The sequence below is a fragment of the Paenibacillus sp. UNC499MF genome, from assembly GCF_900107975.1.
Classification (GTDB): domain Bacteria; phylum Bacillota; class Bacilli; order Paenibacillales; family NBRC-103111; genus Paenibacillus_F.
In genome coordinates, this window is sequence record NZ_FNVF01000001.1 from 582268 (window position 1) to 697610 (window position 115343).

Annotated in this window: 112 protein-coding genes (1 of these 112 running past the window's edge); 109 read left to right on the plus strand and 3 right to left on the minus strand. The window is 52.5% G+C overall.

Translation table 11 applies throughout. The features are described from left to right. The first annotated feature begins 4 nt into the window (after positions 1–4). The 100 genes from hslU to C4S74_RS03130 all read left to right on the plus strand — a co-directional run bounded on the left by hslU (position 5) and on the right by C4S74_RS03130 (position 100971). Positions 5–1405 carry an ATP-dependent protease ATPase subunit HslU gene (gene hslU, locus C4S74_RS02635; protein ID WP_103993798.1) on the plus strand — a complete coding sequence of 467 codons (1401 nt, stop codon included), beginning with the start codon at positions 5–7 and terminating at the stop codon, positions 1403–1405. Positions 1406–1468: 63 nt separating this feature from the next. Continuing rightward, the gene (gene codY, locus C4S74_RS02640; RefSeq protein WP_103993799.1) at positions 1469–2254 is read left to right on the plus strand and encodes a GTP-sensing pleiotropic transcriptional regulator CodY; all 786 of its coding nucleotides are present in this window, start codon (positions 1469–1471) and stop codon (positions 2252–2254) included. A 220-nt stretch (positions 2255–2474) separates the two neighbouring features. Beyond that, positions 2475–2888, plus strand: a complete 414-nt coding sequence (gene flgB / locus C4S74_RS02645) for a flagellar basal body rod protein FlgB (RefSeq protein ID WP_103993800.1) — start codon at positions 2475–2477, stop codon at positions 2886–2888. Between the two features lie 3 nt (positions 2889–2891). Next, positions 2892–3341: a flagellar basal body rod protein FlgC gene (gene flgC / locus C4S74_RS02650; protein ID WP_103993801.1), complete on the plus strand. Its 450-nt coding sequence runs from the start codon at positions 2892–2894 to the stop codon at positions 3339–3341. Positions 3342–3366: 25 nt separating this feature from the next. Beyond that, the gene (fliE, locus tag C4S74_RS02655) at positions 3367–3678 is read left to right on the plus strand and encodes a flagellar hook-basal body complex protein FliE (RefSeq protein ID WP_009674468.1); all 312 of its coding nucleotides are present in this window, start codon (positions 3367–3369) and stop codon (positions 3676–3678) included. A gap of 49 nt (positions 3679–3727) precedes the next feature. Beyond that, the gene (gene fliF / locus C4S74_RS02660; protein ID WP_103993802.1) at positions 3728–5305 is read left to right on the plus strand and encodes a flagellar basal-body MS-ring/collar protein FliF; all 1578 of its coding nucleotides are present in this window, start codon (positions 3728–3730) and stop codon (positions 5303–5305) included. Between the two features lie 12 nt (positions 5306–5317). Next, positions 5318–6337, plus strand: coding sequence for a flagellar motor switch protein FliG (fliG, locus tag C4S74_RS02665; protein ID WP_103993803.1), 1020 nt, complete (start codon positions 5318–5320; stop codon positions 6335–6337). After that, a complete protein-coding gene (gene fliH / locus C4S74_RS02670; protein ID WP_103993804.1) occupies positions 6330–7163 on the plus strand; it encodes a flagellar assembly protein FliH in 834 nt (277 codons plus the stop codon). The genes fliG and fliH overlap by 8 nt, the downstream gene beginning before the upstream one ends. Then, positions 7160–8485: a flagellar protein export ATPase FliI gene (gene fliI, locus C4S74_RS02675; RefSeq protein WP_103993805.1), complete on the plus strand. Its 1326-nt coding sequence runs from the start codon at positions 7160–7162 to the stop codon at positions 8483–8485. Before fliH ends, fliI begins: the two co-directional genes overlap by 4 nt. Positions 8486–8492: 7 nt before the next feature. After that, positions 8493–8939 carry a flagellar export protein FliJ gene (fliJ, locus tag C4S74_RS02680; protein ID WP_103993806.1) on the plus strand — a complete coding sequence of 149 codons (447 nt, stop codon included), beginning with the start codon at positions 8493–8495 and terminating at the stop codon, positions 8937–8939. A gap of 24 nt (positions 8940–8963) precedes the next feature. Beyond that, a complete protein-coding gene (locus C4S74_RS02685; protein ID WP_103993807.1) occupies positions 8964–9866 on the plus strand; it encodes a magnesium transporter MgtE N-terminal domain-containing protein in 903 nt (300 codons plus the stop codon). Between the two features lie 31 nt (positions 9867–9897). Then, positions 9898–11295 (plus strand): flagellar hook-length control protein FliK, encoded by a 1398-nt coding sequence (locus C4S74_RS02690; RefSeq protein WP_103993808.1) that lies wholly within the window; start codon positions 9898–9900, stop codon positions 11293–11295. A gap of 40 nt (positions 11296–11335) precedes the next feature. Further along, positions 11336–11797 carry a flagellar hook capping FlgD N-terminal domain-containing protein gene (locus tag C4S74_RS02695; RefSeq protein ID WP_103993809.1) on the plus strand — a complete coding sequence of 154 codons (462 nt, stop codon included), beginning with the start codon at positions 11336–11338 and terminating at the stop codon, positions 11795–11797. After that, positions 11794–12168, plus strand: coding sequence for a TIGR02530 family flagellar biosynthesis protein (locus C4S74_RS02700; protein WP_103993810.1), 375 nt, complete (start codon positions 11794–11796; stop codon positions 12166–12168). The genes C4S74_RS02695 and C4S74_RS02700 overlap by 4 nt, the downstream gene beginning before the upstream one ends. Positions 12169–12288: 120 nt before the next feature. After that, positions 12289–13119, plus strand: a complete 831-nt coding sequence (gene flgG / locus C4S74_RS02705; protein ID WP_103993811.1) for a flagellar basal body rod protein FlgG — start codon at positions 12289–12291, stop codon at positions 13117–13119. Positions 13120–13181: 62 nt separating this feature from the next. Then, positions 13182–13403: a flagellar FlbD family protein gene (locus C4S74_RS02710; protein WP_103993812.1), complete on the plus strand. Its 222-nt coding sequence runs from the start codon at positions 13182–13184 to the stop codon at positions 13401–13403. After that, entirely contained in the window at positions 13403–13849 is a 447-nt protein-coding gene (locus tag C4S74_RS02715; RefSeq protein ID WP_103993813.1) for a flagellar basal body-associated FliL family protein, read from the plus strand. Before C4S74_RS02710 ends, C4S74_RS02715 begins: the two co-directional genes overlap by 1 nt. 41 nt (positions 13850–13890) lie before the next feature. Then, positions 13891–14889, plus strand: coding sequence for a flagellar motor switch protein FliM (fliM, locus tag C4S74_RS02720; RefSeq protein WP_103993814.1), 999 nt, complete (start codon positions 13891–13893; stop codon positions 14887–14889). Next, positions 14879–16165, plus strand: coding sequence for a flagellar motor switch phosphatase FliY (gene fliY / locus C4S74_RS02725; RefSeq protein WP_103993815.1), 1287 nt, complete (start codon positions 14879–14881; stop codon positions 16163–16165). The genes fliM and fliY overlap by 11 nt, the downstream gene beginning before the upstream one ends. Positions 16166–16191: 26 nt before the next feature. Then, positions 16192–16554 (plus strand): response regulator, encoded by a 363-nt coding sequence (locus C4S74_RS02730; protein WP_103993816.1) that lies wholly within the window; start codon positions 16192–16194, stop codon positions 16552–16554. Between the two features lie 34 nt (positions 16555–16588). Then, a complete protein-coding gene (fliO, locus tag C4S74_RS02735) occupies positions 16589–17233 on the plus strand; it encodes a flagellar biosynthetic protein FliO (RefSeq protein ID WP_103993817.1) in 645 nt (214 codons plus the stop codon). Continuing rightward, a complete protein-coding gene (fliP, locus tag C4S74_RS02740; protein WP_103993818.1) occupies positions 17220–17996 on the plus strand; it encodes a flagellar type III secretion system pore protein FliP in 777 nt (258 codons plus the stop codon). The genes fliO and fliP overlap by 14 nt, the downstream gene beginning before the upstream one ends. 25 nt (positions 17997–18021) lie before the next feature. Continuing rightward, the gene (gene fliQ / locus C4S74_RS02745; protein WP_009676755.1) at positions 18022–18291 is read left to right on the plus strand and encodes a flagellar biosynthesis protein FliQ; all 270 of its coding nucleotides are present in this window, start codon (positions 18022–18024) and stop codon (positions 18289–18291) included. Positions 18292–18297: 6 nt separating this feature from the next. Next, entirely contained in the window at positions 18298–19095 is a 798-nt protein-coding gene (gene fliR / locus C4S74_RS02750; RefSeq protein ID WP_103993819.1) for a flagellar biosynthetic protein FliR, read from the plus strand. 28 nt (positions 19096–19123) lie between these two features. Further along, positions 19124–20221, plus strand: a complete 1098-nt coding sequence (flhB, locus tag C4S74_RS02755; RefSeq protein WP_103993820.1) for a flagellar biosynthesis protein FlhB — start codon at positions 19124–19126, stop codon at positions 20219–20221. Between the two features lie 15 nt (positions 20222–20236). Then, positions 20237–22270: a flagellar biosynthesis protein FlhA gene (gene flhA, locus C4S74_RS02760; protein WP_103993821.1), complete on the plus strand. Its 2034-nt coding sequence runs from the start codon at positions 20237–20239 to the stop codon at positions 22268–22270. Then, the gene (gene flhF, locus C4S74_RS02765; RefSeq protein WP_103993822.1) at positions 22267–24075 is read left to right on the plus strand and encodes a flagellar biosynthesis protein FlhF; all 1809 of its coding nucleotides are present in this window, start codon (positions 22267–22269) and stop codon (positions 24073–24075) included. Before flhA ends, flhF begins: the two co-directional genes overlap by 4 nt. After that, complete coding sequence (locus tag C4S74_RS02770) at positions 24068–24964, plus strand: MinD/ParA family protein (RefSeq protein WP_103993823.1); 897 nt, start codon at positions 24068–24070, stop codon at positions 24962–24964. The genes flhF and C4S74_RS02770 overlap by 8 nt, the downstream gene beginning before the upstream one ends. Before the next feature lie 36 nt (positions 24965–25000). Continuing rightward, positions 25001–26167, plus strand: coding sequence for a chemotaxis response regulator protein-glutamate methylesterase (locus C4S74_RS02775; RefSeq protein WP_103993824.1), 1167 nt, complete (start codon positions 25001–25003; stop codon positions 26165–26167). A 36-nt stretch (positions 26168–26203) separates the two neighbouring features. Further along, on the plus strand, positions 26204–28279 hold the full coding sequence (locus tag C4S74_RS02780; protein WP_103993825.1) for a chemotaxis protein CheA: 2076 nt from the start codon (positions 26204–26206) through the stop codon (positions 28277–28279). A gap of 23 nt (positions 28280–28302) precedes the next feature. Further along, positions 28303–28764 (plus strand): chemotaxis protein CheW, encoded by a 462-nt coding sequence (locus tag C4S74_RS02785; protein ID WP_103993826.1) that lies wholly within the window; start codon positions 28303–28305, stop codon positions 28762–28764. 4 nt (positions 28765–28768) lie between these two features. Beyond that, positions 28769–29407 carry a chemotaxis protein CheC gene (locus tag C4S74_RS02790; protein WP_103993827.1) on the plus strand — a complete coding sequence of 213 codons (639 nt, stop codon included), beginning with the start codon at positions 28769–28771 and terminating at the stop codon, positions 29405–29407. After that, on the plus strand, positions 29385–29879 hold the full coding sequence (locus C4S74_RS02795; RefSeq protein ID WP_103993828.1) for a chemotaxis protein CheD: 495 nt from the start codon (positions 29385–29387) through the stop codon (positions 29877–29879). The genes C4S74_RS02790 and C4S74_RS02795 overlap by 23 nt, the downstream gene beginning before the upstream one ends. A gap of 2 nt (positions 29880–29881) precedes the next feature. Then, positions 29882–30298, plus strand: coding sequence for a hypothetical protein (locus tag C4S74_RS02800; RefSeq protein ID WP_103993829.1), 417 nt, complete (start codon positions 29882–29884; stop codon positions 30296–30298). A 15-nt stretch (positions 30299–30313) separates the two neighbouring features. Further along, entirely contained in the window at positions 30314–31096 is a 783-nt protein-coding gene (locus tag C4S74_RS02805; RefSeq protein WP_009676771.1) for a FliA/WhiG family RNA polymerase sigma factor, read from the plus strand. Positions 31097–31125: 29 nt separating this feature from the next. Continuing rightward, positions 31126–32538 carry a DUF342 domain-containing protein gene (locus C4S74_RS02810; RefSeq protein ID WP_103993830.1) on the plus strand — a complete coding sequence of 471 codons (1413 nt, stop codon included), beginning with the start codon at positions 31126–31128 and terminating at the stop codon, positions 32536–32538. A gap of 51 nt (positions 32539–32589) precedes the next feature. Next, complete coding sequence (locus C4S74_RS02815; protein ID WP_103993831.1) at positions 32590–32910, plus strand: hypothetical protein; 321 nt, start codon at positions 32590–32592, stop codon at positions 32908–32910. A 30-nt stretch (positions 32911–32940) separates the two neighbouring features. Next, the gene (locus C4S74_RS02820) at positions 32941–33591 is read left to right on the plus strand and encodes a hypothetical protein (protein ID WP_103993832.1); all 651 of its coding nucleotides are present in this window, start codon (positions 32941–32943) and stop codon (positions 33589–33591) included. Then, positions 33578–34090 carry a hypothetical protein gene (locus tag C4S74_RS02825; RefSeq protein ID WP_103993833.1) on the plus strand — a complete coding sequence of 171 codons (513 nt, stop codon included), beginning with the start codon at positions 33578–33580 and terminating at the stop codon, positions 34088–34090. Before C4S74_RS02820 ends, C4S74_RS02825 begins: the two co-directional genes overlap by 14 nt. 291 nt (positions 34091–34381) lie before the next feature. After that, complete coding sequence (rpsB, locus tag C4S74_RS02830) at positions 34382–35080, plus strand: 30S ribosomal protein S2 (protein WP_009676777.1); 699 nt, start codon at positions 34382–34384, stop codon at positions 35078–35080. Positions 35081–35181: 101 nt separating this feature from the next. Further along, the gene (tsf, locus tag C4S74_RS02835) at positions 35182–35838 is read left to right on the plus strand and encodes a translation elongation factor Ts (protein WP_103993834.1); all 657 of its coding nucleotides are present in this window, start codon (positions 35182–35184) and stop codon (positions 35836–35838) included. A 108-nt stretch (positions 35839–35946) separates the two neighbouring features. Then, positions 35947–36672: a UMP kinase gene (gene pyrH / locus C4S74_RS02840; RefSeq protein ID WP_009676779.1), complete on the plus strand. Its 726-nt coding sequence runs from the start codon at positions 35947–35949 to the stop codon at positions 36670–36672. A 4-nt stretch (positions 36673–36676) separates the two neighbouring features. After that, positions 36677–37231 (plus strand): ribosome recycling factor, encoded by a 555-nt coding sequence (frr, locus tag C4S74_RS02845; protein ID WP_103993835.1) that lies wholly within the window; start codon positions 36677–36679, stop codon positions 37229–37231. 63 nt (positions 37232–37294) lie between these two features. Further along, complete coding sequence (locus C4S74_RS02850) at positions 37295–38065, plus strand: isoprenyl transferase (RefSeq protein WP_103993836.1); 771 nt, start codon at positions 37295–37297, stop codon at positions 38063–38065. 24 nt (positions 38066–38089) lie between these two features. Beyond that, complete coding sequence (locus C4S74_RS02855; protein WP_103993837.1) at positions 38090–38887, plus strand: phosphatidate cytidylyltransferase; 798 nt, start codon at positions 38090–38092, stop codon at positions 38885–38887. A 57-nt stretch (positions 38888–38944) separates the two neighbouring features. Next, positions 38945–40090, plus strand: coding sequence for a 1-deoxy-D-xylulose-5-phosphate reductoisomerase (locus C4S74_RS02860; RefSeq protein ID WP_103993838.1), 1146 nt, complete (start codon positions 38945–38947; stop codon positions 40088–40090). A 199-nt stretch (positions 40091–40289) separates the two neighbouring features. Then, a complete protein-coding gene (gene rseP, locus C4S74_RS02865; RefSeq protein WP_103993839.1) occupies positions 40290–41540 on the plus strand; it encodes an RIP metalloprotease RseP in 1251 nt (416 codons plus the stop codon). Positions 41541–41648: 108 nt separating this feature from the next. Continuing rightward, on the plus strand, positions 41649–43097 hold the full coding sequence (proS, locus tag C4S74_RS02870; protein ID WP_103993840.1) for a proline--tRNA ligase: 1449 nt from the start codon (positions 41649–41651) through the stop codon (positions 43095–43097). A 117-nt stretch (positions 43098–43214) separates the two neighbouring features. Then, positions 43215–47519, plus strand: a complete 4305-nt coding sequence (locus C4S74_RS02875; RefSeq protein WP_103993841.1) for a PolC-type DNA polymerase III — start codon at positions 43215–43217, stop codon at positions 47517–47519. Positions 47520–47721: 202 nt separating this feature from the next. Beyond that, positions 47722–48180 (plus strand): ribosome maturation factor RimP, encoded by a 459-nt coding sequence (gene rimP, locus C4S74_RS02880; protein ID WP_042233055.1) that lies wholly within the window; start codon positions 47722–47724, stop codon positions 48178–48180. A gap of 48 nt (positions 48181–48228) precedes the next feature. Then, the gene (nusA, locus tag C4S74_RS02885) at positions 48229–49326 is read left to right on the plus strand and encodes a transcription termination factor NusA (protein WP_103993842.1); all 1098 of its coding nucleotides are present in this window, start codon (positions 48229–48231) and stop codon (positions 49324–49326) included. 26 nt (positions 49327–49352) lie between these two features. Then, positions 49353–49664, plus strand: a complete 312-nt coding sequence (gene rnpM / locus C4S74_RS02890) for an RNase P modulator RnpM (protein ID WP_103993843.1) — start codon at positions 49353–49355, stop codon at positions 49662–49664. Continuing rightward, positions 49654–49956, plus strand: coding sequence for a YlxQ family RNA-binding protein (locus tag C4S74_RS02895; protein WP_103993844.1), 303 nt, complete (start codon positions 49654–49656; stop codon positions 49954–49956). Before rnpM ends, C4S74_RS02895 begins: the two co-directional genes overlap by 11 nt. 13 nt (positions 49957–49969) lie before the next feature. Then, positions 49970–52723, plus strand: a complete 2754-nt coding sequence (gene infB, locus C4S74_RS02900; protein WP_103993845.1) for a translation initiation factor IF-2 — start codon at positions 49970–49972, stop codon at positions 52721–52723. A 6-nt stretch (positions 52724–52729) separates the two neighbouring features. Then, positions 52730–53086, plus strand: coding sequence for a 30S ribosome-binding factor RbfA (rbfA, locus tag C4S74_RS02905; RefSeq protein ID WP_009672009.1), 357 nt, complete (start codon positions 52730–52732; stop codon positions 53084–53086). Beyond that, positions 53083–54096, plus strand: coding sequence for a bifunctional oligoribonuclease/PAP phosphatase NrnA (locus C4S74_RS02910; RefSeq protein WP_103993846.1), 1014 nt, complete (start codon positions 53083–53085; stop codon positions 54094–54096). The genes rbfA and C4S74_RS02910 overlap by 4 nt, the downstream gene beginning before the upstream one ends. Further along, positions 54093–55028 carry a tRNA pseudouridine(55) synthase TruB gene (truB, locus tag C4S74_RS02915; protein WP_103993847.1) on the plus strand — a complete coding sequence of 312 codons (936 nt, stop codon included), beginning with the start codon at positions 54093–54095 and terminating at the stop codon, positions 55026–55028. The genes C4S74_RS02910 and truB overlap by 4 nt, the downstream gene beginning before the upstream one ends. A gap of 103 nt (positions 55029–55131) precedes the next feature. After that, positions 55132–56076, plus strand: a complete 945-nt coding sequence (locus C4S74_RS02920) for a bifunctional riboflavin kinase/FAD synthetase (RefSeq protein ID WP_103993848.1) — start codon at positions 55132–55134, stop codon at positions 56074–56076. Positions 56077–56229: 153 nt separating this feature from the next. Next, entirely contained in the window at positions 56230–56499 is a 270-nt protein-coding gene (gene rpsO / locus C4S74_RS02925; RefSeq protein WP_009674959.1) for a 30S ribosomal protein S15, read from the plus strand. Between the two features lie 252 nt (positions 56500–56751). Continuing rightward, a complete protein-coding gene (gene pnp, locus C4S74_RS02930) occupies positions 56752–58857 on the plus strand; it encodes a polyribonucleotide nucleotidyltransferase (protein ID WP_103993849.1) in 2106 nt (701 codons plus the stop codon). A 159-nt stretch (positions 58858–59016) separates the two neighbouring features. Further along, positions 59017–60078, plus strand: a complete 1062-nt coding sequence (locus C4S74_RS02935) for a polysaccharide deacetylase family protein (RefSeq protein WP_103993850.1) — start codon at positions 59017–59019, stop codon at positions 60076–60078. Positions 60079–60168: 90 nt separating this feature from the next. Beyond that, the gene (locus C4S74_RS02940; protein WP_103994255.1) at positions 60169–61425 is read left to right on the plus strand and encodes a pitrilysin family protein; all 1257 of its coding nucleotides are present in this window, start codon (positions 60169–60171) and stop codon (positions 61423–61425) included. Between the two features lie 31 nt (positions 61426–61456). Further along, a complete protein-coding gene (dut, locus tag C4S74_RS02945; protein ID WP_374755390.1) occupies positions 61457–61894 on the plus strand; it encodes a dUTP diphosphatase in 438 nt (145 codons plus the stop codon). Positions 61895–62227: 333 nt separating this feature from the next. Beyond that, positions 62228–63127, plus strand: a complete 900-nt coding sequence (gene dpsA / locus C4S74_RS02950) for a dipicolinate synthase subunit DpsA (RefSeq protein ID WP_103993852.1) — start codon at positions 62228–62230, stop codon at positions 63125–63127. After that, positions 63124–63720, plus strand: a complete 597-nt coding sequence (locus C4S74_RS02955; RefSeq protein WP_103993853.1) for a dipicolinate synthase subunit B — start codon at positions 63124–63126, stop codon at positions 63718–63720. Before dpsA ends, C4S74_RS02955 begins: the two co-directional genes overlap by 4 nt. A 35-nt stretch (positions 63721–63755) precedes the next feature. After that, positions 63756–64793: an aspartate-semialdehyde dehydrogenase gene (locus tag C4S74_RS02960; RefSeq protein WP_103993854.1), complete on the plus strand. Its 1038-nt coding sequence runs from the start codon at positions 63756–63758 to the stop codon at positions 64791–64793. A gap of 94 nt (positions 64794–64887) precedes the next feature. Beyond that, positions 64888–66105, plus strand: coding sequence for an aspartate kinase (gene dapG, locus C4S74_RS02965; protein ID WP_103993855.1), 1218 nt, complete (start codon positions 64888–64890; stop codon positions 66103–66105). 29 nt (positions 66106–66134) lie between these two features. Beyond that, a complete protein-coding gene (dapA, locus tag C4S74_RS02970; protein WP_103993856.1) occupies positions 66135–66995 on the plus strand; it encodes a 4-hydroxy-tetrahydrodipicolinate synthase in 861 nt (286 codons plus the stop codon). A gap of 189 nt (positions 66996–67184) precedes the next feature. Further along, entirely contained in the window at positions 67185–68861 is a 1677-nt protein-coding gene (locus tag C4S74_RS02975; RefSeq protein WP_103993857.1) for a ribonuclease J, read from the plus strand. Positions 68862–69563: 702 nt separating this feature from the next. Then, positions 69564–70238, plus strand: a complete 675-nt coding sequence (locus C4S74_RS02980) for a ClpP family protease (RefSeq protein WP_258042385.1) — start codon at positions 69564–69566, stop codon at positions 70236–70238. Then, positions 70235–70465, plus strand: a complete 231-nt coding sequence (locus C4S74_RS02985) for a YlzJ-like family protein (protein ID WP_103993859.1) — start codon at positions 70235–70237, stop codon at positions 70463–70465. Before C4S74_RS02980 ends, C4S74_RS02985 begins: the two co-directional genes overlap by 4 nt. A 64-nt stretch (positions 70466–70529) precedes the next feature. Then, positions 70530–73124: a DNA translocase FtsK gene (locus tag C4S74_RS02990; protein ID WP_103993860.1), complete on the plus strand. Its 2595-nt coding sequence runs from the start codon at positions 70530–70532 to the stop codon at positions 73122–73124. A 136-nt stretch (positions 73125–73260) separates the two neighbouring features. After that, a complete protein-coding gene (gene sleB / locus C4S74_RS02995; RefSeq protein WP_103994256.1) occupies positions 73261–74061 on the plus strand; it encodes a spore cortex-lytic enzyme in 801 nt (266 codons plus the stop codon). Between the two features lie 135 nt (positions 74062–74196). Beyond that, positions 74197–75483: an EF-P 5-aminopentanol modification-associated protein YfmF gene (gene yfmF / locus C4S74_RS03000; protein WP_103993861.1), complete on the plus strand. Its 1287-nt coding sequence runs from the start codon at positions 74197–74199 to the stop codon at positions 75481–75483. Beyond that, on the plus strand, positions 75480–76766 hold the full coding sequence (gene yfmH, locus C4S74_RS03005; RefSeq protein WP_103993862.1) for an EF-P 5-aminopentanol modification-associated protein YfmH: 1287 nt from the start codon (positions 75480–75482) through the stop codon (positions 76764–76766). The genes yfmF and yfmH overlap by 4 nt, the downstream gene beginning before the upstream one ends. Continuing rightward, on the plus strand, positions 76763–77518 hold the full coding sequence (gene ymfI, locus C4S74_RS03010) for an elongation factor P 5-aminopentanone reductase (RefSeq protein ID WP_103993863.1): 756 nt from the start codon (positions 76763–76765) through the stop codon (positions 77516–77518). The genes yfmH and ymfI overlap by 4 nt, the downstream gene beginning before the upstream one ends. Positions 77519–77633: 115 nt before the next feature. Continuing rightward, the gene (locus C4S74_RS03015; protein WP_103993864.1) at positions 77634–77885 is read left to right on the plus strand and encodes a DUF3243 domain-containing protein; all 252 of its coding nucleotides are present in this window, start codon (positions 77634–77636) and stop codon (positions 77883–77885) included. 79 nt (positions 77886–77964) lie between these two features. Next, on the plus strand, positions 77965–78831 hold the full coding sequence (locus C4S74_RS03020; protein ID WP_103993865.1) for a hypothetical protein: 867 nt from the start codon (positions 77965–77967) through the stop codon (positions 78829–78831). Positions 78832–78923: 92 nt separating this feature from the next. Beyond that, positions 78924–79688, plus strand: coding sequence for a DUF3388 domain-containing protein (locus tag C4S74_RS03025; RefSeq protein WP_103993866.1), 765 nt, complete (start codon positions 78924–78926; stop codon positions 79686–79688). Positions 79689–79741: 53 nt separating this feature from the next. Then, positions 79742–80629, plus strand: coding sequence for a RodZ domain-containing protein (locus C4S74_RS03030; RefSeq protein WP_103993867.1), 888 nt, complete (start codon positions 79742–79744; stop codon positions 80627–80629). A gap of 43 nt (positions 80630–80672) precedes the next feature. Continuing rightward, positions 80673–81164, plus strand: coding sequence for a YajQ family cyclic di-GMP-binding protein (locus tag C4S74_RS03035; protein WP_042233112.1), 492 nt, complete (start codon positions 80673–80675; stop codon positions 81162–81164). Positions 81165–81291: 127 nt separating this feature from the next. After that, on the plus strand, positions 81292–82620 hold the full coding sequence (rimO, locus tag C4S74_RS03040; protein WP_103993868.1) for a 30S ribosomal protein S12 methylthiotransferase RimO: 1329 nt from the start codon (positions 81292–81294) through the stop codon (positions 82618–82620). Next, positions 82620–83207 (plus strand): CDP-diacylglycerol--glycerol-3-phosphate 3-phosphatidyltransferase, encoded by a 588-nt coding sequence (pgsA, locus tag C4S74_RS03045; RefSeq protein ID WP_103993869.1) that lies wholly within the window; start codon positions 82620–82622, stop codon positions 83205–83207. Before rimO ends, pgsA begins: the two co-directional genes overlap by 1 nt. Positions 83208–83471: 264 nt before the next feature. After that, a complete protein-coding gene (locus C4S74_RS03050) occupies positions 83472–84725 on the plus strand; it encodes a competence/damage-inducible protein A (RefSeq protein WP_103993870.1) in 1254 nt (417 codons plus the stop codon). Between the two features lie 287 nt (positions 84726–85012). Continuing rightward, positions 85013–86074 (plus strand): recombinase RecA, encoded by a 1062-nt coding sequence (recA, locus tag C4S74_RS03055; RefSeq protein ID WP_103993871.1) that lies wholly within the window; start codon positions 85013–85015, stop codon positions 86072–86074. Positions 86075–86183: 109 nt separating this feature from the next. Further along, positions 86184–86843 carry a RecX family transcriptional regulator gene (locus C4S74_RS03060; RefSeq protein ID WP_103993872.1) on the plus strand — a complete coding sequence of 220 codons (660 nt, stop codon included), beginning with the start codon at positions 86184–86186 and terminating at the stop codon, positions 86841–86843. A gap of 312 nt (positions 86844–87155) precedes the next feature. After that, complete coding sequence (gene rny, locus C4S74_RS03065; protein WP_009674960.1) at positions 87156–88700, plus strand: ribonuclease Y; 1545 nt, start codon at positions 87156–87158, stop codon at positions 88698–88700. Positions 88701–88783: 83 nt separating this feature from the next. After that, positions 88784–89578 (plus strand): TIGR00282 family metallophosphoesterase, encoded by a 795-nt coding sequence (locus tag C4S74_RS03070; RefSeq protein ID WP_103993873.1) that lies wholly within the window; start codon positions 88784–88786, stop codon positions 89576–89578. Between the two features lie 151 nt (positions 89579–89729). After that, complete coding sequence (locus C4S74_RS03075; RefSeq protein WP_005550495.1) at positions 89730–89990, plus strand: stage V sporulation protein S; 261 nt, start codon at positions 89730–89732, stop codon at positions 89988–89990. Positions 89991–90104: 114 nt separating this feature from the next. Beyond that, entirely contained in the window at positions 90105–91043 is a 939-nt protein-coding gene (locus tag C4S74_RS03080; RefSeq protein ID WP_103993874.1) for a dipeptidase, read from the plus strand. A gap of 223 nt (positions 91044–91266) precedes the next feature. After that, the gene (locus C4S74_RS03085; RefSeq protein ID WP_103993875.1) at positions 91267–93018 is read left to right on the plus strand and encodes a 2-oxoacid:acceptor oxidoreductase subunit alpha; all 1752 of its coding nucleotides are present in this window, start codon (positions 91267–91269) and stop codon (positions 93016–93018) included. Further along, the gene (locus tag C4S74_RS03090; protein WP_103993876.1) at positions 93006–93872 is read left to right on the plus strand and encodes a 2-oxoacid:ferredoxin oxidoreductase subunit beta; all 867 of its coding nucleotides are present in this window, start codon (positions 93006–93008) and stop codon (positions 93870–93872) included. Before C4S74_RS03085 ends, C4S74_RS03090 begins: the two co-directional genes overlap by 13 nt. Positions 93873–93993: 121 nt before the next feature. Next, a complete protein-coding gene (gene pduL, locus C4S74_RS03095; protein ID WP_103993877.1) occupies positions 93994–94563 on the plus strand; it encodes a phosphate propanoyltransferase in 570 nt (189 codons plus the stop codon). A gap of 153 nt (positions 94564–94716) precedes the next feature. Further along, entirely contained in the window at positions 94717–96201 is a 1485-nt protein-coding gene (gene miaB / locus C4S74_RS03100; protein WP_103993878.1) for a tRNA (N6-isopentenyl adenosine(37)-C2)-methylthiotransferase MiaB, read from the plus strand. Positions 96202–96233: 32 nt separating this feature from the next. Then, positions 96234–96650, plus strand: a complete 417-nt coding sequence (locus tag C4S74_RS03105; RefSeq protein ID WP_103993879.1) for a RicAFT regulatory complex protein RicA family protein — start codon at positions 96234–96236, stop codon at positions 96648–96650. A gap of 138 nt (positions 96651–96788) precedes the next feature. After that, the gene (locus tag C4S74_RS03110) at positions 96789–97559 is read left to right on the plus strand and encodes a DUF2087 domain-containing protein (RefSeq protein ID WP_146065473.1); all 771 of its coding nucleotides are present in this window, start codon (positions 96789–96791) and stop codon (positions 97557–97559) included. Positions 97560–97648: 89 nt separating this feature from the next. Next, complete coding sequence (locus tag C4S74_RS03115) at positions 97649–98002, plus strand: four-helix bundle copper-binding protein (protein ID WP_103993881.1); 354 nt, start codon at positions 97649–97651, stop codon at positions 98000–98002. A gap of 386 nt (positions 98003–98388) precedes the next feature. Then, entirely contained in the window at positions 98389–99171 is a 783-nt protein-coding gene (locus C4S74_RS03120; protein ID WP_103993882.1) for a glycosyltransferase family 2 protein, read from the plus strand. Then, on the plus strand, positions 99168–99530 hold the full coding sequence (locus C4S74_RS03125) for an EamA family transporter (protein WP_103993883.1): 363 nt from the start codon (positions 99168–99170) through the stop codon (positions 99528–99530). The genes C4S74_RS03120 and C4S74_RS03125 overlap by 4 nt, the downstream gene beginning before the upstream one ends. A 10-nt stretch (positions 99531–99540) precedes the next feature. Next, positions 99541–100971, plus strand: coding sequence for a glycosyltransferase family 39 protein (locus C4S74_RS03130; protein WP_103993884.1), 1431 nt, complete (start codon positions 99541–99543; stop codon positions 100969–100971). A gap of 92 nt (positions 100972–101063) precedes the next feature. Here the strand turns inward: C4S74_RS03130 and C4S74_RS03135 are convergent, their stop codons facing one another. Further along, positions 101064–101498 (minus strand): universal stress protein, encoded by a 435-nt coding sequence (locus tag C4S74_RS03135; protein WP_103993885.1) that lies wholly within the window; start codon positions 101496–101498, stop codon positions 101064–101066. Between the two features lie 190 nt (positions 101499–101688). Between C4S74_RS03135 and C4S74_RS03140 the strand changes: the two genes are divergently transcribed. From C4S74_RS03140 to C4S74_RS03155, 4 genes are all read left to right on the plus strand, one after another. Next, positions 101689–103083 carry an LCP family protein gene (locus C4S74_RS03140; protein WP_103993886.1) on the plus strand — a complete coding sequence of 465 codons (1395 nt, stop codon included), beginning with the start codon at positions 101689–101691 and terminating at the stop codon, positions 103081–103083. Between the two features lie 157 nt (positions 103084–103240). Continuing rightward, positions 103241–103675, plus strand: coding sequence for a hypothetical protein (locus C4S74_RS03145; protein WP_103993887.1), 435 nt, complete (start codon positions 103241–103243; stop codon positions 103673–103675). A gap of 31 nt (positions 103676–103706) precedes the next feature. Beyond that, a complete protein-coding gene (locus C4S74_RS03150) occupies positions 103707–104213 on the plus strand; it encodes a type 1 glutamine amidotransferase domain-containing protein (RefSeq protein WP_103993888.1) in 507 nt (168 codons plus the stop codon). A 106-nt stretch (positions 104214–104319) separates the two neighbouring features. Continuing rightward, positions 104320–104934, plus strand: a complete 615-nt coding sequence (locus C4S74_RS03155; RefSeq protein WP_103993889.1) for a rhomboid family intramembrane serine protease — start codon at positions 104320–104322, stop codon at positions 104932–104934. A 164-nt stretch (positions 104935–105098) separates the two neighbouring features. On the opposite strand, the gene C4S74_RS03160 is transcribed toward C4S74_RS03155, so the two are convergent. After that, the gene (locus C4S74_RS03160) at positions 105099–105662 is read right to left on the minus strand and encodes an NAD(P)/FAD-dependent oxidoreductase (RefSeq protein ID WP_103993890.1); all 564 of its coding nucleotides are present in this window, start codon (positions 105660–105662) and stop codon (positions 105099–105101) included. Positions 105663–105876: 214 nt separating this feature from the next. Here C4S74_RS03160 and C4S74_RS03165 point away from each other — a divergent pair, with 214 nt between their 5' ends. From C4S74_RS03165 to C4S74_RS03180, 4 genes are all read left to right on the plus strand, one after another. After that, a complete protein-coding gene (locus C4S74_RS03165) occupies positions 105877–106968 on the plus strand; it encodes a Xaa-Pro peptidase family protein (protein ID WP_103993891.1) in 1092 nt (363 codons plus the stop codon). A 128-nt stretch (positions 106969–107096) separates the two neighbouring features. Further along, positions 107097–107879 carry a TspO/MBR family protein gene (locus C4S74_RS03170; RefSeq protein WP_258042354.1) on the plus strand — a complete coding sequence of 261 codons (783 nt, stop codon included), beginning with the start codon at positions 107097–107099 and terminating at the stop codon, positions 107877–107879. Between the two features lie 290 nt (positions 107880–108169). Beyond that, positions 108170–111238 (plus strand): glycoside hydrolase family 10 protein, encoded by a 3069-nt coding sequence (locus C4S74_RS03175; RefSeq protein WP_103993893.1) that lies wholly within the window; start codon positions 108170–108172, stop codon positions 111236–111238. A 133-nt stretch (positions 111239–111371) separates the two neighbouring features. After that, the gene (locus C4S74_RS03180) at positions 111372–112430 is read left to right on the plus strand and encodes a metallophosphoesterase (RefSeq protein ID WP_103993894.1); all 1059 of its coding nucleotides are present in this window, start codon (positions 111372–111374) and stop codon (positions 112428–112430) included. 127 nt (positions 112431–112557) lie between these two features. Here C4S74_RS03180 and C4S74_RS03185 read toward each other — a convergent pair whose 3' ends face one another. Then, positions 112558–114129 carry an FAD-dependent oxidoreductase gene (locus C4S74_RS03185; protein ID WP_103993895.1) on the minus strand — a complete coding sequence of 524 codons (1572 nt, stop codon included), beginning with the start codon at positions 114127–114129 and terminating at the stop codon, positions 112558–112560. Positions 114130–114737: 608 nt separating this feature from the next. Here C4S74_RS03185 and C4S74_RS03190 point away from each other — a divergent pair. Next, a protein-coding gene (locus C4S74_RS03190; RefSeq protein ID WP_103993896.1) for a MurR/RpiR family transcriptional regulator crosses the window boundary here: on the plus strand, positions 114738–115343 show its 5' portion. Its footprint extends 255 nt past the window's final position; the window shows 606 of its 861 coding nt (coding positions 1–606); it begins with the start codon at positions 114738–114740; its stop codon lies off the right edge, out of view.

Sequence of the window (115343 nt, forward strand, 5' to 3'; positions counted from 1 at the left end):
CCTTTTGAGCACAAGCTCCCTTACACCTAGACAAATCGTGCAAGAGCTGGACCGGTATATTGTCGGTCAGAAGCAGGCCAAGAAGTCCGTAGCCGTCGCCCTGCGTAACCGTTTTCGCCGCAGCAGATTGGACGAATCGATGCGTGACGAAATTGTGCCCAAAAATATCCTGATGATCGGGCCGACAGGAGTGGGCAAGACGGAAATAGCAAGAAGACTCGCTAAACTCGTCGGAGCCCCGTTTGTGAAGCTCGAAGCTACAAAATTTACCGAGGTCGGCTATGTGGGCAGGGATGTGGAGTCCATGGTCCGGGATCTCGTTGAAACATCGATACGCATGGTGAAGAGCGAACGCACCGAAAGTGTGAAAGACCGTGCGGAGGAGCTTGCCAACGAGCGTCTCGTATCCATTCTGGCACCGAGTGCGAGCCGTCCCAAATTCCAGCGCAACCCGCTGGAGATGATATTCGGCAATCAGCAGGGCGCCCAGGAACCGGAAGAGGAAGACAAAGATCCTCAGCTGGCAACGAAACGCGCGCAAATTAAAGAACAGCTTAAGCGCGGTGAACTTGAAAATTACATCGTTGAAGTCGATGTGGAAGATAATTCTCCCTCCATGCTGGATATGCTGGCCGGACAGGGACAGGATCAAGCGGGAATGAACATGCAGGAAATGTTCGGCAGCCTTCTGCCGAAACGCACGAAGAAGCGGAAGCTTCCCGTTAAGGAAGCCAGAAAAGTACTGATCCAGGACGAAGCGCAGAAGCTGATCGATATGGATGAAGTTATTCAGGAATCCATCCGGCGCGCGGAGCAAAGCGGAATCATTTTTCTGGACGAAATCGATAAAATCGCCGGCGGCGGCCGTGGAAGCGGCGGAACGGATGTTTCCCGCGAAGGCGTCCAGCGTGATATTTTGCCGATCGTGGAAGGGTCGACGGTTGTTACGAAATACGGGCCTGTTAAAACGGATTACATCCTGTTTATTGCGGCGGGGGCTTTTCATGTTTCCAAGCCTTCCGATCTTATACCGGAGCTGCAGGGGCGTTTCCCGATCCGCGTGGAACTCAGCAATTTAACGCATGAAGATTTCATTTCCATTCTCAAAGAACCTAAAAACGCGTTAACCAAGCAGTACACGGCTTTGCTGGAAACCGAAGGAATCCGGATAGATTTCAGCCAGTCCGCGATCGAGGAGATTGCGCGCATTGCCGTTGAAGTCAATCAGAATACGGAAAATATCGGTGCGCGGCGGCTGCATACCATTTTGGAGAAGCTGCTGGAAGATTTATCGTTCGAAGCTCCCGAGTTAAATCTGGAGGAAATGGTGATCACACCGGAATATGTCCGCGAGAAGCTGGGCGATATCGTTCAGAATCGGGATTTGAGCCAATATATTTTATAAACCGGAAGGCGTACCCGCCTTCGGTTTTCTATTCTTGGGTATAAGATTGTAGGAGGCAAGCCAATGACCTTGTTGAACAAAACGAGAAGGCTTAACCGTCTGCTCCAGAAGGAGGCGGTGAGTGCTGTCAGTTTTATGGATATGGCCGAAGTTTTGCGGGATACCATTCACTCTAATGTGTATGTGGTCAGCAGACGAGGTAAATTGTTAGGCTACGCAACGACGAATGAACTGCCGACTTCGGCTATCAATCAAATCGTGGCGGAGGAGAAAAGGTTCTCGCCCGAATTCAACCATTTTCTGCTAAAAGTAGATGAAACTACGTCGAATTCAGACGCGCTTGAAATGTTTCCAACTTTTGTGGAAGAAATGAAGAATTTAAGAGAATATACCTACTTCACCATTGTACCGATTTTAGGGGGCGGCGACAGACTTGGGACTTTAGTCCTATGCAGAACGCACTCTGCCTTTACAGATGATGATTATATATTGGCAGAGTATGGGTCGACAGTCGTAGCTATGGAGATTCTTCATATGCGGGCGGAAGAGGTTGAGCAGGAGGCAAGAAGCAAGGCAGTGGTTCAGGTGGCCATCGGTTCGTTGTCGTTCAGCGAGCTGGAGGCAGTGGAGCATATTTTCGAAGAATTAGAAGGAAAAGAAGGACTTCTCGTTGCAAGCAAGATTGCAGACCGTGTCGGAATCACTCGATCCGTGATCGTAAATGCGCTCCGTAAACTGGAGAGCGCGGGTGTTATCGAAACGCGTTCCCTCGGAATGAAAGGAACGTATATTCGCATATTGAATGAACAATTGATGCAGGCGATTGACCAAGTTAAGTCCAAAATGTAACAAAAATTTCATACTTGCACGTGAACCAAACAAAGGCCCATCTTCCTAAAGATAGGGCTTTTTTCTCATTGTCTATTTCCAGACTTTTCTTCATGATAATTTTAGCAACATTATTCTACATAATGTACACACTTTGAATAATCCTTGTGTCGAAGTTAGGAGGAATGTGAAGTTACATTATGGAATTTAGTTTCATAAAGATATAAAAGGTGGGGTAACCATGTTCTTGCTAAACCAAGCCGGATTTCAGTGGATGGAGAAATCGCTGGATGCGTCAGCCCTCCGGCAGCGGGTGATTTCCAACAATGTGGCCAACGCCGACACTCCTCATTTTAAAAGGTCAGACGTTCTGTTCGAGGAACTGCTTCAGGAGAAAATGACCGGTAACCAGCCGGTATTGGAAGGAAGACGCACTGATTCAAGACACCTTCAGATTCCGTCTAATACCAACTTACCCGGCCAAGCGATTGTTGAATCAGATCCGAACAGTTTGATGAACAACAATTTAAACAACGTCGACATGGATTACGAGATGTCATTGATGGCCAAAAATCAGCTTAAATACAACACGATGATACAAGAAATGAACAACGAGTTCCGTAAGCTCAAAATTGCGATGGATGGGAGAAGATAACGGATGAGAATTACGAATAGTTTTGACATCAGTGCATCGGCTTTAACGACGCAGCGTCTAAGAATGGATGTCATCTCTTCGAATATCGCGAATGCGGATACGACCCGTGCGTCATTCGTAAACGGGCAGTGGACACCCTACCAGCGCAAAATCGTTTCGGTTGAACCGAAAAACCAGCCAACGTTCGCCCAAATGCTAAACACGGCAATGACGGACGGGACGGGGCAGGGGGTTCGGGTTTCCGGTATTTCCGGAGATACCACGCCGTTCAAGCAGGTTTACAATCCTACGCATCCGGATGCCAACCAGCAAGGGTATGTGATGATGCCGAACGTCGACGTCGCCAAGGAAATGGTGGATATGATTTCCGCCACAAGGTCATATGAAGCAAACGTAACCGCTCTTAACGCAAGCAAAGGCATGATCTCAAAAGCGCTTGAAATCGGCAGATGATAAAAGATAAAAAAGGAGAATGAGTGTGGTAAACCCGACTTATCTAAATGCATTTTCTCCGGTGCAGACAATAAAGCAGCCGGTGGGGAGCGAGCCTGCAAGTGCCTCCCAATTTACAAAGCAGTTTTCCTCTTTTCTCAGCGAAGCCATGAACGGGTTGAATTCGGATCAGCATACGGTAGACGGACTCAACCAACAGTTTGCCAAAGGGGAATTATCGGACGTCCATCAATTGATGATTGCTTCCGAAAAAGCATCGCTCGGTTTAGAGTTCACCGTCCAGGTGCGCAATAAAGTCGTGGAAGCTTATCAGGAAGTCATGAGGATGCAGCTCTAACGGCGGCTGAACCATGATCGACATTGATTGAATCGGATGGGGTGACATTGTGAACGAAAGATTGCTCCAATATTGGGAGAAAGTCAAACAGTATTGGAATCAATATAGCAAAACGACCAAGCTTACTTTTGTAGCGGCATTGCTCGTTCTCCTATTGACTATTGGAATTATCAGCTACAATCTCGCGAAAACGGAATATTCACTGGCATATACGAATCTCCAGCCGGCGGATGCCGCCGCGATTAAAGGGTATCTGGACACGGCGAAAATTCCTTACAACCTGAGTACGGACGGCAAAAGCATTGAAGTTCCGAAAAACGAAGTCGCCAATGTCAAGCTGGGCATTGAGTCGCAAGGTTTGAACAAAGGAAGCTCGATCGGTTACGACGCATTCGCTTCGGATAGTGCTTTCGGAATGACGGACAACGAGTTCAAGGTGAAATATTTAAGCGCGGTGCAGGGTGAGCTTCAGCAGCTTATCAATTCCAACGAAGCGGTGGACAAATCGAAAGTTCTGATTTCGATGCCGGATGAGACGGTTTTCCTCGCCAACCAGAAACAGGAAGCCACGGCATCGGTCGTATTGAACGTCAAGCAGGGCTACTCGCTGGATCAAGGGCAAGTGGATACGATTTATAACCTGGTTTCTCACAGTGTTAAAAATTTGCCTTTGCAGAACATAACGATCTCCGACCAGTACGGTCAGTTCCTGGCTTACTCCAAGGAAACGAACGGCGGTCAAAGCACATCGGGCCTGGTTCAGAATCAATTCGACATCAGACGCAAGTTTGAAACAAGCGTTCAGGGAAATATTACAAATCTGCTTAACAAAATGCTCGGTCCCGATAAGGTTGTGGTCAGTGTTTTCTCGACGATGAACTTCGATCAGAAGAAAACGACGGAAAATCTGGTTACGCCTCCGAATGTGGAAGACAAGAAGGGACTTGAAATTTCTACCCAGGAATCCTCTAAAACTTCAACAAGCACAGGAGGAAACACAGGGGGAGTGGCCGGAACCGGTCAGACGGACGTTCCGGGTTATCCGGGAGGCGCGGCATCCGGAAATGCCAACTCCGAAGAAAGCAGCAAGACGGTCAATTACGAAATTAACCGCATTACGAACGATATCATCCAGACACCTTATGTCGTCAAAGATATCAGCATCAATATCGGATTTGATTCAGCCGGGAAAGACCAGGCCGCGGTAGCGGATCTGAAAGGTCTTATCGAAGGTCAAATGGCGAACATTGTTCGTGCGGCGCTTGCCGACAACAAGGTGGAATACACGCCGGCTCAAATTCAGGACAAAGTGAAAGTCGTTCCTCAAACATTCGTAACACCAACCGGAATTGCGGGTACGAATTTGCAGCAATATCTTCTGTACGGCGGAATCGGACTGGCTGCTCTGCTGCTCGGCGCGCTCGGCATGTATGCCATCAGAAGAAGGAAAAAAGCTGGAGAAGAAGAGGATGAGCTCGACCTTGCACCGGCAAAAGTGGAATATCCTACGATCGATATCGAGAATGTCTCCAACGAAAATCAAGTACGCAAGCAATTAGAGACGCTAGCCAAGAAAAAGCCGGACGAATTTGTCAATTTGCTTAGAACATGGCTGGTGGATGAATAGAGGTGTGGGTGTTTGGCAAGAGGAGCAATACAGCAGGGGTTAACGGGAAGGCAAAAAGCGGCGATTCTGCTTATCAGCCTCGGACCGGAAGTTTCTGCTCAAATTTTCAAGCATTTGCGCGAAGATGAAATTGAGCAGCTTACCCTCGAAATCGCAAATGTACGCAAGGTAGACGCATTAGAGAAAGAATCGATTTTATCGGAGTTCCACCAAATCTGCCGGGCACAGGAATATATCTCCCAAGGCGGTATCGCCTACGCGAAGGAAATTCTTGAGAAAGCGCTCGGTTCCAACAAAGCCGTCGACATTATTAACCGGCTAACGGCTAATCTGCAGGTAAGACCGTTCGATTTTGCCCGAAAAGCGGATCCTGCACAAATTTTGAACTTTATCCAAAACGAGAATTCGCAAACGATCGCACTCGTCCTTTCCTACTTACAGGCGGAACAAGCCTCGATCATTTTGTCTTCGCTGCCGCAGGAGAAGCAGGCGGACGTCGCGAAACGGATCGCTCTGATGGACAGCACGTCACCGGAAGTGATTTCTCAAGTGGAGAGAGTGCTGGAGCAGAAACTCTCGGCTACCGTTACACAGGATTACACATCGGCCGGCGGTATTTCTTCCATCGTTCAAATTTTGAACGGCGTAGACAGAGGTACGGAGCGTACCATCCTGGATTCGCTTGAAATTCAAGATCCCGAACTTGCCGAGGAGATCAAGAAGCGGATGTTCGTTTTCGAGGACATCGTCAATGTGGACAACCGTTCCATTCAGCGCATTATCCGCGATATCGAAAATGCCGACCTTCAGCTTGCGCTTAAAGTGGCGAGCGAAGAAGTCCGCGAAGCTATTTTCCGCAACATGTCCAAACGGATGGCGGAAACGTTCAAAGAAGAAATGGAATTTATGGGCCCGGTTCGGCTGCGCGATGTCGAAGAAGCGCAAACCCGGATCGTATCAACGATTCGCCGCCTAGAAGAATCCGGAGAAATCATCATCGCACGCGGTGGAGGAGACGATATTATTGTCTAACGTCCTAAAGCCTTTTCATTATGCTCCTGCGGATGAGACAAATGCTTACCGGGTACCGGTTAAACCGATTTACACGCCTCAGCCCGAGCTTGCGGACGATGAACCGCGGTTCACACCCGAAGAAGAAGCGCAGCTGAGTGAAGCGGAAAACTTGAAACGCCACATTCTCGAAGATGCGGAATCTTTTGCTCAAACCCACATGCAGCAGGCGATCCAGGAAGTGTCCGATCTGAAAGAACAGACGGAAGCCGAGATCGAAGCCTGGTGGCAGCAGCGGCGCGAAGAAGATGAGCAGCTTCAGGAGCAGGCCCGGACAACCGGTTACGAAACGGGTTATCAAGAAGGCTTGGAACAAGCCCGTCAGGATGTCAGCCAGCAGTACGATGACATGTTATCGGAAGCACGGCAGGTACTGCAGCAGGCTTATCAGGTGAAACAGCAGATGATTCAGGAAGCGGAGCCTTTTCTCATCGAACTAAGCTGCTCCATAGCGGAGAAAATCATTTCCAAGCAGTTGACCGTATCGCCGGAATGGATTGTCGAAACGATCCGCAGCGTACTGGCCCGTCGCAAAGAGAGCGGAACGATCACACTCTGCGTGGCACCCCGCCACTTCGCTTACATTCAGGATGCGCGCGAAGAACTGCTGTCGGCGATCGACTCGCAGGCTGAACTGGAAATCATACCGGATGCGAGTGTACGTGATGAAGGCTGTGTAGTCCGTTCCACGTTCGGAAGCATCGATGCCCGTATCGATACGCAGCTTCACGAGATTAAGCTGGCTTTGCAGCGGATCGCCCTTCACGGTGAAGGTGACGAATCATGAGTCAAGCAAGCCCGAATGCAGGCAAATATGTAGACTTTCTGAGACAAATGGATCCTGTCCGTGTAAACGGCAAAGTGACGCAAGTGATCGGTTTGACCGTTGAATCGGAAGGTCCGGATGTAAGTATCGGCGAGCTTTGCCACATTTATCCTCATAAATCCAATCAGCCGCTGATGGCGGAAGTGGTCGGATTCAGAGGGAACAAGGTCATTCTCATGCCGCTTGGCGAGCTGGAAGCGATAGGCCCCGGCTGCGATGTGGTCGGTACAGGCAAACCGCTGACTGTGCAGGTCGGTCACGAGCTGCTCGGTAAAGTGTTGAACGGTCTCGGCCAGCCTTTGGACGGTTCGTTCTTACCGTCAAGAATGGCACATGTTTCGACGAACAATGTCCCAAGCAATCCTTTGTCAAGACCTCGGGTTCAAGAGCCTCTCGGCGTCGGTGTCCGTGCGATTGACGGGCTGCTGACCGTAGGCAAGGGGCAGCGGGTCGGTATTTTCGCCGGTTCCGGTGTGGGCAAAAGCACCCTGCTCGGCATGGTTGCGAGAAACACGTCGGCGGACGTTAACGTGATCGCGCTTATCGGAGAACGGGGCCGCGAGGTTCTGGAATTCGTCGAGAAAGATCTCGGGCCGGAAGGCCTGGCGCGTTCTGTCGTGATCGTCGCTACGTCGGACCAGCCGGCGATGGTCCGGATCAAAGGAGCTTTCATCGCAACGAGCATCGCCGAATATTTCCGGGACCGCGGGATGAACGTCATGCTCATGATGGATTCCGTAACACGCTTCGCGATGGCACAGCGTGAAGTCGGTCTGGCGGTAGGAGAGCCTCCGGCGACGAGAGGATACACACCTTCGGTTTTCGCGCTTCTGCCCAAGCTGCTTGAACGGTCCGGAACCGGTTTGAAAGGTTCGATTACGGCTTTTTACACAGTGCTGGTGGACGGTGACGATATGAATGAGCCTATCGCGGATGCGGTTCGTGGTATTCTGGACGGTCATATCGTCTTGGACCGGAATATCGCCAACAAAGGCCAATATCCCGCGATTAACGTTCTTGCCAGCGTAAGCCGGGTTATGAAAGAAATCGTTACCCAAGAGCAGCTCGACGCTGCGTCTCATCTCAAACGAATGCTTTCTGTTTATAAGGATTCGGAAGATTTGATAAATTTGGGGGCGTACCAGAGAGGGTCGAATCAAGAAATTGATATTTCCCTTCAGTATATGGATGAGATCCTTGATTTTGTTAAACAAAAAACCAATGAAAAAGTGACGTTGGAAGAAGCCCAACAGCGCTTGATCGATCATTTTTCGTTAGGATGAGGCTAATATGAAATTCCAGTATGCGTTTCAGCAGATCGTAAATTTGAAAAATAATGAGCGTTCGCAGGCGGAGTGGAATCTTTCTACTGCCATCGGCAACCTGAATCACGAAGAAAGCTCTCTTCAAGAGCTGGTTCGTCTCAAGAACGAAGCCCAGGAGAAAATGCTGGAAGCTTCCATGCGGCCGGTTTCCATGCTGGAGATTCGTCAGCTGCAGTCTTATGTGGATCACATCGAGCATCTGATTGCGCGCAAGCGTCACGATGTCTCCAAAGCCCAGCGCCATGTGAATCAGAACAGAGACCTCCTGAACGACAAAATGGTCGACGAGAAAGTCTGGACGAAAGCGCGGGATAAAGCGTTGGAGCAGTTTACCGGTTTTGTTCTGAAAAAGGAGCAAGAGGCGCTGGACGAAATTGCATCCAACCGGCATATCCGGTTGTCCTATCAGTAAACCCGCACGAAAGGAGGAGGCGTCATGGAAGAAACAGGCACAGAGTCGTCCTCGGGCGGTAAATTGGAACGTTTTCTGGTCTGGTTTCTGATCCCGTTCGTGTTTACGGCCGTTCTTCTTGGTGTTCTTCTATCCGTTTTTGATTACGATGTGATGAAAACTGTCCAGCGGACGCTGAACAAAATCCCGGTGGTGGGGGAAATGATTCCCCTGCCGAAAGAGGATGCGGAAAGCACCCCCGCAGCTAAAGGGACGGAAGAAGATGCAGTAAAGACGAAAACGAAAGAAATCGAGCAGTTGAACAGCAAGGTGCAGGAACTTAAAACAGAGCTGGACAAAGCGGATCAGACGAGTGCCCAGAAGGATAAAACGATTCTGGATCTCAAACAGCAAAAGGCCGAGCTGGAAGATAAAGAGCTGGCCAAGCAGGACGAAGAGTACGACAAAAAAGTACGGGAGCTTGCCTCGGTTTATGCGAAAATGATGCCGAGCAAGGCGGCGCAAATCATTCAAAACCTGAGCCCGCAGGAAACGATCCTCGTTCTGAATGCGATGAAAACAGACGAGCGGGTGAAGGTGCTCGAAAAAATGGACCCGAAGAAAGCGGCCGACGCTTCGATCGCACTAAAGGACCTCACTTCTTCGCAGGATCAAAAGATCGCGGCTCTCCAGGATCGGCTCGTTCTCCAGCAAAAGCCGGATTCCGCACAAAAGAAGATGACTTCGGCTGAGCTGAGCCAGACGTTCGCGTCGATGGACGCTTCCAAAGCCGCGAAAGTATTAACCGATATGTACGGTAAGAACTCGGGTCAGGTGTTAACGATCCTGAGGGAGATGGATACGAGCAAGCGAGCCGCTTTAATGGGCGAAATCGCTGGCATCAGCAAGGAAACCGCCGCTTCCATTACCGGCAATCTGGTTCCATAGATTTTTAATGAAAGGAGGTGAATATAAAAACATGGAAATGCCAGTAGCAAGCACGACTCCGTCCGCACCGTCGGCAGGATCTACGGCGGTTAAAGCGGGAACGGCAAAGACTACAGCAGCGGCTGCGACATCAGCAGGAAGCGGCAAGGGCGATGCGGGAACTTTCCAAGAGGTGATGAGCGGCCAGCTTCAGAAAGAAGCGGTTGGGGACAATGCCAGCCCCGTCGATTCCATCCTGGCCGGCCTGCTTCAAGTGATTCCTTTCCTCCCGGTATCCGTTCAGGAAGCTTTGAGCGATATGGAAGGTCAAACGGGAACGGAAGGAATGGCGGACCTTTTGCTCAGCAGTATTCAGAGCAGTCCGGAGCTGTTCAGTCAGCTCAGCCAGTCCGATGCGATGCAGCAGTGGACGAACAATGCTTCAGCTCTGCTTCAACTGTTAAGCGGGACGCAGCAAACCGGGCTTCAGGCTGTTCAGCTTGATAACGGTGATGCTTCATTGAAACTGCAAAAGACCGTTTTGGATTTGACGGCGATGCTTAAGCAGCAGCCGGATCATCCTGTTCTGCAGCAGCTGTCAGCGGAATTCAAGCAGCTCGTAGAAGCGGCCCTGCCGTCGCTAGTAAACCAGCAGGCGGGTACAGCCGGCAAAACAGCGGCCAAGGCGGCTGAACAAGCGGACTTAGTAATCCCTGCGGGTGCGGCCGACAGTGATCCTGATGCAGCGGCACCGGTTATGACCGTTATGAAGACGGGCAGCGCCAAAGCTTCACTGGAATTGCTGGCTGCAAGAACCGGCGTCTGGAATACGGTGAGACAAGCGGCTCACGAAACCGTTGAAACCGCACAGACATCCACTTCCCCGGCATCCGAAAATGAGCCGGCAGCAAACGGTCTGACAGGTCTGCAAGAAGGCATGAAGACGGCTCTTCCTGAGCAGGCGGCTAAAGCGGCGGCTCCCACGATTTCGGCTCAAAATTTCGCTCAAGAACTGAGTCAGTTCATGGTTAAACGCATGAGTCTGAAGATGGGGAACGGCTTCTCGGAAGCTAAGCTTTCGCTCCGGCCTCAGCATTTGGGAACCATCGACGTGGTCCTGACAATGCAAAACGGACAACTGGTTGCCCAGTTTACAGCGGATACGGCGCTGGGAAAAGAGCTTCTCGAAAGCCAACTCGCACACTTGAGACAATCCCTGCATAGTCAAGGCGTTCAGGTAGACAAAATGGAAGTCGGCCAAAACACGATGTCTTCCACGATGTTCCAAGATTCCAGACAACAGCAGTCTTCGCAGCAGTTTCTACAGCAGCGCGGCGGCGGCGGAAACCAGAACAATTCCGAAGAGATGACAGAGTGGAACGAAGAGCTGAAAATTTTGGAGGAAACGAGAAAAGCGGCTTTGGGAAATTCCTTCGAAACCTCGGCTTAATCGAGATTGACATAACTCAGCTTAGATAGGAGGTGCAGCAATGGCAGAACTTTGGGGAGATTTGAGCAAAACGGGCTCAACAACGAGTACGGCAAGCGCGGCCTCGAAAGCCAAAGACAAGAAAGACGGCTCGATCCTCGGCAAGGATGATTTCCTTAAAATCCTGATCACCCAGCTTCAAAATCAGGATCCTATGCAGCCTATGCAGGATAAAGAGTTTGTGGCGCAAATGGCCCAGTTCACTTCGGTTGAGCAGTTGTCGAATATGGCGTCCGAAATGAAATTGCTCCGTTCTTCGCTCGGATTCACTTCGAGTCTGATCGGGAAAGACATCAGCTGGATGAGCAAAACGGACAGCGGCGAAACGGTGATGGCCGACGGAGTCGTCGAGTCTATTATCGTCCGGGACGGTGTGCAGTACGCGACGGTAGGCGGGAAAGAAGTCAAGCTGGAGGAAGTTCTTAAGATAGAAAACTCCAAGCCGGCGGTTCCTGCGCCATGACCGAACGTATTACGGTAGGAAGACTATATCCCACTCCGCCGGCACCTCTTCAGCGAAACGGTAGTCCGAGAACGGCTGCGGGACGCTCCGAATTCGATCAGCTTCTGCACAGCGAACTGGTCAAGTTCAGTCATCATGCGGAGACACGCTTAAAACAGCGTGGAATTCAAATCGACAACGAGCAGTTAACCAAGCTTGAGCATGCGATTGATAAAGCGGCTGCCAAGGGCGCCAAAGATACGCTCATGGTGCTTGGAGGAACGGCTCTCATCGTAAACGTCCCGAACCGGACGGTAATTACGGCATTGGACGGAGCCAAGCTGCAGGATCAGGTTTTTACGCAAATAGACAGTGCTGTCATCATTTCATAGAACTTTACACACCAAAGCGGGCCGGACCTAGGCAGGAGGCCCTGAAAGCTGCGGACCGATAGAAGCGGCTTTAAAGGAAGATGCCCACCCAGGCGGGCGACATAAGAGGAGGAACAACAAATGTTAAGATCCATGTACTCCGGTATTTCGGGTATGCGCGGTTTTCAGACAAAGCTGGATGTAATCGGCAATAACATTGCCAACGTGAACACGACAGGCTTCAAAAAAGGAAGGGTCATGTTCCAGGACATTCTGAGTCAGACGGTATCAGGCGTAACGGCTCCGGACGGAGGAGGCACGCAAGGCGGGGTCAATGCCAAGCAGGTCGGTCTTGGCGTTGCGACGGCAGCCATCGATACGATTCATACCGGCGGAAGCGCAATGACGACCAACGTTCCTACCGATTTGCGTATTGACGGGAACGGATTCTTCGCGGTTGGATCGGCTGCAATGGGTGATGTCCCGACCTACTATACTCGTGCAGGGAACTTTACGGTAGATGCGGATAATTTCATCGTGAATCCGGATGGATTGTATCTGTTATCCACTGCCGGAGAGCCTATCCAATTGGACGCAGCAGCTACTAAGTTTTCTATTTCCCAGGACGGAAAAATTGTACAGGTAATTAATGGAGTTCCTGAGGTTTCCGATTATAACATTGCAGTCGTTAAATTCGCCAATCCCGGCGGCTTAACGAAAGCCGGTGGAAATCTGTACGAATATTCTCCGAATGCCGCTATGGAACCTATTACTGATCTGGCCGACTGGACGCCGGCTAACGAAGCGACAGGCACAGGCTCTATCATCGCCGGACAGCTGGAAATGTCCAACGTCGATCTGACCGAGGAGTTTTCCGAAATGATCGTGTCTCAGCGCGGCTTCCAGGCGAACTCCCGGATTATCACTACGTCGGATGAAATTTTGCAAGAGATCGTTAACCTGAAACGCTAATAATAGGCAAAGGTAAAAGGTAAGGGGGCCTGGTCCCCCTCCTGGAACCTATGGAGGGAACCATGGTACGTTTGACCCGAATGAACGGCAAGCCGTTAGTGATCAACGCGCTTATGATTGAAATGATGGAAGAAACACCGGACACCGTGATTACGTTGATTAACGGAAAGAAAATTATGGTCCTTGAAAAAGAGGCAGCGGTCACAGAGATGGTGGAACAATTTTTGAAACGGATCGGTGCGGTGCAAGCAACGATCAAGTCGGCGAATACGGAGGGCTTGTAGTGCTTAAAAATCGATTTTTTCTGATGCTGGTTTCTATTCTTGTCGCCATCACATTAGTCTTGACGGCTGCATTCGTTTTATGGACGGTTATGGACAATAAATCGGAATCCGCCGGTGAAGAGAAGGTTCAAACGTCGGCAGAGATCAAAGAAAATACCGTCATTATGAAAGACATTACGACAAACCTGGCCAGTCAGGGCAGCTTCGTGAAAATCAGTCTGGCTTTTGAGCTGGAAAACAAAAAAGCAAAAACGGATTTCGAAAATCTGATTGATTCCCGTATCAAAGGAACAATCATCCGGACTCTTTCTGACATGAACTCCGATCAGATTTCAGGCAGCAAAGGGCAGGATAACTTGACCACCGCACTGATTAACAAGCTTAATCCGCTTCTTAATGAAGGAAAAATAAGGCGCATTAATATTACCGATATTGTACTTGAGTAGCCTTTTACATAGATCGGATACGCACAAAGGGGGTGACTCTTATGGTTGATGTTATGTCACAGAATGAAATCGACGCTCTTCTGGCAGCTCTCTCTTCCGGTGAAATGGATGCAGAGGAACTCAAGAAAGAAGATACGCAGCGAAAAGTCCGATTATATGATTTCAAACGGGCCGTACGCTTTTCCAAAGACCATATCCGGAGCTTGACCCGGATTCATGAAAACTTTGCCCGGTACTTGACGACTTATTTCTCGGCACAGCTAAGAACGTTTGTCCAGATCAATGTCGTTCAGGTCGAACAGCTTCCTTATGATGAGTTTATCCGCTCGATTCCCAAAATGACGATCTTGAACATTTTTGAAGCAGAGCCATTAGAGGGAAGAATGGTTCTGGAAGTACACCCGAACGTGGCGTACGCGATGCTGGACAGGCTGCTTGGCGGTGTCGGCGTGTCTCCTCAGAAAATTTCGGCTTTGACTGAAATCGAGACGATCGTGATGGAGCGGATTTTCAGCCGGGCGTTTGAGAGCCTCCAGGAAGCATGGAAGACGATTATCGATCTTTCTCCGCGGCTTGAAGCCCTGGAAACGAACCCGCAGTTTATGCAGATCGTTTCCCCCAATGAAACTATCGCGCTGATCTCGCTAAGTACCAAAATCGGCGACACGACCGGGATGATCAACCTGTGTATCCCGCATGTCGTTATCGAGCCGATCATGCCCCGCCTGTCGGTGCACCACTGGTTTGTGTCCCAGAAGAAAAGCCGGGCTCCCGAGGAAGTCGAAATTTTGCAGGACAGGCTGACTCAGGCCAAGCTGCCCATTATCGCAGAGCTGGGAGAATCGCAGATTACGATTCACGAGTTTCTGAATCTGCAGCCCGGGGATGTTATTACTTTGAACAAGCCGGTAAACGAGCCTCTGCACATCAAAGTCGGCGAGAAGCTTAAATTTACAGGCAGCGCTGGTACAACCAAGAGCAAAATGGCCGTTCAAATCGGCGAAATTGTAAATGAAGGAGCAGAAGAACATGACGAGTAAAGATTATTTGTCGCAGGAGGAAATAGACGCGCTGTTGAAGCAGGCGGTAGATGAGCGTTCCGACGATAATCCATCTTCTTCTCTTTCTTCGAATATCGATGATTACTTATCCTCGCTGGAGCAGGACGCTCTGGGAGAGATCGGCAACATCACGTTCGGAAGCGCAGCGACGGCATTATCCACTCTACTCGGCAAGAAAGTGGACATTACGACCCCTAAAGTATCGTGCATTCCGCGCGTACAGCTGGTTAACGAGTTTCCCAAACCGCACGTTGCCGTTCATGTCAACTATGTAGACGGCTTTGACGGTATCAATTTGCTCGTGATCAAGACTCGCGACGCTCAAGTCATTGCCGATCTGATGATGGGCGGAGACGGTCATGTGGAAGGCGACGAGTTGTCTGAAATTCACGTCAGCGCCGTTCAGGAAGCCATGAATCAGATGATGGGTTCGTCCGCGACTTCGATGTCCACGATATTCAACCGGTTCGTGAATATCTCCCCGCCGGGAATAGATATTTTGAATCTGTCGAATGGAGAAGGAAAACTGCCGAACGAAGACGTATTTATAAAGATATCCTTTAGACTGACAATCGGGGACCTTATCGATTCGACCATCATGCAGCTTCTTCCCGTCGATTTTTCCAAAGAAATGGTAAATATCCTGATGGGCGGGGGTTCCGAAGAGGTTCACGAAGAAACGGCGGCCGCAGTCAGCGAAGAAGTTCCGCCGCCAGCTGTCACCAGCCAGGCGCAAGCGGATCCGAACGCTCAAGCTTATCAGCAGCCGGTTCCGGAACCGCCATATACAAACCCGGCAGAAGCGCCGTATACGAATCCTTCGATGGGGGGCAACCCGATGCCGATGAATCAACCGCCTGCACAACAGTCATACGCACAGCAGCCGATGAATCACGCACCACAGGGAGGAAACTACGGAGGAATGAACAGGAATGTTAACGTACAGCCGGTCCAGTTCTCCAATCTTCAGCAGGGAGGATACAGCCAGTCGGACGACACGAACCTGAATCTGCTGCTCGATATCCCTCTGAAAGTAACGGTAGAGCTGGGAAGAACGCAGAAAGTGATCAAAGACATTTTGGAGCTTTCGCAAGGTTCGATCATCGAGCTGGACAAACTGGCCGGTGAACCGGTTGATATTCTGGTCAACAACAAATTGATCGCCAAGGGAGAAGTCGTCGTTATCGATGAGAACTTCGGCGTTCGCGTAACCGATATCGTCAGTCAGTGGGATCGCATTCAAAAAATACAATAACTATCTTTTGGGAGGATTATTTTATCATGGGGAACAGAATTTTGATCGTGGACGACGCAGCATTTATGAGAATGATGATTCGCGACATTTTAACGAAGAACGGGTATGAAGTTGTCGGTGAAGGAAACGATGGCCTGCAAGCCGTAGAAAAATTCAAAGAGCTGCGTCCCGACCTGGTGACGATGGATATCACCATGCCTGAAATGGACGGAATCAATGCGCTGAAAGAGATCAAAAAAATCGATCCTAACGCCAAAGTGATCATGTGCTCGGCGATGGGACAGCAGGCGATGGTAATCGATGCGATTCAAGCCGGCGCCAAGGATTTTATCGTGAAACCTTTCCAAGCGGACCGTGTTATCGAAGCCATTAAGAAAACAATGGGCTAAGCGTAAGCTTTTTAATAAGGAAGGAATGTGAAGCTTGAAGAAACAGGCAGGAAAGCTGCTTCTGGCAACGGCAGGACTGATCGTTCAGCTGCCGTTCTGGACTTCCGTTTGTTTTGGGACACCTGGGTCGGGCGGCAACATCGGGCCCGGTCCGGGAACAGGAGAGACGGGGAGTATGGATTCGATCGTGATGATCGGAAAAGTGATTTTCTTTCTCCTCCTTATCATCGGTCTTTTTTACGGCATTATGAAGATGTTGTCGAAAAAAAGCGGATTCCGCTTCGGACGTGCCATGCAGTCGCTGGGTGGAGTTCCACTCGGCCAAAACAAGTCGATCCAAGTCGTCGAAATCGGCGATTCGCTGTACATCGTCGGAGTCGGAGATAATATCCAGCTTCTTGAGAAAATAGCCGATGCCGGCGAGGCGGCGAGACTGAAAGAGCAAATTACGGCACAAACCCGGGCGGCAACGGAATTTATTACCGTCGGCAAATGGCTTGAAAAAATACGCAAAAAGCCAGGTGAAACTAACGCGGTGGAGGAAGAAGAGCTTACGCCGAACTTTCACCAGGTCTTTCAGGATAAACTGCAGAATGTCGCCCAGCGCAACAAAAGCGTTGAAGAATGGCTGCAGGAAGAAAACGAACAAGATCGGTTGAAGTCAAATGAGCAAAAATAAAGGAATTTTTATTATTCTGCTTGCTTTACTTGTGTTCGTCGGATGGGCAGGGGATACGGCTTATGCCGCTCCGGACCCGCAGAATCCGATTCCCGGTATAAGCGTCAACGTAGATTCGGGAAGCGGTGCTTCCGGAGCCTCCAGCACAATCAGCGTCATTTTGCTGCTGACGGTTCTGAGTCTCGCGCCTTCATTTCTGATTCTGATGACCAGCTTTACGAGAATCGTCATTGTGCTGGGGTTCGTACGCACGTCTCTCGGGACGCAGCAGATGCCGCCTAACCAGGTTTTGATCGGACTGGCCCTGTTTCTTACCCTGTTTATTATGGCACCGACGCTGGGACAGATTAACGATACGGCCGTCCAGCCCTACATGAAGGGGGAACTCAACCAGACGCAGGCTCTTCAAAAAGCGTCCGTTCCCATCAAGCAGTTCATGTGGAATCATACCCGGCCTAAAGATTTGAAGCTTTTCCTGGATTACACGAAGGCGGAGGCTCCCAAAGGAGTCGAAGACACACCGCTGACAGCCCTTGTTCCGGCTTATGCCATCAGCGAGCTGAAAACGGCGTTTCAAATGGGCTTTATGATCTTTATCCCTTTCCTGGTTATCGATATGGTTATCGCCAGTACGCTGATGGCCATGGGGATGATGATGCTGCCGCCCGTTATGATATCGCTGCCGTTCAAAATCCTGCTGTTTATTCTGGTGGACGGTTGGTATCTGGTTGTTAAATCGCTGCTCCTCAGTTACAGTACATGAACGCGGAAGCTGGAGGTCACCTAACATGAGTTCGCAATTTATCATTAAGCTGGCCGGCGAAGCGGTCTATACGGTGCTGAAAGCCAGCGCTCCGATGCTGGTGATCGCCCTTGCGGTCGGTCTTATCATCAGTATCTTTCAGGCTACGACTCAAATTCAGGAGCAGACGCTTGCATTCGTGCCGAAAATCGTGGCGGTCCTGCTTTCGGTCTTAATTTTCGGGCCCTGGATTTTGAACACGCTGGTCGACTTTACATTCAATCTGTTCAACAATCTTCATCAATATATCGGGTAGGCGGCCATGGAGCTTTGGTTTCAACTTTTGCCCAACGCTATGCTGATTTTTTGTCGAATGACCTCGTTCCTTGTCGTCGTACCGCTCTTCTCGTCCCGAAATGTGCCGAGTATGTTCAAAATCGGACTCGCTTTATTTCTGACTTTGATCGTAACGGCGGCTCAAGGGACGTCCCAGCTGGTTCCGATGGACGCGCAGTATGTCCTGCTGGTCATCCGGGAAATAATCGTCGGCCTGCTGCTCGGTTTTATCGCCTATCTGTTTTTTACGGCCGTACAGATCGCGGGTTCCTTTATCGATATGCAGATCGGACTCGGGATGGCCAACGTGATTGATCCTATGTCGGGAACCACCGTACCCTTGATGGGCAATTTGAAGTACATGCTTGCCATGCTGCTGCTGCTGAGCTTCAACGGTCATCACTTTATGCTGCAGGGCATCATGAACAGCTATGAATGGATACCGCTGTCCAACAATTTGTTTGCTCAGCTTTACGGGGGACAAATCACCGAATTTCTGGTGAAAACATTTTCGAGTGTTTTCGCTCTGTCGATGCAGCTTGCGGCCCCTGTTGTCGCAGCGATGTTTTTGACGGACCTCGGTTTGGGTTTACTGACGCGCGTCGCTCCCCAGTTCAACATTTTCGTAGTCGGGGTGCCGCTGAAGATCATCATCGGGTTTTTCCTGATCGCCCTGCTTATGCCCGAGCTGATCGGTTTGTTTCACCAATTGTTCGACCGGATGTTCGAAGCGATGCAAAAGCTGCTGAATCTAGTGGCCGGCAAAGCGCTGGAAGCTCCGTAGCACCTGTACGGGAAAGGAAAGGATACGTATGGAACCGCTCCGTTTAAAGCTGGACCTGCAGTTGTTCTCGCAAGAGAAGACGGAACCGGCGACACCGAAAAAGAGGCAGGACGCCCGTAAAAAAGGCCAAGTGGCGAAAAGTATGGAGCTGCCTGCTGCTTTTATCCTGTTCTTTTCATTTTTATCGTTTTACATGATCGGCGGATTTATGAAGGATCGGCTGATAGATCTATTCTCGGGTACGCTGAGGCATGATTTGCTGATGGATGTGACGATGGCGAATGTACGGATGTTATTTTACCGGCTGTTAATTCATTTTTTGACTATGCTGGCTCCCATTTTAATCTTGACGATGGTGATTGCCCTGGCGGGTAACTATCTTCAGATCGGAATTCTTTTTACGGGCGATCCGCTCAAAATCAAGTTGAGCAAGCTGAATCCCATTGAAGGGTTCAAAAAAATATTTTCAATGCGCTCCGCCGTGGATTTTTTGAAGTCCATGCTGAAAATGAGCGTGATCGGAATCATCGTTTATACGACGTTGTGGGACGAGAAAGAGAAGCTCCTCAGCCTCAGTCATGTGCCGCTGGAAAAATCGCTTCATTATATATGGTCCCTGACGCTTTCACTGGGGCTCAAAATCGCATTAGTTCTGGTCGTGCTTGCCTTGTTCGATTACCTGTACCAGAAGTATGAATTCGAGAAAAGCATACGGATGTCCAAGCAGGACATCAAAGACGAATACAAGAAAATGGAAGGCGATCCCCTGATCAAAGGGAAAATTCGCGAAAAACAACGCCGGATGGCCATGCAGCGGATGATGCAGGAAATTCCTACGGCGGATGTCATTATTACAAACCCGACGCATTTTGCGGTAGCCATCCGGTACGATTCGGCCAATATGCAGGCTCCTAAAGTGGTTGCGAAAGGGACGGATCACGTGGCTTTGAAAATACGCGAAATCGCGAAGGAACACGGCATTATGATTATGGAAAACAAGCCGCTTGCACGGGCGCTCTACGCTCAGGTCGATCTGGAAGAATCGATTCCGGGCGACCTGTTCCAGGCCGTAGCCGAAGTGCTGGCTTATGTATACAAAATTAAGGGCAAAGTGAAGAAAACGTAGAAAGGGGGGCCGTACATGAAACCAAAAGATTTAGTTGTACTGATCGGGGTAATCGGGATTATTTTGATGATGGTGGTGCCGATTCCAACCGCCCTCCTCGATTTTTTGCTCATTATTAACATTACGATCTCCCTGATGATTATTTTGGTCGGAATGAATACGCAGGAAGCGCTGCAGTTTTCCATTTTCCCGGCCCTGCTGCTGGTAACGACCTTGTTCCGTTTGGCACTTAACGTTTCGACGGCCAGAAATATTTTGGCTCATGCCGAAGCGGGAGCCGTAGTCGAGACGTTCGGTAACTTCGTGGCGGCGGGCAATATCGTAGTCGGATTTATCGTGTTTCTTATTCTGGTTATCGTGCAGTTTATCGTCATCACGAAAGGTTCGGAGCGCGTAGCCGAAGTGGCGGCCCGCTTTACCTTGGATGCGATGCCCGGCAAGCAGATGAGCATCGATGCCGATTTGAACGCCGGTATGATCAACGAGCAGCAGGCACGCGAGCGCCGCAGAAAAGTGGAGCGCGAAGCCGACTTCTACGGAGCCATGGACGGAGCGAGTAAATTCGTCAAAGGAGACGCGATTGCCGGAATTATCATCCTCCTGATTAACCTGATCGGGGGATTGATCATCGGGATTTCGATGAAAGGCATGTCGTTCGGAGAAGCCGGACATACGTACTCGATTCTCACCATCGGTGACGGACTGGTCAGTCAGATTCCGGCCCTGCTTATTTCAACCGCTTCCGGCATTATCGTAACGCGCGCCTCTTCGGAAGGAACGTTCAGTAACGATATCGTCGGTCAATTGACCGCCTATCCGAAGCTGCTGTATATCGTGGCGGGAACGATCGCTTTTCTGGGTATTTTCACACCGATTCATTGGTATACGACCATTCCTATCGCGGTTCTTCTCGTTTTTGCGGCAAGAAAGATGCAGCAGAACTTGAACCGGAAGCAGGTAGAAGAAGAACAGATGGTGGAAGAGCAGCAGATCGAAGAAGTACGGAGCCCGGAAAGTGTGATCAGCCTCTTGCAGGTGGATCCGATCGAATTCGAGTTCGGTTACGGTCTCATTCCGCTGGCCGACGCCCAGCAGGGCGGGGATTTGCTCGACCGGATTATTCTCATCCGCAGACAATGTGCGCTGGAGCTCGGTATCGTGGTTCCGGTTATCCGGATCCGCGACAATATTCAGCTGCGGCCTAACGAGTATATCATCAAAATTAAAGGCAATACGGTTGCGGGCGGCGAATTGCTGCTTAACCACTACTTGGCCATGAGCCCGGGATTCGAAGACGAGTCCGTTACGGGAATCGAGACGACCGAACCTGCGTTCGGACTGCCGGCCCTGTGGATCGATGAGATGACCAAAGAGCGGGCGGAGTTATCCGGATACACCGTGGTGGATCCGCCTTCCGTTGTCGCCACGCATCTCACGGAAATTATTAAAAAGCACGCCCACGAGCTTCTGGGACGTCAAGAAACCAAGACGCTTATCGACAACGTCAGGGAAGCTTATCCGGCTCTCGTGGACGATTTGATTCCGAATGTCCTGTCCATCGGCGACGTGCAGAAAGTGCTTGTGAAACTGCTCCGGGAAAAAATTTCCGTGCGCGATCTGGTTACCATCCTGGAAACGCTGGCGGATTACGGACCTTACTCCAAAGATCCGGATATTTTGACGGAATATGTGCGTCAGTCTCTCTCGAGACAAATCACACTGCAGTATTCGTCTCCGCAGGATTCGCTCCGCGTTATTACCGTAGGCCCGGGGCTGGAGAAAAAAATCGCGGATTCCGTGCAGCAGACGGATCAAGGATCGTATCTGGCTATCGACCCGTCTTCTTCGCAGGTCATTTATCACAAGCTGGGTGAGCAGGTGAGCAAAATGGTCCAGTCCGGTCACCAGCCGGTTATTCTGGCTTCACCGACGATCCGTATGTATTTGCGCCAGCTTCTGGAGCGTACCATGCAGGACATTCCGGTTTTGTCTTACAGCGAGCTTGAACCGAGTGTAGAAATTCAAAGCATGGGAGTTGTCAACTTGTGAGAGTGAAACGTTACATTGTCGATTCAATGCCGGACGCTCTTCATAAAATCCGCACCGATCTCGGTAAGGATGCCGTTATTTTAAGCACCAAAGAAGTAAAAACCGGCGGATTCCTGGGACTCTTCGGAAAAAAACGCATCGAAGTGATTGCGGCGCTGGAAGAGGGCCCGAACGGTTCAGGCAAAAGCGGCCCGGAGGGCGGGGCTCAAGCCCGCCCTTCCTCCAAAGCGGCGGCCGCCGCAGCCGTAACGGCCGTTGCCAAAGCACGTCAGGAAGAGGAAGCGGAGAAGGCGGCGGATCCGCCCCGTCCCAATAAAGAGCAGGAACTGAGGCAGAGAGAGTTTGCTGAACTGCTGCTCAGACAATCCGCCTTGCAAAATGAAACGGTTCCGGCTTACGGATCAGGAGAGAATACCGACCCCGCGGGATCGGGTCTTCTCAAGAAGCAGATCGAGGTGGAGGCAGAGACCGTCACGGGGATATCGGGGGCTTCCGCCCCCGGCCAAATGCCTGGCGGCGCGAACGGAGCGGCAACGGGCCAACGTCCGGCTCCGGCTCAGCCATCCTCGCCTCAGGCTCCCGTATCCTTCGTCGGCCAGGGCGAACGCCCGGCCGACGCCCGGTCCGCGGCGCCGGCGAATGCGGGGCAGCCCGCAGGAGAGGAAGCGCTGCCCGTAATACCGCAGCGCCCTCCGGCGGCTGCCGCAGCCGCTTACGCGCAGGCCCGGCCGGCTGCCGCAGACCAGCGGCAGAGCGCGCCGGCCCCGGCGGCGCCGCGGAGCCTGCCGCAGGCGGAGGCCGCGCCGTCCGCCGAAGCGCCGCAGACCGGCGGCTTCGCCGACGAGCAGGCCGAGGCGCTGCGCGCCGCACTGGCCGCCTCCCGCGCGGAGGCGGCTGCAGAAGCGGCCGCTGCGCAGAGCGCGGCCCGCGAGGACCTGATGCTGGCGGAGCTCCAGCATCTCAAGACCATGATGGCCGGCCTTGCCCGGCCATCCGCACAGCCCCAGCTGCCCCCCGTATGGGGGCGGCTGGAGGAGCATCTGCTGGCGCAGGAAGTGCAGCCGGACCTAGTCCGGCAGCTGATCGAAAGCGCCAGAAGAGATCTTGCCGCCTCGGCCGACGAGGCGGATGCGCGGCAGGCGGCGGAAGCGGTTCGCAAGCGGATGCTTGCATTGTTCCCGCCGCCGCAGGGCAAGCCGATCTCGGCGGACTCCAAGATCGTCCATATCGTCGGGCCGACCGGTGTCGGTAAGACGACGACGATCGCGAAGCTGGCGGCCGATCAGGTGCTGAAGCAGCGCCGCAAAGTCGGGCTGATCACTTCCGACACCTACCGGATAGCCGCGATCGAACAGCTTCGCACGTACGCGAATATTTTGGACGTTCCGGTGGAAGTGGTTTTTTCCCCGGCCGATCTGACGAGAGCGCTGCACAATTTGCGGGAGGCCGACGTAATCTTCATGGATACCGCCGGACGCAATTTCCGCAACGAGATGTACGTGTCCGAGCTTAATACACTGATCAGGCACCAGGGGCCGAGCGAAACGATTCTGGTGCTCAGCCTGACATCAAAATACAGCGATATGAAAGCCATTACCGCTAACTTTTCCAAGTTTAAAGTAGATAAAGTCCTTTTTACTAAAATGGACGAAACGTATTCGTACGGCGCCATGCTGAATTTGCTGGATGAATTTCCGATCCGGCTTTCCTACGTGACGGACGGGCAAAACGTCCCCGATGACATCATGGTCGCGGACGAAAACCGGATTGTCGATGCGGTGCTGGAGGGTTACTCGTATGAGTGACCAAGCCCAGGAACTGCGTAATCTGATTCGTTTGAGGCATGAGAAAGATGCGCCGTCCCCGGGCGGCGCGCTGACCGGCGGGCCCGAGCGCAAGACGCGCATTATTACCGTTACAAGCGGCAAGGGCGGGGTAGGGAAATCGAATTTCACGTTAAATTTCGGACTCTGCCTGCAGGCCAGGGGATACAAGACGCTCATATTCGATGCCGACATCGGGTTTGCCAACATTGACGTGCTGATGGGGATTTCCTCTAAAGCCAACCTGCTTCATTTAATAAAAGGGGAAAAAACGATCGGCGAGCTCGTTCAGACAGGACCTAAAGGGCTGCAGTTTATCGCAGGGGGCTCAGGGCTTTACGATCTGGTGAGGCTGTCGGACTCCGAAGCGGATTCTTTTACCGAGCAGATCCAGGAACTTGGCGGCATGGCCGACTTTATTCTGTTCGATACGGGAGCCGGACTATCCAAGGAAACCCAGCGGTTCATTGCCGCCGCCCAGGAAACGCTCGTGGTTACGACGCCGGAGCCCACGTCCATTACGGACGCGTATGCGCTTATTAAAATGGTCCGCAGCGAAGATCCCGGCGTAGCCTTCAAGCTCGTGGTGAATCGGGCCGCTCACGGCCGGGAGGCCAGAGAAACGGCCGAGAAGATCGCCATGGTGGCCCGCCGCTTTCTGTCCGTCGAGCTTCAGACACTGGGATTCGTTGAGGACGATCATCATGTATCGCGGGCCGTTAAGGAGCAGACACCTTTTACGATCGCTTATCCGAATTCTCCAGCCGCCAAAAGTATGAATGTCCTAGTCGACCAATTTCTGGGCCAGCAGCCCAAAGCGGATTCAACCGGCGGATTTAAAGGTTTCCTCAGCCGGCTGATCGGCCGCTAATTTACTCACATCTAGAGCCAATTCAGGAGGGACCCTATGGAGCCGTACCGTATTCTGGTAGTCGACGATTCGGTATTCATGAGGAAGATCATTACGGATCTGATCGAAGAAGACCCCAATTTCCGTGTTGTAGCCGTCGCGAAGAACGGTGCGGAAGCCGTAGACAAAACAAAAGAGCTGAAACCGCACGCGGTTACGATGGATATTGAAATGCCCGAAATGAACGGGCTGGAAGCGCTCGAACGCATTATGGCCGCCACTCCGACGCCCGTCATTATGCTGAGTTCTCTGACCATGTCGGGAGCGGCTGAAACGATCCGGGCGCTTGAACTCGGTGCGATCGACTTTATCCGGAAACCGTCGGGTTCGATTTCGCTGGATTTATTTAAGGTCAAGCAGCTTTTGCATGAAAAGCTAAGAATAGCGGTCAAAACCCGTATGCAGTACCAGCCGCCGATCGAACCGGCGAAACGGCCCGAGCGATTCGTTCAGCCGCCCGCTCCGTTCGTCAAGCCTTCGCCGGCAGCGGAGGTCCCTCGCAGGCCTGCCGCTTCGCCGCAAGAGGCGGGAAAGCCCGCAGGCGCTGCCGGCGCCGGCGGCTTGAGAGGCTTTCAGCATCTTGTGGCGATCGGCACGTCGACCGGAGGACCCAGAGCGCTGCAGAAAGTACTGAGCGGCCTGCCGGCGGATTTTCCGGCTCCGGTTCTTATCGTCCAGCATATGCCTCCGAATTTCACGAAGTCGCTGTCCCAGCGTCTGAACGACCAATGTGCCGTTCGGGTAGTGGAAGCGGAGGAAGCCCAGCTGCTCGAAGCCGGCACGGCTTATGTCGCTCCCGGCGGGCTGCATATGACCGTTGTCAGGGGCGACGACAAGAAGTACCGGATTTCTTTGAGCAAGAGCGAGCCGGTATCCGGACACCGTCCTTCCGTGGACAAGCTTTTTCAATCCCTGCTTCTTTTAAAGGAGCTGACCCGGCACGCCGTTATTATGACAGGGATGGGCAGTGACGGAGCGAGAACGATCGGTGAACTAAGAAAGGACGGAGCGGCGACCACGATTGCCGAGTCCGAAGAGACTTGCGTCGTATACGGTATGCCGCGAGTCGCGGTGGAGAACGGAGCCGCCATGTTTGTCCTTCCTCTGGGAGATATCGCTCCGAAGCTCGTCGAACGGGTGACGGATAAAAACGGCAGCCGCTAAAGAAAGTACTCGTTAAATTGACGGAGGTGCAGTTCTGTGGAGTTGAACCAATATTTATCGATGTTCATCGACGAATCGAAAGAACATCTGCAGGCTCTTAATGACAACATGCTCAGCCTGGAAAACAGTCCCGACAACATAGATATCGTTCATAATATTTTCCGCTCGGCACACACACTTAAAGGCATGTCCGCGACGATGGGCTTCGAAGACCTGGCGTCGCTGACTCACGAAATGGAAAACGTGCTGGACCTGGTACGGAATCTGAAGCTGAAAATGGACCCGTTCATTTTCGATAGCCTTTTCCAAAGTTTGGACGCTCTTGAATCGATGGTTGAAGATATCGTTCAGGGCGGTACGGGTAAAGCCGATGTTACGGCGATTGTCGCGGCATTGAAATCCATAGTGAGCGGGGACTATCTCAAAACCGCTCCTTCCGCAGGGGGAAGCGCCGGTGCGCAGGGCCAGGAAGAGAGCGTTACCGCTTTGGACCAGTTCCAGCTCTCGGTGCTCCAGCAATCGATTGACGCCAGCATGCAGGTGTTTTACATCGAGGTTACCGTCCGGGAAGATTGCGTTCTGAAAGCGGCCCGCGCCTACATGGTGTTCGAGATTCTGGAGCGTTCCGGCGAAGTTATCAAAGCGACGCCTTCCGTTCAGGAAATCGAGCAGGAGAAATTCGACCGTACTTTCTCCGTGTATTACATAGCCAACGTCGGGAAAGCCGATCTGGAGAAAGAAATTTCGAATGTCTCCGAAATCGAGCATGTCCAGATCATCGTACTCGACCGCGAAACGCTGGACGAGATGACGGGCAGCGGAGCCGCGCAAGCGGAGGTCAAGGCCGGTGAAGCCCAGGCGGCCGCGGCGGCCGCACCCGCTCCAGCAGCGAGACCGGCGGCGGCCAAGGAAGCAGGCGGAGCGGCCAAACCGGCAGCGGCCGGGGGCGGCGCACCCGTAGGAACCCGTACGATCCGGGTAGATATCGAGCGCCTGGATTCCCTCATGAACCTGTTCAGCGAACTGCTGATCGACAGGGTCCGTCTGGAGCAGCTGGCAGGCGAAATCAAGCGCAATGAGCTGACGGAGACGGTCGAGCATATGGCACGCGTCAGCGGCGACTTGCAGAATATCGTTCTCAAGCTGCGGATGGTACCGGTCGACACGGTCTTTAACCGGTTCCCGCGTATGATCCGGGATATCGCCAAGTCGCTGGACAAAAAAGTCGATCTCGTCATAACCGGCGCGGAAACCGAACTGGACCGCACCGTCATCGACGAAATCGGCGATCCGCTCGTGCATTTGCTGCGCAACGCGGTTGACCACGGGCTTGAAACGGTGACCCAGCGTGTGCAGAAAGGCAAAAGCGAGAGCGGTACCGTCCATCTCCGCGCTTATCACAGCGGCAACAACGTCTTCATCGAGATCGAAGATAACGGGAACGGCATCAACCGCGAAAAAGTGCTTGCGACGGCGGTCAAGAAAGGCATTGTCGCTCCGGAAATGGCGGACAAAATGAGCAATTCCGATATCGATCAGCTGCTCTTCGCATCCGGTTTCAGCACCGCGGACGTAATCTCGGATATTTCGGGCCGCGGCGTAGGCTTGGACGTGGTAAAGACGAAAATCCACTCGCTCGGCGGACATATTCATGTGGAATCCAATCCGGGCAGCGGTTCGATTTTCTCCATCAAGCTTCCGCTTACGCTCTCGATTATTTCGGCCATGCTGGTCAAAATCGGCAGCGAGAAATATGCGATCCCGCTTTCATCGATCGTGGAGACGGCTCTTATCCAGCAGACGCAGATCCGCTCGGTGCAGGGAAACCGCATGATCGATTTCAGAGGCAGCATGATTCCGCTCGTTTCGCTCAGCTCCGTTCTCGACATTCCCGACTTCAGCGAGGCCGATGAAACGGAAACAGAGGTCGTGGTCGTGCGCAAAGGTGAGAAAATGGCCGCGCTTATGGTGGAAGAATTTATCGGCCAACAGGAGATCGTCCTGAAAACATTGGGTAAATATTTTACAAAGCTGTTCGCGATTTCGGGAGCGACCATCCTCGGCGACGGTCAGGTCGCCTTGATTCTCGATACGAATGAACTCATTAAATAAATCAGGCAGAGGAGGCCGTTCAAATGGCTGAAGATAAAAAAATTATCGTATTTGCACTGGCACATGAGGAATACGGAGTAGAAGTGGATAAGGTCAAAACGATCGAACGGATGCTGCCGATGACCCGCGTTCCGAAAACGCCCGCTTTCGTCAAAGGTGTCATTAACCTCAGAGGAGTGGTTGTGCCGGTTATCGACCTTCGTTCCCGTTTTGGACTCCCGGAAACATCGTACTCCGACAATACGCGTGTCATCATCGTGGTCGTGAACGACCTTGAAGTCGGACTTATCGTCGATTCCGCTAACGACGTTATTGACCTGAACGAAGACAACATCGAGAATCCTCCCGAAGTTGTCGGCGGCATCAAGGCGAAATATCTTCACGGCATTGCCAAAATCGGAGAAGACCGCCTCCTGGTCCTCATGAACCTGGAGCAGGTTTTGAACAGGGACGAAATCATCCAGCTGGAAAAGATCGAGGCCTAAGCAAGTGGACACGTTCAGGCAGTTGGCGGATTATCAATTGGATGTGCTCAAGGAAATCGGCAACATCGGTGCCGGTCATGCGGCCACTGCTCTGTCCACCCTGCTGGACAAGCCCGTGGATATGCTCGTTCCGAAAGTTATGGTTCTTCCTTTCGAGGAAATTCCGGAAATCGTTGGCGGAGCGGAAGAGGTCGTACTCGCTATTTTTCTGCGGGTAGTCGGAGATGCTCCGGGCAATATGTTTTTTATTCTGAATCTCGAATCCGCCAAACGGATGCTGTTTTCCCTGATCGGGATGGAGCTTTCCGACAGCGGCGAGTATACGGAACTGGAAATTTCGGCATTAAACGAAATCGGCAACATCTTGGCGGGCTCGTATTTGTCCTCGCTGGCCGATTTTACACGGCTTTCTATGTCCCCGACCGTACCTTCCCTGGCCATTGATATGGCGGGTGCCATTTTAAGCTACGGATTGCTGCAGTTCGGGGAGATGGGGGATCAGGCACTGCTGATCGACACGAAGTTTCTGGAAGGAAACGAAGAAGTGCAAGGCAACTTCTTTCTTATTCCGGACCCCGAATCGTTCGGGAAATTATTTGCGGCACTAGGGGTAGAGGCACATGAATCAACAGACGATCATTAAAGTCGGTATGGCGGATCTTAATGTCGGTATGCCGGGAGGCGTGCTTAAAACGACGGGACTCGGTTCCTGCGTCGGGCTTACCTTGTTCGATGGCTTTGCTAAAGTCGGCGGAATGGCGCACGTCATGCTGCCGACATCCGAAATCGCCCGGGAAGGCACCGTCAACATTGCGAAATATGCGGATACCGCCATTCCCGAATTGATCGACCGGATGACACGTCTTGGTGCCTCAATCAATCGGATGGAAGCGAAACTGGCAGGAGGAGCTCAAATGTTCGCTTTTGCCGGAGGGGGCGATACGATGCGAATTGGACCTCGTAATGTAGAGGCTTGCAAAGATATGCTGATCAGATACAAGATTCGAGTCAAGGGTGAAGATACGGGCCAGAACTACGGAAGAACGATCGAACTTAATTGCGATACGGGCGTGCTGACGATTCGAAGCGTCCAGCACGGTCTAAAGGATTTATAGAGATGGCGGGAACGATTCGCTGGAATTTTATAGTCGGTGCCGTCTCTTTCGTCCTCACGTTTCTCCTGTCGTTAGGCAGCAACGTCTGGTTGACCACGCTGCTGCGGAGCCTGTACAGTTTTGCCATTTTGTTTATAGTCACATTCGGTTTTCGCTTTATTATGGGCCTGCTCCTTTCCGCGGGCGGATCCGCCATAAATGAAACGGCAGCGGCCCCAGTAGAAGGGTCCGCTCCGAACAAGAATCTCGGCCAGCATCTCGATCTGACCACTCCCGACGAAACCGTGCAGGAAGCGGCTGACGGAGCGGACAGGGAGGAAGCGGAATTCGCGCCGCTGCTGCCTACCAAGCTGGTTACCCGGAAGCAGCCTGACACCGAGCAATCGGTCAGAGCCCTTCGTCAAATGTCTGAAGAATAAGGACGGTGTACAGCCATGATTGATAAAAAACCTAATCTGGCGCATTTCGATACGTGGAGACAGTGGAAGCAGGGCGGTTCCAGAGAAGCCAAGCAGACGCTGATTGAAACGTACCTGCCTCTTGTCGAATACGTATCGGGCCGTTTGGCGATTGGTCTCCCCAAGAACGTTTCCAAGGAAGATCTCGGAAGCTTCGGAATTATGGGCCTGATCGACGCCGTCGAGAAGTTTGACTACGAACGCGGTCTGCAGTTCGAAACTTACGCGTCCTGGCGTATACGCGGAGCCATTATCGACGGCCTCAGACAAGGGGATTGGGTTCCCCGTTCCGTGCGCGAGAAAGCCAAGAAGATCGAGGAAGCGTATCAGAAGCTGGAGCAGAAGTACCTTCGGACCGTAACGGATGAAGAGATCAGCGATTACCTCCAGGTTACGGAGGACGAGTTTCAGCATATGCTTCAGGAAATCGCCGTGACGTCCATATGTTCCATCGACGAACCGATTCGTGAAGAAGAATCCGAAACCCGGCTTTCGCTTCTGGTGGACGAGCGCGCTAAAAATCCGGAATTTACGGTAAACGAATTTTACCTCAAAGAAACTCTTGCACGGGCGATAGAAAAATTGACGGAGAAAGAGCGGATCGTCGTCTCCCTGTTTTATTTCGAAGAACTTTCCCTGAGCGAGATTGCGGAAGTGATGAGTTTGTCGCCTTCCCGTATTTCTCAGCTTCACTCCAAAGCCATGCTGCGCTTAAGAGGCGTTTTGAGTCGATATAAAGTTCAGTTGTTTGAAAAATAGAAGCTGCCGGGAAAGGTTGACGATACAGGATGGAACGGATTTTGGAGTTGGACCAAATCATTAGGATTTCCGTCACCGACGATAAGTTGACATCCTTACTGAAGTTTGCCGATGTCGGGGATGATTTTACGGTCACGTTTGACGAGCTTCAAGGATTGGCCAGAGCGAACAGCATCGTCCACGGACTCGATACGGAGGTGCTGCTCCGCATTGCGATAGATCCTCAGCCTTATCTGCTGGCCGAAACGGTGATCGCCCGGGGCACCCCTCCCGTTAACGGAACGGACGGGTACGTCCATTATTTGTACGGCCGCAACAACGATACGCATAAACCTGTCGAGACGGAAGACGGACGCGTCGATCTTAAAGAAGTATCCACCTTGAACAACATCAACAAAGGCCAGCTGATCGGCAAAAAAATTCCTCCGACTGAGGGAACGCCGGGCAAAGCCGTAACCGGAGAGCCGCTGCAGGCCCGCGCCGGCAAGGAAGCCAGATTCAAACTGGGGAAAAATGTAGTGACGGATGCCGAGGAGAACGCCATATATGCCGCCATCGACGGGCTTGTTACCTATACGGACCGGAACAAGGTAAACGTGTTCCCCGTATACGAAGTGAACGGGGATGTGGATTACCGTACGGGGAACATCGATTTCGTCGGAACCGTCGTTATTCGCGGAAACGTAAGCCCGGGTTTCAAAATCAAAGCATCCGGGGATATCCGCATCGTGGGCGGTGTGGAAGCGGCCGAACTTGAAGCCAGCGGTTCCGTTGAGATTACTGCCGGAATCGTGGGCAGGAATAAAGCCGTAGTCCGGGCCGGGAAAAACGTGAAATCTTCTTTTATCCAGGATGCGACGGTAGAAGCGGCGGAAACGATCACCGTTTCCCAAAGTATTCTTCATTCGACCATCCGGGCGGGTAAAACCGTCGCTTGCAACGGGCCTAAAGGGCTGATCGTTGGCGGAACCGTCCAGGCGGGCGAGAAAGTGATCGCCAGAACGATCGGAAATTCCCTCTCCAATGCGACTGCTATCGAGGTGGGAGTGCTGCCGGAGCTTCGCAATGAATTGATTCAGCTTCGTTCCCAGCTCAAAGTGCTTGCGGATAACCAGTCCAAGACGGACAAAGCCCTTATTTTGCTGGACCAGCTGGCAGCGTCCGGCCAGCTCGGACCGGACAAAGTAGCGCTGCGAATTAAGCTGAATCATACAAAGCGGCAGGCGGGAGAAGAACAGCGCGAGCTTCGCGAGCGGATTTTCGAAATGGAGAAGTCGCTTGAAGATAGCGACCGTTCCAGCGTGGAAGTGATCTCTACCGTTTACGGAGGAGCCAAGATCGTGATCGGCCGCTACACGAAATTCATCAAAGATCCGATGAGTCATGTCGTGTTCCAGCTTGTTGCAGGCGATATCGGTCACAGTGCCTATATGCCAAAGTAAAAGCTCCTTGGCGAAGTCAATTACCAGCGATAATGACGAGGTGGAACTTCTATGGATATGAAACCGGTCGATTTGCAGTTCGCGGTTCACAAGAATGATCAGGCCGGCATCCGGCAGCAGCAGCTGAACCACAAGCCCGAGATGGATCAGGTGCTGTTGGGATCGGAAAATGAGAAGGCCGCCGAACATAACCGGAAAGCCAGCGAGAAAATCGGAGAGAGCGAAGAGGCTCAAATCCGCAAAGAGGGCAGGCAGAACGGCGGTCAAGGCGGACGGGGACGGCAGCAGAAGAAAGGGGCTGCTCCTCAAGAAACGGAGCCCCCTATGGCGGTTCATCCGTTTAAAGGCTCGCATATCGATTTGAGTCTGTAAGGAAGATTGGAAAGTACAGGTGATGTTAAAATGGATCCTTGGCAGATGATTGTTCTTCTCGGCCTCGTTATTGTGGTGTTTGCGGGACTGATTCCCCGCTCGGCCGCAAAAAAAGGCGGGCAGGCGCCTTCGGCCCAGCTTGTGAATGAGCTGGAAGAGAGCATGGCTCACTTCGCATCCGATCTGGAGCAGCAGAACCAGGCGCTCATCGACCTGTTCAAAGAGACGCAGAGAGAGCACAAGCTCGAAGTCGCCAAATTGACCGCCAGGCTCGAAGTGCTGGAGCGTCGCAGCGCGGAAGGAAGCGGTGCGGTGATGCGGGAGGGCCGTGACACCGGACCGGCGTTCTTCCCGCAGGACGGTCCCCGGAGCACGGAACCGCACGTCTACACGGGCCCTGCCGTGCAAACGCACGGATCCGCGCCGGCAAAGCCCCTCCCTTCGGAGAACGGGGAGCTCCGGACCGCCGAAGCCTCCGATGCCGTGCCTGCTCAGCCGCAGAATGCTCTCCGGCCGGAGCAGGAGCTGTCCGTGCGTGCCCGGTACGCGGCTCTCTTCGAGCTGCACGATCAGGGAAGATCCACGGAGCAGATCGCCAAACAGCTCGGGATGAACAAAGGGGAAGTCATGCTGATCAAGCAGCTGGCTAAACGGGAGGGACATTCCGATGAAAGCAAATAAAACGCTGCTGGTTGGAATCGGTATCGGGATGATCGCGGGCTCGGCGCTTCTTCAGCTGATGCTGTCGGCTGCCCGTCCCGTTCAGCCTTTGTCGCAAAATTCGGCCGTTTCCATTGAACAGATGGATATGAACAAGCTGAAAACCGAAGCGGGGAAGTATTATCAGGTTTTTGACAAAAACCAGCCCGTCTTCACGAAAGAGCAGCATGAACAGGAACTGCAGAAACAGCTGGAGGCGGAGAAAGCGAAAGCGTCATCCGTTCAGCCTAGTCCTTCGGCGCAGCCGCAAATAACCGCCGTCTACATTGCTCCCGGAATGAGATCCAGCCAGGTGGCCAAGATCGTTTTCGTCAGCGGATTAGTCGAGAGCCAGGAACAGTTCGAGCAGGCGATGGCGGCTAAGGCGGCGACCGGCAAGATCAAGTCGGGCGTTCATAAATTTACAGGCAAACCGGCGCTGGACGAGATCATTCAGAATCTGACCAGTAAACCCGAATAAAAATGAGGCTCTTGCATCGCGCGAGGGTCTTATTTTGCGTTCGGAAGGGAATAATGATAACGCCCGGTCAGTGTCTTTTTGCCGATTAAAAATCTTGCCGAAAGTTGTCTTCAAACGCTGTTGCATCCCGCATGCGACTTATGGTATAGTTATTGACGGTGTTAAAAACACACGACAGTTAATTCGTATAACGGTGCTTGTCCGGGCCTTGCGCACGGCGAGTTTTATACGAAGATGCGGCTGTCGGAGGAGCATTACACTAAAACCATTTTATTGAGGAGGTGTGTGAGGATGGCAGTAATTTCCATGAAGCAGCTTCTAGAAGCTGGGGTACACTTCGGTCACCAAACCCGTCGTTGGAACCCGAAAATGGACAAATACATCTTCACTGAAAGAAACGGCATTTACATTATCGATCTACAAAAAACGGTTAAAAAGGTTGAGGAAGCTTACAACTTCGTTAAATCGGTCTCCGCTGAGAACGGTACGATCATGTTCGTAGGCACCAAAAAACAAGCTCAAGATTCCGTTAAAGAAGAAGCGGAACGTTGCGGCATGTTCTACATCAACCAACGCTGGCTCGGCGGCACGCTGACCAACTTCCAAACGATTCAAAAGCGTATCAACCGTCTTAAAGAGCTTGAAAAAATGGAGCAGGACGGCACGTTCGAGCTTCTTCCTAAGAAAGAAGTTATCATCCTGAACAAGGAAAAAGATCGCCTCGATAAATTCCTCGGCGGCATCAAAGGCATGAAAGGCCTGCCTAGCGCCCTGTTCATCATTGATCCACGCAAAGAGCGTATTGCGGTTGCAGAAGCTCGCAAACTTGGTATCCCAATCGTGGGTATCGTTGACACGAACTGCGATCCGGACGAAATCGACTATGTTATCCCAGGTAATGACGACGCGATCCGCGCTGTTAAATTGCTGACCGGTAAAATGGCTGATGCCGTGATCGAAGCTAACCAAGGCGAACAAACAACGGCTTAATCGACATAAACGAACGTAACAGGAAAAGGGTGGTCTGAAGGCACTTAAGCCTATCACCGCCCTTTTTTTAAAATACTTACACTCTTAGGGAGGTCCCTATTATGGCAGTAACAGCAGCAATGGTAAAAGAATTGCGTGAAAAAACAGGCGCAGGCATGCTAGATTGCAAAAAAGCGCTGGACGAAGCACAAGGCGATCTGACGAAAGCAAGCGAAATTCTTCGCGAGAAAGGTCTTGCCGCTGCCGCTAACAAAGCGGGCCGCGTAGCTACCGAAGGCGTTGTAGAATCTTACATCCATGCCGGCGGACGTATCGGCGTTCTCGTCGAAGTTAACTGCGAAACGGACTTCGTCGCCAAAACGGACAACTTCCGTGATTTCGTAAAAGGTATCGCGATGCAAATTGCCGCTGCGAACCCTTCCTACGTACGTCGTGAAGAAGTTCCGACTGAAGAGCTTGATAAAGAAAAAGAAATTCTTCGCAATCAGGCGCTGAACGAAGGCAAACCTGCTCACATCGTGGACAAAATGGTTGAAGGCCGCATCAGCAAATACTACGAAGAAATTTGTCTGATGGAACAATCCTACATCAAAGATCCTGACAAAACGGTATCCGTCCTGCTGAACGAAATGATCAGCACGATCGGCGAGAACATCTCCATCCGCCGCTTTGCACGCTTTGAGCTGGGTGAAGGTCTTGAGAAGAAAGTCGACAACTTCGTTGAAGAAGTAATGGCACAAGCTAAAGGCAACGCCTAATACCGAACGGACCGAAAGCGGGAACACATTGTGTTCCTTCTTTTATAAACAGAAACGGTACAAGAAAGATAGAAGCACGCTGATTTGTCAGAACGGAGGGTACCAAAGTTGGAGCGACCTTTGTATAAAAGAGTAATCTTAAAGCTGAGCGGCGAGGCTCTTGCCGGCCAGCAAGGATTCGGGATCGAATCGGACATCATTTCTTCTATCGCCCTGCAGGTGAAAGATGTGGTTGATCTCGGGGTGGAAGTTGCTATCGTCGTGGGCGGAGGCAACATCTGGCGCGGGATTGCAGGCAGTGCCAAAGGCATTGACCGGGCTACGGCGGACTACATGGGTATGCTTGCGACAGTCATGAATTCCCTGGCTATGCAGGACGCGCTGGAGAATATTGGCGTGCCGACCCGTGTGCAAAGCTCCATTTCCATGCAGCAGGTAGCGGAGCCTTATATCCGCAGAAGAGCGATTCGTCATCTGGAGAAAGGCCGAGTCGTCATCTTTGCTGCCGGAACAGGTAACCCTTATTTTTCCACGGATACGACGGCTGCGCTTAGAGCGGCCGAGATTGAAGCGGAAGTTATCTTGATGGCTAAGAACAAAGTGGACGGAGTTTACTCCGCTGATCCTTTCAAAGACGAAACGGCCGAGAAATACGAGACCCTCACTTATCTTGAGGTGCTTAACAAAAACCTCGGCGTGATGGATTCAACCGCTTCCTCGCTGTGTATGGACAACAATATCCCGCTTATCGTATTTTCGATTACAGAGAATGGTAACATTAAACGGGTAGTCCTCGGCGAAAAAATCGGTACCATTGTCAAAGGGAGTGTATAATCGTATGCCGCAATCGATTAAAAAGAATGCAGAAGAGCGGATGAGCAAGGCTATCGACGCACTCAAGCGCGATCTGGCCACTCTGCGTGCAGGCCGCGCAAACCCTGCGCTGCTGGATAAAATCCAAGTGGAATACTATGGCGCGTTGACTCCGGTCAACCAGCTGGCTAACATCTCCACACCGGATTCCCGCACGCTGATCATTCAGCCGTGGGATAAAAGCTCCATGGGAGCCATCGAGAAAGCCATCCTTAAGTCCGAGCTGGGCTTGACTCCGGCAAACGACGGTACGGTGATTCGTCTGGTCATCCCGCCGCTTACGGAAGAACGCCGCAGCGATCTGGTCAAGCTGACCCGTAAATACGGGGAAGAGGCTAAAGTCGCCATCCGTAATATCCGCCGCGATGCCAACGACGACATCAAGAAGCAGGAGAAAAACGGCATTTCGGAAGACGAGTCTCGTCGTCACCAAGACGATATTCAGAAATTTACGGACAAATTCACGGCTGAAGTCGAGAAGGTCCTGACAGGTAAAGAAAAAGAAATTATGGAAGTGTAAACGGCTATCGTCGCCCCCTGAAATACCGGGGGCTTTTCATCTTTCCATAGTGGGGGAAAAGAGATGTTCAATCAACTGAAAAAATGGCTTGGAAACGAGTCTGCACAGGACGAGAAGTCTCCCCATTTGGAGTTGGACAACGTTCCGTCTCATATTGCCATTATTATGGACGGAAACGGACGCTGGGCGAAACAGCGCGGACTTCCCCGTGTGGCCGGTCATCATTCCGGTATGAAGAATGTTAAGAAAATCACCATTGCAGCCGACAGCATCGGAGTCAAGGTGCTGACGATGTATGCATTTTCCACGGAAAACTGGAAGCGGCCCAAAGAGGAAGTCGAATTCCTCATGAAGCTGCCCCAGGAATTCTTTCCTCTGGAGATCGAAGAACTGATCGAGCGGAATGTGCGTATCCGCATGACCGGCTGGAAAGAAAGCCTGCCGGATTACACATTGAATGCCATTGAGGATGCCATCGAGCGTACAAAGAATAACACAGGCCTCATTTTAAACTTTGCTCTAAATTACGGTGGCCGCAAAGAACTGCTCGCCGGCGTTCAGGATGTGCTGAAGGATGTTCGGGAAGGTAAACTTCGCCCGGAAGAGTTGTCGGAGGAAACGTTTTCTTCGTATATGCTCACTTCCGGACTACCCGACCCCGACTTGCTGATCCGGACGAGCGGAGAGCTGAGGCTTAGCAATTTTCTGCTGTGGCAGCTCGCATATACCGAATTATGGTTTACGGAAGCTTACTGGCCTGAATTCTCGGAAGAGCATTTTTACCGGGCCGTTGCCGAATACCAACGACGGGCAAGACGATACGGAGGCTTGTAAGCACCGGTTTGGAGGAATGAAGCGTTGAAGCAGAGAATTCTGACGGGAGCGATAGCCGGAGCCGGATTTCTTGGCCTGCTGGCTGTCGGCGGCAACTGGTTTGCCGCCCTTATCGTACTTATGGCCATAATCGGCTTTGATGAGTATGTGCGAATGAACAAGTTAAAAGACCACCGGATCACATGGCTGGTCGGCATGATCGCTTTGATTCTGCTTACCCTTCCATGGGAGATGCACCGGTTTACCTACGAGCTTAATGAGGTCGGCCTGATCTGGGGAGCCGCCTTCGTCTTGATGGCCGCTACGGTCTTGTCCAAAAACAAAATCACGATCGACATGGTGTCGCTACTTTTTCTAGGAGTTGTGTACATAGGTGTCGGATTTCACTATATGATCATGACGCGGTGGATACCCGAGCATGGTTTGTTTTGGACCTTCCTTATTTTTGTCTGTATTTGGGCGACGGATTCCGGCGCGTATTTTGTCGGATCGAAATTCGGCAAACATTTGCTGTGGCCGGTAATCAGCCCGAAAAAGTCGGTTGAGGGAGCGCTCGGCGGAGTGCTGATCGCTATCGTAGCGGGGTTGTGTTTTTCCCTGGCCCGTCCGGAGCTCCTGTCACCTGCACGTGCTGTGCTGATCGGAGTCGTTATTGCCGTGTCGGGACAATTGGGCGACCTTATCCAATCCGCCTACAAGCGGGTGAAAGGAATTAAGGATACGGGGACTATCCTGCCGGGTCATGGCGGTATCCTCGACCGCGTGGACAGCTGGCTTATCGTTTTTCCGCTTGTCCACTGGCTTGCCCTGATTCCTTCCTGAAACCGTGTATCCGTCCATCAGACAGAACAGGCCCAGGCTCAACCAACGGGGGAGATTATGAATAAACGAATAGCAATACTTGGTTCCACCGGATCGATCGGGACACAGACGCTTGATGTGATCGCCCATCATCCGGATCGATTCACGGTTGAAGCTCTTGCCGGCGGCCATAACGTGGAGCTTCTGGCCGAGCAAATCCGCAGGTTCAAGCCGAAATTGGCTTCGGTCGCCACTCCGGAACTGGCGGACAGGTTATCCGCTCTTATACCCGATGGTACGCGGATTATGTACGGTGAAGAGGGGCTTCTGGAAACCGCAGCCGGAACCGACGCGGATCTGGTCGTGACGGCTGTAGTCGGCAACCAGGGGCTGGAGCCGACGATCGCCGCGATTGAAGCGGGCAAAACGATCGGCCTGGCAAATAAAGAGCCGCTTGTAAGCGCGGGGCATCTGGTAACGGAAGCCGCAAGACGCAACGGCGTACGGCTGCTGCCTATCGACAGCGAACACTCTGCGATTTTCCAGTGTCTGAACGGCGAACGCCGGGAAGAGGTAAGGAAAATCACCATTACGGCTTCCGGCGGTTCTTTCCGGGATCGTACCCGGCAGGAGCTGGAAGGCGTCACCGTGGAGCAGGCGTTGAACCACCCGAACTGGTCCATGGGCGCGAAGATTACGATCGACTCGGCCACCATGGTCAACAAAGGGCTGGAAGTCATGGAAGCCCACTGGCTTTTTGACCTGCCTTACGATCAGATCGGTGTGCTTCTGCATCCGGAGAGCATCATTCACTCTTATGTCGAGTTCAAGGACAGCAGCATCATAGCCCAGCTCGGAAATCCAGACATGCGCGTGCCGATCCAGTATGCGCTGTCCTATCCGAACCGGCTCCTGTCCCCGGCCAAATCCCTGGACCTTGCGGAAATTGCCACGCTGAATTTCCGTCCCATGGATTTTGACCGGTTCCCGTGCCTTCGCATGGCTTACGAAAGCGGCCGGACCGGAGGCACGGCACCGACCGTGTTTAATGCGGCCAACGAACAAGCCGTAGCGAAATTTTTGCGGGGAGAGATTCCTTTTCTCCGTATTGAAACGATTATAGAAGAATGTCTGCGAAGGCATTCGGTGTTGAGCAATCCGCAGATCGGCGATATTTTGGAAGCCGACCGGTGGGCGCGTGAAACCGCGTCTCTGCTCGGCTGAACCTCTATAAAGGGTGAACCGGCCGCTCTGGAAATTTTCCGGACGGCCGGTTTTTTAGTCTATGAGCCCCCTGTTCCCGCGTATACTGACGTAGGCGATTGCTTGTATTAGTCCGCTCAATAATGGTACATTAGGAACATACGTAAGCATAAACGAGACGGCTTTCAGGAGAGAAAGCGCCGGAGGAGGAAGATGCGGGTTGGGAAGCATTGAGACAGGACTGAAAATCGTCCTTATGTTCTTCGTCCTCGTCACGATTCATGAGTGGGGACATTTTTATTTTGCGAAACGGGCCGGAATTTTGGTGCGGGAATTCGCTATCGGGTTCGGACCAAAATTATTTTCATATAAAAAGGGCGAAACTCGTTACACATTGAGATTGCTTCCGTTCGGCGGCTACGTCCGCATGGCGGGAGAGGATCCGGAAATCGTACAAGTCCAGGACGGACAGACGATTGCCGTGAAGTTAAACAAGGACAATCAAGTGACCAAGCTTTATTTGGATCAGCTTGATCAGCGGGCGAACGTCATCCAAGGCACCGTACAACAGATCGACCTGGAGAAAGATCTGTTTGTAAAGCTTGAAGTGGGAGACGAGCAGGTCCGTTACCCCGTTCAGCCGGATGCCCTCATGGTTACCCGCGGCGTGGAAACGCAGATTGCACCGCTTGACCGGCAGTTCGGCAGCAAAACGGTGGGACAGCGGTTCTTGTCAATTCTGATGGGGCCGGTTATGAACTTTTTGCTGGCCGCGGTTCTGTTTCTCACTCTCGTTATTATGCAGGGAGTTCCGACGAACGTTAAAGTCGACAAGCTGGAGCCCGGCCGCCCTTCCGAGAAAGCGGGGCTAATGGCCGGGGACGTCATCGTGTCCGTAAACCAGGAGACAATCGGCGACAGCCGCGAGAAGTTTATGAAGGCGGTCGGTTCCTCGCCCAACCAGAAAATGAACTGGGTAATCCAGCGGGGCGGCGTCGAGAAAAAAATCGAAATTACTCCCGATGAGAACGGCAAGGTCGGTGTATATATTACGGGAGATAAGCGTTCGGCTTCCTTCGGGGAAACCATGAAGGGTACCTACGACTATGTGTCTACCTCTACGGTTGGAATCCTGGACGGATTTAAGAAGCTCGTGCTGGGCCAGTTCAAAATGGACGATCTCGGCGGTCCGGTACGGATTGTGCAGGTAACGGGAGAATTCGCCAGCCACGGCAGCGAATCGTACATTTACTGGGTGGCGCTGCTAAGCCTGTATCTGGGGCTGTTTAACCTGCTGCCGTTTCCCGCGCTGGACGGAAGCCGGCTCGTATTTCTTGCCATCGAAGCGGTCCGCGGCAAGCCGGTCGATCCCAACCGCGAAAGCATGGTCCACTTTATCGGTTTTGCCATGCTCATGCTCTTGATGGTCGCCGTGACCTACAACGATATTTTACGTTTAATTAAAAGCTAATCTGTATTATGATAGAGAAATGTAACCGTTAGGTGAAACGATGCCTGTCCGCCCGCCGGGTGAACCTTGCGTTCGCCCCGCCGGACGGACTTCCGTAGGAGGATCCGTATGTCCAAAGATAAACAATTTGTCCGGGAAATTACGCCGCAGGGCGAAGATTTCTCCCAGTGGTACATTGATGTCATCAAAAAAGCCGACCTTATGAGCTATTCCCCGGTTCGCGGGTGCATGGTTTTCAAGCCGGACGGCTACGAAATTTGGGAAAACATCCAGCGCGAGCTGGACAAGCGTTTCAAGGAAACGGGGCACCGCAACGCTTACTTCCCGCTGTTTATCCCGGAGAGCTTTTTCCAGAAGGAGAAAGAACATGTGGAAGGCTTCAATCCCGAGCTTCCATGGGTAACCGAAGCGGGCGGCGAGAAGCTTGAAGAGCGTCTGGCCATCCGTCCGACTTCCGAGACGATGATCGGACATATGTACGCGGAATGGATCAATTCCTACCGTGACCTGCCGCTCCTTATCAACCAGTGGGCGAACGTGGTCCGCTGGGAGAAACGTACCCTGCCGTTCCTTCGTACGACGGAATTTTTGTGGCAGGAAGGGCATACCGCTCACGAAGACGAAGAAGACGCGCGCCGCGAAACGATGCAAATGCTGGAGATTTACAGAGATTTCGCTGAAAATTTCCTTGCCATGCCTGTTATCATCGGCCAGAAAACACCTTCCGAGAAGTTTGCCGGTGCGGTGGATACGTTCTCGATCGAAGCCATGATGAAAGACGGCAAAGCGGTACAAGCGGGTACTTCGCATTATCTCGGCACGAATTTTGCGGTTGCCTTCGACATTAAATATTTGAACCGGGAAAATCAGCACCAGTTTGCGCATACCACTTCCTGGGGAGTGAGCACACGTCTGATCGGCGCGACGATCATGGCGCACGGGGATGACCGCGGACTTGCTCTGCCGCCTAAAGTCGCTCCTACACAAGTGATCATGATCCCGATCGGTCCTCCTAAAACGAGAGAGCAGGTTGTGGCCCGTACGGATGAATTGTTTGCGGAATTAAAGCAGGCGGGTGTCCGGGTAAGAGTGGACGACCGTGCGGACCTGAGTCCGGGCTGGAAATTCAACGAATACGAAATGCGCGGAGTTCCGATCCGCGTCGAATTGGGACCGCGCGATATGGAGAACGGCCAGATCGTTCTCGTTTCCCGGATTACCGGAGAGAAGAAAATCGTCCAGCAGGCCAACTTCGTTCAGGAAGTTCAGCAGCTTTTGGAAGAGATACACCAGGAGATGTTCAACCGTGCGAAGCAGCACCTCGAGGAGCATTTGATCGCGGTAGACACGCTGGATGAATTCAAACAATACTTGGAAACGAACCGCGGGTTTGCGCTTGCAGGCTGGTGCGGTTCGGAAGCTTGTGAAGCCCAGGTCAAAGAAGAGGCGGGAGCAACGAGCCGTAACATTCCGTTTGCGCCGCGGGAATCGAAAGAAACCTGTCTGGTTTGCGGAGATAAAGCCAAGCACACCGTCGTTTTCGGTAAATCTTATTAAGCACGATTACAATGAAGGGCAAACGAGATTACTTTCTCTCTTTGTCCTTTTCTTTTTCCGGCCGGATGAGAGCAAGGCGGCAAACGGAGCAAGCCGGAAGCTTGGGGGAGGGAAGACATGAGTCATACACCGGATAAAAGGCAGCGGTTCGAGCTTCTGATGAAGCAGGCGGACATATCGCACGAGATGTCGACGGTTCATTTTGCGGACGGTTATATCGACAAAGTAGAGATCAGCCGGAAAAACCGGGAGTGGACCTTCCACCTGGTGAAGCAGGAGATGGTTCCGCAGGACGTGTACCGGTCTTTCTGCCGGAACGTTCAAGAGAAATTCGCTCATATCGCCAAAACGCGATTTGTCATACACATGGAGAAAGCCGATCCAAGCAGGCTCGTGGAAGAATACTGGAGCCTCTTTCTGGAGTGGGTTCAGCGTGAAGCCGTCACGGTAAACGGATGGCTCAGCAAAGCCAAAACCGAAGTGCATGGAAATCAGCTGACGTTAATTTTGCTGGATCAGATCGGTTTTGAACTCGCGAAGAAAAAGAACATGGATAGCTGGGTTAAGTCCTTTTTCCAGGATTATTTTAAAACCGAGTTTACCGTAAAGTATGCGCTCAGCGAGAAAAGCACCGAGGAATTCGAAAAGTTTGCGCAGCAGATCGTCGAAGAAGAGAAGCTTGTTACACAGGAGATTATGCAGTCGATTGAACAGGAACTGCAAGCGTCGGCTATTCCCGATGCGGATGTCCGGCTGATGGTCGGCTACGATATCAAAGACACGCCTGTGCCGATCCAGGACATTACGGAAGAGGAGAAGAAGGTTACCATTCAGGGGGCCGTCTTCAACCTGGAAGTGAAAGAGCTGCGCAACGGCAGCACCCTTTATTCGTTTAACGTTACCGACTACACCGATTCCCTTATGCTGAAATCGTTCGGGAAGACGAAGGAAGACGTGCGCATTCTCAATCTGCTCTCCAACGGCACCTGGATCCGGGCGCGCGGACGTGTGGAATACGACCGTTTCATGATGGTGCCCGAGCTGGTGATGATCCCTTCGGATATCAACGAAGTTCTGCCTCCCAAAGGAAGAATGGATGATGCCGAAGAAAAACGCGTGGAATTCCATCTTCATACGACGATGAGTACGATGGACGGTATTACGCCGGTCGATCAGTACATCAAGACGGCTGCAAAATGGGGCCACAAAGCGATCGCGATCACGGATCACAGCGGTGTGCAGAGCTACCCGGATGCGAACAAGGCGGGCAAGAAAAACGGCATCAAAGTGATTTACGGCGTAGAAGCGAATGTGGTCAACGATTCCGTACCGATCGTCCTCAACCCGATTGATGCGGATTTGAAGCAGGCCACTTATGTCGTTTTTGATATCGAGACGACGGGTCTGTCCGTCCTGAATAATAAAATTATCGAGATTGCCGGGGTAAAGGTACAGGAAGGCAAAGAAATCGGCCGTTATTCTACGTTTATCCAGCCGCATGAGAAAATTCCTTATCATATCCAGCAGCTCACGAATATTACCGACGAAATGGTCAAAGGTGCACCGGAGCTCGCTGACGAGCTTCCCAAGTTTATCGAATTTATCGGCGATTCCATACTTGTCGCTCATAACGCACGGTTCGATATCGGCTTTATTCAGGCCAACCTGAAACGATTGGGCCATCCGCAGATGACGAATCCGGTGCTGGATACGCTGGAAATGGCCAGGCTGCTGTTTCCTTCCATGAAAAATCACAGGCTGAATACGTTATCCGACAAATTTAAAGTGAGCCTGGAAAATCATCACAGGGCGATTGACGATACGATTGCGCTCGGACATGTGCTCCAGCATTTGATCAATGAAGCCTATGACCGGAATATTACGAATCTCGGACGTATGAATGATTTTGTGGGAAAAGACTTGTCGAATCAGCGGCCTTTTCACTGCTGTATTTATGCGACGAATGCGGTCGGAAAGAAAAATCTGTTCAAACTGATTTCCATTTCCCACACGGAATACTTCAATAAAGTGGCGACCATTCCGAAAAGCAGGCTCATCGAGCTGAGAGAAGGGCTGCTTATTGCTTCGGGCTGCGAGAAAGGCGAGTTTTTCGAAACGGTTCTTAACAAATCGCAGGAAGAGGCCGAGCAGGTTGCCGAGTTTTACGACGTTCTGGAAATCCAGCCTGTCAGCTACAACATGCATCTGGTGGATAAAGGGCTGGTCGGCAGCCGCGCGGATCTCGAAGACGCCGTGAAGCGGATTGTCGCCATCGGTGCCAAACAGGGCAAGCCCGTTATCGCGACGGGGAATGTCCATTACCTGGAGCCGCGGGACAAAATCGCACGCGACATTACGATCAATGGCATTACCGGCTTCAGTCCCCTCAAGGATATGAAAAAACCGGACGCTCATTTCCGCACGACGCGCGAAATGCTGGAAGAATTCCGCTTCCTCGGTCAGGAGAAAGCCCATGAAGTCGTAGTGCGCAACACGAACGACCTGGCCGACCGCTTTGAGGAAATCGAGCTGTTTCCGACCAAGCTGTTTACGCCGATCATTGAAGGAGCGGACGACGAAATCCGCGACAAATGCTATGACACGGCCCGGCAGATTTACGGGGACGAAATTCCCGAGATCGTTGTGCAGCGGCTTGAAAAAGAACTGGTGCCGATCATCAAATACGGATTTTCGGCCAACTATCTGATTTCGGAACGGCTCGTTAAGAAGTCGAACGAAGACGGTTATCTCGTCGGTTCCCGGGGATCGGTCGGCTCTTCCGTAGTCGCCACGTTCCTCGGTATTTCCGAAGTTAACCCGCTCCCGCCGCATTACATTTGCCGCTCGTGCAAATTCAGCGAATGGTTTACGGACGGCAGCATTCCGAGCGGGTTCGACCTGCCGGATAAGACCTGTCCAACCTGCGGAGACAAGCTTAAAGGCGAAGGCCAGGATATCCCGTTCGAAACGTTCCTTGGTTTTAAAGGGGACAAGGTTCCCGATATCGACTTGAACTTTTCGGGGGAATACCAGCCAGTCGCTCATAACTATACGAAGGTGCTTTTCGGGGAAAAAAGCGTGTTCCGGGCAGGCACCATCGGTACGATTGCGGATAAAACAGCCTTCGGTTATGTGAAAAAGTATGAAGAAGGCCAGGGCAAAAAATGGCGGAACGCCGAAATTGTAAGGCTGGCCTCGGGTTGTACCGGCGTCAAGCGAAGCACCGGACAGCATCCCGGCGGTATCGTAGTCGTGCCGGATTATATGGAAGTGGACGACATCACTCCCGTTCAATTTCCGGCTGACGATAAGAATTCCGAGTGGAAAACGACGCATTTCGACTATCACGCGTTTGACGCCAACCTGCTCAAGCTCGATATTCTCGGGCACGACGATCCGACCATGATGCGGATGCTTCAGGATTTGACAGGGATTGATCCGACGACGATTCCGATGAACGATCCTAAAGTCATGAGCATTTTTCACTCTACGGATGCGCTCGGAGTTCCGCCTGAGAAGATCAGGACGCCTGTCGCCACCTATGGAGTACCTGAGATGGGAACGAAGTTCGTCCGGCAGATGCTTCAGGAAACGCATCCGAGCAGCTTTGCCGATCTGCTGCAAATATCCGGACTTTCCCACGGAACCGGCGTTTGGCTGGGCAATGCGCAGGAACTGATTAAGAAGGGAATTTGCAACATTAAGACCGTAATCGGCTGCCGGGACGATATTATGCTCTATCTCATTTATAAAGCCGGCATGGATGCGGGCCTCGCCTTCAAAATCACGGAAAGCGTACGTAAAGGGAAAGGCCTTACCGATGAGTGGAAGGAAGACATGAAGAAGCATAATGTGCCGGCCTGGTACATTGAATCCTGCGAACGGATCGAGTATATGTTCCCGAAAGCCCACGCCGCCGCTTACGTTATTTCCGCGGTGCGTACGGCCTTCTTCAAGGTCTACCATCCGATCGCGTATTATGCGACCTATTTTACGGTCCGTGCGGAGGATTTTGATCTCGAACTGCTCTGCCAGGGTTATGATGCGATCATGAAAAAGCTCATCGAAATCGAAGACAAAGGATTTCAGGCGCTCCCGAAGGAAAAAGCGATGATTTCTATTCTTGAGATGGCTCTGGAAATGACCGCCCGCGGTTTCAGCTTCAAGCCCATCGACTTATACCGCTCCGACGCCACGAAGTTTATTATTGACGGGGATTCGCTCATTCCGCCGTTCTCGGCCGTACCGGGAATCGGGGAGAATGCCGCCCGCAACATTGCCGCTTCCAAGGAAAGCGGGGACTTTCTTTCGATCGAAGATTTCCAGAACCGTTCGAAGGCTTCGAAGACGGTCGTCGAGCTGTTGAACGGGATGGGCTGCTTCCGGGGATTGCCCGAATCGAATCAGTTGTCCTTGTTTTAAAAGGCGCGGAGCGTTTTGTGACAAGGTGAGTAAGTTTTTCTTACTATTGTCAACCTTTAGACGGTTATGGTATAATTTTTCTTGGCAATAATGAGGATATCGACTGTGAACCGGAGAGTGGGGAAACCCACTCTTTACATTTTGCTAAGACTTTTTGGCAGGTTCACCGGGAAGGTCATACAGGAGGGTAGAGAGAAAACCTATGAATTCACCAATTAAATCCGTCGTAGAAGATATGCTGCTGGATTATTTGAACGAGCAAGGCTTTGAGCTGGTCGACATCGAATACGTCAAGGAAGGAAGCAACTGGTTTCTCCGTGTATTCGTAGACAAAGAAGGCGGCATCGACATCGACGATTGCGGCCGCATCAGCGAATTCTTAAGCTCGAAGCTTGATGAGAACGATCCGATTCCGACGGCTTATTTCCTGGAAGTCTCTTCACCGGGTGCCGAGAGGCCGCTTAAGAAACCGGAAGACATTAAGAAGGCTGTTGGCAAACATGTATTTGTAACTACATACGAGCCAATTGACAATAGCAAGGAATTCGAAGGTGAGCTTCTGTCGTTTGACGGCGAGGAGCTTGTTGTGCAAACCCCGAAGAAACGCAGCGCCATTCCATACAGCAAAGTGGCCAGCGCGAGGCTTGCCATCGTATTCTGACGCGGTTATCCGCGTCTGCGAACCATTGAAAGGGGGAACTCGGTTCAAATGAACATGGATTTTATCGAAGCGTTGGCTGAAATCGAAAGAGAGAAAGGCATTTCCAAGGACTTGCTGATTGATGCGATTGAAGCCGCGATGATTTCCAGCTATAAACGCAACTTTAACACAGCGCAGAACGTGCGCGTGGATATTAATCGGCAAACCGGCACCATCCGCGTCTACGCACGCAAAACCGTCGTGGAGGATGTGCTGGACCCGAGGCTGGAAATCACGCTGCATGCTGCGCGGGAAATCAACCAGAATTATACGATGGACGATATTGTAGAGATCGAGGTTACACCGCGCGACTTCGGACGCATTGCGGCACAGACCGCCAAGCAGGTTGTGACGCAGCGTATCCGCGAAGCCGAGCGTGGACTTATTTACAATGCTTTTATCGAGAAAGAAGAAGATATCGTTACGGGAATCGTGCAGCGTCAGGATCAGCGCCATTATTATATCGATCTTGGCAAGGTGGAAGCCGTTCTGCCTCTGACCGAGGTAATGCCTAACGAGAAATTCAAACAGGGCGAGCGCGTCAAAGCGTACATTACCAAAGTGGAGAACACGACAAAAGGTCCCCAGATCATTTTGTCCCGTACACATCCGGGGCTTCTCAAGCGCCTTTTCGAGCTGGAAGTGCCAGAAATCTACGAAGGCGTCGTAGAAATCAAGTCCGTTGCGAGGGAAGCCGGCTTCCGTTCCAAAATTGCCGTGCATTCCCGCAATACCGAGGTGGATCCCGTCGGTTCCTGCGTAGGTCCGAAAGGACTCCGTGTCCAGACGATCGTCGGCGAACTGCGCGGCGAGAAGATCGACATCGTGCGCTGGATGGAGAGCGTGGAAGAGTACGTCGCTAACGCGCTCAGCCCTTCGAAGGTGCTTGAAGTCAACGTGTTCGAGAACGAGAAGATGGCCCGCGTCATCGTTCCGGATTATCAGCTTTCGCTGGCAATCGGAATCAAGGGGCAGAACGCGCGTTTGGCCGCCAAGCTTACCGGGTGGAAAATCGACATCAAGAGCGAGGCGCAGGCGGAGCAGGAATACGGCCGTCCGAGAACGCAGATCGAGGAAATGCATCAAGATTCCGTCAGCTTTGACTGACGCCGGCGGGGCGAGGTGAGGATGACGTGAAACAGCGGAAAATACCTTTGCGCAAATGCGTGGCCTGCCAGGAAATGATGCCGAAGAAGGAATTGATTCGGGTCGTTCGTACCCCTGAAGGGGAGATCCAAATCGATCTGAAGGGCAAAAAGTCGGGCAGAGGCGCTTATTTGTGCGGTAAAGTGGCTTGCTTCAGGCTTGCCAAAAAATCCAAAGCGCTGGACCGTGCGTTGAAGCAAGCGGTGGGCGCTCCCATTTACGATCAGCTTGAACAGGATTTTATCCAGGTGGAAGAAGAATTCCACGCGGGCAAAGATGGGATGGACGATGACGAATAAAAATTATTTTTCAAACTTAGGTCTCGCCATGAGGGCAGGCAAACTTGTTACCGGAGAAGAGAGCGTGCTGAAAGCTATCCGCTCCGGTGATGCGAAGCTTGTCATTCTGGCGGAAGATGCGGCTGACAATACAAGCAAGAAGTTTCAGGACAAATGCCGTTCATACGACGTACCTTTGCTGGTCCTGGGCAACCGTGAGGAACTTGGTTCCAGCATAGGGAAGGAAGCTCGAGTCACGATTGCCGTCGTCGACGACGGCTTCGCCCGGATGCTGAAAAAGTATCGGGTATAACCTCCGGAGGTGAATGGGTTTGACAAATAAACAAGATCCTAAGGATAAACTTCGGGTTTATGAATATGCCAAATCTTTGAATATGAGCAGCAAGGAAATTATAACGATCCTGAAGCGTTTGAATATACCCGTCAACAACCACATGAGCGTGATGGAAAACAATGCGGTCAGCAGCGTAGAAAAGTTTTTCCGTGACATTAAAGCGAATGCGGCTGCCAAACGGGCAGGGTCAGATGGAGGTAACGTGAGTCCAAATTCAAATCAACCCAAACAAGACAAACAGTCCAACCCCAAAGCAGAGGTAAGCGCTAAGCAGCCTGTGCAGCAAGCGGGGTCCGAGCAAGCGAAGAAAGAGGAGCGTCCGGCTGCGGAAGCACGTCCGCAAGGCTCCCAGGATAACCGTGCACCGCGTCCGAGCGGAGACGGAAGAACGGGCGCGCCTCGCGGCGATCGTCCGCAAGGCCAAGGCGCACCGCGCAGCGGCGGCCAAGGCGGCGGACAGCGTCCGCAAGGCGGACAGGGCGGATACAACCGCGGGCCGCAAAGCGGCGGTCAAGGCCGTCCGCAGGGCGGTCAGCGTCCGCAAGGCCAAGGCGGCGGCGCTCCACGGAGCGGCGGTCAAGGCGGCGGCGGACAGCGTCCGTCGGGCGGACAGGGCGGCGGTTTCAACCGCGGACCTCAAGGCGGCAGCGGCGGTCAGCGCCCTCAGGGCGGCGGCGGTCAAGGCGGCGGCCAAAACCGCGGCGGATCTGCCGGTGCCGGCGCAAGACCGGGCCAGGCGCCTCGCAGAACGGATGGACGTCCGGCTACGGGTACGGATGCGGGCCGCAGCGGTCAGCGTACGGGCGACAACAGACAAGGCAGCCGCGACGACCGCAGCAAATCCAGCCGTTACGACGACGGACGCGGCGGACGCGGCGGTTCAGGCAACCGTGGCGGCAACAACCGCGGCGGGCGCAATAACGGGCGCGGACGCGGTCATGAGCCGATGGTTAAGAAAGAGAAGATCGATAACACACCGAAGAAAATTATTGTGCGCGGCGCAATGACGGTCGGTGAACTTGCGAAACTTCTTCACAAGGACGTTTCCGAAGTTATCAAGAAGCTCTTGTTCCTCGGCGTAATGGCGACCATCAACCAGGAACTCGACCTGGATACGATTCAACTCGTAGCCGGGGAATACAATGTCGAAGTGGATCTGAAAATCCGCGTCGAAGACGACCGTTTCGAGCTGGAAGAAGAAGTGGACGATGAGGCGGATCTGAAAGAACGTCCTCCGGTCGTTACCATTATGGGTCACGTTGACCACGGTAAAACAACCCTTCTTGACGCGATCCGTCATACTAGCGTGACGGAAGGCGAAGCGGGCGGAATTACCCAGCATATCGGTGCCTACCAGGTTGAAGCGAACGGGAAGAAAATCACGTTCCTGGATACCCCGGGCCATGAAGCCTTCACGACTATGCGTGCACGCGGCGCTCAGGTGACCGACATCACGATTATCGTGGTAGCGGCGGATGACGGCGTTATGCCGCAAACCGTCGAGGCGATTGCCCACGCGAAAGCGGCAGGCGTGCCGATTATCGTGGCGGTTAACAAAATCGATAAGCCGGAAGCCAATGTGGAGAAAATCAAACAAGCTCTTACCGAGTATGAACTCGTACCGGAAGAGTGGGGCGGCGACACGATCTTCTGCGAAGTTTCGGCCAAACAGCGGATCGGTCTGGAAAACCTGCTTGAAATGATTCTTCTCGTGGCTGAGGTTCAGGAATATAAAGCAAATCCGGATAAGCGCGCCAGAGGTACGGTTATCGAAGCGGAGCTGGATAAAGGACGCGGTCCTGTAGCCCGTATTCTCGTACAGCACGGTACGCTTAAAGTCGGCGACAGCTTTGTTGCGGGCGTATGTTTCGGGCGTGTCCGCGCAATGGTAAATGATAAGGGCAAACGTCTCAAAGAAGCGGGTCCTTCGACTCCGGTTGAAATTACCGGTCTTACGGAGGTTCCACAGGCGGGAGATCCGCTGCTTGCCTTCGAAGACGAGCGCAAAGCGCGTGATATTGCCGACAAGCGTTCAATCACACTCCGCCAGTCCGAGCTTACGGCGAATTCCCGCGTTACGCTGGATGACCTGTATAAGCACATCAAAGACGGTGAAATTAAAGATCTGAACGTGATCATCAAAGCGGACGTTCAAGGGTCTCTTGAAGCGCTGCGCGGCTCCCTCGAGAAAATCGAAGTGGAAGGGGTACGCGTGAAGATGATTCACACGGGCGTAGGCGCCATCACCGAATCCGATATCATTCTGGCATCGGCTTCCAACGCCATTATTATCGGCTTCAACGTTCGTCCGGAGCCTGCCGCACAAGTAACGGCGGATCAGGAAAAAGTAGACATTCGTCTGCACCGGATCATCTACAATGTGATTGAAGAAATCGAACAAGCCATGAAGGGTATGCTCGATCCGATTTTCAAAGAAAACATTATCGGTCATGCGGAAGTCCGCAACACCTTCAAAATTACGGGCGTGGGCACCATTGCGGGTTGTATGGTTACCTCCGGCAAAATCGCGCGTAACGCGGAAGTTCGTCTGCTTCGCAGCAACATCGTAGTCTACGAAGGTAAAGTGGACGCGCTGAAACGCTTCAAAGACGACGCCAAAGAAGTGGCGCAAGGCTATGAGTGCGGTATTTCCCTTGAAAAATACAATGATATTAAAGAAGGGGACATCATCGAAGCCTTCGTCATGGAAACAGTAGAGAGGTGATCAGCTATGGCTAGAGTTCGTGTAGGCAGAGTGGGGGAGCAGGTCAAGAAAGAGATCAGCCAAATTTTGCAGAGCGAAATTAAAGACCCCCGCATCGGATTTCTTACGGTAACCGGGGTTGACGTAACGAATGATCTGTCTCAGGCCAAAGTTTATCTCAGTGTGCTTGGTACGGATGAGCAAAAGGAAGGAACTTTGAAAGCCTTAAGCAGTGCGAGCGGGTATATCCGTTCCGAGCTGGGCAAAAGAATCCGACTGCGCAAAGTACCCGAGCTTATCTTTAAATTCGACACATCGATTGATTACGGAAGCCGGATCGAAAGTCTGCTTCATGATCTTAACGATGGGAAATCCGCTGAATGACGGCGGGCCAGTTTACAGGCGGCGGCGCCTCCGGCAGCTATTTGGAGCAGTTGGAGGCGGCAAAGCAATTCATGCACGATCATAATGATTTCCTGGTGGTATCCCATGTCCAGCCGGACGGGGATGCCATTTCCTCTACTTTAGCCGTTGCGTGGCTGCTTGACCGGATGGGAAAGCGCTATACGCTTGCCAATGAAGGGGATATACCGGGAAAATTCAGCAGACTCTGGGGGTTTGACGGCATTCTGACATTGTCCCAGCTGCCCGATCACTCGTCCTACGATACGATCATAAGTGTGGATTGCGCCGATTTTGCAAGGATCGGACGGGTGAGTGAGAAATTTACCCCCGATGCCAAGCTGCTTAATATCGATCATCATGCGACAAACGACCGTTTTGGGAGTCGTTCCGTCATACAGGCTTCCGCCGCTGCAACCGTTGAAATCATTTATGATTTATCCAGGCACCTTGAAATGGAAGCGGACATCGATTTCGGAACCTGTATTTACACGGGACTGCTGACCGACACGGGCGGTTTCCGGTATTCCAGCACGACGCCCAAAGTGATGAAAACGGCGGCGGACCTTCTGGAATGGGGAGTAAAAGGATCGGAACTCGCCGAAGCTTTCCTGGAGCGAATGACCTTTCAGCAGATCCGAATTCTTCAGCGGGGGCTCGCTACGCTTGATTTCCATAAAAATGGGCGTATTTCGACGATTGCGGTATCTACCGAAGTCATCGATGCGACGGGCGCCACCAACGAAGATATGGACGGGCTGGTCAATTACGCGCGCAATGTCGAGGGAGTTGAAGTCGGACTCTTGTTTAAACAAAGAAATGAATCGACGGTTAAGGTGAGTCTGCGCTCCGCGGGAGCGGTAGATGTGGCTCAGATCGCGCAGTCGTTCGGAGGCGGAGGTCATGTCCGCGCCGCGGGCTGTACGATTAACGGCTCCATTGAGGAAGCCATCCGACGGGTTGTAGAGGAAGTAGGGAATAAACTGCCATGACGATAGAAGGAATACTTCCAATCCTCAAGCCAAAGGGAATGACTTCCCACGACGTGGTAGCGAAAGCGCGCCGTTTTCTTGGGATTAAGCGGATCGGTCATACCGGTACGCTTGATCCTGAGGTTACCGGCGTGCTGCCGCTTTGTATCGGCCGTGCAACCCGCATGGTCGAGTACATCCAGGAGCTGCCGAAGCAGTATGAGGCAGCCGTGGTTTTTGGATTGGCTACGGATACCGAAGATCTGAGCGGAAACGTGCTGGAAGAAATTCCGCACGTTCAGCTTGCGGAGGATAAGGTGCGTTCCGTCATCCAGTCGTTCGTCGGGGAAATCAGTCAGGTTCCCCCGATGTACTCGGCGGTGAAAGTCGACGGGAAGCGGCTCTACGAACTGGCGAGAGCGGGCGTGGAAGTCGAGCGCAAAGCGCGCAATGTCACCATTTACGAGATTGAGCTGCTTGAGCTGGATTTGAACCGGAATCATCCGGAAGTCCGCTTCCGTGTACTCTGCTCCAAAGGCACCTATATCCGCACCTTATGTGTGGATATAGGGAAAGCCTTGGGGGTACCGGCGGCGATGAAAGAGCTGGTCCGCACTTCCACGGGACGGATCGGGCTGGAACAATGTGTGGCGCTGGAAGACCTCCCTCGTTTGCGCGAGGAAGGCCTTCTGGATACAAAGATCATTCAGGCGGACCGGGCGGTCGACTATTTGCCGTCTCTCGTCCTGAATGAGCAGTTGTCCGTTTTTGCCCTGCAGGGACGCAAAGTCAGGCTCCAACAGCCGCCCGTCCTTCAGGATAGCGACGACAGCGAGGCAGGGGTGGAGCAGACGGGAATCATACGTGTATATGATCCCCATCAGCGGTTTATCGGTCTTTTCTCCTGGAATGAGGCCGAAGGACATCTTGCCCCGATCAAGGTTTTTAATTAGGATGTAAGTAAGCCGGCTCGCTGCTCTGATGAGCTTCGGCCGGAATCTTTTTAACCCCTGGCGGTATAAAGCGGTTCAAGGAATAGTAGGTGAACTCGTACCCATGCAAACCATTTATTTGTCTTATCCCATCGAAAATGCGGAGCTTCTTCCGCTTGCCGGTAAAAAGGTCATCGCCATCGGCGATTTCGACGGTGTGCATCTCGGACACCGTGAAGTTATCCAGCGCGCTGTCGAAAATGCCCGCGAGCTGGGAGTCCCCGCCGCGATCATGACGTTCGATCCGCATCCGCGGGAGCTGCTCGGCCAGGAGAAGTATGCGCGGCTTTTGACGCCGACCTCCTACAAGATGGAGCTCTTCGAAAAGCTGGGCGTCGACTGCACGTACGTGCTCAAGTTCGATACGGCGCTCATGCAGGCTTCTCCGCAGCAGTTTGTCGATCGTGTCCTGGAGGCGCTCGGCGTTGAAACCGTCGTAGTCGGATTCGACTTTACGTTCGGCTACAAAGGCCGGGGCACGCCGGACACGCTCTGCGAGTTGGGCCATGGCCGCTTTGCGGTGGAGGTGATCCGCCCGTACCGGATGAACGGCGCAAAGGTCAGCTCCACGGCGATCCGCGAGGCACTGCTTAGCGGCCGTCCGCCGGCGGCTTTCGAGCTGCTCGGCCGTGGCTACGGAATACGCGGTGTCGTCGTGTCCGGCGATAAGCGCGGCCGTCAGCTCGGTTTTCCTACGGCGAATCTGCAGATGTCCGAGAACTTTCTCGTGCCCGCTTCCGGCGTTTACGCCGTGCGTGCTTTTGTGGGAGGAAGCTGGTACCGGGCCGTTATGAACATCGGCACGAAGCCGACCTTCCACAGCGGAGAAGTCATGTCGCTCGAAGTGCATCTCCTGGACTTTGACCAGGATATTTACGGCAGCACCGTATTTGTCGAATTTGTCGATTACTTGCGCCCCGAGCGCAAGTTCAACGGCATCGATGAGCTGATAACCCAGCTCAGAAGAGACGTAGCGACGGCTGAAACGAAGTTTGCGCAGATTCTGTAGGCGTTGGCATTTACTTCTGTCCATCATGTATGCTATACTGATTTACGTTGCTTCGGCGTTGCCGTAAGCTTCAATTACGAACCTTGGCGCGGAGCCGCGCTTCACCGACGCACTCTGGGCCACAGGCGATTATATGAATAGGAGGTGATTGGGATGGCATTAACTCAAGAGCGTAAACAGGAACTGATTCAAACGCACAAAACGCATGAAAGCGATACGGGATCTCCCGAAGTGCAAATTGCTATCCTGACGGAGAACATCGTAAACCTTACGAGCCATTTCCGTACACACAAGAAAGACCATCATTCCCGTCGCGGACTTCTTAAAATGGTCGGTCAACGTCGTAAGCTGTTGGCATACCTTAAGAACAAAGACGTTAAACGCTACAGTGCTTTGATTGAAAAGCTCGGTCTGCGTAGATAAAATCCGCATTCAGAAAGCAACCCTGCTGTTCTCTGTGGTGGGCTCCGAGCCGAGCTTCCGCAGCGGCTCCGGGTTGCTTTTTGTGTATTTTAAATCGTTGCAAAGAAGGAAATACTGTACATACGCAGAATAATTAATGGGGTGCAGGAGGCGCAAGTTCCCGCACATCCTGCCGTTTTCTCCCAACCGGAACCATTTTGCGCGGTATAGTTCGATTTCCGCGTGTTTTGAGATAAAATTAGGAGGTTTAGTATGGAAAAACGTGTGCAAATGGACCTGGCCGGACGTCCGCTTATTCTTGAAACCGGCCGTTTAGCCAAGCAAGCCAACGGCGCGGTACTTGCCCGCTATGGCGATACAGTTGTGCTCTGCACCGTGACCGCTTCCAGCGAGCCGAAGGATCTTGATTTCTTCCCGCTGACGGTCAACTATGAAGAGCGCTTATATGCCGCAGGGAAAATTCCGGGCGGGTTTATCAAAAGAGAAGGACGTCCGAGCGAGAAAGCGATTCTCTCCAGCCGTCTGACCGACCGTCCGATCCGTCCTCTGTTTCCGGAAGGATTCCGTAACGACGTACAGATCGTCGCAGTCGTCATGAGCGTGGATCAGGAATGTCCGCCGGAAATTACGGCCATGATCGGTGTATCCGCCGCTTTGTCCATCTCCGACGTGCCGTTCAGCGGTCCTGTGGGAGGCGTCATTGTAGGCCGTATTGACGGTAACTTCGTCGTGAACCCGACTCCGGCGCAGGAAGACAAGAGCGACGTTCATCTCGTTGTGGCAGGTACCAAGGATGCCATTATGATGGTAGAAGCAGGCGCTGACGAAGTACCGGAAGACGTTATGCTGGAAGCGATTATGTTCGGGCATGACGAGATCAAGAAAGTAATCGCCCTTCAGGAGCAGCTCGTTGCCGAAGCCGGCGTTCCTAAAATGGAAGTGAAGCTGCATACGGTAGACGGCGGCATCAACTCGGCCGTTCGCGAGTTTGCCGAAGCCCGTCTCGTTGAAGCGATCAAGGTTCAAGAGAAGCATGCGCGCCAGGAAGCGATTGACGCGGTCAACGCGGATGCCGTTGCTCATTTTACCGCGGTGTATGAAGAAACGCCGGAGAAGATGAAAGACGTCAAGGAAGTGCTTCACGATATCGTGAAAGACGAAGTCCGCCGCCTCATCACCCATGATAAGGTAAGACCGGATGGACGCGCACTTGATGAAATCCGTCCGATCGACGTGGACATTAACCTGCTGCCGCGTACGCACGGTTCCGGACTGTTTACACGCGGACAAACGCAAGCGTTGAGCGTATGTACGCTCGGAGCGCTCGGTGACGTGCAGATCCTCGACGGTTTGGATCTCGAAGAAACCAAACGCTTTATGCACCACTACAATTTCCCGCCGTTCAGCGTAGGGGAAGCAAGACCGCTTCGTCCGCCGGGACGCCGCGAAATCGGACATGGCGCTCTCGGAGAACGCGCGCTTTCGTACGTGATTCCAAGCGAAGCCGAGTTCCCGTATACGATCCGTCTCGTTTCGGAAGTTCTGGAATCCAACGGTTCGAGCTCCCAGGCAAGCATTTGCGCTTCCACGCTGGCTATGATGGATGCAGGGGTTCCGATCAAAGCTCCGGTTGCGGGTATTGCCATGGGTCTTATCAAAGAAGGAGAACATTTCTCCATTCTGACGGATATTCAGGGGATGGAAGATCATCTCGGAGATATGGACTTTAAAGTGGCCGGTACGTCCAAAGGGGTTACCGCACTTCAAATGGACATTAAGATTGACGGAATCAATCGCGACATTTTGAAGCAGGCGCTGGATCAAGCCAAGGCGGGCCGCACCTTTATCATGAATAAAATGCTGGAGCGTATCTCGGAACCTAAGAAAGAACTTTCCGCATATGCGCCTAAAATTGTCGTAATGCAGATCAATCCGGACAAGATCCGCGACGTGATCGGAGCGGGCGGCAAAATCATTAACAAAATTATTGAAGAAACCGGCGTTAAGATTGATATCGAGCAGGACGGCAAAGTCTTTATCGCTTCGTCCAATGCGGAGATGAACGAGCGTGCCAAGCAGATTATCGAAGGCATCGTACGCGACGTCGTTGTCGGCGAAACTTACCTCGGTACGGTAAAACGCGTGGAGAAGTTCGGAGCTTTCGTAGAAGTGCTGCCGGGTAAAGAAGGACTCGTCCACATTTCCCAGCTGTCTACCGAACGGGTTGCCAAAGTGGAAGATGTCGTTAAGGTCGGCGATACGATTACCGTTAAAGTCACGGAAATCGACAATCAAGGACGCGTTAACCTGTCCCGCAAAGCAACGCTCGTGAACAGCGAAGTTTCCACTCAATCCTAATAACCGAATCGCACCAAACATACAAAGAGCCAGATCTTTCTGTCTCTTTTTTGCATTGTTTAACCGGATTTTCACGTATAGGGCCGTATCGTCCAAGTCATAACCCTGTCCGGCTTTGCATAAACTCTGACATAATCTTTACGGAGGAGTCGGAATCTCATGCAAACAAAGAAGCTGGTGCTGCTTGGCTGTGTAACGGCCGGGTGTACGTGGGTGCTGCTGCAAAGCGAAAGTGTTCATACCTTCGTGGCGGGAATCCGGGAGGGAAAACAGTCCTCCATGACGATACAGACAAAGCTTTCCAATGATGCGGCGGAACCTCCAGGTGACGATAAGACCGCACAACCGGCAGAGGACGCTTTGCTCGTACGGATCCGGGAAGAAGCGAAAAGTCTGTACGTTGCCCCCATCGATGCGAAAGTGGACAGAGTTTGGAAAGCGGTCCCGGGCTATAACGGTCTCGAAGTCGATATCGACAAGACCTACGAGGCAGCCAGGAAGAATGGGGCGGGAGACAAACTGCCTTTTGTCATGAAGCAAATTCCGCCCAAGGTTAACTTAAGCGACCTTCCGCCGGAGCCTATCTACAAAGGGAACCCCAAAAAGCCGATGGTTTCTTTTATGATTAATGTCGCTTGGGGGGAAGAGTTTCTTCCGTCCATACTGGAGACGCTTCGCAAAGAAAATGTAAAAGCTACCTTCTTTTTCGACGGAAGCTGGCTGAAGAAGCATATGGACATTGCCAAACAAATCCAGAATGAGGGACACGAATTGTCCAATCATGCTTATTCGCACAAGAATATGAGTACGCTCAACCGCTCCAAGGCTTATGAGGAAATTGTGAAAACCGAGGAGCTTCTTAAAAAGGAACTCGGTGTCACCAATGTCCTTTTCGCTCCTCCCTCGGGAGACTTTGACGCGGAAACGGTAAAAATAGCCGCAGAGCTTAAGTTGAAAACCGTCATGTGGACACTGGACACCGTGGACTGGAAAAACCCGGGGGCCCCCGCGATTCTTGTCAAAGTCCGCAAAAATATAGAGCCCGGCACGCTCATTCTGATGCATCCGACCCAGTCTTCCAGCGCCGCGCTTCCCGAAATGATTTCGATTATCAAAAGCAGGGGGCTGCAGCCGGGCACGGTAAGCGAAACGCTGTCACCGCAGCGGATATCGGCTCCCGCTCAGGGAACGGGCAAGGGTGACGAAAAGCGGTCAGGTTGAGTCACTTCGACATTTTTGTTAAAATCAAAGTTGAACCTAAGGGCTCCTAAGCGGACCCGATTGTGCGTACATTTGAGGAGGAACAGCTTGGTGAACAAAACCCATTTAAATAACGGGCTCAGAGTCGTGACGGAGAAAATTCCGACCTGCCGTTCGGTAGCGATCGGAATCTGGGTGAAAACCGGTTCCCGGAACGAAACTCAGCTGAATAACGGAATTTCCCATTTTATCGAACATATGCTCTTTAAAGGCACAGAGCGCCACAGCGCCAAAGACATCGCGGAAGTGTTCGACGGAATCGGCGGAAATGTAAATGCTTTCACATCCAAAGAATATACATGTTATTACGCCAAGGTGCTCGATGAACATCTGAGCATTGCGGTAGATATTTTATCCGATATGTTTTTTAATTCCGTCTTTAATGAAGAAGAGCTGGAGAAAGAAAAGAACGTCATTTTCGAAGAAATCGCCATGTATGAAGATACTCCCGACGATCTGGTTCACGATCTCGTGGCAAAAGCCGCCTACGGAAGCCATCCGCTGGGGTATACCATTTTGGGCACGCAGGCGCACTTGTCCGGCATGAAGCCGAACGATCTGCGGGCTTATATGAAAGAATGCTACACCATCGAGAATACCGTGATTGCCGTAGCTGGTAACATAGACGACAGCGTGTTCGGGCTACTGGAGAAGCATTTCGGTCATTTCGACGTTTCGGGTATGCAGCAGAACCAGGAAGAGCCCGCGTTTATGAGCGAGCGGGTTTTCCAGGCCAAGACGACGGAACAGAATCATATCTGCCTGTCGCTGCCGGGTCTTTCCCTTCGTGAAGAAAACCTTTATCCGATGGTGCTGCTCAACAATGCGATCGGCGGGGGGATGAGCTCCAGATTGTTCCAGGAAATCCGTGAGAAGCGGGGACTGGCCTACTCGGTGTATTCGTATCATTCTTCCCATATCGACAACGGGGTATTTACGATCTATACGGGAACGGCTCCGAAACAAACGGAGGAAGTTCTGAAAGTGACGATCGAAATGCTCAGTGAAATCGCGGAGAAAGGCATGACGGATGCGGAACTGAGAAAAGGCAAGGAACAGCTGAAAGGCAGCCTGATCCTTAGTTTGGAAAGCACGAACAGCCGGATGAACCGGATCGGCAAGAACGAGCTGATGACCGGAAGACATTACACGCTCGACGAAATGATCAACCGGATCGAAAGCGTTGAGATGGAGCATATCCACGCCTTGACCCGCAAGCTGTTCTCCAAGCCATTCGCCATTGCGATGGTCGGCAGCCGCGACGAGGCATTGCAGTCAATCAGAGGAGATGAGCTTCTTGGAAAATAACCCGACAGCATTCCCCGTCCGCATTAAGCGCCTGCCCGGCAGCGAAGGTTTACCGCTGCCGGAGAAAATGTCCGCCGCTGCAAGCGGCTTCGATCTGCATGCGGCGAATATCGAACCCCTGGATCTGGCGCCCGGCGAACGGGCGCTCGTACCGACGGGGTTCGCGCTGGCGATGCCCGTGGAGCTTGAGGCCCAGATCCGCCCCCGGAGCGGACTGGCCTACAAGCAGGGCATCACCACACTGAATTCGCCGGGCACGATCGATGCGGACTACCGCGGCGAAGTCAAAGTGCTCCTGATCAATCACGGTCAGGAGACATTCACGATCCGCCGCGGCGAAAGAATCGCGCAGATGGTATTCCAGCTTGTGCCGGCCGTCTTATTGACGGAAGTGGACGAGCTGGATGACACGACGCGCGGCTCCGGAGGTTTCGGCCATACGGGATTAACGACCGAAACCCGTCAATAGCCGCTTTCCTGCCGGAATACAGGCAGTAATAAAGACGGCAGCGGCCGGCCGGCGTTCCATCGCTGGCTGGACAGGTCCCCCAGTTGGCGGGCCGGACATGCTTCATTCCGCATTGTTCCCCAGCCCTTCGGGGATGGATTAAATGCAGGGAGGCCTCTTCTCAGTCCGAAGCTGAGAAGAGGTCTTTTTTGCGTCCGCCAAAGATATGCCTTTGAGAAAGAGGGCTGAAGCCGCAATGTACGGACGCCCGGCAAGCGGCTGTCACCCTTGGGTAGGCGTCGGCATACTGTATGTTATGAAGACGGATGTACGTAAGGGAGGAACGGAAACAGTATGCTCACCGGAGCGGAAGTGGTTTTTATCGGCGGCGATGCCCGTCAGCTTGAAGTGATCGATAAGCTGATCGAGCTGGATGCGTCCGTGACTTTAATCGGATTTGATAATCTGCAGAAGCCGTTCGGCGGAGCGGCGGGTAAGCAGCTTTCACCCGAAGCGCTGGAGAAAGCCGATGCGCTCGTTTTGCCGGTTGTGGGAACGGATGAACAAGGGCGTGTGGAAGGGATTTTTTCCGGCAGCGAACTGACGCTTACGGCGGAACTGCTCGGCGCTCTCCCTAAACATGCCGTGATTTATACGGGCATGGCAAAGCCATACTTGAAGCAGCTTTGCGCGGCGCAGGGCCTGAGACTGGTCGAGCTTCTCGAGCGGGACGACGTAGCGATTTACAATTCGATTCCGACGGCGGAAGGCGCTTTGATGATCGCCATTCAGAATACGGACATTACGATTCACGGCTCGCAATCGATGGTTTTGGGGTTCGGAAGAACCGGTTTGACGATGGCTCGCACCCTTCAGGGATTGGGAGCAAAAGTGAAGGTCGGAGTGCGAAAACCGGAGCATTTTGCCAGGGCTTTGGAGATGGGTTTTACGCCGTTTTATACCCGCGAACTCTATCAGGAAGTGGGGAATATTGACTTGCTTTTTAACACAATTCCGACTATGATAGTCACAGCGCAAATAATAACGAATATCCCGCATCGCGCGGTATTAATCGACCTAGCTTCCAAGCCGGGCGGAATGGATTTCCGCTTTGCCGAGAAGAGGGGGATTAAGGCGATGCTCGCTCCAGGCCTACCCGGGATCGTCGCACCCAAAACAGCTGGTCGGATTTTGGCGAATACGCTGAGTCAGTTGATGGTGGAAGACATCAGGAATGGGAGTGATCCGGAATGAACTGGAACGGGATAACGGTAGGGTTTGCGTTGACGGGCTCTCACTGCACCTTGGAAGAGATTATGCCGCAGATTCAAAGATTCATAGATGCAGGCGCCGCGGTTGTGCCGATCGTCTCTCAATCCGTTTTGACGACGGATACGAGATTCGGGAACGCCGTGGATTGGCAGAAGCAGCTTAAAGATATGACCGGCAGCGATCCCATCGCAACGATTGTCGAAGCGGAACCGCTCGGTCCATCCAAGAAGCTCGATGTCATGGTGATCGCCCCCTGCACGGGCAACACGACCAGCAAGCTCGCGAATGCAATGACGGAAAGTCCTGTCCTAATGGCCGCTAAAGCACAGATGCGCAACCAGCGTCCGCTTGTACTGGCCATTTCTACTAATGACGGGCTCGGACTGAATTCCGCGAATATTGCGAAGCTGCTCGTTACGAAGAACATTTATTTTGTCCCGTTCGGCCAGGATGCGCCGGAAGCGAAGCCGAATTCGCTTGTCGCCAGAATGGATTTGATTTTGGAGGCGTGCGAAGCGGCCCTGAGCGGCAAACAGCTCCAGCCGATGATTATTGAGCGATTTCAATATTCTTAATCATAGATCATTTAAATAATGGGGGAGCAAACGACATGTCTAATGAAAAAACTTTTAACGTAGCAGTAGTCGGCGCAACCGGCGCCGTCGGAGAACAAATTATCCGCTTACTCGATGAACGCAATTTCCCCATTAAGGAATTAAAATTTCTTTCGTCCCCGCGCTCCGCGGGTACGAAAATTCGTTTCAAAGACAGAGAGATCACGGTGGAAGCGGCAACGCCGGACAGCTTTAAAGGAGTAGACATCGCGCTGTTCAGCGCGGGCGGCGATGTCAGCAAAGAACTCGCTCCGATTGCTGCCGCAGGCGGTACGATTTGTATCGACAACACAAACGCTTTCCGCATGGATCCCGAAACACCGCTTGTCGTGCCGGAAGTCAACATTGACGAGGTACAGAAGCACAAAGGCATCATCGCCAATCCTAACTGCTCCACGATTCAAATGGTGGCTGCCCTGAAACCTCTCTATGACCGTTTCGGCATCTCCAAAATTATCGTATCTACATACCAAGCCGTGTCCGGAGCAGGCAGCAAAGCGATTGATGAGATGCTTCGCCAGTCCCGTGAAGCGCTGGCAGGCAACCCGGTGAACCCGGACATTTTGCCGGTCGGTTCCCTTCCCGTTAAACATCAGATCGCATTCAACGCGATTCCGCAGATCGATAAGTTTCTGGATAACGGGTTTACAAATGAAGAAATGAAGATGATCAATGAAACGAAAAAGATCATGAACGACGAATCCCTTGAAGTTACGGCAACCTGCGTACGGATTCCCGTCGTATACGGTCACTCGGAATCGGTTTACGTGGAATTGAAAGAAGACTTCGAGCTTGAAGAAGTACGCAGCCTTCTTGCGGACGCGCCGGGCATCGTGCTCGTTGACAACCCGCAGGAACAGCAGTACCCGCTGGCAACCGAAGCGGCCGGGAAACTGGAAACGTTCGTGGGGCGTGTACGCCGGGATCTTTACAACAAGCGTGCGCTTAACCTGTGGATCGTATCCGACAACCTGCTCAAGGGCGCTGCCTGGAATGCGGTACAGATCGCGGAACATTTTGCACAGAACAAGTAAACTCACACAATCGGCATCGTCATCAGACGGTGCCGATTGCTCGCATCATGATTAAACTAGGGCAAGATAAGCGAATAGGAAAAGAGGGAAGGACATGCGTATTCGGGTTCAAAAGTTTGGCGGCACTTCCCTGTCCACGCCTGAAGCCAGAAAACATGTGCTGGAACATATCCAGGCTGCGCGCAGCGAGGGTTGTCAGCTTGTCGTGGTGGTATCTGCGATGGGGCGGCAGGGAGAGCCTTATGCAACCGACACTCTGCTCGGTTTGATCCGGCAGAATGGCGACCAGCTTCCTTCAAGGGAGAGGGATTTGTTGATGTGTTGCGGAGAATGGATTTCCGCAGCGAATTTGTGCAGTCTGATCCAAGCGGAAGGCATTCCGGCCGTCGTTCTGACTGGCGGGCAGGCGGGGATCGAAACGAATGACGCCTACGGTAACGCACAGATTGTTTCGGTTCAGCCGAAGCGGATTATGGAGCACCTGGACCGGGGTGAGGTTGTAATTGTCGCCGGGTTTCAGGGACAGACGGCTGATCATGAGTTTACGACGCTCGGACGCGGAGGAAGCGACACGTCCGCTACCGCAATCGGCGGGGCGCTTAAAGCCGAAGTCGTGGACATTTTTACCGACGTCAACGGGATTTTGACGGCGGATCCGCGCATCGTTGAAGACGCCAGGCCTTTAACGCGTGTAAGTTACGCGGAAATTTGCAACATGGCTCATAACGGGGCCAAAGTGATTCATCCCCGCGCGGTGGAAGTGGCGATGCAGGCCAACGTTCCGGTCCGCGTGCGTTCGACTTTCTCCAAGGAGGAAGGCACGCTCGTGACCAATCCCGACTCCTTGTACGGAGCGGAGAAACGGGTCGAAGACCGCCACGTGACGGGAATCGCCCATTTCGGCAATATTACACAAATTCAAGTGCCTGCTGCGGAAGGCCAGTACGATCTTCAGCTTCAGGTGTTCAAAACGATGGCGCAGCACAGCATCAGCGTCGATTTTATTAACGTAAATCCTTCGGGAGTCGTTTATACGGTTTTTGATCACGTGGCGGAAAAAGCGCTTGAGCTGCTGCGCGGGCTCGGCTATAAACCCACTTCACTGAGTGGATGCGCTAAAGTGTCCGTAATCGGAGGCGGCATGAACGGTGTTCCGGGCGTTATGGCGAAGATCGTTGAGGCGCTTACGGAAGAGAACATCCGGATTCTGCAGTCCGCGGACTCCAACACGACCATCTGGTGCCTGGTACACGGGGAAGATATGGTTAGCGCGGTAAGGGCACTTCATAAATCGTTCCAACTGCACAAATAGGCAAAAAGCATACGTAGGAGGCGGGAATTTTGGACTTCGGAAGAGTAATTACAGCAATGGTAACTCCCTTAAACGAACAGCTCGAAATCGATTGGGATCAGGTGGGCCCCCTGGTCGATTACCTGATTGACGAGCAGGGCAGCGAAGGGCTGGTCGTTTGCGGAACGACCGGCGAATCGCCGACCTTGACGGACGAAGAGAAGCTGAAGCTGATCGAAGCCGTCGTCAAGCATGCGAACGGACGATGCAAGGTTATTGCGGGAACCGGCAGCAACAACACGCATCACTCAATCGAGTTATCACGGGAAGCGGCCAAGCTGGGCGTCGATGCGATTCTGCTCGTCGCTCCTTACTATAACAAGCCCAGCCAGGAAGGCTTGTATCAGCATTTCAAAGCCGTCGCCGAAGCCGTCGATGTGCCGATTATCCTGTACAACGTTCCTGGCCGCTCCATTGTCAACATTGATGCGGATACGACGATCAGGCTCTCCCACGTGCCGAACATCGTGGCTACCAAAGACTGCGCCGGTACCGATCAGCTAACGATCGTTGCCGCAGGAGCGGCCGAGGGCTTTACGGTATACAGCGGTGACGACAGCATGACGCTTCCCGCGCTGGCCGTCGGCTGTCACGGTATAATCAGCGTAGCGAGCCACGTTGTCGGCAAAGAAATGCGAGAGCTAGTTGAAGCGTATACATCCGGCGATGTTAAGCGTGCGGCTCAGCTCAACGCGAAGCTGCTGCCGGTGTTTAGCGGTTTATTCTGCGCTCCGAGTCCCGCTCCGGTCAAATATGCTCTTCAATTGAAAGGGGTGGAGACGGGCAGCGTCCGTTTGCCTCTAATCGATTTGAGCGAGCGGGAGCAGGCTTTCGTGGCTTCTCTGTTTTAAATGAATTGTAAAAATTTCTTTATTACGACCGGTGCCGGATGGCATCGGTTTTGTCATTTTAGGAGAGACTACAAATCATATACGCACCAACTTGTAATCGGGTAGATCTTTCCTGTATAATGGTGGCAAGTGACTGGTTCGGTTTCATTATAAAAATCGTCGTCAAATGAATTCAAGGAGGTTACTTTTTTGTCTAAGAAAAATAATGATAAAGTTCTGATTTTTGCCCTTGGCGGCGTGGGCGAAATCGGTAAAAATATGTATGTGGTGCAGTATGCGAATGATATTGTGGTTATCGACAGCGGTTTGAAGTTTCCTGAAGAAGATATGCTGGGAATCGACATTGTCATTCCGGATATCAACTACCTGCTCGAGAATAAGGACAAGGTCCGCGGCATTTTGCTGACTCACGGCCATGAAGACCATATCGGAGGCTTGCCTTACGTACTTCGGCACTTGAATGTGCCTGTTTACGGTACGCGGCTTACCCTCGGTCTTGTCGAGAACAAGCTGAGAGAAGCGAATCTGCTTGGCGAAACCAAGCGGATTCTGATCAATGCGGATTCCGAGCTTAATTTGGGAACGATTACAGCCACGTTCTTCAAAACCAACCACAGCATTCCGGATTCCGTCGGGGTTGCTCTTGAAACTCCCGAAGGAGTCATCGTGCACACCGGAGACTTTAAATTCGACCAGACACCGGTTAATGATCAATATGCTGACCTGCACCGGATGGCCGAAATCGGACAGAAAGGGGTACTGGCCCTTCTTTCCGACAGCACCAATGCCGAGAAACCCGGATTCACGGGTTCTGAGAAAAGCGTCGGCGTTACTATCGAGGAAGTATTCCGCAAAGCCAAGCAGCGCGTAGTTATCGCGACTTTCGCTTCGAACATTCACCGTGTTCAGCAGGTAATCGACGCGGCTGAGGCTACCCGCCGTAAAGTTACGGTAATCGGTCGGAGTATGGTTAACGTGGTGTCGATCGCTTCGGAACTCGGATATCTTCGCGTTCCGGACGGCATGCTGATTGAACCTGAAGAAGTAAACCGCATGGCGGCCGACCGCGTGGTCGTTCTCTGTACGGGCAGCCAAGGGGAGCCGATGTCGGCTTTGACCCGTATGGCTCGCTCCACTCATCGTAAAGTGGACATTCTTCCAGGCGATACGGTAATCATTGCAGCTACTCCTATTCCGGGTAACGAGCGCTATGTCGGCCGTACGGTAGACGAACTGTTCCGCTTGGGTGCGGACGTCATCTACGGACCGGGTTCCAAGACGGGCGTACACGTTTCCGGACACGGAAGCCAGGAAGAGCTTAAGCTCATGCTGAACCTCATGAAACCGAAATATTTCATTCCGATTCACGGGGAATACCGCATGCTTCGTCTTCATGGTCAACTTGCCGAATCCGTCGGAGTTGCCCAGGAAGATATTTTCATTCTGGATAACGGGGACACCGTTGAAATCCAGGGTGGAGTAGCTCGTAAAGGTGCAAGAATTCAGGCAGGCAACATTTTGATCGATGGACTGGGTGTCGGAGATGTAGGTAACATCGTCCTGCGCGACAGAAAGCTTCTTTCCCAAGACGGCATTCTGGTCGTTGTCGTGACATTAAGCAAACAGGATGGGACCATTCTTTCCGGTCCGGACATCATTTCCCGCGGCTTTGTATATGTCCGCGAATCCGAAGGTTTATTGGACGAAGCGAACCGTATCGTGACGAGTACGCTGAATAAGTTAATGAATGATAACGTAAATGAATGGGCGTCTTTAAAAACACATGTGAAAGACGCGCTTGGACGATTTTTATATGAACAAACCAGAAGAAGACCAATGATTCTTCCGATCATCATGGAAGTTTAGTCTCTCAAACTAGTCACTTAACCCAACCGAAACCAAAGCTCTCTCCATTTGCGGAGAGGGCTTTTTTAAATGGTCCCGCACTCTATTCACCGCGGCCTGAGAACGTGTGAATAAAGTGATGGCGTTCCTGCCTACACTAACTCCGATGATCAATTAGGAGGAATAGCCATGGGATACGATAATCGATATAAAGGACAACAGAATAGACCTCCCTACACGGGAGCGGGTCTATCTCCGGACCGCTATGCAGGAAGGAACGAATATACCTCCCAGCAAGCGAATGCGGGTACATCTGGGAGCAGCAGCCCGCTCCACAGAGGAAACGGATACGGCGGACAACAGAGCGCTGGACAGAGTTCTTCCGCTGAAGCAGGACATATGTACTCTGCCTACTCGGGCGGACCTCAAAGAGGCTCCTATGGGCAGGTGAATGCCACTTCCTATAACCAGGCACCGACGTACGGCTTCAGACAAAACGAAACCTCCGGAACAGGGGAAGAAGAGATTAACGATGCCGAACGTGTGACGCTGCAGCAGGTTCATTTCGAAGAGTTCGGAGAGGGTGCTCCTGTGCTTAGAGCCGATTCTTCTCTTACAAGCGACTACAGCCCGCGTCCTCAGGCGCCTTTTCCCGGTCCCGCCCCTTTTAACGAGCCGCCTTCTTTCCGAAACGAAGAGCAGCCGACAGAGGAGCAGAGGAAGCTGGCGGCGGTTGAGACTATCCAGCAGCTTGGGCAGATCAATACGCCGGCCGGTGAGTCTAACATCTACTGCATGAGCATTATCGGTCAAGTGGAAGGGCATATCGTTCTGCCGCCGCAAAACAAAACGACTAAATACGAACACTTGATTCCTCAGCTCGTGGCAGCCGAACAAAATCCGAAAATCGAGGGCATCCTCGTTATTTTGAACACGGTTGGCGGCGATGTGGAAGCGGGGCTTGCCATTGCCGAGATGCTTGCAACGATTTCGAAACCTACCGTTACTCTTGTACTGGGCGGCGGGCATAGCATCGGTGTTCCGATCGCGGTCAGCTCAAACCGTTCCTTTATCGCGGAAACGGCTACCATGACGATTCATCCGATCCGCCTGACAGGACTTGTCATCGGTGTTCTTCAGACGTTTGAATATTTGGAGAAAATGCAGGAAAGGGTAACCCGTTTTGTCACGAAGCATTCCAAAATTTCCGAAGAACAGTTCAAGGAGCTTATGTTCAAAACAGGTGAGCTGACAAGAGATATCGGAACCACGGTTATCGGTCAGGATGCCGTTAAATACGGATTGATCGACGAAGTGGGAGGAATCGGCCAGGCTATCGCCGAACTGAACCGGAGAATCGAGGAACGGAGAGCTTCCCGGGGAGGCGGCACGGCATGACCCATTACACGATACTGCCGGATGAGGTCGTCTACGAAGGCTGGGACGAATTCGAGCCCCGCTTCCGGGACGTTGAAATCAGCGGAATCCTCATGCAGGTGGAAGCTGTCGACGAGAGCCGCGTGCGGATCGTGCGTCTGTACAGCCCGGAGCCAAAACATTACTTAAATCCGCTTTTTACGCCAGGAAGTCTGATTAATTACGTGCCCGGACCGCAGGGGATCTAGGCACTGCCGCCCGTGTTCCGCCTACCGAAACTGTGGTATAATGATTTATCGGAGGTGGAATAGAGTGGCAAAACGCCGTAAGAAAAGCAAGACGGTCAAAACTAATCTCATGTTTGAGCTGTACGGTATTTTAATCCTGATTTTCTCGGTCATTGCGCTGGCCAGGGAAGGTCATGTGGGACGTTCGTTTCATTACGTTTGCCGCTTTTTCATCGGTACGTGGGATTTTCTGATCCCGCTGATCTGCATATACATAGCACTGCATGTTATGGTGAAGCGTTCCTGGCCCTCACGATGGACAACCCGTAAAACCGGGGTTTTGTTAATTGTGACGGGTCTTCTTGTCATGAATCATATTAATTTATTCCAAGCTCTTTTTCCAAAAGGCGACTATCAAGCTACAACGGTCTTGTCGGTAACATGGGAAGCTTTGAAGCAGGGTCTGCAGCCCGCCAACGGAAAAATTCTTCTGAACGATGTGGGGGGAGGGATGATCGGAGCGATCATCTACAGCGTACTGTATTTTCTATTCGACGACATGGGTGCGCGTCTCGTGCAGTTCGCCTTATTTGCGATCGGGCTCATTCTGGTTACAAACTTGTCTTACGTGGAAGCCGTGCAGAAGCTGCGCGCGCGCGGGAATCGTTTTTTTACCTTGCTGGAAAAGAAATTCCAGAGCATGCAGCGCGGAAAGGCCAAATCCTCCCCGGCTGCCAAAACAAAAGGGAAGGCCGCCGTTTCCGCAAGCAAAAGCGAACGAACCTACAAAGAGCCTGACTTTCCTTATGACGACGAATTCGACGAGGAAGTATACCGGCCGGACCCGAAGAGGAAAAAACCTCGTTTCCTCCAGCTTTTAAAGCAGCCCGGCCGTCAGCAGGATGACGATTTCGATGAGGACGACTTGGCTGTATCCGATGCCGGCAGCGTTCATCCCGAAGAGAAGGTCGTCTACAAAGTCGATTCGCCTCTGAATCCCGCTTCGCTGGATATGAACGATGATCCTCAGGCCGACCGGGAGTTTTCCACCGTTTTCCGGGACTTTCAAGAGCAGGTGCAGAAGGAAGAAAAAATCGTCCCTTCCGCTCCGGTGCCGGGAGGCGTGACAGGCCCGGCTGCGGCCGTGGGATCGAAAGCGTCTACGTCTGCTAACGCAGAGCAGATTCCGGCCGATGAGCCGCTTGAAGCTCTGGAAGATCTTCAACTTGGTGATGCCGCCGTGCCGCCGATTCTCCCGCCTTACGACCTGCCGTCTTTGACGCTTCTTTCGAAGCCCGCGGCCGGCAAAGGCTCCGAGATGGCGGATTACAAAGCCAACGCCCGCAAGCTTGAAGCGACGCTGGAAAGCTTCGGCGTACGTGCCAAGGTGCTGGAAGTCGTGCGCGGGCCTGCGGTAACCCGGTATGAAATTCAGCCGGACGTAGGGGTGAAGGTAAGCCGGATCGTCAGCTTGACGGATGATATCGCGCTCGCCCTGGCTGCCAAAGACATCCGGATGGAAGCGCCGATTCCCGGCAAATCCGCGATCGGCATCGAAGTGCCGAACTCGGAGGTATCCGTCGTTACGATGCGCGAGGTAATGGAGACATCCGCCTTCCAGGAAGCGAGTTCCAGATTGTCCGTAACCCTGGGCAGGGACATTTCCGGACAGCCGATTGTCGGCAATCTGGCGAAGATGCCCCATCTGCTCGTCGCGGGCGCTACGGGCTCGGGTAAATCCGTCTGTATTAACGGGATTATTACGAGTATTCTTTACAAAGCGAAGCCCAACGAAGTCAAGTTTCTGATGGTCGACCCTAAGATGGTCGAGCTCAATGTTTATAACGGTATTCCGCATCTTATGGCGCCTGTCGTCACCGATCCGAGAAGGGCATCTCTTGCCCTGAAAAAGGTCGTCGTTGAAATGGAGAAGCGGTACGAGCTGTTCTCCAAGAGCGGTACGCGGAATATTGAAGGCTACAATGCCATGCTGATCGAGAACGGTACGGAAGCTCCCCTTCCGTACATCGTCGTCATCGTGGACGAGCTGGCCGATCTGATGATGGTGGCTGCCAACGATGTGGAGGATGCCATCTGCCGGCTTGCCCAGATGGCGCGTGCCGCCGGCATTCATCTCATCATTGCGACTCAGCGTCCGTCCGTGGATGTCATCACCGGCGTTATTAAAGCGAATATTCCTTCGCGGATCGCCTTCGGGGTATCTTCCCAGGTCGACTCGCGGACGATTTTGGACATGGTGGGAGCCGAGAAGCTTCTCGGCCGGGGCGATATGCTTTACTTGCCTGTCGGAGCGTCCAAGCCCGTTCGTGTTCAGGGCGCTTTCCTTTCCGATCAGGAGGTCGAGACGGTGGTCAATTTCGTCCGGACCCAGCAGGAAGCGAATTACCGGGAAGATATGGTGCCGCAGGTGGAAGAGCAGCCGGAACAGCAGGACGAATTCGGCGACGAGCTTTACGACCAGGCCGTGCAGATCGTTATCGAAGCCAAGCAGGCTTCGGCGTCCCTGCTCCAGAGACGGATGCGCATCGGCTATGCGCGCGCGGGACGGCTCATCGATTCCATGGAATCGAATGGAATCGTCGGGCCGCATGAAGGAAGCAAGCCGCGTGAAGTGCTTATTTCCATGGAGCAGTTCCAGCACAATCGGATGAGTTCCTGATTCAAGTTTTAAGAACGCCCTGCCGGGTTTGCGGCAGGGCGTTTTTGGTGCATAGAACGTTTCCTCCTTTCTCATAATAATCACTAACAGCCAGTCATCATGAGAGAAAGGTTGATAATGGAGCATGAATAAACGCATGAACAAACGATTGATCGCCATCACGGTTTGCGTCGTATTTACGCTGTTTGCCGCGCTGCAGATTAAACAAAACTTCACGACTGAAGCTACCTTCAGCAAAAATCTCATCAGTTATGGAGCCAAAGGCTCCGATGTCAACGAACTGCAGGGAAGACTCAAGTTTCTCGGATTTTACACGGGTAAGGTAGACGGCGATTACGGCTGGAGAACTCTCCGGTCCGTCAAATGGTTTCAAAGCGAGTTCGGCTTGAAAGTGGACGGCCATGTAGGCCCCAAAACGAAGCTTAAGCTGTGGGAAGCCACGAAGAGCTGGAAGCCGACGGCGGCTGAAGCCGGTAATGCGGGCAATACGGGCAATGCGGCAGGCACGGCCAATCAGGGGAATCAAGGCGGCGGTACGGCCGCTTCCGGTTCGAATCTGACGCCGACGACGCACAAAGGATTTTCCAAATCCGACCTCGATCTGATGGCCAACGCCGTTTACGGCGAATCTCGCGGCGAGCCCTACATCGGTCAGGTGGCCGTTGCGGCGGTCATTCTGAACCGCGTGGATTCGGCGAGCTTCCCCAACACCGTGTCCGGCGTGATTTTCCAGCCCGGCGCTTTTACCGCTGTAGCGGACGGCCAAATCTGGCTTACGCCGAATGAGAACGCCAAAAAAGCAGTCCGGGACGCTATCAACGGCATGGACCCTACCGGCGGCTGCGAATATTATTTTAACCCCGAAACGGCCACGTCCAAGTGGATTTGGACACGTCCGCAGGTGAAAACGATCGGCAAGCATATTTTCTGCAAATAAGCTGAACTGAACAGAACGACAGAGGAAGTGACCGCTCGGTTGCTTCTTCTGTTTATGAAGGAATATAATGGGTATAGCCATTTGAAGAACCGAATAGTTTAGACCCAAGACGGTTGTGAAGGGAGAACGACAGCATTGAGCACTCAACAGTTTGAACGGAGTACACTGCGACAGATCCGGCTGCATGTGCTGCCAACGGACCGCTATAAAACATTCGCCATTTCCGCTTACATAGGACGTCCCCTTTCCGAGGAAGACGTGACGCAAACGGCTTTGGTCCCTTTTGTTCTTAGAAGAGGAACGGAGAGCTATCCCGATACGAAGCAGTTCCGCGAGCATCTCGATGATCTCTACGGAGCCGGCTTCGGTTTTGATATTTACAAGCGCGGAGATTACCAGATCGTTCAATTCCGCATGGATGTGATTAACGACCGGTTCGTGTCTTCCCCGGAATCTCTTTTGGAGAAAGCCCTCTCGTTTCTGGGCGAAGCCATTACGAAGCCCGCGGCCGAAGGAGACGCTTTTCTTTCCAACTATGTGGATTCCGAGAAGGAAACGCTGCGCAAGCGGATCGAATCGATCATTAACGATAAAATCCGCTTCGCCGCCGAACGCTGCATTGCCGAAATGTGCAAAGGGGAGCCGTACCGGCTGCATCCGCTGGGGGAGCTGAAGGATATTCCCGCTTCCACGCCGGAATCTCTTTTTGCCTATTTCAAAAAATGGCTGGCGGAAGCGCCCATCGACCTGTATGTAGTCGGCAACACCACCCTCCAGGAAGTCGAGAACATCGTGAGCCGTTCTTTCCGGCTGGAAAGGGAAGAGAATCCCCGCTACACGCGTACCGCGCCTCAGCGCCGGACAGGGGAGACCAACGTTGTCGTGGAACGGTTCCCCGTCACGCAGGGCAAGCTGAACATGGGGCTGCGCACACCGATTACGTACGGAGACGACGCGTATCCCGCCGCGCTTATGTATAACGGCATTCTGGGCGGCTATCCGCATTCCAAGCTGTTCTTGAACGTGCGCGAAAGAGCGAGTCTCGCTTATTACGCTTCTTCCCGTCTTGACGGGCACAAAGGCATTCTGACGATCCAATCGGGGATCGAGATGCAGAATTATGAGAAAGCGGTTGATATTATCCGCAAGCAGCTGGAAGACATGAGAACCGGCTTTATCAGCGATATCGAGCTCAGCCAGACAAGAGCGATGATAGCCAATCAGCTGCGGGAAATGCAGGATTCCGCCTTCGAGCAGATCGCGTTTGATTTCAATGCCGTCCTGTCGGGCAAAGAGCGCACGGCTCAAGAGCTGATCGACGGAGTGACGAACACAAGCATCGCAGAGATTCAGCAGGCGGCCGAGGGAGTATTCCTGGACACCATCTATTTCTTGAGGGATGAAAAGGAGGAAGCCAAGTGAACGTCATTCCCTATCCTCACTTAAACGAAACCTTGTATGAAGAAAAGCTTCCGAACGGCCTTCACGTGTATGTGCTGCCCAAGGAAGGCTTCCAAAAAACGTATGCGACGTTTTCCACCCGCTACGGGTCGATCGATAACCATTTTCAAGTGGAAGGCGGGCCTGAAATCCGCGTACCGGACGGAATCGCCCATTTTTTGGAGCATAAAATGTTCGAGGAGCCTACCGGCGACGTTTTCGCCACATTCGCATCCCGCGGAGCTTCCGCAAACGCGTTTACGAGCTTCGAGAGAACGGTCTATCTTTTCTCGGCTACGGGCCAGATAATGGAGAATATCACCACCCTGATCGATTTTGTCCAGAATCCGTATTTCACCGAAGAAAATGTGGAGAAGGAAAAGGGCATCATCGGGCAGGAAATCAACATGTACCGCGACAATCCCGACTGGAGGGCTTATTACGGCCTGATCGAAGCCTTGTACAGCAAACACCCGGTCCGGATCGACATCGCGGGCACCATCCCGTCCATTACGGAAATCACGAAGGATATGCTGTACGACTGCTACCACACGTTCTACCACCCGAGCAATATGACGGTCTTTATCGCGGGCGGGGTAAATCCCGAGGAAGTGATCTCCCATATCCGGGCCAATCAGGCGGCCAAAACGTTCAAGCCCCAGGGCGAGATCCGCAGATTTTTCGAGACCGAGCCGGAAGCTGTAGAGACGGAGCGTAAGGAGACGGTTTTGCCGGTATCTCTGCCTAAATGCCTGTTTGGTTTTAAAGAAAAAGCTCTCCGTGAAGAAGGAGACGCGATCCTCAAAAGAGAGCTCACAACGAAACTGGTACTGGAAGTCCTGCTGGGCGCAAGCTCCCCGATCTACCAGAAGCTGTATAACGAAGGGCTTATTTCGGACAGCTTCAGCCATGAATATAATTCGTCTCCGGAGTATGCGTTTTCCGCGATGGGCGGGGATACGAAAGATCCGGATCTGCTGCTGAGCCGAATCCGTGAAGAGCTGGACCGCGCGAAAGCGGAAGGGCTGGACGAAGAAGCTTTCGAACGGAGCCGCAGAAAAAAAATCGGCGGATTCCTGCGGATGCTTAATTCTCCCGAGGCTATCACGAATGAGTTCACACGGTATCTGTTCAAAGGCGCCGATATGTTTAACATTTTGAAAGTTTACGAATCCATCACCAAGGAAGAGGCGGAGTCGAGACTCCGCGAACACTTTGACTGGAGCCGCTTTGCCGTTTCGCTCGTGCGAAGCGAGCGTCCGTGACGGAGCTCCGGCCGTTTACCGAGCAGACGGTCCTCGTAACGGGCGGCAGCCGCGGAATCGGAGCGGCCGTCGCCGAACGGTTTGCCAAGCTGGGCATGAACGTGGTGATCCATTATCTGCAGTCCCATGAATCCGCGAATGAAGTGGCCCGCCGCTGTATGAATCATGGGGCCAAAGTCATGACGGTATGCGCGGATCTGAATTCCAGGGAACAGATTGTGGCCATGCGCGACAAAATGGAGCAGCGCGGATTTATGCCGGATGTGCTGGTCAATAACGCCGGAATTTCCCATTACGGACTCCTTTCCGACGTGACGGAAGAAGATTGGGACCGTGTTATGGACATTAACCTGAAGGGAACCTTTCTGTGCAGCCAGCTCTTTATGGAACGGATGATTTCCCGGAAATACGGTCGGATTATTAACGTATCCTCCATCTGGGGGATTTCGGGCGCATCCTGCGAGGTTATTTATTCCACGGCAAAAGGCGGCATCAACGCGTTTACGAAAGCGTTGGCAAAGGAGCTCGCCCCTTCGGGTGTCACCGTAAACGCGGTTGCGCCGGGAGCGGTCGATACCGATATGATGTCCGGCTTCGACCACGCGGAGAAAGAAGCGATTGCAAGCGAAATACCCGCCGGCCGTTTCGCGGCGCCAGACGAAATCGCCTCGCTGGTGTATTTCCTGGCTCTGCCGGAGTCCGGCTACATTACCGGCCAGATTATCAGCCCCAACGGCGGCTGGCTGACATAAGCGGTATTCCCTTAATTACCAAGGGTTCGAGCGGCCTCGCGGGAATATTAGATTGTCCGGATGCAGATATTACAGGTGTTCCTCTCATCCTAACAATCCAAAGGAGGCCCGACCCATGTCTACGGTACTTACAGTGTTTGACAGATGGAAAGAATTTTTGGCTGAACGGGTGGACCAAGCCGAGAGAGCAGGCTTGAACGACGAGAAGATCTCCAAGCTTGCTTTCCAGATCGGTGAGTTTCTGGCCGATAAAGTGGATCCGGAAAACCGCGAAGAGCGCGTGCTCAAAGAACTCTGGGACGCAGGTGACGAGAACGAGCGCAAGGTTATGGCGCGTTTAATGGTCAAACTGGTGAATAAAGAGTAGAATAGATGATGTACATGCGAAAAGCCCCACTTCACTGCGGGGCTTTTCCATGCCATCATTTCACGAAAGGATCGGTATCATGAGTTTCTCGCGGGCAAAAGTTGCAATTTTCCTGCCAGTCATCACGGTTATGCTTTCTTCATGCGGGACTCGCGGGCTTCCGACGATCACCGAACAGCAGCTGGCGTCCAAGCATTCGGTTCTGGTCGTAACGGCCCCGGATGTGGCGCCCGAAACGAAAACGAGCGTTGCGGCGGCACTCGCCAAATGGAGAAGCGGCAGCGGTCTCACTTCGGAATGGAAACAGGACGCGGCCTTTGACAGTGCCCTGGCCAAACAGCTGGATTCGAAACGCTATGATTATGTCGTTGTAATCGGCAGCAGTCTTGCACCCCAAGCCTCGGCTGAGGCGGTCAGGCTTAAGGATCAGAAATTCGTCCTGCTTGCGGATCGTATGGAAGATCCCGGGATGCAGGCGGAGAAAACGGCCCCGCCCAACACCGTTCTTCGCGGCGTGGATCATGCGATGATCGAACAGGCGATGAGCGGCTGGGTCAAAGAGCAGGCGGACAAAAGAAAGTCCATCGAATGGGTGACAAAAACTTCGGTTCCCATACCCTCAGGTTTATCCCCTTCCGGCTTATCCGGTCACACCGTAAACACGGACAGCAGTCCCGAATGGTTCGAGCAGCTGAAAAAGCAGGCCGCCGACCATCGTTCAAGCTGGATCATCCAGTACACCGCTCTTCAGAAAACGGATCAGCAGAAAATCAAATCGCTGGGGATTTCCGTCGTGCCGCTGGACCAATCTTTTGCCGTAGTAGTGAATTGGGAAGCCGTTATGGCCAAAGAGCAGAACAGGATGATTCAAGGGGATTGGAAGCCGGGTATACAGACCTATTCTGCGGAAGAAATGAAACAATTCGAATTTCTAAAAAAGTCGTAGTTACAAAGAAGTTGGCAGGACTTTGTCAAACGTTGTAGAATAATAACTTCGGAATGTCTAATTCGTGCCATGGCAAATGAGGTGCTTACGTTTTGGAAATTAAAGAATGGTACATGGAATACCGAATACATAAGAACCGTCCGGGTCTTCTGGGGGATATCGCTTCTCTCATGGGGATGCTCGATATTAATATTGTGACGATCAACGGGGTGGAGGACCGCACACGCGGAATGCTGCTTCAAACCAATGATGATGAAAAAATCGAGTTAATGGGTAAAATGTTAAAAAAGGTGGATAATATCACCATAACCGCCTTTAGAACCCCCAAACTGGTTGATATTCTTGCCGTCAGACACGGCCGGTACATAGAACGCGACTCCGACGACCGGAAAACGTTCCGTTTCACAAGAGACGAACTCGGACTTCTGGTCGATTTTCTGGGTGAAGTATTCAAACGCGAGGGCAATCAGGTGATCGGGCTTCGCGGAATGCCGCGTGTAGGCAAAACCGAATCCATCATTGCGGGCAGCGTCTGCTCGAACAAACGCTGGACGTTCGTATCGTCCACCTTATTGAGGCAGACCGTGCGCAGCCAGCTTTCCGAGGATGAAATATCCTTGAACAACGTTTTTATCATTGACGGAATCGTTTCCACCATCCGGTCCAATGAGAAACACTTCTCGCTGCTTCAGGAGATCATGGCGATGCCTTCTACCAAAGTAATCGAGCATCCGGATATTTTTATTAAAGAATCCCACTATACGTACAACGATTTCAATTACATCATCGAGCTGCGCAACAGCCCCGACGAAGAGATCAACTATGACAGCTTTACGTACAACACAGAACCATTTTGAGGTTTTGCTCGTCTATAAGGGGAAGGACCCACTGAATTTACGGAGGTGAGAACATGTCGGAACTCGGTCAGCGATTGAAGCAGGCCCGATTGGAAAAGAGAATGTCTCTTGAGGATCTACAGGAAGTTACGAAAATCAGAACCAGATACCTCGAAGCAATTGAAGAGGAAAATTATAAAGTTTTGCCCGGCAGTTTTTATGTGAGGGCTTTTATCAAAAGCTATGCGGAAGCGGTCGGTCTCGATCCGAACGAAGTTCTGAACATGTATCAGGGCACGGTTCCGGCTGCTCCGCCGGAGCCTACGGTCGAGACGATCCGCACACCGCGCCGTAGTTCAGCGAGAAGCACGGACAGACTCAGCAAATGGGCGTCCACCATTATGGTCGTTTCGTTCGTGCTGTTGATTGCGGCCATCGTGTACTATTTCGTCGTGATGAACAACAAGGGCGACAGCTCGGGCGCGATTAATGAGCCCAACAGGCTGACGGATACGGCGGACCCCAACGCGACGGCCGCTCCGAGTCCTGCTCCGGGCAACGGAGGGAATACGGCGTCCACAAATTCGCCGGCTCCTACACCGACGCCCAGCGCGACCCCTACGCCGACTCCGACGCCGCCTGCAGGCGCTTTGACGCTTGTGAACAGCAGCGGCAGCCTGGACAATTACACGGCGGTCGGCGGTAAGCTCGACATTACCGTGACGGCGGCAGGGACACAGTGCTGGTACAGAGTCGACAGTTTCCCGAACAGCAACAAGAAGATGGAGAAGCAGGGGACTCTGAAGCAGGGTGAAACGGAGACGTTCTCTCTGACGACTACCGCGCAGATTCGCGTAGGCGCGGCCAACGCCGCCAAAATCACCGTAAACGGGCAGGAGATCAACGTCGGAGACGCCTCCAACCCTAAAAATATTAAAATTACGCTGCAGCCGCAGCCTTAATAACGGATTACCGTACTAAAACTCAGGAGAGGACGAAGCCCAAATGAGTTCGGAAAGCTCTTTCGATATCGTATCCAAGCTGGATATGCAGGAATTGAACAACGCGATTACGCAGGCCAAGAGAGAAATCGAAACCCGTTTCGATTTTAAGGGCAGCAAAAGCGAGATCACTTTGGAAAAAGAAGAACTCGTTCTTCTTTCGGACGACGATTTTAAGCTTCAAAACGTGATCGACATTCTTCATGCCAAGATGGCCAAACGGGGCATTGCCCTCAAAAATCTCGAATACGGCAAAATCGAGTCGGCTTCCCTGGGAACGGTCCGCCAGCGCGTTAAGCTGAAACAAGGGATCGAAGCGGATATCGCCAAAAAAATTAACATCATGATCCGGGATTCCAAGCTCAAGGTGAAGAGCCAGATTCAGGGAGATTCTATTCGTGTGACCGGCAAAAGCAGAGACGATTTGCAGAAAGTGATTCAAATGCTGAAAGGCGCCGACCTTCCTATCGATCTGCAGTTTGACAATTTCAGATAAACAAAGGCAGCCCTCCGGTGTCCCGGTTTTTCCGCGGATATCGGAGGGTTTCCCTATTTTGACACTCGGATTAGCGATGTATTATACTTGTAATGATGGCTTTGCTACGATGTTTGGAGGTTTCAGCATGACGGAAAAGGTTAGAGTAGTAACGCTTGGATGTGAGAAAAACTTGGTGGACTCCGAGATCATGTCCGGACTCGTCGATCAGCGGGGGTACAGCGTGGTCGAGAAGAACGAAGAAGCCACCGTGATCATTGTAAATACGTGCGGATTTATCGATGCCGCCAAGGAAGAATCGGTTAATACCATTCTGGATATGGCCGATTTGAAAAGAACCGGCAAGTTGAAAGCGCTAATTGTTTCGGGGTGTCTGACACAGAGGTACAAAGAAGAACTGATGAAAGAACTGCCTGAGATTGACGGGATTGTAGGAACGGGCGATTTTCACAATATCAATGCCATTATTGACGAAGCCTTGAAAGGGAAGAAGCCGGTCTACGTCGGGAATCCGGTGTTTAACTATGAGCAAGCGCTTCCGCGCAAGGTCTCCACTCCCCGCTATACCGCTTACGTCAAAATCGCGGAAGGCTGCGATAATGCCTGCACGTTCTGCTCCATTCCGATTATGAGGGGGAAGTTCCGCAGCCGTTCGATGGAATCCGTCCTTTCGGAAGCACGGTTACTGGCCTCGCAAGGAGTCAAGGAGGTCAGCCTTATCGCCCAGGATTCCACCAATTACGGAACGGATCTGTACGACAAGTTCATGCTTCCCGAACTGCTTAACCGGGTGAGCGAAGTGGAAGGAATCGAATGGGTAAGGCTGCATTACGCCTATCCGGGCTTTTTTACGGATGAGCTGATCGAAATGATGGCAGCCAATCCGAAGATTTGCAAATACATAGACATGCCGCTTCAGCACAGCTCCGACGCCATCCTTAAACGGATGAGACGTCCCGGAAGAGAGAAAGACGCCCGGGAACTTATTCTCAAAATCCGTAAAAGAATGCCGGATGCGGCTCTGCGGACTTCACTTATCGTCGGGTTTCCCGGCGAAACGGAAGAAGATTTCGAACATCTGGTGCAGTTCGTGAAAGATGTCCAGTTCGACCGGCTCGGGGTTTTTACGTATTCCATGGAGGAAGACACACCCGCGTCCCGTCTTCCCGGACAAGTGCCGGACGACGTAAAAGAATACCGCGCGGCCGCTCTGATGGAGCTCCAGCGCGAAATATCCAATCGGCGCGGAGGCCGCAGGCTCGGCGAAGAGGTGGATGTGCTTATCGAACGTTATGACGGCCGTAACGACGTGTATATCGGCCGTTCCCAATACGATGCGCCGGAAATCGACGGGGAAGTTTTTGTAACCGGCAAGAATATCGGAATAGGCGGCGTTGTAAAAGTGCGGGTTACCCACTCCTTTGAATTCGACCTCTCCGGGGAGGTTATCGCATAATGAATTTAGCCAACAAAATTACACTTGCCAGGATATTCCTGGTCCCGATTATTATGTTTTTCCTGCTTGTGAATATCCAGTTTCCGCATATCAAGATTCAGACGTTCTCCATCACGTACAACCAGATTATCGCGGCGCTCATTTTCATCATCGCGGCGAGTACCGACAGTCTGGACGGGTACATCGCCCGCAAGAGAAAGCTCGTTACGAATCTCGGTAAACTGCTGGATCCGCTGGCCGATAAGCTGCTTGTAACCGCCGTACTGGTGTCCCTTGTCGAGATGGACAAACTGGGCGCATGGATCGTGATCGTCATCATCAGCCGCGAATGGGCCGTTACCGGGCTGAGGCAGATCGCGCTTCTGGAGGGGGCTGTTATTCAAGCGAGCAAATGGGGTAAAGCTAAAACAGCGGCACAAATCACGGCGATTATCGCGCTGCTCATCAACAATTTCCCGTTCGCTTTTATCAACGTCCCGTTCGATTTGATCGCAAGCTGGATTGCCGCGATCATTACGGTATACTCCGGGCTCGATTACTTCATTAAAAATAAGCATGTTATCGATTTTTCCGAGAAAACACAGTAGATACTGTGTTTTCTTCGTCTCCGGGAACAAGCCGCGGTAAAGGGTTGATGGGGACGGAATACAGTCCGGATGTTAACGCCGCCCTGCAATGAACGGGGCCCGGGCTGTCCACGGGACAAGCGGACGGAAACGGACGAGCCGGCAGATTCGGCGTTTATCATTTCACGGGCGAAGCGGGGACATAGGTTTTTTCCGCTAATGGAAGCTGGCAATACTGGAAGTTCACATGAAAGCATCTCACATAGATGAAAGGGGATCTACAGCATGAAAGCAGAATTGATTGCCGTCGGAACAGAGCTTCTGCTGGGGCAGATTTTAAATACGAACGCTCAGTATTTGGCGCAGGAGTGTGCGATACTGGGCATCGATCTGTATTTCCAGACCGTCGTAGGCGACAACCCCGCCCGCATCCGGGAAGCTCTGGAACAGGCCGGCAAGCGGGCCGATCTGGTTATTACGACGGGAGGACTCGGCCCGACTCTGGACGATCTGACGAAGGACGTGTTGGCCGACATGACCGGCCGCCGCCTTTATATGGACGAGATTTCGATGGCCAAAATCCGCGAACTGTTCGATTCGCAAGGGCTGCATATGGTCGAGAGCAATTCCAGGCAAGCGAATATGATCGAAGGGGCGGAGCCCCTTCCGAACGACACGGGACTGGCCGTCGGGCTGGGCCTGGATCACGAGGGGACCCGGTACCTGCTTCTTCCCGGCCCGCCGAAAGAAATGAAGCCGATGTTCGAGCGTTATGCCAAGGACTGGCTGAGCGGCCTGATGACCGACGAGATGCCTTTGTACTCGAAGATGCTCAAATTTGCCGGGATAGGAGAGTCCTCCCTGGAACACAAGCTGTTCGATCTCATCGAGAAACAGACCGATCCGACCATCGCTCCTTATGCCAAGGAGGGAGAGGTAACGATCCGTCTGGCGACGAAGGCGCACACGGAAGAAGAAGCTCTCCGCAAGATGGAACAGGTCGAGCGGGAAATCCGCAGCCGCGTAGGGGAGCATTTGTATGCGGAAGAGGACATCCCGATCGAGGAAGCGGTGCTCGCCATACTTCAATCAAGGAATCAGACGCTGACGACGGCCGAGAGCTGTTCCGGCGGACTCCTGAGTGATTTGATCACGTCTATCCCGGGGCGTTCCTCCGTGTTTCTGGGCGGAGTCGTCTCGTACTCCAACGAAATGAAGCACAGTATGCTCGGCGTTCCCGTAGAAATGCTCGAAGGCGAGGATGCTCCCGGAGCGGTCAGCGCCGAAACGGCCGAAGCGATGGTGCGGGGCCTGCTGGAGCGCACGAATGCGGATTATGCCGTATCCGTAACGGGAGTTGCCGGTCCGACTACCTCGGAAGGCAAACCGATCGGGCTGGTCTATGTCGGAGTCGGCTGCAGGGACGGAGATATTCACGTTCAGAAGCTCCAGCTTCCCGGACTGCGGGAGACGATCAAGATGCGCGCGGCCAAAACGGCGCTGCACCAGCTTTGGAAACTTGTAAAGGCGGACGGCTAACCGGCGTTTTTTGTTGAAAAACCGCAGCTTTTAAGGTATAATAAAAGTATGTTAACGGAAGAACCGTAGCGAAGAATTTGTCTTTGCTGCGGTTTTTATTTTTTGCCGCGCAAGGACCGAAAGGAGCGCCGTTTCCTTTAGATTAGGAAAGCTTTCTGCCGTAATTGCTTACCGGATGAGGATAAAGAGCCGTCACAAAAAAAACGAATGTATGTTCGAAAAAACACTTGGCAACGGGTGAAAAAGAAGGTATGATATACCTATAACAGTTAAAGGAAGTGAGTGTATTGTCAGATCGTCGTGCCGCATTAGAAATGGCATTGCGCCAAATTGAGAAGCAGTTTGGCAAGGGTTCGATCATGAAACTCGGAGAATCAACACACATGCAGGTGGAGACCATCCCCAGTGGTTCCCTTGCTTTGGATATAGCACTTGGAACCGGAGGCTTTCCTCGCGGTAGAATTGTCGAAATCTATGGACCGGAATCTTCCGGTAAAACAACGGTCGCTCTTCACGCGATCGCGGAAGTGCAAAAGTCCGGCGGACAAGCCGCTTTTATCGATGCGGAACATGCTCTTGATCCGCTTTATGCGAGCAAGCTCGGAATCAACATTGACGAATTGCTGCTTTCCCAGCCGGACACAGGCGAGCAAGCGCTTGAAATCGCGGAAGCCCTCGTACGCAGTGGCGCGGTTGATATCATCGTTATCGACTCCGTTGCCGCTCTCGTTCCGAAGGCGGAAATCGAAGGCGAGATGGGGGATTCCCACGTCGGTCTGCAGGCCCGTCTGATGTCGCAGGCGCTGCGTAAACTTTCCGGTGCCATCAACAAATCGAAGGTTATTGCCATCTTTATTAACCAATTGCGTGAGAAAGTCGGCGTTATGTTCGGTAACCCTGAAACGACACCGGGAGGCCGTGCTTTGAAATTCTATTCGACCGTCCGTTTGGATGTTCGCCGTGTTGAAACGATCAAGCAGGGCAACGATATGGTCGGTAACCGTACCCGTGTCAAGGTCGTGAAAAACAAAGTTGCGCCTCCGTTCAAACAGGCCGATGTTGACATTATGTACGGCGAAGGCATCTCCCGTGAAGGCAGCATCATCGATATCGGAACGGAACTGGATATCGTGAACAAGAGCGGCGCCTGGTATTCCTATAACGGCGATCGTCTCGGCCAGGGACGCGAGAACTCCAAGCAATTCCTCAAGGAAAACAAGGAAATTGCCGATATCATTGAGCAAAAAATCCGGGAAGCGAGCAATCTCACGAATGTGGTTCCTCCGGCAGGCGTAGATGTAGACGATCCGGACGAAGAATTGGCACTCTTTACGGAAGAAGAAGAATAAGAACAAGGGCCGCCTCTTACGTACAGCGCAGGATGCGGCCCTGTTTTAGCTCCCTGGGGAGCTTTTCTTTGTTTTTGGACTCATAGGATGCCGAAGGGGGAAAGAACGCATGAAAGACGAAACAGAAGCTTCCGTGATAACGGGAATAGAAAGACAGAAGCGCAACAAAAAACGATATAATGTTTATGTCGACGAAGAATATACCTGTTCCGTGCATGAAGATATCCTGATCAAGAACCGTCTGCTCAAAGGAGAGCAGATTGATGCTCAGCGCTTGAAACAAGCGCTTGAGGAAGACGAGAGGCATGAAGCTTATTTGAAAGCGATCCGCTTCGTGGCGGTCCGGCCCCGGTCTGTCCAGGAAGTAAAAATGAAGCTAAAGGACTTAGGCTACGAAGCCGACCTCATCGACTGGACGGTGGGTCGCTTATTGGAGCAGAAGTACCTCGATGATGCCGATTTCGCGAAGTTATGGACGGAGCAGCGGATTCAATACCAGCGCAAAGGCAGAAACGCGGTCCGTTATGAGCTGGCCCAGAAAGGCCTCTCTCGCGACGAAATCTCCAACGCGCTGTCTGCGGTTGATACGGAGGAAGAAATGGAAGGGGCCCTTATTGTGGGCCGCAAGAAATGGAAAACCGTGTCAGGCGAGAGGATGGACCGCAAAAGAAAAACGATGGCATTTCTGCTTCGGCGCGGGTATACGTCTTCGCTCGTTAACGATGTGATGCGCCGGCTTTCCGACGAAGAACTCGAAAATGAGGAATAGCTCCTCCGTGAAAGCGTACTCAGTCACGGTTGACGAAGCCAATAGCTTGACAATGTTCTTTGTGAACAGATAAAATACAATTGTATATTTTCATAAAAAATCATCAGATTTTCTATGAGGTAACGGAAGCGATTTCCGCCAAGATTGCTTCCGCTCCATGCTGTTCCGAACAACCCCCGTTGTACGGACAAACAAACCGAACCATTTTCTAGCACGGAATGTGGTCCATACGGCTTGAACAAACGAATATCGGATTAAAAAAACCGAATCATCCCAAGCTAACACCTTGGAGGAACCAACGAGGAGGTGAACATGATGAATCCAATTATCTGGGTCCTGATCATTCTCGTTGTTGGCGTTATTTGCTTAGGGATTGGTTATTTTATCCGCAAGTCTCTTGCAGAAGCGAAAATTTCCAGTGCTGAAACTGCCGCTGCACAAATTGTTGAAAATGCCCGCAAAGAAGCGGAGGCACTGAAAAAAGAAACGGTATTGGAAGCCAAAGATGAAGTTCATAAGCTCCGGGCCGAAGCTGAAAAAGACATTCGTGAACGTCGAAATGAATCTCAACGACATGAAAGACGATTGTTGCAAAAAGAGGAGTCGCTGGATAAAAAATTAGAATCTCTTGAACGCAAAGAAGAGCAAGTCGCCAACAAAGAGAAGAGAATTGAAGAAACGCAGAATCAGATTGATGAGCTCTACCGCAAACAGGTATCGGAACTCGAACGTATTTCCGGCATGACCATGGAAGAAGCGAAGACTATCATTCTATCCGGCGTTGAACAGGAAGTTCGTCATGAAACCGCACAACTTATTAAAGAAATAGAGCAGCAGGCCAAAGAAGAAGGCGACAAGAAAGCCCGTGAAATCATCACGCTCGCCATTCAGCGCTGCGCTGCCGACCATGTTGCCGAAACGACGGTATCTGTCGTAAGTCTTCCGAATGAAGAAATGAAGGGCCGGATTATCGGTCGTGAAGGCCGGAATATCCGTGCACTTGAAACCTTGACGGGGATCGATCTTATTATCGACGATACTCCCGAAGCCGTTATTTTGTCCGGCTTTGATCCGATCCGCCGGGAAATCGCGCGGACCTCGCTTGAGAAGCTCGTGGCCGACGGACGTATCCATCCGGCTCGTATCGAAGAGATGGTGGAGAAGTCCCGCAAGGAAGTGGACGAGCGGATCCGCGAGTATGGGGAACAAGCTACGTTCGAAGTGGGCGTACACGGTCTCCATCCGGATCTGATCAAAATCCTGGGACGTCTCAAATTCCGTACAAGCTACGGACAGAACGTTCTCAAACACTCGATGGAAGTTGCTTATCTTTCCGGTTTGATGGCTGGAGAACTCGGCGAAGACGTAACATTGGCGAAACGTGCCGGGCTTCTGCATGACATCGGTAAAGCGCTTGACCACGAAGTTGAAGGGTCACACGTTGAAATCGGTGTTGAAATCGCCAAAAAGTACAAGGAACATCCTGTCGTTGTGAACAGTATCGCTTCCCACCACGGAGACGTGGAAGCGACCTCGGTTATCGCCATGCTCGTCGGAGCGGCGGACGCCTTGTCCGCGGCAAGACCGGGTGCACGCCGGGAAACGCTGGAAACTTATATCAAGCGTCTTGAGAAGCTTGAAGGCATTTCGGAATCGTTCGAAGGCGTGGAGAAATCGTACGCCATCCAGGCCGGACGCGAGGTTCGCGTCATGGTTCAACCGGAGAAAATCGACGATGCGGAAGCATTCAGACTTGCCCGCGATATTACGAAGAAGATCGAGAACGAGCTTGACTATCCCGGTCATATCAAAGTTACGGTCATTCGTGAAACCCGTGCGGTTGAATACGCCAAATAAAAGAAGTATACTTGTGAAAAGTGGCTGCGTAAGCCACTTTTCCTTTTTTTAGCCGAAAGAGAAAGAGGCAGGAGTGATGGGTTATTAAGATCGTGTTTATCGGTGATATTGTCGGCTCAGTCGGCCGGAATGCAGTAAAAACAATGGTGCCTAAACTGAAATTAAAATATGCCAACGCGGTATTTATCGCGAACGGTGAAAATGCGGCCGCAGGCCGGGGGATTACCTCGCAAATCACGAAGGAGCTCTATCAGCTCGGGATTCACGGAATCACGCTCGGAAACCACACCTGGGACCAGAAAGAGATTTTTGATTTCATCGACGATGAAGTTCAAATGGTGCGTCCGGCCAATTTTCCCGAAGGAGCGCCAGGACGGGGCCATACCGTTTTGAAGGTCCGCAATCAGGAGATTCTGCTTATCAATCTGCAGGGACGGACTTTTCTCCCCCCGATCGACTGCCCGTTCCGTAAGGTAGACGAGATTCTCGAGGCGGCGAAAGGAAAGTACAAGCATATCTTCGTCGATTTCCACGCGGAGACAACGTCGGAGAAAATCGCCATGGGCTGGCATCTGGACGGCCGTGTTTCGGCGGTCGTAGGCACGCATACGCATGTCCAGACTAACGATAACCGCATCCTGCCTCAGGGAACGGCATACGTGACCGATGTAGGGATGGTAGGTCCCCGCGACGGCGTTCTCGGGATGGAGCGCACAGCCGTTCTGCGTAAGTTTACGACGCAGCTGCCGGTAAGATTCGTCGTGGACGAAGGGCAGTGGCATTTCCATGCGACTGTCATCGATCTCGACGATACGTCAGGAAAAGCCGGTAAGATCGAGCTTATCCGGATCAACGAAGAAGATCTTCTTTTCGAATAAAGGCGCGGGCAGCCCGCTTGACGCATCACGATATAACTTGTACCACCGGGAGATATCCGTTCAGGAATGTTTGATCACCTGTCCGAATAGGATGGAAAGAGGAAACCTTATCCTTAATCCTTTATCCATCAACCCAAGGAGGTACTTTTCCATGGAAGTATTAAAAGTTTCAGCAAAATCCAATCCAAACTCCGTAGCAGGGGCGCTTGCAGGCGTGTTACGGGAGCGCGGGGCTGCAGAGCTTCAAGCCATTGGCGCGGGGGCTCTGAATCAGGCAATCAAAGCGGTAGCGATCGCAAGAGGATTTGTGGCGCCCAGTGGAGTCGACTTAATTTGTGTACCCGCCTTTACAGACATCGTCATTGACGGGGAAGACCGGACGGCGATCAAACTCATTGTAGAACCAAGATGATGCACGATCGCTCCTCGGGTTGTACATACATGAACGGACCTGTTTACATACTCTGTAGACAGGTTTTTTTCGCATCATGCAAGACAGGTTCTACTAAAAAGCCTGGAGGTAACCATGATAATCGACGCTCACTGCGATGCTTTGATGAAAATGTACCGGAATCCGCTGCTTGATTTCAATGCAAGCGAGCCTTTGTTGGATGTAAACTATCCGCTTATGAAGCAGGGGGGAGTCAAAATCCAGTTTATGGCGGTCTACCTGCCGGAAGAAATCAAGAATCCGGATGTGGGACACATTCTGGAATATGTGGACATTTTGTACCGAAGAGTGCTCTGCAATGGGGATATCGTCCTGATCCGGAGCCGCTCGGACCTTCAGCACGTACTGACGACGGGCAAGCGGGGCGTTCTGCTTACTCTGGAAGGCGCGGAAGGACTGAGGGGCAGCCTGGCTCACCTGCGCATTCTTTACCGGCTGGGGCTAAGAAGCATAGGACCCGCCTGGAACTACGCGAATTGGGCGGTAGACGGGGCCATGGAGACGCGAAACGGGGGCTTTACCCTCCGGGGGCAGCAGCTGATAAAAGAAAGTAATCAGCTCGGGCTTATGCTAGATACTTCTCATCTATCGGAAAAGGCATTCTGGGAAGCTGCCGACGTATCCGGCCTTCATCTATTCGCTTCCCATTCCAATGCCAAATCGGCATGCGACCATCCGCGTAATTTGACCGATGGACAAATTCGCCGCCTTATCGAGCGGAGAGGGATGATCGGAATTACCTTCGTTCCCTGGTTTGTGAAGAAGACCGGTTCGGTTTTCATTACGGACCTTTTCCGGCATATCGATCATATCTGCTCGCTGGGCGGAGAAGACTTTATCGGCTTCGGATCGGATTTCGACGGGATAGACAAATATATCCGGGGGCTGGAGAACGCCGGCATGTACGCGAACCTCGCCAACGAGCTGTACAAGCACTACACGCCCGTACAAGCCCAGAAGTTCCTCTGGCAGAACGGGTATGCATTTCTGGAACGCAGTCTGCCGGTATCCTAGAGAGCGATCTCTTTTTGATATGGGTATGATCTAAAAAAGCTATCTGTCCCTTTTACGGAAAACCCTTGCAATTTGCGGGGTCTAGGAATAGAATTTGGATAGCTTGAAAAATTTTTTTTATATCCTACAATCTATCATACAAGCAACGTTCTAAGCAGGGCTCGTTTTGCAAAATGGTTTGCAAGAGGCGGAGCAGCTCACCATCAAAAGGAGTGGACGCAAGGTGATTAGTCAGTTATCGTGGAAGATCGGGGGACAACAAGGGGAGGGTGTAGAAAGTACGGACCGTATTTTCTCGACGGCGCTTAACCGTCTCGGATACTATTTGTACGGTTACCGTCACTTCTCTTCGCGCATCAAGGGAGGACATACGAACAATAAGATCCGTATCAGTACGAAACCGATTCGCTCGATTTCCGATGATTTGGATATTTTGGTCGCTTTCGACCAGGAAACGATTGATTTGAACTCTCATGAGCTGGGAGTCCACGGCGTAATTGTCGCGGACGCGAAGTTTAATCCCACCCTGCCGGAAGGCGTTAACGCGCGTCTATTCCCGGTGCCGATCACGGCGATTGCGGAAGAGCTTGGAACTTCCCTGTTTAAAAATATGGCGGCTTCCGGCGCTTCCTGGGCGCTTCTGGGGCTGCCTTTAGACGTATTCAACAAAGCGGTCGAGGAGGAGTTCGGACGCAAAGGCGCGGCCGTGGTCGAGAAGAATATCGAAGCGGTGCGCAAAGGCGCGGAATCCGTGCTGGAGCTCGCCGGCGGTCCGATCGCGGAACTGCAGCTGGAGCCTGCGGACGGCGAGCAGAAGCTGTTCATGATCGGCAACGACGCCATCGCTCTCGGGGCAGTAGCCGCCGGCTGCCGCTTTATGCCGGCTTATCCGATCACTCCGGCTTCGGAGATTATGGAATACTTGACGAAGGTGCTTCCTAAATTCGGCGGAGCCGTTATCCAGACTGAGGACGAGATATCGGCTTGTACGATGGCAATCGGCGCCAGCTACGGCGGCGTACGCGCCATGACGGCCTCGGCCGGTCCCGGATTGTCCCTGATGATGGAAGCGATCGGTCTGGCCGGCATGACGGAAACGCCTGTCGTGATCGTGGATACACAGCGCGGCGGCCCGAGTACGGGACTTCCGACCAAACAGGAACAAAGTGACGTGAACGCCATGATTTACGGCACGCACGGCGAGATCCCCAAAGTCGTACTCGCGCCTAGCTCGATCGAAGAGTGCTTCTACGATACGATCGAAGCGTTTAACCTTGCGGAAAAATTGCAGCTTCCGGTCATTCTGCTGACAGACCTCCAGCTTTCGCTGGGCAAGCAGTCTTCCGAGGTGCTGGATTATAATAAAATCGTTATTGAACGCGGCAGCCTTGTCGAGCAGCCGGAGGAAGTCGAGGACAGCAAGCAGCTGTTCAAGCGTTACGAGTTTACGGAGAACGGCGTCTCGCCGCGTGTGCTGCCGGGCGTGAAGTACGGCCTGCACCACGTGACAGGCGTTGAGCATGACCAGGAAGGCCGTCCGTCCGAGAGCCCGGTTAACCGGAAGAAAATGATGGATAAGCGCCTGGAGAAGCTCAAGCACGTGAAAGTGACCAATCCGATTCTCGTCCATGCGCCGCATGAAGAGCCGGATGTCCTGATCATCGGCATGAGCTCGACGGGCGGTACGATTGAGGAAGCAAGAGGCAGACTCGAGAAGGACGGCCTTGCAACGAACCATGTTCACGTGCGTCTGCTGCATCCTTTCCCTGCCGAAGAGCTGAAGCCTCACCTGGAGAAAGCAAGACATGTAATTGTCGTCGAAAATAACGCGACTGCACAGCTGGCGAACCTGATTAAGCTGAATGCAGGCAGTGCCGATAAAATCAAGAACATGCTGAAATACGACGGAACCCCGTTCCTGCCGTCCGAAATTTATCAAGAATGCAAGGAGCTGACTGTAGCATGGCAACGTTAAAAGATTTCCGCAACAATGTAAAGCCTAACTGGTGCCCGGGCTGCGGAGATTTCTCCGTTCAGGCCTCCATTCAGCGCGCTGCCGCGAATGTGGGACTGGAACCCGAGCAATTGGCGATCGTTTCCGGTATCGGCTGCTCCGGACGTATCTCCGGCTATGTGAACTGCTACGGCTTTCACGGAATTCACGGCCGTTCCCTGCCGATTGCCCAAGGCCTTAAAATGGCGAACCGCGAATTGACCGTTCTGGCTTCCGGCGGCGACGGCGACGGATTCGCGATCGGTATGGCTCACACGGTCCATGCGGTCCGCCGTAACATCGACATGACCTATATCGTCATGGATAACCAGATTTACGGCCTGACTAAAGGCCAGACGTCTCCGCGAAGCGGGGAAGGCTTCAAAACGAAGAGTACACCGAGCGGTTCCATCGAAACGCCTCTGGCGCCTCTTGAGATGGCGCTTGCTGCGGGTGCGACTTTCGTGGCGCAGTCTTTCTCCAGCAACCTGAAGCAGTTGACGCACATCATCGAAGAAGGCATCAAGCACCAAGGCTTCTCGCTGATTAACGTATTCAGCCCGTGCGTTACGTTCAACAAGGTGAACACGTACGACTGGTTCAAGGAAAATATCGTGGATCTGGAGACGATTCCGGATTACGATCCGAGCAACCGGATTCAGGCAATGACGAAGCTGATGGAAACCGACGGCATGCTGACCGGCATTATATATCAGAATAAAACGAAGCCGAGCTACGAGAACCTCGTTACCGGCTTTAAAGAAGAAGGACTGGCCAAGCAGGATATGAAGCTGAGTCAGGCTGATTTTGACAAATTGGTTGCAGAATTCAAATAAGCGGGACAGAAAAGCGTGCAGAGTGATCTGCGCGCTTTTTTTTTCTTCGTATAGAGGTTAAACTGAGGGGGAGAAGCTGCTGTAGAGACAGAGAATGGATACAGGAAGGGATGAAGACAGAATGAAACAAATACCTATCGGGATTTCCGCCCGTCATATTCATTTGAAGCCGGAGCATATTGCCCGCCTGTTCGGTGAGGGCTATGAACTGACCGTTCTGAAAGACCTGTCCCAGCCGGGACAATTCGCCGCGGGCGAAACCGTCGCGGTCGTCGGCCCCAAAGGCCGGTTTGACAAGGTTCGTATCCTGGGCCCGGCCCGGAATATTTCCCAGCTGGAAATATCACGTACGGATGCTTTTGCGCTTGGCGTTAATCCGCCGGTACGTGAATCCGGAAACATTGAAGGAACGCCGGGGATCAAGATTGTGGGTCCCAAGGGCGAGGTGGAGCTGGAAGAGGGCGTGATCGTTGCGGCCCGCCACATCCATTTCCATACGGAAGATGCGAAGAAATGGGGCATAGAGGACAAGCAGCGCCTGCGGGTCCGCGTGGAAACGGATCGTCCCGTCATTTTCGAGGATGTCATTGCACGTGTGTCGGACCAGTTCGCCTTGGATATGCATATCGATACGGATGAAGGCAACGCCGCAGGGCTTAAAACAGGCGATGTCGGAATTATTGTAGATTAGGAAGCGGCCGGACAAGTCGTCCGGAAGCGTGCGGAGAGCCGTGTACGGGGAGCTGATTTCCTCTGCCCGGCTCTTTCTTCTTTTGTCCGGGGACCAGGCATGGTATAATCAGATTTATGAGTCCAGCATGGAATATTCAGGAGGAATGGCGAAATGACGGTGAAAACCGCTAAATCCGATAAGGATTTTTCGATCTATTTTCAACCTCCTTCTTATAAGGATGCGAAAAAGCGCGGCAAGGAAAACATTGAAGTGCTGTATGATTTCAACATCCCGGAAGAGATGAAGGAGTTTGGCAAAGGCAAGCGGTACATGATTCGCACGTACGGCTGTCAAATGAACGAACACGATACGGAAACGATGAAAGGCATGCTTGAAGAGCTGGGGTATACTTCGACGGAAGAGAAACAGGAAGCCGATGTGATTCTTCTCAATACCTGCGCGATTCGTGAGAACGCGGAGGACAAAGTATTCGGCGAGCTGGGACACCTGAAGCACCTCAAGACGGAAAAGCCCAATCTGGTGCTCGGAGTCTGCGGCTGCATGTCTCAAGAGGAAGGCGTCGTTAAGCGGATCTTACAAAAACACGGGCATGTCGATCTCATTTTCGGCACCCACAACATTCACCGGCTTCCGGCCCTTCTGCAGGATGCTTACTTGAGCAAGGAAATGGTCGTGGAAGTGTGGTCCAAAGAAGGCGACATTATCGAGAACCTGCCCAAGAAGCGGGAAGGCATGCGCGCCTGGGTGAACATTATGTACGGCTGCGACAAGTTCTGCACCTACTGCATCGTGCCGTATACCCGCGGCAAGGAGCGGAGCCGTCGTCCCGAGGACGTCTTGGCGGAAGTGCGCGATCTGGCCCGTCAAGGGTTTAAGGAAATCACGCTGCTCGGCCAGAACGTTAACGCTTACGGCAAAGATTTCGAGGATATCTCGTATTCCTTCGGAGATCTGATGGCGGATATCCGTAAAATCGACGTGCCGAGAATCCGGTTTACCACTTCGCACCCGCGTGATTTTGACGATCATCTGGTCGAGGTGCTTTCACACAAAGGAAATTTGATGGAGCATATTCACCTGCCGGTCCAATCGGGAAGCACGGAAGTGCTGAAAAAAATGAGCCGCAAATACAGCCGTGAGCTGTATCTGGATCTTGTGCGCAAGATCAAGGCGGCTATACCCGATGTGGTGCTCAGCACGGATATTATCGTCGGTTTCCCGGGAGAGACGGATGAGCAGTTTGAAGAGACATTGTCTCTCGTGAAGGAAGTCCGGTTCGATTTCGCCTACTCGTTCATTTATTCCCCGCGTGAAGGGACGCCGGCGGCCGCAATGGAAGACAACGTTCCCGAGGACGTGAAAAAAGAGCGTCTGTACCGGCTCAATGAGGTGCTCGGAGCTTTCAGCAAAGAAAGCAACGAGAAGCTTCGCGGCGAAGTGGTCGAAGTACTGGTTGAGGGAGAGAGCAGGAAGAATTCGGAGGTCCTCTCCGGACGGACCCGCACGAACAAGCTCGTTCTTTTCAGAGGATCGAAGAGCCTGATCGGATCTTTCGCCCACGTACGCGTAACGGAACCGCAAACCTGGCTCGTAAAAGGCGAGCTGGTCGCGGAGCCTCTGCAAATGTTAAGCTAAGAACGCCATAATGAAGAAGCGGAGTGTGCAGGATGGAGCATTACACGAATACCGAAATGGTCGTACGAGAAGATATTTTGGCGAAAACGAAGGAGCTGGCGGAGCTTCTTACCACCTCATCCGAGGTGCAGTTTTTTCAACAGGCCGAAAAACAGATCAACCAGAACGAGCATATTCAGTCCCTGATCCAGGCTATGAAGAAGAAGCAGAAAGAAATCGTCGCTTTTGAAAAATTCGACAACGAAATTATGGTCAAAAAGATCGAGAAGGAAATCGAGGATCTGCAGGATGAGCTCGACAATATTCCGATCGTCAGCGAATTTCAACAGTCCCAAGCGGACATCAACTATCTGCTTCAGCTTGTTATGGGTGTAATCCGGGATACCATTGCGGATAAAATCACTGTGGAGTCCGGTTCGGCACAACCGCCTTCCAGCTGCAGCGAATAAGAGTATCTGTTACAAAAAGGCCGTTTCCGGAAGGGAACGGCTTTTTGCCTTTCATTCAATCGGCTGTAAGTTGACAAAAAACAAACAATAATTTAAATTGTTTATATAAATACAAACGAAAGATTGTAGGTGTTTGATTTGAAAGATGTTTCCGAACTTTTTTGGAATGCGACGACAGATGAAATCAAACGGGGCTACATTTACTCGAATCAGGAAGAAGTATATGTGTGTCTGGTTTGCGGGAAATCGTTCACAAAAGGGATCATTTACCGCGAAGACGAAACGTTTTACGAAGCCGAAAAATTCGCGTCCCGGCATATCGCCGCCGAGCACGGATCCATGTTCCACTACCTGCTCAACTTGAATAAGAAACTGACGGGATTGACCGACCTGCAGAAGCAGCTGCTCGGATTTTTTCACGACGGATTGTCCGACAAGGAGATTGTGGGGGAACTGGGCGGCGGAAGCACCTCTACGATCCGTAACCACCGGTTTACGATGAGAGAGCGGGAGAAGCAGGCCAAAGTGTACCTGGCGCTTATGGGGCTTCTGGATCAGCGGCCCCATACCGGTAGAACGCCTGCTTTTATTGCCGTTCCGAAAAGCGCGACGGTGCTTGATGAAAGATTCGCCATTACCGAGCAGGAGAACGAGCAGTTTCTGAAGGTGTATTTTCCGGACGGGACAGACGGGCCGCTCCAGAAATTTCCGAAAAAAGAGAAGCGGAAAATCGCCATTCTCCGGCAGCTGGCAACCAGATTTGAAGCGGACCGTAAGTACACGGAAAAAGAAGTGAACGAGGTTCTGAAAGAAGCGTGGCAGGATTACGTGACCCTGCGCAGATATCTGATCGAATACGGCTTTATGAAACGTCACGACGACGGAAGCGCGTATTGGGTAACCCGTTAAAACTAACGTGCAGCTCGGTTTTGGGTCAAATTCACTAAAAAAGGTTAATATCCGTATAGCAGCAGCTAGAGACAAAGGAGGATATAACCATGCCCCATGATATGACTCACGAAGGTGTAAACGAAGAAATTCAACGCTGTATCGAAGAATGTATAAATTGTATTAAAACGTGCAATTATTGTTTCGACGCCTGTCTGAAGGAAGACCACGCTTCCCAAATGGCCCAGTGCATCCGCCTGACCCGTGAATGCGCGGACATTTGCACCTATGCCGCCTCGGCCATGACCCGTCAAAGCCCGTTCATTGTGGAAATCTGCAATCTTTGCGCCACGGTTTGTGAAATTTGTGCCAAAGAATGTGCGGAGCATGAACATGAGCACTGCCAAGAGTGTGCCAAAGTATGCCGCTCCTGCGCGGAAGCCTGCCGCAGAATGGCTGCTTAATGCGTTTTAAATAAACGAGCGGCTTGAATGCGGCAGTAGAGCAAGCAAAGTACAGCTCGATCTGGAAACGGTTAGAAGCCTGCGGATAAAAAGGTTCGGATAAAAAAGGAATCCTGCTAGAGGATTCTTTTTTTATTTTCAGAAGCCTGAAAAGAAAAGTAAAACCAGTTGTAAAAACAATAAGGTTAATCTAATAATTGGGTGACCGGAAAGCGGCGGTTAAGGTTATAATTAGGTGAAGAGTCCTGCGCAAGTGCAACCTTCCCAACCGCATTACGTCTATGACTGAAAGCCTGTTTCATTCCGCTCTGATTTGGGTAAATGTTGCTGATGTGCATGTAATCATAGTAAAGACCTAATTTTTGTTGCCTGAGGAGTTATCGTTTATGAAGGAAACTATTATTGTGGGCCTGCCGGCCTACAACGAACAGGATGCCTTGCCTAAACTGCTTCCGAAGATGGAACAATTGTCGGCGCAGTTTGGGGAGGCTTTTCGTGTGGTCGTGGTTAACGACGGAAGCTCGGACGGAACGGCCGGGGTCCTGGAGGAAGCATGCCGGACCTACGCATGGCTTCAAGTTATCGACCATGAGCGCAACCGCGGACTCGGGGAAGCCATGAACACCCTGGTCCGATTTGTTACAAGCGAGTACCAATCGGGCGATGTGCTTGTGACGCTGGATGCGGACAACACGCATAATCCGAATCTGATTCCGGCGCTCGTCGCGAAGCTGAAGGAGAACAAGCTGGATCTCGTTGTGGCGTCCCGATTTGCCAGAGGGGGCCAAGAGCTGGGCTTGTCGCTTATCCGGAGAATGTACAGCCGCGGGGCGATGGTATTTTTTAAATTATTTTTTCCGATCGAAGGAGTCCATGATTATTCAAGCGGTTTTCGCGCCTACCGGATCGGGTATCTTAACCAGGCTATGAACCTTTACAAACAAAGACTGATCACGACCAGCGGTTTCGACTGTATGGCCGAAATGATGGCCCGGTTCAGTAAAATCGGCATTAAAGCGGGGGAGTACCCGCTCGTGCTGGAATACCATTTAAAAGTCGGCCGCAGCAAAATGAACGTTAAGCGGACGATAGCGGGTTATTTCCGCCTGCTGATGAAAGTCAAACCTCCTGTGCAGGGGACGCAAAAGAAAGTGAAGGGAACCGTATGAGCGCACTTTGGGTCATTTTATTATCGGTCGGGATGGGAGCGGTCGGCCAAGTTCTTCTCAAAGCGGGGGCGAACCGTCTCGGTGAACTTTCGCTGGCTCCGGCTACTTTGATTCCGGACATATTCCGGATGATCAAAACTCCCGAAATCCTGATCGGACTTATTTTGTTCGGAACGAGTTTTCTGCTCTGGGTTAAGGTGCTCACCAAAGTAGAGCTCAGCTACGCCTACCCGATGATGAGCCTGAGCTACGTGATTGTGTTCGTCATGTCGTTCCTGTGGTTCCAGGAGGCGTTTACGATGCAAAAGCTGGTCGGTATGGCCGTGATCATCATCGGAATCATTATCATTAATAAATAAGGAGAAGCGCATGGAACAGAAGACGCGCATTCCTGCGTGGCTCATAACCGCCCTCTTGTTTATTGCGATTGCTGCGCTGAGAATTCCATACATAACCAATTCACCGTATGAAATCGATTCATGGAGACAATCCGACACCGAATCGATCGCCCGCCACTTCGTGGAAACGAAATTTAATGTGTTCTATCCGCAGTTCAATTATCAGGGGCCGCTTCCGAATTATGTGGAACTGGAGTTTCAGATAACCCCGTTTCTGATTGCGATTTTGTACAAACTGTTCGGATATCAGTACTGGCTGGCCAGGCTCGTGCCTCTGGCATTTTTTATGGGATCGGCGTGGTTTCTCTACTTGATTTCCCGCACGTTCTATTCGAAGCGGACGGCTTGGATCGCGGTTTTGCTGTACGGGATTCTGCCGGTCACGGTGACGTACTCCCGGGCGATTATGCCGGAAGCGGCTTCGCTGTTTTTCTACCTCGGCGCCTTCTATGCGTTTACGGTGTGGATACGCAGAGGGGGCACGGCTTTTGTGCTTACCGCGGCGCTGTTTACGGCGCTGGCGATATCGCTCAAGGTGCCGACGGTATTCGTCGGCATTCCCATGATTTTTATGGCGGCAGCGAAGTTTAAGTGGAGAATGGCCGTGAACTGGCGCTTGTGGCTGTTCGCCGCGGTTGCTCTCGGTCTTCCGGTGCTGTATTACGCATGGGCTTCGTCCATAGCGGAATTCCAGTTCGTCTCGGGAATCGCGTCCAAGCACATTTTCCCGAAAATGGCGACGGCGGTGTTCACGCCCGAGACTTGGGAGTTTTTCCTGCGGGAGCTGCCGAAAGCCTTCACCTGGCCGCTGCTGGCGCTGGCGGCCGCAGGGCTGCTTGCCGGCTTCAGGCAGAAGGACATCCCCTTACGCGTATGGGGATGGGCGATGCTCCTGGAGCTGGCGACGATCGTGGCGGTGATCAAATTCGACTATTATTTGATCTTCTTCGCCCCTGTGGCGGCTTTGCTCGCCGCCAAAACGATCGGCCGGCTGGCGGAGCTCCCGCGCTTCGGCTGGATTCCAGCGGCGGCCGCCGTTGCGGGAATCGGATGGGCCTGCGCCCTCATGATGAATCCTGACTACGGGAAGGAGAAAACCGTCATTCTGGAGCAGGCCCGCGCGGTCGAGCGGCTGACGAAGCCGGGCGATCTCATCGTCGTCGGCACCGACGATCCCTCGCTCCTGAACGCCAGCCACCGTGTAGGCTGGAGGGTGCTAAATTCCATCCCGGACGATCCGGTCAAAGAGCTGGAGTATTTCCGGGCGGGAGGAGCCGCCTATTTTGTTCCGCTCAAGGGACAGATCGACGGAGATAGGGCAGGCGAACTGCGGCGCTATCTGGACTCGAAGTATAAGAAAATTCCCGTAGCGGGCGGCTACGACATTTACCGGCTGAAATGAAAAGAAGCAGAACCTGCATGCAGGTTCTGCTTTCTTTGGGTTTGCCGTTTGCCGCTTGCCGCAGCTCTTATGTACTTCCTCCGCTTCGGCGGCTACTTGACTACAAGCACCGGAATTTGCGCATGCTGGACGACGTAGTGGCTGACGCTTCCAAGCACCCATTCCCGGACCCCGCTCAGGCCGCGGCTGCCGATGACGATTACATCCCGTCCGGTACGCTCGGCGTGTTCGAGGATGGCCCGGCCGGGGTTGCCGCTGAGCAGATAAACCTCGGCGGGCTGGGAAAGCGAAACCAGACGCTGCTTCGCTTCGTCTTTAATTTGTTCCGCCAATTCGTAATATTCTCCGGACATGCCGGCAGGCGTGGAAATGAGGGCTTCACCGACCACAAGGTTCGGCATATTCGCCACATGAACGACTTCCAGCTTGGCGGACGAGTTGCTTTGAGCAAGTCCGACGGCTTTTTCCAGCGCTTTCTTCGATACTTCAGAACCATCATACGCGCATAAAATATTCAAGAATTGCATGATCGTCACCTCTTTGGCATAATGAATTAGGGAAGCTGTCGAATTTTTAACTTATTTGTAACTCTTTACTCCCCATTTCTCACTATAATTATACCGTCTAGCGAACTATAATGATATCGTCTGCTCCTACACTCCTGTCTATACATTCCGAAGGAATCGTATACCATACTCAAGAATTGAGGTTTTAATGATGTCTGACCCTATTAATCCGAACTCTACCCCCGTTTCCGGTGCTAATTCGCGTAAATCCAAACTTAAAAAGAAAGCCAAATGGCCCTTGTGGAAAAAAATAGCCGTAACCGGCGGGATTATCGTTCTGCTTATCGTCATCGGTATCGGATCGTACGCCGGCTATCTCATCAGCAAAGCCGATGAGGTCATCAAAAACGTCGGTACGACCGAAGTCGTGGCCCCGAAAGATTCCGCGAAAGTCAAACCGCTCAGCATTTTGCTGATGGGTGTTGATTCCAGGGAAGAAACCGGATCTCTGAACAGCGACGTGATGATGGCGATTTCGATGAATCCCGAGACGAAGTCCGCTACGATCGTATCTCTGCCGCGCGACCTTGAAATGAAGCTGAAGAAGAACGGCGAATCCCATAAGGCTAACTATTTTTACCCGCATTTTACGTTAACTGAACCGGAAACCGCCATGAAAAAGACGAAGGAGTTTTTCGGCAACTTTTTCGAGGTTCCTTTTGACTACATGGTGACCATTGATTTCGAAGGTTTTAAACAGGTTGTCGATGAGCTCGGCGGAGTAACGGTCGATGTCGACCAGGATATGTATTATGTAGACAACTGGGACGGCACGAAAATCAATCTCAAAAAAGGCGTCCAGAAGCTGGACGGCAAACAAACGCTCGACTTCGTTCGTTACCGCAAATCGAACCCGGGCTCGAAATTCGAAACCGCGGAATCGACCGATACGGCGCGCAACGCGAGACAACAGCAGGTATTGAACGAAATTCTCAAAAACATGAAAAGCCTGGGCGGGGTTTCGAAAGCTTCCGGCATTTTGGAAGCCGTCGGCAACAACCTCAAAACGGATATCCCTTCCAGCCAGATTTACGATATGATTTCCCAATATATTACGATTGATACCCAGAATATCGAACTTATTCATATGGAGGGTGACTGGATCAGCCCTTATATCGTCGTGAAAGATGAAGAGATCCAGGAAGCCAAAAACGCTTTGAAGCGTCGTTTGGATCCGAACTGGGTGCCGAGCAGAAGCCCGAATTCCACGAATTCGTCTAAAGGAACGGACAATAGAGGCAACACCGACTCGAACGGCAAAATAATTCCGACTCGCACGCCCAAGCCGACTGGAGGCCCGACTCATACGCCTAAAGCGACAATCAAGCCGACGCCGACACCGACGCCTAAATCGTCCGTACGGCCGAGCCAGACTCCGGAGGACGATGACGTTGTGCCGGGCTTGACGCCGGATCCGAGCCGCAAACCGGGCGGCAGCGCGACTCCTATTCCGACAGGAAAGCCTACGCCAACTCCGAAAAATTCGGAGGCGCCTAAACCGACGCCGACTCCGCAAAACCAGGAAACGACTCAAAAGGCGGGCTAACATCTGAAATCCCCGTACTTCTCGAATGGAGAGGTACGGGGATTTCTTTTTTTCGAGAGGATGATTGTGAACTTTTTTCCCTTGGGCTTGTGTAGGAAAAGTAAGTTGCGGGTAATATCAACAGGAGACAATCTAAAAAAAGGATGAGGTGTTCGTGATGAGCAAACATATTCAAGCCTATTTCCGCACCGAAAACGAAGCGGAGGATGTTCGTATCCGGCTCCAAACTTATTCCGTTGAGCAGCTTGAAGTCGGGGAGACTCAGGGAAGCGTCTCGCGGACCGGACTGATTGCGCCTCCGGCTTTTGCGGGCGGAACGTCCGGTGCCGTCGGTGTGCCGGGTGCGACGATCGGCACCTCTCCGAGTCCGGGCGGCTTCATACCGGTCCGGGCGGCGGAGGATCGGCACGATCCCGACCGAACCATCCGGGGCGAAGACGACGGGCCTTTGGCCGATCTCATCTTTGGCGACGGCGACGATGATGCCGATAATTTGCGCTATGTGCTGACGGCCAAAGTCCGGGATTCCGACTATACGGAAATCGTCGAAATTATCCGCAGCAACAAGGGATACGTTGAATCGATAGATTAAGACCAGATAAACGAAAAGGAGTGGAACAACCATGAGTAAAATCGCATTTTTACTGGCACCCCAATTCGAGGATTCCGAAATGCAGGAACCGTATGAAGCTTTGAAGGCCGACGGACACGAAGTCGTTATTATCGGATTGAAGCAGGGAGAACTGCTTACCGGCAAAAACAAGAAGGCCGAATATACGGCCGATCAAGGCATCAGAGAAGTCAAACCCGATGAGTTTGATGCCGTCGTGATTCCCGGAGGCTCTTCGCCGGAAGGCTTGCGTTTGGATGGCGACATTCAATCGTTCGTGAAAAAGATCGACGAGGCCGGAAAGCCCGTAGCCGCTATCTGCCACGGACCGCAGATACTGATCAGCGCAGGTCTGATCAAAGGCCGGAAGCTCACGTCTTATCCGCCGCTACAGGACGACGTGCGTAATGCGGGAGGAGAGTTTGCGGATCAGGAAGTCGTGATCGACGGTAACCTGATTACGTCTCGCACACCGAAGGATGAGCCGGCATTTATCGCCGCCATCAAAAAGGCGCTCTAAATAGGATTTTTTTATAAGACAAGAACGTCTGCGGCGCAAGCTTGCAGGCGTTCTTGTTTTTCCTATATGATGGGGATATCTCATCCGAAGGAGAAGGTATCTATTTATGCTGTTCGTCCGTCAAGAAAGCTTCAAGGAATACATACGCCGGTACCCGGTTACGAGTCTTCTGGTCCTTATCCATGTGGTGCTGTTCGTGCTGATGGAGGTAAGCGGCTCGTCGACAAGCACGAGAACGCTCATCGAGTACGGAGCCTTGTTTTCCGCACCGGGTTTTGCTCCGGAATGGTGGCGGTTTTTCACCGCTATGTTCTTACACATCGGTTTATCCCATCTCTTGTTTAACAGCTTTGCCCTGGTCATTTTCGCACCGCCTCTGGAACGTCTGCTGGGCAGTGTCCGCTACGCGGTCTTTTACTTAGCCAGCGGGGCGCTGGGCAGCGCGTTCTCCTATTGGCTGCATACGGACGCTTACGTCGCGGCAGGAGCTTCCGGCGCCATTTACGGAATTTATGCGGCGTATCTTTATCTGGCCTTGTTCCGCAGGCAGCTGCTGGACCAGCAATCGAGACAGACGGTTATCATCATTCTCGTGAGCGGTCTGCTGTTCTCCGTCATCGTGCCGAATGTGGATCTCTACACGCATCTGGGCGGGTTTCTCGCCGGTTTTGTCCTCTTTGCTTTGTTTGTGGAATTTATAAAGCGGAGCGGCAGAAGGTAAGGCTGAATGGCTGGATGTACAAAAAGAAGATAAGGTGACTGCGTGGAAGCGGACGTTAACAAGGACCGGTAATTTCATGACGTTCCGCTTCCCGCAAAACCGAAAAAAGACTCCTGAGGTTCCGGCGGAACCGGCAGGAGTCTTCTTTGTATGCTTGTAAAAGTTTAAGATTTCAGAATATCGTGGTCCACGTAACGCTCGCCGTTCAGCTCGCTGACGATATTAATGGCCGCTTTGGCGCCGTCGCCGGCCGTGACGATCGTATGTACGCTCATGCCGGCAATCGTGCCCGCCGCCCAAATACCTTCCACGCTCGTTTTGTTGTTCGCATCCGTCTGCACGATCGTTTTGATCCGCGGCTCCGTACCCGGAATTGTCGTGACTCCGATTTTATCCGCAAGATCGGCCAAGACTCCGGTTGCGAGCAGGACATGTCTGGCTTCGTAGCTGCCCTGATCCGAAGTGACGAGAAAGCCGTCATCCTGCTTGTCGACGGACTCCACTTTGCCTTCGGCAATTTCCGCACCGAATTTGGCCGCTTGTTTCTTGCCCAGCTCCACCATGTCGGGACCGCTGATTTCGGCGACTCCGTAATGGTTCTCGATCCAGGCGCGCTTCGTCATGCTCTGCCCGCTGTCGATAAGAAGTGTCTTTTTGCCCGCTCTGGCGGCAATCAGTCCGGCGCTGGCACCGGCGGGACCCGCTCCGATAATAACAAGATCGTACATGCTCTTCTCTCCTTCGTATGGCAAAATAAAGACTCTTATCCAGTATAGCGGATCGGCAGAGCGAAGAAAAGCAGCGCTTACATACCGGGTCAGCAGGGGTTCAGAGTAAAGCGGAGCCGTGAAATGTGGGTTTTTGTGTCCCTGCATGCTATGATAGAAAGAGGATTCCATCCGCAGTAAACAGTGAAAAACCTTGAAAAGAACAGGTGATCAAATGAATAATCGAATCAAACAAATCAACGATCATATGGAACAGAACAACCTTGATGCCGTTATCATTACGGTACCCCGGCACGTGTATTATTTGACGGGATTCGCTTCCGACCCGCACGAACGTTTCCTGGGTCTCATTTTTCCGAGAGGGGAAGAGCCGTTTCTGCTTGTACCGGCTCTTGATGCGGAGGCGGCCGCCCAGGCGTCTTCGGTGCAGCGGATTCATACGCACAGCGATACGGATTCCGCTTACGACGTGCTGCGCGGGCTGCTTCCGGCTTCGCTCGGCAGCATCGGCATTGAGACCGAGCACTGGACCGTCAGCCGCTATGAAGAACTGAAGAGCTATATCGGCGTAAGCCGGGTTTCTTCGGTCGACAGTCTGCTGCGTGACATGCGGGTCATCAAATCCGAAAGCGAAATCGCTCTGATGAAGGATGCCGTCGCGCTTGTGGAAGAAGTTCTGAAGCGCGGACTGGAGAAGGTGGCCGTCGGCGTGACGGAAATCGACCTTGTGGCGGAGCTGGAATTCCAGATGAAAAAGCTCGGAGCCCAGTCTCCTTCGTTTTCGACGATGGTTCTGACCGGTCCGGCCTCGGCTCTGCCGCACGGCGTTCCCGGCTCGCGTAAAATCAGCCGCGGGGATCTGCTTTTGTTCGATCTCGGTGTGTATCTGAACGGTTATGCGTCCGACATTACTAGGACCTTCGCAGTGGGCGAAGTGTCGGAGGAACACCGCCGAATCTATAATGCGGTTCTCGCCGGCAACGAAGCCGCCATCGGAGCCGTCCGGCCTGACGTGACTTGCGCGTCCATAGACGCTGCCGCAAGAAACCGGATCGAAGCGGACGGCTATGGCCCGTATTTCAACCACCGGCTCGGTCACGGCCTCGGCCTCGACGTTCACGAATATCCGTCCTTGCACGGAAGAAACGAGGCTGTGCTGAAAGCCGGCATGACGTTCACTATCGAACCCGGTGTTTATGTGCCGGGTGTGGGCGGAGTCCGTATCGAAGACGACGTTCTCGTTACATCCGGAGGAGTCGAGGTGCTGACTTCCTTCCCTAAAGAGCTGACGGTTCTCGGCGGCTGATCTGCAGCGGCGAAAGCCTGCTCCATGTATTCCTGGCGGAATAAAGGGGCAGGCTTTTTGCGTTCGATTAATTCTAAGCGCATACGGTTAAACATACATAATGAACAAAAAGAGAGGATGTGACAATCATGCACGCTTTGCGTAAAACAATGAATATTGCCGGCCTCCTTTTGGTTCTGATCGTAAATACGTTATCCCAGGTGCTTCCTATCAACGGGATGACAACCGGCGAGATATCGGACCGGCATCATACTTACGTTACACCGGCCGGGTATGTTTTCACGATATGGAGCGTCATTTATCTGGGGCTGATCGGCTTCGTCATTTACCAGGCCCGCAAGGATACCGGGAACCGTCCGGCCGTAGAGCGGATCAGCTACTGGTTCGTCGTCAGCTGTCTGCTGAATTCAGCCTGGATCTTCCTGTGGCATTATGAACAAATCGGCTGGAGCACGCTGGTAATGGCTGCTCTTCTGCTGACGCTTATCGCGATCTATCAAAGAATCCGCTACGGCCGGGAATCGCGCGCCATCGGGGAGTACAGCTTCGTTCAAGTGCCTTTCAGCCTGTATCTGGGCTGGATCTGTGTGGCTTCCATCGTTAACGTTACCGTATGGCTGCAGGATATGGGCTGGAACGGCTGGGGCATCGATCCACGGATGTGGGCCGTCATTCTGCTGACGGCTGCGGGCGTACTGGCTGTCACATTCAGTTACGCGAAAAAAGACGTGCCTTTCGCACTCGTTTTTGTCTGGGCGTTTATCGGCATCGGTGTCGAACAGCAGGCGGACGCATGGATACGCAATGCGGCATGGTCGCTGGCTGCCATTGTCGGGGCGGCAACTTTATGGCTGCTGGTCCAAGTAATCCGGGATCGAAAAAGATGGGACCAGCCCTATATCAGCCGGTAGCCGTAGACGGTAATGAAGACCTATAGACCTAATCGGGAAGCTTCTCTTGCAAAAGAGAGCTTCTTTTTTTTGCGCAAATGTCGAAATAAATAGAAAAAGGAGATAATATCCAAAATATTGTAATATACAAGAAAAATATTCCATAGCATCCGAAATGGTGCTACAATACGTGTAATCGGATTGGCAAACAGGGGAGAAAATAACAGGAGGTGATTAGCGGCTCAGCTTAACCTGCTCGGATGTTCTCCGTTTTTGTGTGTCTGGAGCCAGTTTACACCTGAAGGAGGAAGATGACGACGGTGAAAAGATCTCTTCGCTCAAGCGTGCTGCTGCGCAGAACGCTGTTTGCTGTCCTGCTCTTGTCTGTTGCCGCAGCCGGGTGCATTCCGCTTTACGGGACTGCGGCGGCGGTTTCCGGCTTGCCTGAAGCTGCGTCTGCCGCCTATCCGCAGCATCCCGGGCCTTACAGGGGCATCGCGGTTCCGCCCGACAGCCCGAAATCCGGCGCCGCGGATCAGGATCCTTTTCGTCCGGCGGACGGGCCCCGGGTCCCTTTGCTTCCGCAGACGAGTGTTGGCGTGTCGGTAAATGAATCCGTTTACGGTCCGCACGTCAGGCTGCCCGACGGTACTTTGCATCCGGTTGCCGGAGTGGATCAGGAACGTAAAGAAGACGCTCTGACCGTGTACACGAGCACGTACGGAATGTATACCACTCCTTTCGATGACCGGACGATCGAGCTGATCGTGACGGAAGGCATTATCGTGGATAAAATCGCAGACGGCAAAAAAGGAACCTATTTACCTAAAAACGGGTACGTCCTGTCGGGCACAGCCAGTACAAAGGCACTTCTGCAGCAGTTGAATGTGGGAGACAGCCTTACTGCCGTGAACCTCGCAATTCCCGTCCTGCCTGCGAAGTATGTGCGGGTCGCCGATTTGATTATTCCCCTGGATCGGGTCAACGGTCCGCGAAATCAGGGGGAAGCGGTATTGTTCGATTCGGACTACGGAGCCTCCACCCGCACGAACCCGTGGGGGATGGAAGTAACTATCCAGAACGGCCGGGTTACGGCAGTTAAAGGAATTGTTATCGATTCCGGCGGGAAATTCATCGACAACGACTCGCCGATCCCCAAGGGGGGCTACGTCCTATCCGTGCAATCGGCAAGTCCTTACTATGCCGATCTGCTGGCTTTGGCGGCTCCGGGTCTGGCCGTATCCATGGAGTTGAATAACTATCCCATGTATTTTGCGTCCAAAATGGCTTATGACGCATTTAATCCCCGGACGAGGGAAGACAACCCGCCGGGGTGGGACGATACGAACAACAAGCCGTATCCCGGACATCGCGGAGCGGAGCAGCTTATCGTTTACGACAGCAGCTACGGTCCTACTACCGGCACCAATCCGTGGGGAGGTGAAGCGGCCGTGAATGCGGACGGCAAAATCATCGCCGTCGGAGGCAACAACCGGCCGATTCCCGCAGGGGGATTCGTTCTTTCCGGACACGGCTCCAAAATGGCCTGGCTTTCGCGTTATGCGGCCATTGGAGCGACTGTGAAAATCAACCGGGCGGAGAAGCAGGTGCTGCTTATTTTTACCCCGCAATCTTATCTGGACAGGGCGCGGATAACCGCAGGGAACGCGGAGCAGGCACTGGAGGAATCCAAGCGCAAATTTATGGATGTTCCCTACGAGGAAATCCGCAAAGCAATCCGGCAGGTGAATCAGTTGGAAGAACAGGCGGCTAGGCATCTGGAAGAAAAAGGCGTCGAAGGGCTGACCGAAGTACTGGCCGAGCTGGATGCGAAAGCCACGCGTGTTCATTACATGAACGTAGAGTCCAGAACGGTTGAAAACCGGGGAATCTGGATCCGGCCCAAAGAGAAGTCTCTGGAGGAAGTTAAACGGGCGCTGGATAAGATTAAAGCGGCTCACCTTAACTCCGTTTACTTGGAGACGTTCTGGAACGGGTACACCATCTATCCGACCAAGAACAAAATTACGGCCCATAATCCCATGTACGGCGGGTTTGATGTGCTGCAAGCTTATTTGGATGAAGGGCAAAAGCGGGGCCTTGAGATACATGCCTGGGTCGAAAACTTTTTCGTGGGAGGACCCGAACCCGGGCCGGTCGTGGAGCGCAAGCCCGAATGGTCGCTGCTCAGCCGGAAAGGCCAAAATTATCAGGAAGATGCGGCAAGCGGATTCCGTTATTATTTTATCAATCCGGCTCTGGATGAAACGCATGACTTCCTGCTGGATGTCTATAAGGAGCTGCTCGGCAAATACGACGTAGCCGGTCTGCACCTCGATTATGCGAGGTATCCGGGTTCGGGAGATTTTACGAACGATTTCGGCTATGACGCCTATACCCGGGACCTGTTTCAGAAGAAATACGGGACCGATCCCATCCTTCTGCACCCCGGAGACGCATTGTGGGCTAAGTGGGTGGATATGCGCGTCGGTTTTGTCGACAAGTTTGTATTCCGCCTAGCCCGGGAAGCGAAGAAGTGGAAGCCCCAAGTGAAGCTGACCGCCGCGGTGTGGCCCGAATATGAGATTGCCCGCGGAGACGTGCTGCAGGATTCGATGAACTGGGTGAAGCATAACCTGATCGACAACGTGTTCCCGATGTCCTACAAGCTGGACACCTCGCTCGTTGTGGAAGATGCGCGCAAAACGTTCGAGACCGCAAGGGACAAATCGTATGTGACGATCGGCGTCGGCTCCTTTATCGATCTGACCAAAGACGCGTTCATCGATCAGATCATAGCAAGTCATAGACTGGGAATCAGCGGAAGCGCGGTTTTCGAGTATGAATCGTTTTTCGATCAGGGCTATGACAAAAACACAGTGCTGGGCGTGTACCGGAATGAAGCGGTCGTTCCCGACAGAGATCCTGCCCGGTCTCTTGCCGCTGTGATTGCCGGACAAAAGCGGAAAGTAAAAGAGCTTTACCTCCATTTCAAAGGGATGGATGCCCGCAAAGCCGGCCGGTATACCGATGAGCTGGAAGCAATTATCAAAAAGCTGGGCGGAGAAAAAAATCCCCGGCTGAATCCCGGACATCTGAAGCAGGTAAGAAAATTACTGGCGTCCCTGATTAACGAGATCTTCTCCGACAGCCGTTTGAATGCCGAGGTCAAAGAACGGATGCTGTACGATTTGGAGGGAGCGCTCAAAATTGCCGAAATTACGGCGGCCAAATCCGGGAAGGGCGGTAAGTATGCCGCTGAGTCGGATGAAGGTGATGAAAACGGCGGCACCCGTGCGGACGAAGAGGTTTTGTTTTCCGATGAGACCGTTTTGAATGGTGTGCCAGGCGGGAACAGCGCGTCCGGGGAGACAGAGTAGTAGGGTGCCTGCATTAAGTCGGAACATTACGACCGGAAGGTTAAACCGAAGGTAGAACAAACCGTAAGTGGTTTCAATAACGCTGCGAAAATTGCTTTTCAATCCTTTAGAGGAAGAGAAGAGGTGCAGAGCCATGAAATTTACGTTTGCGGTATTGTCCGATATTCATGTGGTAGCGTGGGACCCGGAGTCGCACCGGCGTCTGGAAGTCTGTCTGAAAGATTACGCAGCGATGAAGCATCCGCCCGATTTCATCGTCATTAACGGGGATTTAACAGAAGGTTTTGCCGAGGACTATACGGTGTTAAAACGTATTTTATCCGAACATGCCCGCGTTCCCGTTTACGTGACGAACGGAAATCACGAATATTACCGGATGTGGTACAAGGACGGGAGCTTCAGTACGGATACCTTCCCGAACGGCTGGTCGACGGCGGAAGCGATGGCCCGGTTTCTCGGCTTTCTGGGAAAGCCGCTGCCCTATTACGATCTGCGCCTGAAAGGATTGCGCTTCGTATTTATGAGCGCCGAGCGCTACCGGGACACGGATCCGGCTATCCGCGAGGACGCCTGGATCAGCGACGGGCAGTTCGCCTGGCTGGAACGGATTCTGCGGGAGGAATCCCGGCCCCTTCATGCCGACGCAAAGGGCATGGCCGAAACGGCCTCCGCGGCCGAGGCGGACCCGGCACCGGCAGCCCTTGAAGCCGCCGAACCCGAAAGCGGCGGTGCGGGCCCGGCCGGCTCCCCCGGAGAGGATGAGACCGGGCTGCAGCCGGCGGATTCCTCTCCGGGGGAAGTAGCCTACCGTCCGCATGGCCGGAAGCGGCCGGTGTTCGTCTTCCTGCATCAGCCGCTTCCTCATACCGTGGCGGGAAGTTATGACCCCGGCGAGAAGGGCGTCGTGCAGGACGTGCGGCTGAGAGAGCTGCTTGGCCGGCATCCGAACGTGTGCTTCTTCTCGGGGCACACTCATTACACGCTGGCCAGCCCGGGAATTTATTTCGAGGACGGGTGCTCTCATATGGGAACCTCCTCTGTCCGCAGGCCGATCGGAGACGGCATTGACCCAGCGCCCGTTGAAAGCGAAAGCGTCCTCGTCGAGGTGGCGCCGCATTCGGTAACGATCCGCGGACGCAGGCATAACACGGGGGAGTGGCTGCCTTCGGCAGTATTTGAAAAACGGTATTGAAAAGCCGTGGAGCCGGACCGGATGTCGGGGAATTAACCCGGCGCGGATAAACGAGGGAAAGCCGCCTTTAGCAGAAGATTCTGCATAAAGGCGGCTTTTCGGTTCGAGACCGGGTATTTGACGGGGCTTAAAGCGGGGTGATGGTCGGCCATGCCAGCTCTACGCCGTTCCAGGATAAAATGTTCTGCAAGCCTTCCAGCTTCGTCTTGTCCGCATGCACTTCACGGGGCTGATAGCCGTTCTGCACGCAGTAGCCGGCGAGGAAGCCCGCGGCTTCGCCGATATTCCACTCCACCGGATGCAGACGGTAGCAGCCGTTCGTGATGTGGGTCGTGCCGAGGTTCTTGCACGCCGGCAGGAGGTTGTTGACCCGCACGGGAATGAGGCTGCCGAGCGGGATCTGGAACGGAAGGGAGGACACGTCTAAATAGTTCCGTCCCGTCATGCTCGGATGAAGATCGATCCGGTAAGCGCCGATTCCGACGGAATCCGGGAACACTTCGGCGCCTTTGTCGCCGCGGATCGCCGTGCTTACGTGCTGCTCCTTGACGGTGAACTCGGCCTTAATCCGGCGGGATTCCCGGATATACGGTGCCTGGGCCATTCCGTCCTCGGTCCCGACGACCTCCGGTCTCAGGCGCAGGCCGGGATATCCGGCTTTGCCGTCCGGACGGGGAGCTTCGGTCTGGAGCCAGTAGAGCAGAGAATAGCTGAGCTGCTTGGCCTGTTCGAGATTTTTCTTCGCTTCCGCTTCGGGAACGTCATAAATATTGCCGAGCCAGTAATCGTTCTGCGGCCAGTTCACGAGGGAAATATCGCTCGGGAACGTACCGGGCATAAAATTCGCCTTATCGATTACCCGGCGGTAATTGAAGAGCGGATATTTCTCGGTTCCCGGAAACAGGGTATCTTCGGCAGGCTCAAGCGTCACCGGGTTCGGCGAAATCCAGCTGAGCTGCTTGTCCGGCCAGAAGTCCGCCTTATAGTTGCGCCAGAAGCTGTAATCTTTCGGCTTGTCGATGACATGATTCTCGCCTTCGAAATAATCCATGGCAAAACAGACGGTAAACGCCTGGATATCCTTCGGATCGGCGACTTCGGGCGCGCTCGGCTCTCCCGTGTCTTTCCGGGATTCGGCGCCTGTCACATACTCGACCTTGGCGAGCGGAAGAACATCTCCGCACTCCGTCGCGTCGAGGAAATAAGGTGCGGTCAGCGTATGTTTGTGACCGAGATCCAAGTGTTTTACTTTGACGGCCCTGATTTTGTCCCCGTCCGTTTCGGCCGCCGTAATGCGGTGGCGGTTAAGAATAATCAGCTTGCCGCTGTTGACGTAAGGCGCAAGCATTTGCTCAAGAACCGCCAGCATGGCTCTCGGCTCCGCACACAAGCGGCTTACTCCGCCGTTGCCCGGATTGAGATTAACGATGGCGCGGGCTTCGGCCGTAAGCGGGAAATAATCGCGATAGTAGGAGCGCACGCCGTTGCGGAACTGGCGAAAGCTGCGGGTGCAGCCGAACTGTTCGATCCACTTGTGCTCGTCCGGCGGCACGGCCTGGCTGGTCAATTGCCCGCCGATCCAATGGTTTTCTTCTGTCATAATTACTTTCATTCCCATTTTGGCGGAAGCCAGAGCGGCCGCACAGCCGCCGACACCTCCACCGATAATGACGACATCTGCTTTCAATTCACGGTTCATAGTCGAATCCCTCCACAGTCTATTTATTTTCCTGATATTGGAATCTACTTCATTTTAGCAAACATACGTTCTTATTTTAATACGACGAAAGTCTCATTTTGGTTCGGGTGTCAGGCCGGAAAAAAGAAGAAACTCCGTTTTTTTGGAGCCTGTTTACGTTTTTTTTAAACTTTTTTCAAAAAAGTTTTATAGAGTTTTAAAAAAATAAAAGCCCCTCCCAGTATGTATGCATGGAAAAGAAGGAGTATACCCGGACCCGGATCCATCTGACTGCCGTTTTCAAAATCAGCCTCAAAATAAATATTATTTAGGACTTAATACCTATATTTATGTTGATATTTTTATCTGAACTTGCTAAATTATAGTAAATATAAATTAAAATAAAGTTGTACTCTACATCCAGAAATCGACGGTTCTCAGCAAGAAAAACCCTTTGTACGACAGGAAACTACAGAAAAAATCCGTGTGGACGCATAGGCAAACTTTGAAAAATATGGAGATGCACTAGGCAAATCGCCTAGTTTCAAGTACTATTCATGTAGAGACTAGAAAAGAAAACCGTGAACTGATTGTCTGACCGCGCAGAATGACGAAAAGGAGTCCCATCTATGAGCAAAATCGCCGATTTGAACAATTCGCTGCTGCTCCTCAACAGTATTTATTCTTCACTGACCAAATCCGAGCAGAAAGTGGCCGACACCGTATTAAAGGATCCTGAAGCTACCGTTTTCTATACGATTACGGACTTGGCGGAAAAATCGGAAGTAGGCGAAACTTCCGTCATCCGTTTGTGCCGCAAGCTTGGCTACAAGGGATATCAGGAATTTAAACTGTCGCTCGTCCAGGTGCTGGCTACGCCAAGCGAGCAGGTGCACGGCAAGATTGAGGAAAGCGACGATCTCGACCAGATCATGAAGAAAATGACCTCCCAAAACTCGCAGGCGGTGCAGAACTCGACATCTTTGCTCAACGTCCAGGAGCTGCAGCAAGCGATCGACGCTATTCTGGCGGCACGAAAAATTTTGTTTTTTGGAGTAGGGTCTTCGGGCATTACCGCCCAGGATGCCAAATACCGGTTCATGAGGCTCGGATTTAATGTGGACTCCGGTTGCGACGGACACATTATTGCCATGAACGCGTCTTTGGTAGAGAAGGGCGATGTGGTCGTCGGCATCTCTTCGACGGGCAGCACCAAGGATCTTGTCGACGCTGTA

Bases quoted from the DNA above. Each gene is read 5' to 3' on its own strand.
- codY (WP_103993799.1), top strand. From the start codon at position 1,469: ATGACCTTGTTGAACAAAACGAGAAGGCTTAACCGTCTGCTCCAGAAG.
- flgB (WP_103993800.1), top strand. From the start codon at position 2,475: ATGTTCTTGCTAAACCAAGCCGGATTTCAGTGGATGGAGAAATCGCTG.
- flgC (WP_103993801.1), top strand. From the start codon at position 2,892: ATGAGAATTACGAATAGTTTTGACATCAGTGCATCGGCTTTAACGACG.
- fliI (WP_103993805.1), top strand. From the start codon at position 7,160: ATGAGTCAAGCAAGCCCGAATGCAGGCAAATATGTAGACTTTCTGAGA.
- fliJ (WP_103993806.1), top strand. From the start codon at position 8,493: ATGAAATTCCAGTATGCGTTTCAGCAGATCGTAAATTTGAAAAATAAT.
- C4S74_RS02685 (WP_103993807.1), top strand. From the start codon at position 8,964: ATGGAAGAAACAGGCACAGAGTCGTCCTCGGGCGGTAAATTGGAACGT.
- C4S74_RS02690 (WP_103993808.1), top strand. From the start codon at position 9,898: ATGGAAATGCCAGTAGCAAGCACGACTCCGTCCGCACCGTCGGCAGGA.
- C4S74_RS02695 (WP_103993809.1), top strand. From the start codon at position 11,336: ATGGCAGAACTTTGGGGAGATTTGAGCAAAACGGGCTCAACAACGAGT.
- C4S74_RS02700 (WP_103993810.1), top strand. From the start codon at position 11,794: ATGACCGAACGTATTACGGTAGGAAGACTATATCCCACTCCGCCGGCA.
- flgG (WP_103993811.1), top strand. From the start codon at position 12,289: ATGTTAAGATCCATGTACTCCGGTATTTCGGGTATGCGCGGTTTTCAG.
- C4S74_RS02710 (WP_103993812.1), top strand. From the start codon at position 13,182: ATGGTACGTTTGACCCGAATGAACGGCAAGCCGTTAGTGATCAACGCG.
- fliM (WP_103993814.1), top strand. From the start codon at position 13,891: ATGGTTGATGTTATGTCACAGAATGAAATCGACGCTCTTCTGGCAGCT.
- fliY (WP_103993815.1), top strand. From the start codon at position 14,879: ATGACGAGTAAAGATTATTTGTCGCAGGAGGAAATAGACGCGCTGTTG.
- C4S74_RS02730 (WP_103993816.1), top strand. From the start codon at position 16,192: ATGGGGAACAGAATTTTGATCGTGGACGACGCAGCATTTATGAGAATG.
- fliP (WP_103993818.1), top strand. From the start codon at position 17,220: ATGAGCAAAAATAAAGGAATTTTTATTATTCTGCTTGCTTTACTTGTG.
- fliQ (WP_009676755.1), top strand. From the start codon at position 18,022: ATGAGTTCGCAATTTATCATTAAGCTGGCCGGCGAAGCGGTCTATACG.
- fliR (WP_103993819.1), top strand. From the start codon at position 18,298: ATGGAGCTTTGGTTTCAACTTTTGCCCAACGCTATGCTGATTTTTTGT.
- flhB (WP_103993820.1), top strand. From the start codon at position 19,124: ATGGAACCGCTCCGTTTAAAGCTGGACCTGCAGTTGTTCTCGCAAGAG.
- flhA (WP_103993821.1), top strand. From the start codon at position 20,237: ATGAAACCAAAAGATTTAGTTGTACTGATCGGGGTAATCGGGATTATT.
- C4S74_RS02770 (WP_103993823.1), top strand. From the start codon at position 24,068: ATGAGTGACCAAGCCCAGGAACTGCGTAATCTGATTCGTTTGAGGCAT.
- C4S74_RS02775 (WP_103993824.1), top strand. From the start codon at position 25,001: ATGGAGCCGTACCGTATTCTGGTAGTCGACGATTCGGTATTCATGAGG.
- C4S74_RS02785 (WP_103993826.1), top strand. From the start codon at position 28,303: ATGGCTGAAGATAAAAAAATTATCGTATTTGCACTGGCACATGAGGAA.
- C4S74_RS02795 (WP_103993828.1), top strand. From the start codon at position 29,385: ATGAATCAACAGACGATCATTAAAGTCGGTATGGCGGATCTTAATGTC.
- C4S74_RS02800 (WP_103993829.1), top strand. From the start codon at position 29,882: ATGGCGGGAACGATTCGCTGGAATTTTATAGTCGGTGCCGTCTCTTTC.
- C4S74_RS02805 (WP_009676771.1), top strand. From the start codon at position 30,314: ATGATTGATAAAAAACCTAATCTGGCGCATTTCGATACGTGGAGACAG.
- C4S74_RS02810 (WP_103993830.1), top strand. From the start codon at position 31,126: ATGGAACGGATTTTGGAGTTGGACCAAATCATTAGGATTTCCGTCACC.
- C4S74_RS02815 (WP_103993831.1), top strand. From the start codon at position 32,590: ATGGATATGAAACCGGTCGATTTGCAGTTCGCGGTTCACAAGAATGAT.
- C4S74_RS02820 (WP_103993832.1), top strand. From the start codon at position 32,941: ATGGATCCTTGGCAGATGATTGTTCTTCTCGGCCTCGTTATTGTGGTG.
- C4S74_RS02825 (WP_103993833.1), top strand. From the start codon at position 33,578: ATGAAAGCAAATAAAACGCTGCTGGTTGGAATCGGTATCGGGATGATC.
- rpsB (WP_009676777.1), top strand. From the start codon at position 34,382: ATGGCAGTAATTTCCATGAAGCAGCTTCTAGAAGCTGGGGTACACTTC.
- tsf (WP_103993834.1), top strand. From the start codon at position 35,182: ATGGCAGTAACAGCAGCAATGGTAAAAGAATTGCGTGAAAAAACAGGC.
- frr (WP_103993835.1), top strand. From the start codon at position 36,677: ATGCCGCAATCGATTAAAAAGAATGCAGAAGAGCGGATGAGCAAGGCT.
- C4S74_RS02850 (WP_103993836.1), top strand. From the start codon at position 37,295: ATGTTCAATCAACTGAAAAAATGGCTTGGAAACGAGTCTGCACAGGAC.
- C4S74_RS02860 (WP_103993838.1), top strand. From the start codon at position 38,945: ATGAATAAACGAATAGCAATACTTGGTTCCACCGGATCGATCGGGACA.
- proS (WP_103993840.1), top strand. From the start codon at position 41,649: ATGTCCAAAGATAAACAATTTGTCCGGGAAATTACGCCGCAGGGCGAA.
- C4S74_RS02875 (WP_103993841.1), top strand. From the start codon at position 43,215: ATGAGTCATACACCGGATAAAAGGCAGCGGTTCGAGCTTCTGATGAAG.
- rimP (WP_042233055.1), top strand. From the start codon at position 47,722: ATGAATTCACCAATTAAATCCGTCGTAGAAGATATGCTGCTGGATTAT.
- nusA (WP_103993842.1), top strand. From the start codon at position 48,229: ATGAACATGGATTTTATCGAAGCGTTGGCTGAAATCGAAAGAGAGAAA.
- C4S74_RS02895 (WP_103993844.1), top strand. From the start codon at position 49,654: ATGACGAATAAAAATTATTTTTCAAACTTAGGTCTCGCCATGAGGGCA.
- infB (WP_103993845.1), top strand. From the start codon at position 49,970: ATGGGTTTGACAAATAAACAAGATCCTAAGGATAAACTTCGGGTTTAT.
- rbfA (WP_009672009.1), top strand. From the start codon at position 52,730: ATGGCTAGAGTTCGTGTAGGCAGAGTGGGGGAGCAGGTCAAGAAAGAG.
- C4S74_RS02910 (WP_103993846.1), top strand. From the start codon at position 53,083: ATGACGGCGGGCCAGTTTACAGGCGGCGGCGCCTCCGGCAGCTATTTG.
- truB (WP_103993847.1), top strand. From the start codon at position 54,093: ATGACGATAGAAGGAATACTTCCAATCCTCAAGCCAAAGGGAATGACT.
- C4S74_RS02920 (WP_103993848.1), top strand. From the start codon at position 55,132: ATGCAAACCATTTATTTGTCTTATCCCATCGAAAATGCGGAGCTTCTT.
- rpsO (WP_009674959.1), top strand. From the start codon at position 56,230: ATGGCATTAACTCAAGAGCGTAAACAGGAACTGATTCAAACGCACAAA.
- pnp (WP_103993849.1), top strand. From the start codon at position 56,752: ATGGAAAAACGTGTGCAAATGGACCTGGCCGGACGTCCGCTTATTCTT.
- C4S74_RS02935 (WP_103993850.1), top strand. From the start codon at position 59,017: ATGCAAACAAAGAAGCTGGTGCTGCTTGGCTGTGTAACGGCCGGGTGT.
- dpsA (WP_103993852.1), top strand. From the start codon at position 62,228: ATGCTCACCGGAGCGGAAGTGGTTTTTATCGGCGGCGATGCCCGTCAG.
- C4S74_RS02955 (WP_103993853.1), top strand. From the start codon at position 63,124: ATGAACTGGAACGGGATAACGGTAGGGTTTGCGTTGACGGGCTCTCAC.
- C4S74_RS02960 (WP_103993854.1), top strand. From the start codon at position 63,756: ATGTCTAATGAAAAAACTTTTAACGTAGCAGTAGTCGGCGCAACCGGC.
- dapG (WP_103993855.1), top strand. From the start codon at position 64,888: ATGCGTATTCGGGTTCAAAAGTTTGGCGGCACTTCCCTGTCCACGCCT.
- C4S74_RS02985 (WP_103993859.1), top strand. From the start codon at position 70,235: ATGACCCATTACACGATACTGCCGGATGAGGTCGTCTACGAAGGCTGG.
- sleB (WP_103994256.1), top strand. From the start codon at position 73,261: ATGAACAAACGATTGATCGCCATCACGGTTTGCGTCGTATTTACGCTG.
- C4S74_RS03015 (WP_103993864.1), top strand. From the start codon at position 77,634: ATGTCTACGGTACTTACAGTGTTTGACAGATGGAAAGAATTTTTGGCT.
- C4S74_RS03020 (WP_103993865.1), top strand. From the start codon at position 77,965: ATGAGTTTCTCGCGGGCAAAAGTTGCAATTTTCCTGCCAGTCATCACG.
- C4S74_RS03030 (WP_103993867.1), top strand. From the start codon at position 79,742: ATGTCGGAACTCGGTCAGCGATTGAAGCAGGCCCGATTGGAAAAGAGA.
- C4S74_RS03035 (WP_042233112.1), top strand. From the start codon at position 80,673: ATGAGTTCGGAAAGCTCTTTCGATATCGTATCCAAGCTGGATATGCAG.
- rimO (WP_103993868.1), top strand. From the start codon at position 81,292: ATGACGGAAAAGGTTAGAGTAGTAACGCTTGGATGTGAGAAAAACTTG.
- pgsA (WP_103993869.1), top strand. From the start codon at position 82,620: ATGAATTTAGCCAACAAAATTACACTTGCCAGGATATTCCTGGTCCCG.
- C4S74_RS03050 (WP_103993870.1), top strand. From the start codon at position 83,472: ATGAAAGCAGAATTGATTGCCGTCGGAACAGAGCTTCTGCTGGGGCAG.
- C4S74_RS03060 (WP_103993872.1), top strand. From the start codon at position 86,184: ATGAAAGACGAAACAGAAGCTTCCGTGATAACGGGAATAGAAAGACAG.
- rny (WP_009674960.1), top strand. From the start codon at position 87,156: ATGATGAATCCAATTATCTGGGTCCTGATCATTCTCGTTGTTGGCGTT.
- C4S74_RS03075 (WP_005550495.1), top strand. From the start codon at position 89,730: ATGGAAGTATTAAAAGTTTCAGCAAAATCCAATCCAAACTCCGTAGCA.
- C4S74_RS03080 (WP_103993874.1), top strand. From the start codon at position 90,105: ATGATAATCGACGCTCACTGCGATGCTTTGATGAAAATGTACCGGAAT.
- C4S74_RS03090 (WP_103993876.1), top strand. From the start codon at position 93,006: ATGGCAACGTTAAAAGATTTCCGCAACAATGTAAAGCCTAACTGGTGC.
- pduL (WP_103993877.1), top strand. From the start codon at position 93,994: ATGAAACAAATACCTATCGGGATTTCCGCCCGTCATATTCATTTGAAG.
- miaB (WP_103993878.1), top strand. From the start codon at position 94,717: ATGACGGTGAAAACCGCTAAATCCGATAAGGATTTTTCGATCTATTTT.
- C4S74_RS03105 (WP_103993879.1), top strand. From the start codon at position 96,234: ATGGAGCATTACACGAATACCGAAATGGTCGTACGAGAAGATATTTTG.
- C4S74_RS03115 (WP_103993881.1), top strand. From the start codon at position 97,649: ATGCCCCATGATATGACTCACGAAGGTGTAAACGAAGAAATTCAACGC.
- C4S74_RS03120 (WP_103993882.1), top strand. From the start codon at position 98,389: ATGAAGGAAACTATTATTGTGGGCCTGCCGGCCTACAACGAACAGGAT.
- C4S74_RS03125 (WP_103993883.1), top strand. From the start codon at position 99,168: ATGAGCGCACTTTGGGTCATTTTATTATCGGTCGGGATGGGAGCGGTC.
- C4S74_RS03130 (WP_103993884.1), top strand. From the start codon at position 99,541: ATGGAACAGAAGACGCGCATTCCTGCGTGGCTCATAACCGCCCTCTTG.
- C4S74_RS03135 (WP_103993885.1), bottom strand. From the start codon at position 101,498: ATGCAATTCTTGAATATTTTATGCGCGTATGATGGTTCTGAAGTATCG.
- C4S74_RS03140 (WP_103993886.1), top strand. From the start codon at position 101,689: ATGTCTGACCCTATTAATCCGAACTCTACCCCCGTTTCCGGTGCTAAT.
- C4S74_RS03145 (WP_103993887.1), top strand. From the start codon at position 103,241: ATGAGCAAACATATTCAAGCCTATTTCCGCACCGAAAACGAAGCGGAG.
- C4S74_RS03150 (WP_103993888.1), top strand. From the start codon at position 103,707: ATGAGTAAAATCGCATTTTTACTGGCACCCCAATTCGAGGATTCCGAA.
- C4S74_RS03155 (WP_103993889.1), top strand. From the start codon at position 104,320: ATGCTGTTCGTCCGTCAAGAAAGCTTCAAGGAATACATACGCCGGTAC.
- C4S74_RS03160 (WP_103993890.1), bottom strand. From the start codon at position 105,662: ATGTACGATCTTGTTATTATCGGAGCGGGTCCCGCCGGTGCCAGCGCC.
- C4S74_RS03165 (WP_103993891.1), top strand. From the start codon at position 105,877: ATGAATAATCGAATCAAACAAATCAACGATCATATGGAACAGAACAAC.
- C4S74_RS03170 (WP_258042354.1), top strand. From the start codon at position 107,097: ATGCACGCTTTGCGTAAAACAATGAATATTGCCGGCCTCCTTTTGGTT.
- C4S74_RS03175 (WP_103993893.1), top strand. From the start codon at position 108,170: ATGACGACGGTGAAAAGATCTCTTCGCTCAAGCGTGCTGCTGCGCAGA.
- C4S74_RS03180 (WP_103993894.1), top strand. From the start codon at position 111,372: ATGAAATTTACGTTTGCGGTATTGTCCGATATTCATGTGGTAGCGTGG.
- C4S74_RS03185 (WP_103993895.1), bottom strand. From the start codon at position 114,129: ATGAACCGTGAATTGAAAGCAGATGTCGTCATTATCGGTGGAGGTGTC.